Origin of the sequence: Clostridium estertheticum subsp. estertheticum (genome assembly GCF_001877035.1) — a bacterium.
In the GTDB taxonomy this organism is placed as follows: Bacteria; Bacillota; Clostridia; order Clostridiales; family Clostridiaceae; genus Clostridium_AD; species Clostridium_AD estertheticum.
On sequence record NZ_CP015756.1, the window covers coordinates 3,286,464 to 3,401,806 of the forward strand.

The 115,343-nt window shown below is 30.5% G+C and carries 132 protein-coding genes, 2 tRNA genes and 5 pseudogenes (2 of these 139 cut by a window edge); 25 read left to right on the forward strand and 114 right to left on the reverse strand.

What is annotated here, in order from left to right; translation table 11 throughout:
* The 6 genes from A7L45_RS15375 to A7L45_RS15395 form a co-directional block, all read right to left on the reverse strand.
* Positions 1 to 1,382 carry the 5' portion of a ComEC/Rec2 family competence protein gene (locus tag A7L45_RS15375; protein WP_084647478.1) on the reverse strand. The gene continues 391 nt to the left of window position 1, outside the view, so only the first 1,382 of its 1,773 coding nucleotides appear in the window; its start codon is at positions 1,380 to 1,382; the stop codon falls past the left edge of the window.
* Between the two features lie 223 nt (positions 1,383 to 1,605).
* Positions 1,606 to 4,080: a P-type ATPase actuator domain-containing protein gene (locus A7L45_RS15380; RefSeq protein ID WP_071613614.1), complete on the reverse strand. Its 2,475-nt coding sequence runs from the start codon at positions 4,078 to 4,080 to the stop codon at positions 1,606 to 1,608.
* 133 nt (positions 4,081 to 4,213) lie between these two features.
* The gene (locus tag A7L45_RS23310) at positions 4,214 to 4,390 is read right to left on the reverse strand and encodes a hypothetical protein (RefSeq protein WP_153882479.1); all 177 of its coding nucleotides are present in this window, start codon (positions 4,388 to 4,390) and stop codon (positions 4,214 to 4,216) included.
* A gap of 181 nt (positions 4,391 to 4,571) precedes the next feature.
* Positions 4,572 to 5,114, reverse strand: a complete 543-nt coding sequence (locus tag A7L45_RS15385; protein WP_071613615.1) for an MORN repeat-containing protein — start codon at positions 5,112 to 5,114, stop codon at positions 4,572 to 4,574.
* Positions 5,115 to 5,249: 135 nt separating this feature from the next.
* Positions 5,250 to 5,414, reverse strand: a complete 165-nt coding sequence (locus tag A7L45_RS15390) for a zinc-ribbon domain-containing protein (RefSeq protein ID WP_071613616.1) — start codon at positions 5,412 to 5,414, stop codon at positions 5,250 to 5,252.
* A 192-nt stretch (positions 5,415 to 5,606) separates the two neighbouring features.
* Positions 5,607 to 5,789, reverse strand: a complete 183-nt coding sequence (locus tag A7L45_RS15395) for a hypothetical protein (RefSeq protein WP_071613617.1) — start codon at positions 5,787 to 5,789, stop codon at positions 5,607 to 5,609.
* A gap of 349 nt (positions 5,790 to 6,138) precedes the next feature.
* On the opposite strand from A7L45_RS15395, the gene A7L45_RS15400 reads away from it, so the two are divergent.
* A complete protein-coding gene (locus tag A7L45_RS15400; RefSeq protein ID WP_071613618.1) occupies positions 6,139 to 6,423 on the forward strand; it encodes a hypothetical protein in 285 nt (94 codons plus the stop codon).
* Between the two features lie 305 nt (positions 6,424 to 6,728).
* Here the strand turns inward: A7L45_RS15400 and A7L45_RS15405 are convergent, their stop codons facing one another.
* Positions 6,729 to 7,454, reverse strand: a complete 726-nt coding sequence (locus A7L45_RS15405; protein WP_071613619.1) for a ComEA family DNA-binding protein — start codon at positions 7,452 to 7,454, stop codon at positions 6,729 to 6,731.
* 152 nt (positions 7,455 to 7,606) lie between these two features.
* Between A7L45_RS15405 and A7L45_RS15410 the strand changes: the two genes are divergently transcribed.
* Positions 7,607 to 8,908: a D-alanyl-D-alanine carboxypeptidase family protein gene (locus tag A7L45_RS15410; protein WP_071613620.1), complete on the forward strand. Its 1,302-nt coding sequence runs from the start codon at positions 7,607 to 7,609 to the stop codon at positions 8,906 to 8,908.
* Between the two features lie 67 nt (positions 8,909 to 8,975).
* On the opposite strand, the gene A7L45_RS15415 is transcribed toward A7L45_RS15410, so the two are convergent.
* From A7L45_RS15415 to polA, 33 genes are all read right to left on the reverse strand, one after another.
* A complete protein-coding gene (locus tag A7L45_RS15415; RefSeq protein WP_071613621.1) occupies positions 8,976 to 9,926 on the reverse strand; it encodes an RluA family pseudouridine synthase in 951 nt (316 codons plus the stop codon).
* Positions 9,919 to 10,299 (reverse strand): RidA family protein, encoded by a 381-nt coding sequence (locus A7L45_RS15420; RefSeq protein WP_071613622.1) that lies wholly within the window; start codon positions 10,297 to 10,299, stop codon positions 9,919 to 9,921. Before A7L45_RS15420 ends, A7L45_RS15415 begins: the two co-directional genes overlap by 8 nt.
* A 27-nt stretch (positions 10,300 to 10,326) precedes the next feature.
* Positions 10,327 to 11,583, reverse strand: coding sequence for an LCP family protein (locus tag A7L45_RS15425; protein WP_071613623.1), 1,257 nt, complete (start codon positions 11,581 to 11,583; stop codon positions 10,327 to 10,329).
* Positions 11,576 to 12,160 (reverse strand): bis(5'-nucleosyl)-tetraphosphatase (symmetrical) YqeK, encoded by a 585-nt coding sequence (yqeK, locus tag A7L45_RS15430; RefSeq protein ID WP_071613624.1) that lies wholly within the window; start codon positions 12,158 to 12,160, stop codon positions 11,576 to 11,578. Before yqeK ends, A7L45_RS15425 begins: the two co-directional genes overlap by 8 nt.
* Before the next feature lie 91 nt (positions 12,161 to 12,251).
* Positions 12,252 to 12,851, reverse strand: a complete 600-nt coding sequence (nadD, locus tag A7L45_RS15435) for a nicotinate-nucleotide adenylyltransferase (protein ID WP_071613625.1) — start codon at positions 12,849 to 12,851, stop codon at positions 12,252 to 12,254.
* Positions 12,852 to 12,949: 98 nt separating this feature from the next.
* Positions 12,950 to 13,240, reverse strand: coding sequence for a YhbY family RNA-binding protein (locus A7L45_RS15440; protein WP_071613626.1), 291 nt, complete (start codon positions 13,238 to 13,240; stop codon positions 12,950 to 12,952).
* 42 nt (positions 13,241 to 13,282) lie between these two features.
* Complete coding sequence (obgE, locus tag A7L45_RS15445; RefSeq protein WP_071613627.1) at positions 13,283 to 14,566, reverse strand: GTPase ObgE; 1,284 nt, start codon at positions 14,564 to 14,566, stop codon at positions 13,283 to 13,285.
* Positions 14,567 to 14,781: 215 nt separating this feature from the next.
* On the reverse strand, positions 14,782 to 15,090 hold the full coding sequence (rpmA, locus tag A7L45_RS15450; protein WP_071613628.1) for a 50S ribosomal protein L27: 309 nt from the start codon (positions 15,088 to 15,090) through the stop codon (positions 14,782 to 14,784).
* Between the two features lie 4 nt (positions 15,091 to 15,094).
* Complete coding sequence (locus tag A7L45_RS15455; RefSeq protein WP_071613629.1) at positions 15,095 to 15,427, reverse strand: ribosomal-processing cysteine protease Prp; 333 nt, start codon at positions 15,425 to 15,427, stop codon at positions 15,095 to 15,097.
* 2 nt (positions 15,428 to 15,429) lie between these two features.
* Positions 15,430 to 15,741: a 50S ribosomal protein L21 gene (rplU, locus tag A7L45_RS15460; RefSeq protein ID WP_071613630.1), complete on the reverse strand. Its 312-nt coding sequence runs from the start codon at positions 15,739 to 15,741 to the stop codon at positions 15,430 to 15,432.
* Positions 15,742 to 15,869: 128 nt separating this feature from the next.
* On the reverse strand, positions 15,870 to 17,312 hold the full coding sequence (locus A7L45_RS15465; protein WP_071613631.1) for a ribonuclease E/G: 1,443 nt from the start codon (positions 17,310 to 17,312) through the stop codon (positions 15,870 to 15,872).
* A gap of 25 nt (positions 17,313 to 17,337) precedes the next feature.
* A complete protein-coding gene (locus A7L45_RS15470; protein ID WP_071613632.1) occupies positions 17,338 to 18,072 on the reverse strand; it encodes a TIGR03936 family radical SAM-associated protein in 735 nt (244 codons plus the stop codon).
* Positions 18,017 to 19,870, reverse strand: coding sequence for a TIGR03960 family B12-binding radical SAM protein (locus A7L45_RS15475; protein WP_071613633.1), 1,854 nt, complete (start codon positions 19,868 to 19,870; stop codon positions 18,017 to 18,019). Before A7L45_RS15475 ends, A7L45_RS15470 begins: the two co-directional genes overlap by 56 nt.
* 163 nt (positions 19,871 to 20,033) lie before the next feature.
* Positions 20,034 to 20,894 (reverse strand): M50 family metallopeptidase, encoded by an 861-nt coding sequence (locus A7L45_RS15480; RefSeq protein ID WP_071613634.1) that lies wholly within the window; start codon positions 20,892 to 20,894, stop codon positions 20,034 to 20,036.
* A 48-nt stretch (positions 20,895 to 20,942) separates the two neighbouring features.
* Positions 20,943 to 21,326, reverse strand: a complete 384-nt coding sequence (locus A7L45_RS15485; RefSeq protein ID WP_071613635.1) for a hypothetical protein — start codon at positions 21,324 to 21,326, stop codon at positions 20,943 to 20,945.
* A 142-nt stretch (positions 21,327 to 21,468) separates the two neighbouring features.
* Positions 21,469 to 21,843 carry a methylglyoxal synthase gene (locus tag A7L45_RS15490; RefSeq protein ID WP_071613636.1) on the reverse strand — a complete coding sequence of 125 codons (375 nt, stop codon included), beginning with the start codon at positions 21,841 to 21,843 and terminating at the stop codon, positions 21,469 to 21,471.
* A gap of 66 nt (positions 21,844 to 21,909) precedes the next feature.
* Positions 21,910 to 23,025: a rod shape-determining protein RodA gene (rodA, locus tag A7L45_RS15495; RefSeq protein ID WP_071613637.1), complete on the reverse strand. Its 1,116-nt coding sequence runs from the start codon at positions 23,023 to 23,025 to the stop codon at positions 21,910 to 21,912.
* Positions 23,026 to 23,139: 114 nt separating this feature from the next.
* On the reverse strand, positions 23,140 to 23,403 hold the full coding sequence (gene minE, locus A7L45_RS15500; protein WP_071613638.1) for a cell division topological specificity factor MinE: 264 nt from the start codon (positions 23,401 to 23,403) through the stop codon (positions 23,140 to 23,142).
* Between the two features lie 14 nt (positions 23,404 to 23,417).
* Positions 23,418 to 24,221 carry a septum site-determining protein MinD gene (minD, locus tag A7L45_RS15505; RefSeq protein ID WP_071613639.1) on the reverse strand — a complete coding sequence of 268 codons (804 nt, stop codon included), beginning with the start codon at positions 24,219 to 24,221 and terminating at the stop codon, positions 23,418 to 23,420.
* Positions 24,222 to 24,234: 13 nt separating this feature from the next.
* The gene (gene minC / locus A7L45_RS15510) at positions 24,235 to 24,867 is read right to left on the reverse strand and encodes a septum site-determining protein MinC (RefSeq protein ID WP_071613640.1); all 633 of its coding nucleotides are present in this window, start codon (positions 24,865 to 24,867) and stop codon (positions 24,235 to 24,237) included.
* 272 nt (positions 24,868 to 25,139) lie between these two features.
* A complete protein-coding gene (gene mreD, locus A7L45_RS15515) occupies positions 25,140 to 25,631 on the reverse strand; it encodes a rod shape-determining protein MreD (RefSeq protein WP_071613641.1) in 492 nt (163 codons plus the stop codon).
* 10 nt (positions 25,632 to 25,641) lie between these two features.
* Positions 25,642 to 26,490: a rod shape-determining protein MreC gene (gene mreC, locus A7L45_RS15520; RefSeq protein WP_071613642.1), complete on the reverse strand. Its 849-nt coding sequence runs from the start codon at positions 26,488 to 26,490 to the stop codon at positions 25,642 to 25,644.
* 2 nt (positions 26,491 to 26,492) lie between these two features.
* On the reverse strand, positions 26,493 to 27,500 hold the full coding sequence (locus tag A7L45_RS15525) for a rod shape-determining protein (protein ID WP_071613643.1): 1,008 nt from the start codon (positions 27,498 to 27,500) through the stop codon (positions 26,493 to 26,495).
* A 20-nt stretch (positions 27,501 to 27,520) separates the two neighbouring features.
* Positions 27,521 to 28,207, reverse strand: a complete 687-nt coding sequence (gene radC, locus A7L45_RS15530; protein ID WP_071613644.1) for a RadC family protein — start codon at positions 28,205 to 28,207, stop codon at positions 27,521 to 27,523.
* Between the two features lie 11 nt (positions 28,208 to 28,218).
* A complete protein-coding gene (locus tag A7L45_RS15535; protein ID WP_071613645.1) occupies positions 28,219 to 28,794 on the reverse strand; it encodes a Maf-like protein in 576 nt (191 codons plus the stop codon).
* A gap of 10 nt (positions 28,795 to 28,804) precedes the next feature.
* Positions 28,805 to 29,065, reverse strand: a complete 261-nt coding sequence (locus tag A7L45_RS15540; RefSeq protein WP_372445173.1) for a DUF4321 domain-containing protein — start codon at positions 29,063 to 29,065, stop codon at positions 28,805 to 28,807.
* 111 nt (positions 29,066 to 29,176) lie between these two features.
* Positions 29,177 to 29,905 (reverse strand): hypothetical protein, encoded by a 729-nt coding sequence (locus A7L45_RS15545; protein ID WP_071613646.1) that lies wholly within the window; start codon positions 29,903 to 29,905, stop codon positions 29,177 to 29,179.
* A 157-nt stretch (positions 29,906 to 30,062) separates the two neighbouring features.
* The gene (locus tag A7L45_RS15550; protein WP_071613647.1) at positions 30,063 to 30,578 is read right to left on the reverse strand and encodes a hypothetical protein; all 516 of its coding nucleotides are present in this window, start codon (positions 30,576 to 30,578) and stop codon (positions 30,063 to 30,065) included.
* A gap of 116 nt (positions 30,579 to 30,694) precedes the next feature.
* The gene (locus A7L45_RS24100; RefSeq protein ID WP_257786549.1) at positions 30,695 to 30,820 is read right to left on the reverse strand and encodes a hypothetical protein; all 126 of its coding nucleotides are present in this window, start codon (positions 30,818 to 30,820) and stop codon (positions 30,695 to 30,697) included.
* Positions 30,821 to 30,965: 145 nt separating this feature from the next.
* Positions 30,966 to 31,047, reverse strand: a tRNA-Leu gene (locus A7L45_RS15555).
* Positions 31,048 to 31,164: 117 nt separating this feature from the next.
* Positions 31,165 to 31,725, reverse strand: coding sequence for a lytic transglycosylase domain-containing protein (locus A7L45_RS15560; protein WP_071613648.1), 561 nt, complete (start codon positions 31,723 to 31,725; stop codon positions 31,165 to 31,167).
* Entirely contained in the window at positions 31,722 to 32,330 is a 609-nt protein-coding gene (gene coaE / locus A7L45_RS15565; protein WP_071613649.1) for a dephospho-CoA kinase, read from the reverse strand. Before coaE ends, A7L45_RS15560 begins: the two co-directional genes overlap by 4 nt.
* Positions 32,331 to 32,408: 78 nt before the next feature.
* Entirely contained in the window at positions 32,409 to 35,024 is a 2,616-nt protein-coding gene (gene polA / locus A7L45_RS15570; protein WP_071613650.1) for a DNA polymerase I, read from the reverse strand.
* Positions 35,025 to 35,320: 296 nt separating this feature from the next.
* On the opposite strand from polA, the gene A7L45_RS15575 reads away from it, so the two are divergent.
* Positions 35,321 to 35,407: transfer RNA gene (locus tag A7L45_RS15575), tRNA-Leu, on the forward strand.
* Positions 35,408 to 35,580: 173 nt separating this feature from the next.
* On the opposite strand, the gene A7L45_RS15580 is transcribed toward A7L45_RS15575, so the two are convergent.
* From A7L45_RS15580 to A7L45_RS15590, 6 genes are all read right to left on the reverse strand, one after another.
* Positions 35,581 to 36,429 (reverse strand): methyl-accepting chemotaxis protein, encoded by an 849-nt coding sequence (locus A7L45_RS15580; protein WP_071613651.1) that lies wholly within the window; start codon positions 36,427 to 36,429, stop codon positions 35,581 to 35,583.
* A 275-nt stretch (positions 36,430 to 36,704) separates the two neighbouring features.
* Entirely contained in the window at positions 36,705 to 36,827 is a 123-nt protein-coding gene (locus A7L45_RS24105; RefSeq protein WP_257786550.1) for a hypothetical protein, read from the reverse strand.
* Positions 36,828 to 37,105: 278 nt separating this feature from the next.
* Positions 37,106 to 37,249 (reverse strand): hypothetical protein, encoded by a 144-nt coding sequence (locus tag A7L45_RS23315; protein WP_169829607.1) that lies wholly within the window; start codon positions 37,247 to 37,249, stop codon positions 37,106 to 37,108.
* A gap of 67 nt (positions 37,250 to 37,316) precedes the next feature.
* Entirely contained in the window at positions 37,317 to 37,442 is a 126-nt protein-coding gene (locus A7L45_RS24305) for a hypothetical protein (protein WP_373687596.1), read from the reverse strand.
* Between the two features lie 291 nt (positions 37,443 to 37,733).
* Positions 37,734 to 38,510, reverse strand: a complete 777-nt coding sequence (locus A7L45_RS15585; RefSeq protein WP_071613652.1) for an MBL fold metallo-hydrolase — start codon at positions 38,508 to 38,510, stop codon at positions 37,734 to 37,736.
* Between the two features lie 942 nt (positions 38,511 to 39,452).
* A complete protein-coding gene (locus tag A7L45_RS15590) occupies positions 39,453 to 39,905 on the reverse strand; it encodes an Lrp/AsnC family transcriptional regulator (RefSeq protein ID WP_269466333.1) in 453 nt (150 codons plus the stop codon).
* Between the two features lie 445 nt (positions 39,906 to 40,350).
* Here A7L45_RS15590 and A7L45_RS15595 point away from each other — a divergent pair, with 445 nt between their 5' ends.
* The gene (locus A7L45_RS15595; protein WP_071613654.1) at positions 40,351 to 40,716 is read left to right on the forward strand and encodes an ArsR/SmtB family transcription factor; all 366 of its coding nucleotides are present in this window, start codon (positions 40,351 to 40,353) and stop codon (positions 40,714 to 40,716) included.
* Positions 40,717 to 40,785: 69 nt separating this feature from the next.
* Positions 40,786 to 41,034, forward strand: coding sequence for a hypothetical protein (locus A7L45_RS15600; protein ID WP_071613655.1), 249 nt, complete (start codon positions 40,786 to 40,788; stop codon positions 41,032 to 41,034).
* 137 nt (positions 41,035 to 41,171) lie between these two features.
* On the opposite strand, the gene A7L45_RS15605 is transcribed toward A7L45_RS15600, so the two are convergent.
* The gene (locus A7L45_RS15605; protein ID WP_071613656.1) at positions 41,172 to 41,642 is read right to left on the reverse strand and encodes a pyridoxamine 5'-phosphate oxidase family protein; all 471 of its coding nucleotides are present in this window, start codon (positions 41,640 to 41,642) and stop codon (positions 41,172 to 41,174) included.
* Positions 41,643 to 41,928: 286 nt separating this feature from the next.
* Between A7L45_RS15605 and A7L45_RS15610 the strand changes: the two genes are divergently transcribed.
* The 7 genes from A7L45_RS15610 to A7L45_RS15635 all read left to right on the forward strand — a co-directional run bounded on the left by A7L45_RS15610 (position 41,929) and on the right by A7L45_RS15635 (position 46,640).
* Positions 41,929 to 42,372 carry a MarR family transcriptional regulator gene (locus tag A7L45_RS15610; protein ID WP_224616895.1) on the forward strand — a complete coding sequence of 148 codons (444 nt, stop codon included), beginning with the start codon at positions 41,929 to 41,931 and terminating at the stop codon, positions 42,370 to 42,372.
* A gap of 4 nt (positions 42,373 to 42,376) precedes the next feature.
* Positions 42,377 to 42,499 carry a hypothetical protein gene (locus A7L45_RS24110; RefSeq protein WP_257786551.1) on the forward strand — a complete coding sequence of 41 codons (123 nt, stop codon included), beginning with the start codon at positions 42,377 to 42,379 and terminating at the stop codon, positions 42,497 to 42,499.
* A 130-nt stretch (positions 42,500 to 42,629) separates the two neighbouring features.
* Positions 42,630 to 43,490, forward strand: coding sequence for a radical SAM protein (locus A7L45_RS15615; protein ID WP_071613658.1), 861 nt, complete (start codon positions 42,630 to 42,632; stop codon positions 43,488 to 43,490).
* Between the two features lie 344 nt (positions 43,491 to 43,834).
* Complete coding sequence (locus tag A7L45_RS15620; RefSeq protein WP_071613659.1) at positions 43,835 to 44,269, forward strand: Rrf2 family transcriptional regulator; 435 nt, start codon at positions 43,835 to 43,837, stop codon at positions 44,267 to 44,269.
* Positions 44,270 to 44,619: 350 nt separating this feature from the next.
* A complete protein-coding gene (locus tag A7L45_RS15625; protein WP_071613660.1) occupies positions 44,620 to 45,126 on the forward strand; it encodes a cysteine hydrolase family protein in 507 nt (168 codons plus the stop codon).
* 176 nt (positions 45,127 to 45,302) lie between these two features.
* Positions 45,303 to 45,776, forward strand: a complete 474-nt coding sequence (locus A7L45_RS15630) for a GNAT family N-acetyltransferase (RefSeq protein WP_071613661.1) — start codon at positions 45,303 to 45,305, stop codon at positions 45,774 to 45,776.
* A gap of 87 nt (positions 45,777 to 45,863) precedes the next feature.
* Positions 45,864 to 46,640 carry an MBL fold metallo-hydrolase gene (locus A7L45_RS15635; RefSeq protein WP_071613662.1) on the forward strand — a complete coding sequence of 259 codons (777 nt, stop codon included), beginning with the start codon at positions 45,864 to 45,866 and terminating at the stop codon, positions 46,638 to 46,640.
* A 111-nt stretch (positions 46,641 to 46,751) separates the two neighbouring features.
* On the opposite strand, the gene A7L45_RS23320 is transcribed toward A7L45_RS15635, so the two are convergent.
* The 13 genes and pseudogenes from A7L45_RS23320 to A7L45_RS15695 all read right to left on the reverse strand — a co-directional run bounded on the left by A7L45_RS23320 (position 46,752) and on the right by A7L45_RS15695 (position 54,918).
* Positions 46,752 to 46,928: a hypothetical protein gene (locus A7L45_RS23320; RefSeq protein WP_169829608.1), complete on the reverse strand. Its 177-nt coding sequence runs from the start codon at positions 46,926 to 46,928 to the stop codon at positions 46,752 to 46,754.
* Positions 46,929 to 46,975: 47 nt separating this feature from the next.
* Entirely contained in the window at positions 46,976 to 47,755 is a 780-nt protein-coding gene (locus A7L45_RS15640) for a sulfite exporter TauE/SafE family protein (protein ID WP_071613663.1), read from the reverse strand.
* 234 nt (positions 47,756 to 47,989) lie between these two features.
* On the reverse strand, positions 47,990 to 48,289 hold the full coding sequence (locus tag A7L45_RS15645) for a cytidylate kinase-like family protein (protein WP_071613664.1): 300 nt from the start codon (positions 48,287 to 48,289) through the stop codon (positions 47,990 to 47,992).
* Positions 48,268 to 48,588 (reverse strand): cytidylate kinase family protein, encoded by a 321-nt coding sequence (locus tag A7L45_RS15650; protein ID WP_071613665.1) that lies wholly within the window; start codon positions 48,586 to 48,588, stop codon positions 48,268 to 48,270. The genes A7L45_RS15645 and A7L45_RS15650 overlap by 22 nt, the downstream gene beginning before the upstream one ends.
* Before the next feature lie 35 nt (positions 48,589 to 48,623).
* The gene (locus tag A7L45_RS15655; RefSeq protein ID WP_071613666.1) at positions 48,624 to 49,274 is read right to left on the reverse strand and encodes a hypothetical protein; all 651 of its coding nucleotides are present in this window, start codon (positions 49,272 to 49,274) and stop codon (positions 48,624 to 48,626) included.
* Between the two features lie 148 nt (positions 49,275 to 49,422).
* Positions 49,423 to 50,406, reverse strand: a pseudogene (locus A7L45_RS15660) (glycoside hydrolase family 1 protein); the annotation flags it as partial.
* Positions 50,379 to 51,743 (reverse strand): PTS transporter subunit EIIC, encoded by a 1,365-nt coding sequence (locus A7L45_RS22920; RefSeq protein ID WP_263496362.1) that lies wholly within the window; start codon positions 51,741 to 51,743, stop codon positions 50,379 to 50,381. The gene A7L45_RS22920 and the pseudogene A7L45_RS15660, both read right to left, overlap by 28 nt.
* 87 nt (positions 51,744 to 51,830) lie before the next feature.
* Positions 51,831 to 52,055: a PTS transporter subunit EIIB gene (locus A7L45_RS23910; protein WP_071613668.1), complete on the reverse strand. Its 225-nt coding sequence runs from the start codon at positions 52,053 to 52,055 to the stop codon at positions 51,831 to 51,833.
* On the reverse strand, positions 52,022 to 52,339 hold the full coding sequence (locus A7L45_RS15675) for a CAT RNA binding domain-containing protein (RefSeq protein WP_071613669.1): 318 nt from the start codon (positions 52,337 to 52,339) through the stop codon (positions 52,022 to 52,024). Before A7L45_RS15675 ends, A7L45_RS23910 begins: the two co-directional genes overlap by 34 nt.
* A 327-nt stretch (positions 52,340 to 52,666) precedes the next feature.
* The gene (locus A7L45_RS15680; RefSeq protein ID WP_071613670.1) at positions 52,667 to 52,867 is read right to left on the reverse strand and encodes a hypothetical protein; all 201 of its coding nucleotides are present in this window, start codon (positions 52,865 to 52,867) and stop codon (positions 52,667 to 52,669) included.
* Positions 52,857 to 54,245, reverse strand: a complete 1,389-nt coding sequence (locus tag A7L45_RS15685; RefSeq protein ID WP_071613671.1) for a 6-phospho-beta-glucosidase — start codon at positions 54,243 to 54,245, stop codon at positions 52,857 to 52,859. The genes A7L45_RS15680 and A7L45_RS15685 overlap by 11 nt, the downstream gene beginning before the upstream one ends.
* Before the next feature lie 302 nt (positions 54,246 to 54,547).
* Complete coding sequence (locus A7L45_RS24310; protein ID WP_071613672.1) at positions 54,548 to 54,631, reverse strand: hypothetical protein; 84 nt, start codon at positions 54,629 to 54,631, stop codon at positions 54,548 to 54,550.
* A 20-nt stretch (positions 54,632 to 54,651) separates the two neighbouring features.
* Positions 54,652 to 54,918 carry an HD domain-containing protein gene (locus A7L45_RS15695; protein WP_071613673.1) on the reverse strand — a complete coding sequence of 89 codons (267 nt, stop codon included), beginning with the start codon at positions 54,916 to 54,918 and terminating at the stop codon, positions 54,652 to 54,654.
* 159 nt (positions 54,919 to 55,077) lie between these two features.
* Between A7L45_RS15695 and A7L45_RS15700 the strand changes: the two genes are divergently transcribed.
* Positions 55,078 to 56,097: a helix-turn-helix domain-containing protein gene (locus A7L45_RS15700; RefSeq protein ID WP_169829609.1), complete on the forward strand. Its 1,020-nt coding sequence runs from the start codon at positions 55,078 to 55,080 to the stop codon at positions 56,095 to 56,097.
* Positions 56,098 to 56,178: 81 nt separating this feature from the next.
* Here the strand turns inward: A7L45_RS15700 and A7L45_RS15705 are convergent, their stop codons facing one another.
* The 6 genes from A7L45_RS15705 to A7L45_RS15730 all read right to left on the reverse strand — a co-directional run bounded on the left by A7L45_RS15705 (position 56,179) and on the right by A7L45_RS15730 (position 63,301).
* Positions 56,179 to 57,816, reverse strand: a complete 1,638-nt coding sequence (locus A7L45_RS15705; protein WP_071613674.1) for a methyl-accepting chemotaxis protein — start codon at positions 57,814 to 57,816, stop codon at positions 56,179 to 56,181.
* Between the two features lie 77 nt (positions 57,817 to 57,893).
* Positions 57,894 to 58,193 carry an ArsR/SmtB family transcription factor gene (locus tag A7L45_RS15710; protein ID WP_169829546.1) on the reverse strand — a complete coding sequence of 100 codons (300 nt, stop codon included), beginning with the start codon at positions 58,191 to 58,193 and terminating at the stop codon, positions 57,894 to 57,896.
* 26 nt (positions 58,194 to 58,219) lie between these two features.
* On the reverse strand, positions 58,220 to 60,103 hold the full coding sequence (locus tag A7L45_RS15715; RefSeq protein ID WP_071613675.1) for a heavy metal translocating P-type ATPase: 1,884 nt from the start codon (positions 60,101 to 60,103) through the stop codon (positions 58,220 to 58,222).
* Positions 60,104 to 60,246: 143 nt separating this feature from the next.
* The gene (locus A7L45_RS15720; protein ID WP_071613676.1) at positions 60,247 to 60,465 is read right to left on the reverse strand and encodes a cation transporter; all 219 of its coding nucleotides are present in this window, start codon (positions 60,463 to 60,465) and stop codon (positions 60,247 to 60,249) included.
* A 200-nt stretch (positions 60,466 to 60,665) separates the two neighbouring features.
* A complete protein-coding gene (locus tag A7L45_RS15725; protein WP_071613677.1) occupies positions 60,666 to 61,532 on the reverse strand; it encodes a MurR/RpiR family transcriptional regulator in 867 nt (288 codons plus the stop codon).
* An 848-nt stretch (positions 61,533 to 62,380) separates the two neighbouring features.
* A complete protein-coding gene (locus A7L45_RS15730) occupies positions 62,381 to 63,301 on the reverse strand; it encodes a LysR family transcriptional regulator (protein ID WP_071613678.1) in 921 nt (306 codons plus the stop codon).
* A gap of 525 nt (positions 63,302 to 63,826) precedes the next feature.
* Here A7L45_RS15730 and A7L45_RS15735 point away from each other — a divergent pair.
* Positions 63,827 to 64,948: an arginase family protein gene (locus tag A7L45_RS15735; RefSeq protein WP_071615007.1), complete on the forward strand. Its 1,122-nt coding sequence runs from the start codon at positions 63,827 to 63,829 to the stop codon at positions 64,946 to 64,948.
* A gap of 84 nt (positions 64,949 to 65,032) precedes the next feature.
* Here the strand turns inward: A7L45_RS15735 and A7L45_RS23545 are convergent, their stop codons facing one another.
* The 5 genes from A7L45_RS23545 to A7L45_RS15755 form a co-directional block, all read right to left on the reverse strand.
* Positions 65,033 to 65,173, reverse strand: coding sequence for a hypothetical protein (locus A7L45_RS23545; protein WP_170288016.1), 141 nt, complete (start codon positions 65,171 to 65,173; stop codon positions 65,033 to 65,035).
* Between the two features lie 28 nt (positions 65,174 to 65,201).
* A complete protein-coding gene (locus tag A7L45_RS15740; protein WP_071613679.1) occupies positions 65,202 to 65,525 on the reverse strand; it encodes a thioredoxin family protein in 324 nt (107 codons plus the stop codon).
* Positions 65,526 to 65,575: 50 nt separating this feature from the next.
* Positions 65,576 to 65,824, reverse strand: coding sequence for a TIGR03905 family TSCPD domain-containing protein (locus A7L45_RS15745; RefSeq protein WP_071613680.1), 249 nt, complete (start codon positions 65,822 to 65,824; stop codon positions 65,576 to 65,578).
* Positions 65,825 to 65,891: 67 nt separating this feature from the next.
* Complete coding sequence (lpdA, locus tag A7L45_RS15750; protein ID WP_071613681.1) at positions 65,892 to 67,262, reverse strand: dihydrolipoyl dehydrogenase; 1,371 nt, start codon at positions 67,260 to 67,262, stop codon at positions 65,892 to 65,894.
* Between the two features lie 156 nt (positions 67,263 to 67,418).
* Complete coding sequence (locus A7L45_RS15755; RefSeq protein ID WP_071613682.1) at positions 67,419 to 68,246, reverse strand: MerR family transcriptional regulator; 828 nt, start codon at positions 68,244 to 68,246, stop codon at positions 67,419 to 67,421.
* Between the two features lie 622 nt (positions 68,247 to 68,868).
* Between A7L45_RS15755 and A7L45_RS15760 the strand changes: the two genes are divergently transcribed.
* Entirely contained in the window at positions 68,869 to 69,756 is an 888-nt protein-coding gene (locus A7L45_RS15760; protein WP_071615008.1) for a phosphatidylserine decarboxylase, read from the forward strand.
* A gap of 162 nt (positions 69,757 to 69,918) precedes the next feature.
* Here the strand turns inward: A7L45_RS15760 and A7L45_RS15765 are convergent.
* Positions 69,919 to 70,173: pseudogene (locus A7L45_RS15765) on the reverse strand (SPASM domain-containing protein); the annotation flags it as partial.
* A gap of 234 nt (positions 70,174 to 70,407) precedes the next feature.
* On the opposite strand from A7L45_RS15765, the pseudogene A7L45_RS15770 reads away from it, so the two are divergent.
* Positions 70,408 to 71,519: pseudogene (locus A7L45_RS15770) on the forward strand (P-type ATPase actuator domain-containing protein).
* Positions 71,520 to 71,992: 473 nt separating this feature from the next.
* Positions 71,993 to 73,180, forward strand: a complete 1,188-nt coding sequence (locus A7L45_RS15775) for an MFS transporter (protein ID WP_071613683.1) — start codon at positions 71,993 to 71,995, stop codon at positions 73,178 to 73,180.
* 58 nt (positions 73,181 to 73,238) lie between these two features.
* On the opposite strand, the gene A7L45_RS15780 is transcribed toward A7L45_RS15775, so the two are convergent.
* The 3 genes from A7L45_RS15780 to A7L45_RS23325 are packed head-to-tail and all read right to left on the reverse strand — an operon-like array spanning position 73,239 to position 74,293.
* Positions 73,239 to 73,424, reverse strand: coding sequence for an IS3 family transposase (locus A7L45_RS15780; RefSeq protein ID WP_084647482.1), 186 nt, complete (start codon positions 73,422 to 73,424; stop codon positions 73,239 to 73,241).
* A 10-nt stretch (positions 73,425 to 73,434) separates the two neighbouring features.
* Positions 73,435 to 74,121 (reverse strand): DUF5131 family protein, encoded by a 687-nt coding sequence (locus tag A7L45_RS15785; protein ID WP_071613684.1) that lies wholly within the window; start codon positions 74,119 to 74,121, stop codon positions 73,435 to 73,437.
* A gap of 4 nt (positions 74,122 to 74,125) precedes the next feature.
* Entirely contained in the window at positions 74,126 to 74,293 is a 168-nt protein-coding gene (locus tag A7L45_RS23325; protein ID WP_169829611.1) for a helix-turn-helix domain-containing protein, read from the reverse strand.
* Positions 74,294 to 74,679: 386 nt separating this feature from the next.
* Between A7L45_RS23325 and A7L45_RS15790 the strand changes: the two genes are divergently transcribed.
* The gene (locus tag A7L45_RS15790) at positions 74,680 to 75,501 is read left to right on the forward strand and encodes an MBL fold metallo-hydrolase (RefSeq protein WP_071613685.1); all 822 of its coding nucleotides are present in this window, start codon (positions 74,680 to 74,682) and stop codon (positions 75,499 to 75,501) included.
* A 710-nt stretch (positions 75,502 to 76,211) separates the two neighbouring features.
* Here A7L45_RS15790 and A7L45_RS15795 read toward each other — a convergent pair.
* The 12 genes and pseudogenes from A7L45_RS15795 to A7L45_RS15850 all read right to left on the reverse strand — a co-directional run bounded on the left by A7L45_RS15795 (position 76,212) and on the right by A7L45_RS15850 (position 84,430).
* A complete protein-coding gene (locus tag A7L45_RS15795) occupies positions 76,212 to 76,982 on the reverse strand; it encodes an MBL fold metallo-hydrolase (RefSeq protein WP_071613686.1) in 771 nt (256 codons plus the stop codon).
* A 116-nt stretch (positions 76,983 to 77,098) separates the two neighbouring features.
* A complete protein-coding gene (locus A7L45_RS23550) occupies positions 77,099 to 77,668 on the reverse strand; it encodes a DMT family transporter (protein WP_207647740.1) in 570 nt (189 codons plus the stop codon).
* On the reverse strand, positions 77,649 to 77,990 hold the full coding sequence (locus tag A7L45_RS23555) for an EamA family transporter (protein ID WP_207647741.1): 342 nt from the start codon (positions 77,988 to 77,990) through the stop codon (positions 77,649 to 77,651). Before A7L45_RS23555 ends, A7L45_RS23550 begins: the two co-directional genes overlap by 20 nt.
* Before the next feature lie 227 nt (positions 77,991 to 78,217).
* Positions 78,218 to 78,580 carry a C-GCAxxG-C-C family (seleno)protein gene (locus tag A7L45_RS15805; protein WP_071613687.1) on the reverse strand — a complete coding sequence of 121 codons (363 nt, stop codon included), beginning with the start codon at positions 78,578 to 78,580 and terminating at the stop codon, positions 78,218 to 78,220.
* 105 nt (positions 78,581 to 78,685) lie between these two features.
* Positions 78,686 to 78,859 carry a flavoprotein gene (locus A7L45_RS23920; RefSeq protein ID WP_151553363.1) on the reverse strand — a complete coding sequence of 58 codons (174 nt, stop codon included), beginning with the start codon at positions 78,857 to 78,859 and terminating at the stop codon, positions 78,686 to 78,688.
* Positions 78,841 to 79,014 carry a flavoprotein gene (locus tag A7L45_RS23925; protein WP_151553362.1) on the reverse strand — a complete coding sequence of 58 codons (174 nt, stop codon included), beginning with the start codon at positions 79,012 to 79,014 and terminating at the stop codon, positions 78,841 to 78,843. Before A7L45_RS23925 ends, A7L45_RS23920 begins: the two co-directional genes overlap by 19 nt.
* A gap of 27 nt (positions 79,015 to 79,041) precedes the next feature.
* Positions 79,042 to 80,475 carry a UDP-N-acetylmuramate--L-alanine ligase gene (gene murC, locus A7L45_RS15820; RefSeq protein WP_071613688.1) on the reverse strand — a complete coding sequence of 478 codons (1,434 nt, stop codon included), beginning with the start codon at positions 80,473 to 80,475 and terminating at the stop codon, positions 79,042 to 79,044.
* Positions 80,476 to 80,496: 21 nt separating this feature from the next.
* Positions 80,497 to 80,676, reverse strand: a pseudogene (locus tag A7L45_RS15825) (hypothetical protein); the annotation flags it as partial.
* Positions 80,677 to 80,832: 156 nt separating this feature from the next.
* A pseudogene (locus A7L45_RS23930) lies at positions 80,833 to 81,147 on the reverse strand (NAD(+) synthase); the annotation flags it as partial.
* The gene (locus A7L45_RS15835; RefSeq protein ID WP_071613689.1) at positions 81,148 to 82,602 is read right to left on the reverse strand and encodes a nicotinate phosphoribosyltransferase; all 1,455 of its coding nucleotides are present in this window, start codon (positions 82,600 to 82,602) and stop codon (positions 81,148 to 81,150) included. It lies immediately after the preceding pseudogene.
* Between the two features lie 208 nt (positions 82,603 to 82,810).
* Positions 82,811 to 83,446 (reverse strand): HD domain-containing protein, encoded by a 636-nt coding sequence (locus tag A7L45_RS15840; RefSeq protein WP_151553361.1) that lies wholly within the window; start codon positions 83,444 to 83,446, stop codon positions 82,811 to 82,813.
* 240 nt (positions 83,447 to 83,686) lie between these two features.
* On the reverse strand, positions 83,687 to 84,430 hold the full coding sequence (locus A7L45_RS15850; protein WP_224616893.1) for an SIR2 family NAD-dependent protein deacylase: 744 nt from the start codon (positions 84,428 to 84,430) through the stop codon (positions 83,687 to 83,689).
* Between the two features lie 254 nt (positions 84,431 to 84,684).
* Here A7L45_RS15850 and A7L45_RS15855 point away from each other — a divergent pair, with 254 nt between their 5' ends.
* Positions 84,685 to 85,122, forward strand: a complete 438-nt coding sequence (locus tag A7L45_RS15855) for an Rrf2 family transcriptional regulator (protein WP_071613693.1) — start codon at positions 84,685 to 84,687, stop codon at positions 85,120 to 85,122.
* A 206-nt stretch (positions 85,123 to 85,328) separates the two neighbouring features.
* Here A7L45_RS15855 and A7L45_RS24115 read toward each other — a convergent pair whose 3' ends face one another.
* The 6 genes from A7L45_RS24115 to A7L45_RS15880 form a co-directional block, all read right to left on the reverse strand.
* Complete coding sequence (locus tag A7L45_RS24115) at positions 85,329 to 85,460, reverse strand: hypothetical protein (protein WP_257786552.1); 132 nt, start codon at positions 85,458 to 85,460, stop codon at positions 85,329 to 85,331.
* 58 nt (positions 85,461 to 85,518) lie between these two features.
* The gene (locus A7L45_RS15860; RefSeq protein ID WP_151553359.1) at positions 85,519 to 85,758 is read right to left on the reverse strand and encodes a cysteine hydrolase family protein; all 240 of its coding nucleotides are present in this window, start codon (positions 85,756 to 85,758) and stop codon (positions 85,519 to 85,521) included.
* A 29-nt stretch (positions 85,759 to 85,787) separates the two neighbouring features.
* On the reverse strand, positions 85,788 to 85,994 hold the full coding sequence (locus tag A7L45_RS15865; RefSeq protein ID WP_071613695.1) for a hypothetical protein: 207 nt from the start codon (positions 85,992 to 85,994) through the stop codon (positions 85,788 to 85,790).
* 272 nt (positions 85,995 to 86,266) lie between these two features.
* Entirely contained in the window at positions 86,267 to 87,094 is an 828-nt protein-coding gene (locus tag A7L45_RS15870; protein WP_071613696.1) for an SIR2 family NAD-dependent protein deacylase, read from the reverse strand.
* Positions 87,081 to 88,070 carry an SIR2 family NAD-dependent protein deacylase gene (locus A7L45_RS15875; protein ID WP_071613697.1) on the reverse strand — a complete coding sequence of 330 codons (990 nt, stop codon included), beginning with the start codon at positions 88,068 to 88,070 and terminating at the stop codon, positions 87,081 to 87,083. Before A7L45_RS15875 ends, A7L45_RS15870 begins: the two co-directional genes overlap by 14 nt.
* A 174-nt stretch (positions 88,071 to 88,244) precedes the next feature.
* Entirely contained in the window at positions 88,245 to 88,658 is a 414-nt protein-coding gene (locus A7L45_RS15880) for an SIR2 family NAD-dependent protein deacylase (protein ID WP_071613698.1), read from the reverse strand.
* 1,092 nt (positions 88,659 to 89,750) lie between these two features.
* Between A7L45_RS15880 and A7L45_RS15885 the strand changes: the two genes are divergently transcribed.
* Positions 89,751 to 89,981 carry a hypothetical protein gene (locus tag A7L45_RS15885; protein ID WP_170288014.1) on the forward strand — a complete coding sequence of 77 codons (231 nt, stop codon included), beginning with the start codon at positions 89,751 to 89,753 and terminating at the stop codon, positions 89,979 to 89,981.
* Between the two features lie 149 nt (positions 89,982 to 90,130).
* Here A7L45_RS15885 and A7L45_RS15890 read toward each other — a convergent pair whose 3' ends face one another.
* Positions 90,131 to 90,637 carry an N-acetylmuramoyl-L-alanine amidase gene (locus A7L45_RS15890; protein WP_071613700.1) on the reverse strand — a complete coding sequence of 169 codons (507 nt, stop codon included), beginning with the start codon at positions 90,635 to 90,637 and terminating at the stop codon, positions 90,131 to 90,133.
* A 231-nt stretch (positions 90,638 to 90,868) separates the two neighbouring features.
* On the opposite strand from A7L45_RS15890, the gene A7L45_RS15895 reads away from it, so the two are divergent.
* Complete coding sequence (locus tag A7L45_RS15895; RefSeq protein ID WP_151553412.1) at positions 90,869 to 91,318, forward strand: DUF4883 family protein; 450 nt, start codon at positions 90,869 to 90,871, stop codon at positions 91,316 to 91,318.
* A gap of 65 nt (positions 91,319 to 91,383) precedes the next feature.
* Here the strand turns inward: A7L45_RS15895 and folK are convergent, their stop codons facing one another.
* The 6 genes from folK to A7L45_RS23560 form a co-directional block, all read right to left on the reverse strand.
* Positions 91,384 to 92,202, reverse strand: coding sequence for a 2-amino-4-hydroxy-6-hydroxymethyldihydropteridine diphosphokinase (folK, locus tag A7L45_RS15900; protein WP_071613701.1), 819 nt, complete (start codon positions 92,200 to 92,202; stop codon positions 91,384 to 91,386).
* A gap of 40 nt (positions 92,203 to 92,242) precedes the next feature.
* Positions 92,243 to 93,049: a dihydropteroate synthase gene (gene folP, locus A7L45_RS15905; RefSeq protein WP_071613702.1), complete on the reverse strand. Its 807-nt coding sequence runs from the start codon at positions 93,047 to 93,049 to the stop codon at positions 92,243 to 92,245.
* A 40-nt stretch (positions 93,050 to 93,089) separates the two neighbouring features.
* A complete protein-coding gene (locus tag A7L45_RS15910) occupies positions 93,090 to 93,596 on the reverse strand; it encodes an HD domain-containing protein (protein WP_224616889.1) in 507 nt (168 codons plus the stop codon).
* A 15-nt stretch (positions 93,597 to 93,611) separates the two neighbouring features.
* Complete coding sequence (locus A7L45_RS15915; RefSeq protein ID WP_071613703.1) at positions 93,612 to 94,385, reverse strand: aminotransferase class IV; 774 nt, start codon at positions 94,383 to 94,385, stop codon at positions 93,612 to 93,614.
* A gap of 67 nt (positions 94,386 to 94,452) precedes the next feature.
* A complete protein-coding gene (gene pabB, locus A7L45_RS15920; protein WP_084647486.1) occupies positions 94,453 to 95,802 on the reverse strand; it encodes an aminodeoxychorismate synthase component I in 1,350 nt (449 codons plus the stop codon).
* Between the two features lie 9 nt (positions 95,803 to 95,811).
* The gene (locus tag A7L45_RS23560) at positions 95,812 to 96,405 is read right to left on the reverse strand and encodes an anthranilate synthase component II (protein ID WP_084647487.1); all 594 of its coding nucleotides are present in this window, start codon (positions 96,403 to 96,405) and stop codon (positions 95,812 to 95,814) included.
* Positions 96,406 to 96,624: 219 nt separating this feature from the next.
* Here A7L45_RS23560 and A7L45_RS15925 point away from each other — a divergent pair, with 219 nt between their 5' ends.
* Positions 96,625 to 97,458 carry a PHP domain-containing protein gene (locus A7L45_RS15925; protein WP_071613704.1) on the forward strand — a complete coding sequence of 278 codons (834 nt, stop codon included), beginning with the start codon at positions 96,625 to 96,627 and terminating at the stop codon, positions 97,456 to 97,458.
* Positions 97,459 to 97,493: 35 nt separating this feature from the next.
* Here the strand turns inward: A7L45_RS15925 and A7L45_RS15930 are convergent, their stop codons facing one another.
* From A7L45_RS15930 to A7L45_RS15940, 3 genes are all read right to left on the reverse strand, one after another.
* Positions 97,494 to 98,900 carry an aminopeptidase gene (locus A7L45_RS15930; protein WP_071613705.1) on the reverse strand — a complete coding sequence of 469 codons (1,407 nt, stop codon included), beginning with the start codon at positions 98,898 to 98,900 and terminating at the stop codon, positions 97,494 to 97,496.
* 113 nt (positions 98,901 to 99,013) lie between these two features.
* Positions 99,014 to 99,934: an HPr(Ser) kinase/phosphatase gene (gene hprK / locus A7L45_RS15935; protein WP_071613706.1), complete on the reverse strand. Its 921-nt coding sequence runs from the start codon at positions 99,932 to 99,934 to the stop codon at positions 99,014 to 99,016.
* Positions 99,935 to 99,970: 36 nt separating this feature from the next.
* Positions 99,971 to 100,138: a DUF896 domain-containing protein gene (locus tag A7L45_RS15940; protein ID WP_071615011.1), complete on the reverse strand. Its 168-nt coding sequence runs from the start codon at positions 100,136 to 100,138 to the stop codon at positions 99,971 to 99,973.
* Between the two features lie 328 nt (positions 100,139 to 100,466).
* On the opposite strand from A7L45_RS15940, the gene A7L45_RS22625 reads away from it, so the two are divergent.
* Entirely contained in the window at positions 100,467 to 100,643 is a 177-nt protein-coding gene (locus A7L45_RS22625; RefSeq protein WP_169829612.1) for an aspartyl-phosphate phosphatase Spo0E family protein, read from the forward strand.
* A 30-nt stretch (positions 100,644 to 100,673) separates the two neighbouring features.
* Here the strand turns inward: A7L45_RS22625 and A7L45_RS15950 are convergent, their stop codons facing one another.
* Positions 100,674 to 101,072 carry a hypothetical protein gene (locus A7L45_RS15950; protein ID WP_071613707.1) on the reverse strand — a complete coding sequence of 133 codons (399 nt, stop codon included), beginning with the start codon at positions 101,070 to 101,072 and terminating at the stop codon, positions 100,674 to 100,676.
* A 109-nt stretch (positions 101,073 to 101,181) separates the two neighbouring features.
* Positions 101,182 to 102,360, reverse strand: coding sequence for an FprA family A-type flavoprotein (locus A7L45_RS15955; protein WP_071613708.1), 1,179 nt, complete (start codon positions 102,358 to 102,360; stop codon positions 101,182 to 101,184).
* 312 nt (positions 102,361 to 102,672) lie between these two features.
* Here A7L45_RS15955 and A7L45_RS15960 point away from each other — a divergent pair, with 312 nt between their 5' ends.
* Positions 102,673 to 103,509 (forward strand): SDR family oxidoreductase, encoded by an 837-nt coding sequence (locus tag A7L45_RS15960; protein ID WP_071613709.1) that lies wholly within the window; start codon positions 102,673 to 102,675, stop codon positions 103,507 to 103,509.
* Between the two features lie 245 nt (positions 103,510 to 103,754).
* On the opposite strand, the gene nadC is transcribed toward A7L45_RS15960, so the two are convergent.
* The 8 genes from nadC to A7L45_RS16000 all read right to left on the reverse strand — a co-directional run bounded on the left by nadC (position 103,755) and on the right by A7L45_RS16000 (position 112,081).
* Positions 103,755 to 104,591, reverse strand: a complete 837-nt coding sequence (gene nadC, locus A7L45_RS15965; RefSeq protein WP_071613710.1) for a carboxylating nicotinate-nucleotide diphosphorylase — start codon at positions 104,589 to 104,591, stop codon at positions 103,755 to 103,757.
* Positions 104,572 to 105,873, reverse strand: a complete 1,302-nt coding sequence (locus tag A7L45_RS15970; RefSeq protein ID WP_071613711.1) for an L-aspartate oxidase — start codon at positions 105,871 to 105,873, stop codon at positions 104,572 to 104,574. The genes nadC and A7L45_RS15970 overlap by 20 nt, the downstream gene beginning before the upstream one ends.
* Positions 105,874 to 105,877: 4 nt before the next feature.
* Positions 105,878 to 106,786 carry a quinolinate synthase NadA gene (gene nadA, locus A7L45_RS15975; RefSeq protein ID WP_071613712.1) on the reverse strand — a complete coding sequence of 303 codons (909 nt, stop codon included), beginning with the start codon at positions 106,784 to 106,786 and terminating at the stop codon, positions 105,878 to 105,880.
* Positions 106,787 to 106,954: 168 nt separating this feature from the next.
* Positions 106,955 to 107,425 carry a peptide deformylase gene (gene def, locus A7L45_RS15980; protein ID WP_071613713.1) on the reverse strand — a complete coding sequence of 157 codons (471 nt, stop codon included), beginning with the start codon at positions 107,423 to 107,425 and terminating at the stop codon, positions 106,955 to 106,957.
* Between the two features lie 46 nt (positions 107,426 to 107,471).
* Positions 107,472 to 109,175, reverse strand: coding sequence for a B12-binding domain-containing radical SAM protein (locus A7L45_RS15985; protein WP_071613714.1), 1,704 nt, complete (start codon positions 109,173 to 109,175; stop codon positions 107,472 to 107,474).
* Positions 109,176 to 109,388: 213 nt separating this feature from the next.
* On the reverse strand, positions 109,389 to 109,907 hold the full coding sequence (locus A7L45_RS15990; protein ID WP_071613715.1) for a hypothetical protein: 519 nt from the start codon (positions 109,905 to 109,907) through the stop codon (positions 109,389 to 109,391).
* A gap of 88 nt (positions 109,908 to 109,995) precedes the next feature.
* Positions 109,996 to 110,697 (reverse strand): zinc dependent phospholipase C family protein, encoded by a 702-nt coding sequence (locus A7L45_RS15995; protein ID WP_071613716.1) that lies wholly within the window; start codon positions 110,695 to 110,697, stop codon positions 109,996 to 109,998.
* 85 nt (positions 110,698 to 110,782) lie between these two features.
* A complete protein-coding gene (locus A7L45_RS16000; protein WP_071613717.1) occupies positions 110,783 to 112,081 on the reverse strand; it encodes a PQQ-dependent sugar dehydrogenase family protein in 1,299 nt (432 codons plus the stop codon).
* A 194-nt stretch (positions 112,082 to 112,275) separates the two neighbouring features.
* Between A7L45_RS16000 and spoVB the strand changes: the two genes are divergently transcribed.
* Entirely contained in the window at positions 112,276 to 113,799 is a 1,524-nt protein-coding gene (gene spoVB, locus A7L45_RS16005; RefSeq protein ID WP_071613718.1) for a stage V sporulation protein B, read from the forward strand.
* A gap of 23 nt (positions 113,800 to 113,822) precedes the next feature.
* On the opposite strand, the gene A7L45_RS16010 is transcribed toward spoVB, so the two are convergent.
* Positions 113,823 to 115,343, reverse strand: partial view of a putative polysaccharide biosynthesis protein gene (locus tag A7L45_RS16010; RefSeq protein ID WP_071613719.1) — the 3' portion only. 108 nt of this gene lie beyond the right edge of the window; 1,521 of the gene's 1,629 nt are visible here — the last part of the coding sequence; its start codon lies beyond the right edge, outside the window — the gene reads right to left on this strand; it ends in the stop codon at positions 113,823 to 113,825.

A 115,343-nucleotide genomic window follows, 5' to 3' on the forward strand; every position in this document is an offset into this window, starting at 1 on the left:
TTATTCTTATTTACACTTATATAGCTAACCTCTGGAAAAACTTTATAACTTTGAAATACTAAAACAAAAATAATACAAATTGGAACATACTTAAATTGCATATAACCTTTTTTAATTCCAAGATAACATAAATATAATCCGAATACAACTAAACTTTCAATATAAGAAAAGTAAAGCATTTCTGGTAATAATGCTACAAGTACCTTTTGAATAAACTCTATAATCATTAAGACAGTAAACAAGCCATAATTTATTAAATTAAACAATCGATAAAAAGCACTGCAAACAAGCCCCATATTCCCAAGTATTACAACTACTGTATAAAAGGGTAATAGCACTAAATTACTAAGAATAGACCCTAAACAAAAGGTTTTAAGTGCTACAACTGCATATGGAGTAGAGAATATTTGAGAACTTATACTCAAACTGAAAGATTCATTTAAAGTAGAAGGTAATTTATATAACGCCTTCCTTATTTTCTTGTTAAATACTATAATACCAAGAACACAAAGAAAAGAAAGCATAAATCCTATATCAAGTATATAAAAAGGTCTAAATACTAATATTATAATTGCAGCCAGACTAACAGATGATAGACTATCATATTTTTTATATACTTTGCTAGCTATTTTCAATATAAAAATCATTATAAAAGCTCTTATTGTCGATGATTGCCCTCCTGTGAATATCATGTATCCAAAAGAAAATAATAAAGCGATTTTATAACCAATAACAGTTTCTAACACTTTATAAACTATTGACATATGAAGACCTGATACACTTATAACATGACTTATACCCAGCTTTTTAAAATCTTCCTTTTGCACTTTCTCTATGTATCCACTATCGCCAAAACATACACCCATAACTAAAGCGGCCTTTTCTTTTCCTAAATTTTCTGAAAATCTTTTATGTAACCCTTTTCTATAGCTTTCGATTTTTGATATTATATCTTCATCACAAATCTCATAACTTTTAACTGTATATGTTCCGACTATTCCCTTTTCATATACTGCTTCCTTTTTAAAATTACCTTTTATCCAAACACTTCTTCCTTCACTTAATTCAAATACATTACCTTTCAGATTAATCTTCTTATCATTATATCTTGCTGAGCAATAATATGTACTTTTATCAGATATTCTCACTTTAAGTTTCGAATCACTAGGTAAATTAATATTAAAATAAGAGTAATAATTTATAACACCAATAATAAAAAAACAAACTACTAGGTAGAAAAACTTTTTATCTATAGTAAAATACATACTAGCTAAAAAAATTACAGCTATAAATGCACCCACAATAGGATTGTTTATTAAAATCAAGCAAGTAATGCATCCCATAAATATCGTTACTGCATAATACACTAAAGGTCTAGCCATAATAAAATATTATACTTGAAAAACTATTTACGCAAAAGAACATATAAATTTATTCCTTACTTTTCTATTATAACATAAGCAATGTTTTAAATATATTTTCAAGTATTATATACCTCCACAGCCTTATTTTAACCATTAAATCTTTAAAGTAATCGACCTGTCTTATTTATTCATACCTTTTCAGACTATTTAAAAATGTACAGATATTATAGCTCTACACTTTTTATTTTAAAATAACCAATATAACTTGTACTAATAAATTAAATATTACTAGGGTATAAGCCGCTTTGTTTTTAAAAAAACTTTTTTCATGTAAAAGTGACAAACAAAATATGCTTTCTAGCAATGCAAACACAATAAATATACTATCCATCACATTTATAATAACGAATTTATGCTTAATAACAATAATAAGTATATAAAAGATACTTATTAGAAATGAATTTCTTTTATAAATTTTTTTTATATAATCATGGTTTATATTTTTGAGTGTTATATCTGTATTTGTATTTTGTAATAGAATTGCAAGGCAACAACAAGGTAACAATATAAAATTTATGGACAAACTACAAATAAGTGTAAATGGCATTCCACCCCTAATGATTATACTTAATAATATTATAAGGATTTCACTTACCGCTAAAGTGCTTATAAATATATTTACTCTACTTATATAGTTAATAATTTTTTTACTATGCTGTATTAAATCTACTATATCTTCAAAATCATTTTCCTCCAAAAATATATTTGAAAGCTTTCTTACCACATTGCTACATTCACTTCCTGCACAAATTGATATATCAGAATTATTAAGGTACTCTAAATCTGTTAATGTATCTCCTACTGATGCAATAGAATGACCTTTTTTATTTAAAACATTAACAATTTCACTTTTATGTTTAGGTGAGATTTTAGAGAAAATGCTAACACTCTCTATATTCTTTTCAAATTCATCTTTACTCATATAATCTATCTCTATCCCTGATAGAATTTCCTCTTTTGTGTCTGTAACCCCTATTAATTTTCCAAATGCAAAAGAGGCTAATTTATTGTCTTCTTGATCTATGATAACTCTAATATTACTTTCCCTACAAGTGTTTATTGCTCTATATGAACTTTCCTTTATCGGATTCTCAAAGCCTATTAACCCCACAAACACTAAATTACTTTCAATATTCTCATCAATGCTTGGTTTATAGCTGAAATCTCTATATGCATACCCTATAACATTATATGCTTTATTGGACATATCTATATGAACATTTATAATATTCACAATATCATCCTCATTAATTTCTTTTTCTACGCCATTAATTAAAATATGAGTGCATCTACTTAACATACCATCAAGCACACCTTTTACATTAGCTCTATATTTATCATCTATTTTATTTACAACTGTTTTAATCTTTTTTTCAGAATCATAAGGTATTTTAAATATTCTCCTGTATTTTGTCTCAAGATTACTATTTCTCGCAAAATTTTCATCCCAAAACTCAAGTATTTCGTGTTCTTCTAAACTTTCAATAGAATTACGATCTCTCAAATGCGAGGAACCTTTATTAAAAAGCTTAGAATCATTACAAAGTAGTGCTATACTAATTATTCTTTCTATAACCCCTTCAGTTTCTGGTTTCTGGTCCTTCATATCAATATGCCTATCATCACAATAAACCTCACAAAGAATAAGTCTATTCGCAGAAATTGCCCCAATTTTTTTCATGAATATCGTAGAAATATTAGTAAGTTCATATATAGTTGCAATACTTTTTACATATATATTTTTTTTATTTAATTTTTTAAATGTAATGTAAAAAAATAAATACAATATTATAATAAACATCGATGAATTAAACGTCAAAGAAATATAAATAAGCGAATTTATAGTTTCATGAAGCCCATTATTTTTATATGTAGTAAAAATCAATGTAATTATACCTGCCATTATAGTGATTAGTGATCCTTTATTAACAATTTTTGTTAAATTGCCACTAAATAAACTACTATTATTTTTAGATTCAAGTAATACTTTTATAATCTTTCCAATTTGCGTATTCATGCCAGTAGCAATGATTATACCTGAGCCAGAGCCTTCAGTAATGAATGAAGATTTAAAAACAATATTTTTAATTTCAGAAAGATTCATAACCTCTTCCTCTATCTTCATAGAGTATTTCTCCACTTCATATTTTTCACCCGTTACCGAAACTTCTACTACCTTAAGATCTTCACATTCGAGTATTCTAATATCTGCTGGAACATATCCGCCTTTTTCTAGGTAAACGATGTCTCCAACTACCATTTCTTCACAACTTATTTTAACTATCTTTCCAGAACGTTTTACATAAGAGTATGTTGTATTTAGATTATCTATTGCCATCAAACTTTTTTTCTCTTTATAATCTCCATTTATTAAAAGTATTACACTAAATATTATTATCAAAGTTACAAAACAACCTGTAATAATCAATCTATTATAAAATAGCATAACTATACATAGTAATGCTACAAGAATCCATAGCTGCTTTATTTGACCTGCTATCAAAATTAAAAGACTTTCAGTTTTAGGCTTCAATATGGTGTTTTCACCATGGGTTTCTCTCATATATTTAATTTTTTCTTCATTCAATCCTGAATCAATATCAGAATTCAGCATTTCAACTACCCTCGTCATTGTTTTTCCATACCACTTCTTCATATTACCCAACCTATCCTTTTAAGTTTTTATCCTTTATAATCTTCGTACAATAAATAGGAGACTTTAGCATTAGCTACTAAAATCTCCTTAATTCTAAATAATTTAATCTTCTAATATAAAAAACCGCATTATACTAATCTTGATTAGAACATAAATTGCGGTTTTTTTTATGACATTTCTTATTCCTATTTATAATGATAGTATTTGTACAACAACAATCATTGTTTCTACAACGATTATTTCTACAATTATTTCCATCAAACCCATCATCTTCAGCTAGTAATAATAACACTAACCACCAACACCACATACATATTTCCCCCCTCTCTGAAGGCAAATATTCCTTATATATTTTTTTCTCATAAGTTTGTCCACTTTATCATAAGTTTGTCCTTCTATTTCTTTCTTTTGTTGGTATATAATATTACACTTGCTGCAAAAATGTTACAACAAAGGATTCGTTATAAAAAAATAACAGGATTATTCATCTGTTATTTTTTTATTTTTATTTCTCCATCAGAATAGATATACATTCCTTGTCCTTTTCTTTCATCATTTTCCCACTGGCCCATATATCTTTCTCCACTAGAATAAGTATGAATTCCAACACCATGTCTAAGTCCATCTTGAAATTCCCCTACATATGTATCGCAAGTAGGCCACGTACAAATGCCTTGGCCACTTTTTTCACCATTAACCCACTGCCCTATATATTTTTCACCATCTGGCCAAGTATATATTCCATATCCATCTTTTTCATCGTTAGCCCATCCTCCTATATATTCTTCTCCACAAGAAAAAGTAAGAGTCCCTTGACCACTCATTTTGTTATTGCTCCAATTTCCTACATATTTACTTCCATCAGCATAAATGAAAGTTCCAATTCCATGTTTTATTCCATTAATTCTCTCCCCTACATAGTTTCCACCATGAACATGATGAGGTTTATCATCTATTTGATTGTCTTTATTTGAATTAACATTATTTAGTTTGATTTTATCCAAAGTAACTTTACTTATCTTTATATTCTTCATATTAAAATTCCTCCTTCTATTTAAGTATATCCATCTTAAATATACTATATCACTATTTTCTAAAAGTTATGTTAGAGATTTGGGCAGAATAAAACCCATAGGAATAAATTCCTATGGGTAATTTTTTAAATTATATTATCTTTGAAATCCTCTGTTGTTCTGTTGTTTTTTAGCTCTTCTACAATCAGGACATCTTTGTGGTTCATTTTCGAATCCTTTTTCTTTATAAAATTCCTGTTCACCCTCAGTGAATACGAATTCTTGTGAACAATCTTTACATACAATAGTCTTATCTGTCATTTTAAACATGTCTCCTTTTTATTTATATTAAGATTTAAGATCTGATTTACTTTATATGCCTAAAAAGGTAATGTTTTAATCATATCAAATCTTGATGTTGTTGATTTTGCAATCCCAACTCATTTAGGATACCATAGATATTGTTTATATGCAATACATTTATACAAAATACTTTCGAAAAATGCCAAATGTCTATTGTTTACATTGCCTAGCTATCTCTAAATTTATAGTACCTTTAACAAGATCAATAGCTTGTAGTTTACTATATCCCTTGTGTTTTATCTGTTCTTTCTCCTTTCTTGCAATTGCTTTATATGGATATTGTTTCTCATCATTCTCTACAACTTCTATTACGTAACCCCTGTATTCTTCCATACTCCACCTCTTATTATTTATTTAAAATTTTGTTCACAATTATATATTCTACATATATTATTTAAAACTAAACTGTAATTTAACTTCAATTTTCATACTTTATCCTTTTACCTGTTAACTTTGATTCTAATAAAAATTTCTTGTTTTTGCCCTCCTTTAATAAAGTCATTATAACACGTTTACAATAGTTTGAATATTCTTTTATCGAAATTAATTTAAAAAATTTAACCGTTTTCATTTTTACTGCTTTTATCTAAATATCAGCTAATAAATATTTTCCTTTTTATTAACTAATGCATGTAGTATAATTATATATTATGATGAAATATACTAATGAAGGAGGATATTTATGAAAGATAATATAAAAGAAACTGAAGATAATGTATTAAAATATCTTTATGAAAATAAAGCATCATCACCACAAAGCATATCAAAAATAAAACTTGCAATTAATTTAGGTAATGGTAAAGGCAATATTCGAGTATTAAAAGCCTCTCTTGAATCTTTAATGAAAAAAAGGTTTATAACAAAGCAAGCAGTCAGAGGAAATTATAAAATTGAGATTAGTGGAATAGATCATATTGAAAAAAATGATTTAGAAAATACTGAGAAAAATGCTGAAACTGATCTTTAAAAAGAGCTGAAAGCTCTTTTTTTTATAAAGTAAAATAAAAAGCGGCTCAGATAACATAAAACTATGTATCTAAGCCGCAATATGTCTATTTAATTTTCTGAAATAAAAGTGATTTAAAAGCAACTACCTACCCCTTAATCACTATGTTTAGTTTACCATACAATACAGTTGTATTCAATAGCAATATGCAGAACTTTGTCGAATTATTCAATTCTAGCCATGGTTTTTTTATTTTTTTTACTCATTTGTATATTCTATCCTAAACTCATATAAAAATACAACTATTCAACATAATTTAAAACTAATTATTTTATATCTATCTTATCTATAAATTTGCTTAATGTCTTTTCTCCAATTCCACCTACTTTGGTAAGTTCATCCACCGACTTAAATCCTCCACTTTGCTTTCTATAATCAATTATAATATTTGCTTTAGTCTCTCCTATACCTGTAAGCGTCATTAATTCTTCTTTGCTTGCAGTATTTATATTAATGATACCGCCTTTCCCCTTATTATCAGAACTTGAAACAGTAGAGCTTTTAGTAGGATTTGCAGTAATACTATTGGGTGTACTAGCATTAGATGTACTACCATTAGGCATTTGTGTTTTGTTAACCTCACCATTTTTATTAATTACAATACAATCTTCATCATTTAGTTTTTTTGAAAGATTAGTAGCATTAAGATCTGCATCTTTTGTACCCCCTCCCGCAAGTTTTATCAGATCAGTTACTCGACTTCCATTTTTTATTTCGTAAACACCAGGGCTTTTTACAGCACCCTTTATATCCACTTTAATAATACTATCTTGCGATTTCACATTACTCTCTTCTACTTTTGAGGGTAATGAGGACTTACCTTCGTCTGTATTATTTTTTTGTGAAGTTTTATCAGTTTCAATGAATACATCTTTATAATCCGAAGTCTTAGCAGTTCCCTTTTGGCCTGACAAAACAAAGCCAATAATTATAAAGATAATACTTATGCATAAAATAGCTATAGAACCAATTATTTTCTCTTTACTTTTCATAATTCCTCCTAGTAATCAACACCTTTAATCATAAAATAACTTTTTCCTATTTTTCCCTTACATATAGAATTATTGACAACTTTACGTAAATACTATCGCTAAGAAATGATTTTTTTGATATACTGTAAATATTGAAAAACTTGGAGGTACCTATGAAGAAGTTAACTGCAATATTACTTACGTCACTTTTTTTATTTTATAATATACCAATAAAGGTAAACGCAATAGTAAAATCCCCCCCCTCAGGAATTTCCGCTGATAGTGTAGTTTTACTTGATGCCACTACTGGTAAAATACTTTATGAGAAAAATAAGAATTCTGCTTACCCACCAGCATCAACAACTAAGATAATGACTATACTTTTAGTCTTAGAAAAATCTAATCTAAACGATGTTGTAACAGTAAGTAAAAATGCATCACTTGCTGATGGCTCTAGCATATACCTAGTTGAGGGTGAAAAAATCACTGTAAGAGAATTGTTATACGGATTAATATTAGCTTCAGCTAATGACTGCGCTGTAGCTCTAGCTGAACATGTAAGTGGTTCCACAGAAAAATTTGCAAAACTTATGAACACTAGAGCTGATGCTTTAGGTTGCAAAAATACCAATTTTGTAAATCCCAATGGTCTATATAATATAAAGCATAAAACTTCAGCTTACGCTTTATCATTGATTATGCGAGAACTTATAAAACATCCCCAGTACAAGGTAATTTCAACAACTCCATCATATAAAATGGCGACAACAAATAAATCAAAGATAAGTCGGCCTCTTTGGAATGAGAATAGGCTAATACATAAAGATGACCCTAACTATTATTCAGGCTGCGAAGGTGGAAAAACAGGCTATACTACTGAATCACAACATTCTTATATTGCCGTAGCTACAAGAAACGGTCAAAGGCTTATAGTAGCTCTTGTACATGACTCTAAAAAAACTTTTTTCCCAGATAGCAGGAAACTGTTAGATTATGGATTCGATAATTTTGAGCTCGCAAAACAATTCAGTAAGAATGATGTTGTATCAAAATTAACCTTAGATGATGGCACAGTACTTCCATTACTTGCATCAAAGGATTTATATATTCTTAAAGCTAAAAACTCAACTTCAAAAGCAACCACTAAAATTTCTCAAAACAAACTAAATCTTCCATCTATCAAAAAAGGCGAATTAGTAAATACAGCCGTAATTTCTTATGGTGGGGATACATACCCTCTAGGTTTAACTAGTGGAGTTGACTATACCAAAAAAAGCGTGTCTCTTAAAAATAATATTTCAAGTAATTCTTTAATAGGTATTAATTCGCTTTCTGGTATTATAAACATAATGAAATATGTCTTTATTGTGTTAGTATTATTAATAGTTTTTTTAAGAATAAGAACTCTTAAGCGAAGAAAAGCAAGAAAAAGAACAAATAATTTTATATATAATAGTAGAAATAGAAGATGGTAAAAAAACACCAGATGAGAACTAACTTAATAGTTTACATTTGGTGTTTTTTTATATCTTAATTTCAAATTTATGCTTCAGATTTTAGTTTGCTTATTAAGTTATTTATATCCTCTGGTAGATTTGACTCAACTGTAAGCTGCTCACCAGTTCTCGGATGTGGGATGATTAGCTTATAAGCATGTAACGCTTGCCTATCAATGTACTCACTTTCGACTGTTCCATAAAGACTATCCCCATAAAGAGGATGACCAATATGACTTAAATGAACACGAATTTGATGTGTTCTACCAGTTTCCAAAGTAACCTTTAATAAATCAGCATTTTTAAAAGATTTTATAACTTCATAATGAGTTATACTTCTTTGTCCTTCATCACAAACTTCTCTCCTTGCACTATCCTGATTCGGATTCCCAATAGGCAAGTCAATAGTCCCTGACTTATTTTCCATATTACCATGTGCAACAGCTATATAACTCTTCTCAAAAATTTTATTATTTAAGTCTTTATCATTTGACTCTTTACTACTCACATCTTTGCTTTGCATGTCCCTTGCTAGCGCCATATGTGAATATTGGTTTTTTGCAATTATTATAAGACCTGAAGTATCCATATCTAACCTACTCACCAGTCTAACAATGCATTTTTCATTTTTTTCTTTAAAATAATATAAAACTCCATTAGCAAGAGTTCCACTCGGATATCCATGAGTTGGATGAACAACTATGCCTGGCCTCTTATTTATAATGATAAGGTCTATATCCTCATATGCCACATCTATTTCCATTTTCTCTGGTTCAATATTCTGATGTTCATCTGTCTTCATATCAATATCTATTACATCATCTGAGCTTATTCTATGATTCAACTTGGCCACGTTATTGTTAACCCTTATTTTCCCAGTAAGGCCTGAGCTTTTTATAAATCTACCAGATAAATTCTCCGTATACTTTAAATAATCTCTCAATTTTTCATCTTTGATATTTGCGCCAACTACATAAGTTAACTTATTATCAAGCAATTGCAATTACTTCTATTTCTACTAACGCATCTTTAGGAAGTTTCCCTGCTTGAATGCAAGATCTAGCTGGTGGATTTGTTGTAAAGTATTTTGAATATATTTCATTCATTTGTGCAAAATCATCCATATCTTTTAAGAAAACTAAAGTTTTTACCACCTTGTCTAAACTAGACCCGGCTTCTTCTAATATGGCTTTTACATTATCTAAAGATTGTGCTGTAGCCTTTTTTATATCATCGTTTATAAATTCTCCAGTCACTGGATTTATTGCTAATTGTCCTGAAGTATATAATACATTTCCTACCTTAACTGCCTGAGAATAAGGCCCAAGAGCCGCTGGTGCATTATTTGTGTTTATAATATTTTTTTCCATTTTTCTCCTCCTAATAATTTTATATTATTAATGCATTAGTTCGTGGTCATCACCTAACGTAACTACTACATCAAAACTTTTATTACTTGATGATAAGAACTCAATATTATCAATTTTAAAATCGGTTTGTAGCTTCGCCTTCATATCTTCACTACCATTGTATACTACAATTTTACTTTTTACAGTAGCTTTACCTGTTTGTGTTTTTGCTTCATTATACCCCTTTTCCACTAGGTATGTTGAAAAATCCTTAGCCAAGCCTGTTTTTTTTGTACCATTAATCACCTTTATCTTAAGATTTGACTTGTTAACAACCTGAGCTTTATTATCACTTAGCTCTGAAATAACCTTTTTATTTAGTGCTTCATCATATACTACATATGATACACCTTTTATAGATTTCTCCGCGCCTTTAAGTGTCTCCATAGAAAGGTTATCATTACCAATACTAGCAAATATGTATCCAAACTTACATATCTCACTAGCATCCATATTAGTTTCTATAGCACTTTTAACCGCAGTTAAAACACTTGGAACCTTAAATATTATAAATGGACTTTTTACTTTTTCCATAACCTTTGAGATAAATATATGTTGATTTTCTATTCTTCCTAAATCACCATTCGCCAAACCTGAACCATCAGTGTTTTTTCTCCACCTGAAAAATTCCTCAGCTTTTTTTCCATCCAAATGAACTAGACCTTTTTTGAAATGAATGCTGAGGTCTTGCGTAGGGTCATCATAATCCATTTTTCTTGTTATGTTAATATCAACACCACCAATAGCATCAATCAATTTATCAAAGCCTTTATAATTAACTTTTGCATAGTAGTTTATTTTAACACCTATTAATTTTTGTACAGCAGCTACTGCAGAAGTCACGCCACCAATAGCATGTGCTGCATTAATCTTCTGATTTCTACCATTTATAGTTATTAACGTATCTCTAGGAATAGATACCATACTAATTTTTTTATCACTTGCATTATAATGCACTAATATCATTGTATCTGTTCTCTTAGGATCATTAGAATTTGTTGAACCAGCCGTCCCTACATCTACACCCATAACCAGTATGTTACAAGATTTTCCACTTGTCTGAATCCTTGTTATATCATCATTATTTAATTTTGATGATAAATCTACTGCAGTATCATTAAACCCAGATAAGTATAAATAAAGTCCTCCAGAAACTAGCACAAGAATTGCCACCAAAAGAGCAGTGGTTTTAATGGCAAATCTTTTATAATTGATTATTTTTCTTTGTTTTTTATTATTACTCATCTTTTCTCCTACTCTTTTCACTTAATAAATAATTTCTTGCGTAAATTGTATCTATATGCAATAATCGTTTTTGACTTATAACATATTTTATAGTATTCTCCAAACACAATATTACTGCAACATCCAGATTCACCTTACTTAACCTTCTTACCTCGTCTTTACCATTAAATGTCCTTAATGGCTCAATGTAATCTGATATAAATATTATCTTTTCTAAAATACTCATATCTCTTCTTCCAGTAGTATGATACTTAATAGAATTTAAAATATCCTTATCGTGAATTTCCATTACGTCTCTTGCTATTATACTTCCCACTAGTCCATGAATGATTTGTGGGCTTTGTCTGCTTACTTCATCGAGCTCTATATTATGGTCCGTAGCCATTTTTATAAGTTGCTCATCCGCCAAATTCTTAGCGCAATCATGAACTAATCCTGCAATCCGTGCTTTTTCTATATTTTGCCCATATATAGTTGCGAGTTCTATTGCAGTTTTACTAACGCTTACACTGTGTTTAAATCTACTTTCTTTTAAATTTTTCTTTATATAATCAAGTATTTCCTTTTCATTCCACATTTAAGCCCCACCCCCTACTATTACTTTACCACAGAAAAAAAATTATGCACACATTTTATAAATAAATTTTACTTTTATGTAAAATTAAAGCTTATCTATATAATTTAAGCTTCTCAACTATTTTCTCTACACCTTTAGGTAAAAGATAATTAATATTCCTACCTTCTTTTATACTTTCTCTAATACTTGTTGATGATATATCTATAATTGGCATATCAAGAAAAATTATTTTATTATGATATTTACTCTCTAGGGACTTTTTCTGTTTAAGTATTTTTTCTAATGCAAATCCTGCCCTATTATAAACCACTAGCCGACAACCATTTAGAAGTCTATCTACATTCTTCCAATTATCTAGATCTATCAAACTATCTGCACCAATCAAAAAGTACCATTCAGTATTAGATTGCATATTACTAAAAAGTTCAATAGTTTCATATGTATAACTATTTTCTTTTTTATTTATTTCATAATCACTTATTTCAAAGTTAATCTCACCTTCTATTGCCTTATTAACTAAATCATATCTGATTTTAGAATCTGTAATTTGTTTGTTTAGCTTATTTGGTGGATTTCCTGCTGGCATAAATAGAATCTTGTCTAGTTTTAAACTATATAATGCTTCATAGGCAATATGAATGTGACCTATGTGAATTGGATCAAAAGTACCTCCAAAAATGGCCTTTTTCATTGTAACACCTTCTTTATATTATAATAGGACAATTTAACTAAAACAATAAAAAGTTTTCAACTTTGCATAGAAGAAAAAGCATGTAACATTACATGCTTTTATGGTAATTCTATTATAGGTTTTTTTATAGACCTTTTGTACAATACACATTTGCTACCAATGCTTTGAACTGCCTCAGCACCTATAGATTCGCAAATTATATCAGAAGCTTCTCTAGCAGTTAACCCACTATTGTTTAAAACCTTAATTTTAATAATTTCTCTAGATTCTAAGGCCTCTTCTATTTGCTTTAAAAAATTTTGTTCTATTCCAGCTTTTCCAAGCTGAAACAATGGTTGCAATTTATTGCCAAAAGTTCTTAAGTAACTTCTTTGCTTACTTGTAATCATAATATCCTCCTACATGCCTTCTTAAAAAATACTAATTATCTTTTATTCTAAATATTCAAATTCAAAGTTTTGTAATCTTACTAAATCACCGTCTTTAATTCCTTTTTCAACTAAAGTACCAAAAACTCCCTTATTCTTCAAAACTTTATGAAAATATTTAAGAGAATCAGGTTCGTTTATATTAACTGCACTTAGTAATCTATCAACAAAAGTTCCTTCAACAACAAAAGTCCCTTGAGAATCTTTCTCTACAGTGTATGTAAATCTCTTTTCCTCTATTACGAATTTTTCTTCATCATTTATTACTAGTTCCGTAACTGGAATAGTAGATAATATTCTGGCCGCTTCTTTCATCAAAGCTTCTACACCTTGACTTGTAGCTGCAGATATTTTGAATATTTTACTATCGTCGTATCCTAATTCATTTAATCTTTTCTTAAAGTTCTCAAACACTTCATCATCGAAAAGTAAATCACTTTTATTTGCAGCTATTATTTGAGGTCTATCCCATAATTTAACACTATATTTTTTAAGTTCGTTATTTATTTTTATAAAGTCCTCTATAGGATCTCTACCTTCGATACCCGAAATATCAACCACATGGATAAGCATTCTAGTTCTCTCAATATGTCTTAAGAATCCTATTCCAAGACCTACGCCTTCAGCTGCGCCTTCAATTATTCCTGGAATATCAGCCATAACAAAATGCTGCGCTCCCTTAACACTTACTACTCCTAAATTTGGTTTTAAAGTTGTAAAGTGATAATTAGCAATCTTAGGTCTTGCTTTTGATACTACTGACAATAATGTTGACTTTCCAACATTTGGGAAACCCAATAAACCAACATCAGCTAAAATCTTAAGCTCCAGCTTAATCCATCGTTCTTCCCCTGGCATACCTGGTTCAGAAAAATTAGGAGCTTGCCTTGTAGGTGTACAAAATTTAACGTTACCTTTTCCGCCTTTTCCAGCTTTACAAACCCTAAAAGTTTCACCATCATGAGCTAAATCATACATTATTTTATTTGTTTCCAGATCACGTACAATAGTCCCCATGGGAACTTTAACATACAAATCTTCTCCAGCTTTTCCATAACACTTAGAGCCAGAACCACCTACTCCATTTTTAGCTACGAATTTTCTTGCATATGAAAAATCTAATAATGTAGTCATACTAGCATCAACTACAAATATTACATCTCCACCGTCTCCACCATCTCCACCATCCGGTCCACCGAGAGGTATATACTTTTCTGTTCTAAACGAAACAGCTCCATTACCACCGTTTCCTGATTTTACAAAAATCCTGGCTGTATCAATAAACATATATTTCACCTTACCTTACCGCATTTTCAATTTTTTATCTTGTTTAATTTTAATAAAAATTTTATTATTATCAAAATAACATATATAAATTTCTAAACTTATATTTATATGTTGCCATTTATCTCTGTTTTCTATGTAAAATTATATTTCTAATTTATTAATTTATATTCTCCAAAAGAGAATTTTAAAAAAGCACCCTTTAAGGGTGCCTTAAATTATTCAGCAATAGACATTTCTTCTTCTTCAACAACAGGATAAACGCTTGCTTTTTTCTTCATTTTTCCCATTCTTTCGAATTTTACTATTCCACTAATTTTAGCGAAAAGAGTATCATCTCCACCTATTCCAACATTGTTTCCTGGGTGAATTTTTGTTCCTCTTTGTCTTACTAAAATATTACCTGCAAGAACGAATTGTCCATCTGCACGTTTAGCTCCAAGTCTTTTAGATTCACTGTCTCTACCATTTCTTGTACTACCTACTCCTTTTTTATGAGCAAATAATTGTAGGTTCATAACTAACATAGCCTTACACCTCCTCTATTTCCACTTTTATATATTTACCATAAGTAATTTCTACACTTTTAAGTCCAAGTATCATTGTTTCAAGTAAAACTTGACATCTTTCAATATCTTTTAGAGTTTGACCTTCTAAATTTAAATTTAAAAATCCATCATCTATATCATACTTTACCTTAATTTTCAAAACTTCCTCAATCCCAATAATAGTAGTTTGAGAAATTGCTGAAATAGCACTACAAATTAAATCAACTTCCAACTGTTTTTCTTTAGGCATTGCATGACCTTTTATTTTAAAAGAAACTATTTTACCAAGACTTCGAACAAATCCAACTTTAACCACGACTAAGCTTCTATCTTCTCGATTTGAATCTTAGTATATGATTGTCTATGTCCTTGTTTCTTTCTATAATCTAACTTTCTCTTAAATTTGAAAACTATAATCTTTTTAGCTTTTCCTTGTGCTAATACTTTAGCAACAACTTTAGCTCCTTCAACTACAGGTTTTCCAACTATCAAACCATCTTCCTTACCTACTGCAAGAACTTCATTTAACTCAATTGTTGTTTCAACTTCAGCATTCAATTTTTCAACGAATAAAACGTCTCCTTCTTGAACTCTGTATTGTTTTCCACCAGTTACTACAACTGCGTACATAAAATACACCTCCTTGATCCAGTCTCGCCATCCCAGGTACATACCTAATAATAAAGTATGTTTACAACCTTACGTGTGCGGTCTACAAAGGACATTTTAACATATAAGAACATGTTTGTAAAGTATATTTACCCATATATCTTATATGTTTGCAAATTTCTTATTTGATTTGCAAAAATTAGCGATTCTACCTTAAATTTATCCAAATGAGGAATAAAGTTTACATAAATTTTATTTTCTATAGCCCCTATTTGCCTTGCAAATTCTAAAACATTGTCCATGATATCTTTCTTATAAACTTCACCAATTTCAATATATATGTCTAATAAAACCTGTTCACTGTTAATCTTAAAAATTTCATTTCTAATTAAAAATTGCATATAAGCTAATTTAACCCTACTACTCTTCCCACCGCAGACCGTGCAAGGTTCCTCAATAAATTCATATATAGACTTACCTCGCCTCCTCCTTGCAATCTGCACTAGGTTAAGTTCTGTAAATGGATAAACAACCGTCTTATTTTTATCGTCGCCGAATCCATCTCTTAGAACGCTTAATATGCTTTTTCTAACATCTGGGTCATCAGTATCAATAAAATCTATTATAATGATTCCACTAAGATTTCGAAGTCTTATCTGCCTTGCTATTTCTGATGCTGCCTCAATATTAGTAGTTTGTGCAGTTTTTTGAAGTGAACGACTTTTTATATTTTTCCCTGAATTAATATCAATTACATACATTGCCTCAGTTTTATCAATAACAATATTTCCACCACATTTTAGTATAATCCTGTGATTTCGTAGACTAAGTAACTCTTTTTCTATTCCATAATAATCGAATAACATCCTACTCTCATTATGAAGTTCAACCTTTACATCAATGTCAGATCTAGTCTGCGTATTTTTTCTCGTATACTCAAAATCACTTTCATTATTCAATACTATTTTAAAAGTATTTTTATCTAAAATATCACGCAGTGTTCTATTTAGAGCCCCTGCATTACTAAATAACAAAATAGGGTTTCTTGAATACTCAGAACGTTTAATAAGGTTCTTATATATCTCATATAAAGCTTCAACTTCATCATTTAAAGTATTGATATCAACCTGTGCAGCATTAGTTCTAATCATTACCCCAATATCCTTTGGTTTAATTAATGACCTTTCAACCAATGCCTCAAAATCTTTATTATTTATTTTTTTTGAAAAACTAATATTTTTATTCATATTAACAACAACGCAGTAAGTACCAGGGATACCAAAAGCACTAGTGACTTTTGCCCCTTTTTTATCTATTGCCTCTTTTAAAACTTCAACTATAAGTTCGTCACCTTTTTTTATCTTGGTATTATGAAACTTTTCATCAAGATACATATAACAATCTTTATTATGACCAATATCTATAAAAGCACACTTAATTGCTGGAACAATATTTTTTACTACACCTTTATATATTTCTCCTGGAACTGGTCCACTATTCTCTTCCTCTATAAAACATTCCTTTAGTTTGTTGTTTTCCTTTATTGCTATCCTCAAAATCTCTTCTTGTCTTTCGATATATATTTCTTTCATTTTGATCCACTCCTATTATACTATTTTAGAAAAACTCGCTAAGAGTGACTAATTTTTCATCTTTATATGCATACATTTCTTCGCGAGTTATATCAACAAAAGTCTCTTTATTAATAAACTCTAGGTTTTCCTTTATATATTCGCAAAGTAGACTAGCAGATAAATTATCTCGACTACCGCAAGAAATAAGGACTTTAATAGATATCACAAAATTATCTACGTTATAATCGAACTCATGAATAAATTGTTTTATATTAACCAACTTTTCTCCACTTTTTTTGCTGATTTTAATAATATTCCATTCGTCCAAAGCACATAGATCATCCATTTTTTCTTTAATACCTTCTATATCCGTGTATTTAAATTTAATAGTGTATCTAGCTGCATCAATAATTGCCATAGCTTGCTTTTGCTTTGTTCCCTCAACCGGAATTACTTTTACAACATCTAAAATTTTAATTCCACGCGGTGTGTTCTCATTCATTTTATTCATAATATAGTTTTCATCTAGTTCATCAACTAGTACTACATCCATATATTCACCATTTGAATGTACCCCTACTGACAATGGTTGCGCGATAGATACTGCCATGTGAGGATTGAAACCTTTTGAATACCCAATTGGCAGTTCTGATCTCTTGATTATCTTTTGGATAGTTCTCATTAAGTCTAAGTGAGCAACAAATTTAATCTCACTTTCCTTACTATACTTGATTAAATAACGCACCGTTAAAACACGTCCCTTCTTTAAAGTTAACATTAACCCCACACTGCGTGCAGCCATCTTTACAATTTTGAGTTAATTCTACTTTTTTAGCTTTTTCATTTTCATTTATTAAATACTCTTTATTTACACCAATATCTATGAAATCCCAAGGAAGTACTTCATCATAACTTCGCGCACGGTAAGCATAGAAATCTCCAGAGACTCCACATTCCTGCATTGCTTCCTTCCATATTTCAAAATTAAAATATTCACCCCAACCATCAAATTTTGCACCTTTTTCAAATGCCTTAATTATAACATCGCAAATTCGTCTGTCTCCTCTAGCCATAACTGCCTCTAAGTATGAAACTATTGATTCATGATAATTATATGTAACTGCCTTACTTTTGATTGCATACTTAACTGCTTTTATTTTCTCACCTACATCCTCCATTCTGCTTTGAGGTACCCATTGAAATGGAGTAAATGGTTTCGGTACAAATATAGCTGTACTTGTAGTAACTCTTAATCCTCTTTTTCGTGTTTCTTTGGGGATTTTAAAGTATTCCCCTGCAACTTTATCTGAAAGTTCTGCAATGCCACGTACATCCTCTAATGTCTCATAAGGAAGTCCCACCATAAAGTAAAGTTTTATAGTTGACCAACCTGAAGCAAATACGCTACTAACCGCTTCTAATACTTGCTCCTCTGTTACACCTTTATTTATTATATCTCGCATTCTCTGTGTTCCTGCTTCTGGCGCAAAAGTTATACCAGTTTTTTTCACCTTTTGTATTTCCTTAATTAAGTCAACTGAGAAAGAATTTATCCTAATAGACGGAAGGGATACACTAACGTGGTCCTCCTTATTTTTCTCTATAAGGGTTGTTACAAGGTTTTTAATATCAGAATAGTCACAAATGCTCAGTGAACTTAAAGATATTTCTCTATATCCAGTACTCTTTAATAATTTATCTGCTTCATCTATAAGAGTAGCAGTACTTTTTTCTCTAACTGGTCTATATATCATTCCAGCTTGGCAAAATCTACATCCATTTGTACATCCTCTAAATGTCTCGAGTATTACCCTATCATGTACTATTTCAGTATATGGAACTACTATTTTCTCTGGATAAGCAACTTTATCAAAATCTACTACAAATCTTTTCTTAACACTACTAGGAACATCATCATATTTAGGTTTAAATTCACGTATAGTATTATCTTCATTATAAGATACCTCATATAATGAAGGAACATATACTCCTCTTATTTTAGATATTTCTCTTAAAAATTCTTTTTTCTTACCTTTATAGTTTTTATAGACATCTAATACCTCATTCATTATCTCTTCACCATCACCAAGTTCAAAGAAATCCACTATATCGTATAATGGTTCAGGGTTATATGCACATGGACCACCAGCCATAATTATAGGCTCATCGTCACCTCTATTAGATGCTCTTATAGTAATGCCTGACATATCTAGCATATTAAGAATGTTTGTGTAACTCATCTCATATTGAAGTGTAAATCCTAAAAAATCAAACTCTTTTAAAGAATCTTTACTCTCTAATGCGTACAAAGATATATTGTTATCTCTCATTTGTTTTTCCATATCTGGCCAAGGCGCAAAAGCTCTTTCACAATAAGTATCAACTCTTTCATTCAAAACATGATAAAGTATTCTACTTCCTAAATGTGACATACCCACCTCATATACATCTGGGAAACAAAAAGCAAATCTTATATCAATTTTATCTATATCTTTATAACAACAATTTAGTTCTCCACCTATATATCTAGCAGGTTTTTCAACCTTAAATAAGATATCATCGGAAATTTTATTCATAGAAATCACTCCTCGTTTTTTCATCTACGGTAAATAACAATTTACGTACATTACATTATTTTATTTTAACACATGAGTCTTAAATCTCATAACTAAAAATTTTTAACCTTTAAAATAAAATAACCAACCTAATAATAGGTTGATCATTTTGATGCAAGATATGTCATAATATATGTTTTAATTTTTTAATATCAATATATTCATTTAAACTTATATTACCATATGTCTTTATTGCTTCGATTATTTCTTCCTCATACAATGTCTCGATTACACACATATTTTCATCAAGTACAGTAAACAAATTATATTTATTTTTATCAATTATTCCTAAAACATATAATAAGCTTTTCTCACAAAAAATAGAAATACTCCTATTCTCTACATATCCGCGCTTTATAAATCTGTATTTCTTCTTAATAATGTAGCCCATAATCAAATATACTATCCTTTCCTTCTCTTTAATTGAAGATATTAAAATAAATATTGAAATTAAGCCTAAATTAAAGTTCCCTCTGTTTGCAGACACACTTATAAAATATATAAACATAAAAACACTTCCAAGAATCATGCTAACCCTAATTGTCATCTCATTAGCTCTTCTATAGATATTATTAAAACTAAGTATATCACGAAGCACCCTCCCCCCATCTAATGGGAAAGCTGGTATAAGATTAAATATACCTATTGCTAAATTGCTATTAAAAATCAAATCAAAATAAGGCCTTTTAAATATTATAAATAGAATATAAAAAATGAATGCAAGAACTAAGTTTAATAATGGTCCTGATAAAGAAATTATTAAATCCTCTTTGGCATTTGCTTCATCTAGATCTTTAAGTTTAAGTACTGCGCCTACAGGAAGTATTTCTATATCAAAACCAGAAAACCCTAAAATTCTTGCAGTTAAATAATGCATTAACTCATGGATGAATACAAAAACAAAAGATATTACTAATTTCCCTTTAAATCCTAATACTATTAGCAAAATAATATACGGTATAAATAACTTGCTTATTTTTATCAATTAATCCCCCAAAGCAATTGCTAAAGATGTTATAAATCACTCCAATTACTAAAAATCAATATTACCATTTATTCCATTTTCTTTAGGTATCGTACTTTTAACCTTATCTAAAAACTTTATCGTAATTGTTTTTACATCATTAAACCTGATATCCCTTGCTTTTTCAAGTAATACACTATAATTATATTGCTTATTTATAGCTTCCTTAGAATAATTATATGCAAATTGTGTTTTTGGTGTAATAACTACTTTGAGAAGCAAAACAATAATGAATAATGTAAGCACTCCAATTAACTCCCTTGTTAATCTCTTTATATATAACTCTGATACACTGCTATGTTTATAGTTTTCGCTATGAAATTTATTTGTACCTCTTTGCCTTCTAGCTAAATTATTATAATAGCTTTGGTACTGCGTATTATAATTTCCCATTTGCTCCCCCTTATACAATCTTTTACTCTTTATATATATTTAATTTTCAGCATTTATATTACAAATTATAAGAAAAAAGATATATTAATCATCTGAAACAAGAAAAGCACTGCAAAATTTGCAGTGCCCACTGTATTTATTATTAATATTCACGATCTTTTAAACTTCTCATTAAAACTTCAGCTGTACCTAAATTTGTAGCAAGTGGAATGCAATGTACATCGCATAACCTAAGAAGTGCTGAAATATCAGGTTCATGAGGTTGAGGTGTTAGTGGATCCCTTAGGAAAATTATCATATCCATTTCCCCCTGAGCAAGTTTAGCACCTATTTGCTGGTCGCCTCCCAGTGGTCCTGATAAAAATCTAGTGACAGGAAGACCAACTTCTTCATTTATTAATTTCCCTGTTGTACCAGTTCCATATAATTCATGTTTAGCTAAAATATCCTTATATCGTTTTGCAAAGTCAATCATATCTTCCTTTTTTTTATCATGTGCTACTAATGCTATTCTCATAACTTTCCCCCCTAGTGTAATTTTTATGAAATATATTAAATCATCGCATATAGCGCTGAAATATCATCAAAAATTTATTTTGTTTCTCCTCATACCTACATTTAAAACAAGTCCTAGTGATATAAAACTTGTTAAGAGTGAACTTCCACCATAACTCATAAATGGAAGCGTTATTCCTGTAATAGCCATAAGCCCCATGGTCATTCCAACATTTTGAAATATTGAAAATAATAAATTTGAAACAACTCCCACACATATTACAGTTCCAAAAATATCTTTAGACTCTTTTGCAATTTTAATTAATCTATATATAAGAATACCATATAACAATAATAGTACTAATGCACCGATAAATCCCCATTCTTCACATAAAACCGCAAAAATAAAATCCGTCTGCTTTTCTGGAACAGAATTAAATTGCACACCCTTACCGAATCCCAGCCCAAATATCCCTCCTGAGCCTATAGCAAGTTTTGATTGTGCAAGTTGAAAACCAGAAGTTGCTTCATTGCCCTTTGTACTCAAGAATGATGTGAGTCTTTCCTTCCAATAAGGTTTCATGATTGGAGAATTCCATACGCTTACAATTAACAGTAAAATTGAAATTAGTCCCCCGATTATTATTTTTCGCTTTAATCCTATACAATAAAATATTCCGAGTACTATAAAAAAACTAACCATAGTCATTCCCATATCTGGTTGAATAACAATTAAAATCATCGGTACTGCCGCATAAAACATTAAAGTTAATAAATTTTTAGGTTCATTAATTTTCCCTTCAAATTCATCTAACTTCTTAGCAATCATTATTATCATACCAATTTTAGCAAATTCTGAAGGTTGTATACTGATTGGTCCAAAATTTATCCAACAATTCGCACCATGGTTAACTTTTCCAACAAAGTCACCAATTATTAGAAGTATAATTCCTGCCCAATATATTATCACTGCGTAATTCTCTATTACCATATAATCAAATACTAAAAGAAAATACACTGTAATAAGACCAAATATCATCCACGCTATTTGCTTTTTAATCAAAAAATCTCCAGATGATTTCACAGTAGCACTATAAATGTTTATACACCCAAAAGTCACGATACAAATCGCAATTATAATTGTAACATAATCTAATTCTCTTAAAAGTTTCTTATTAAGTCTTAGGCTTTGTAGAAATTTCATGATTTATACTACCTCCATCTTCGTGCTGCTTCACAGCTCGTAACAAATATGATTATATCATATAAAAATAAAATAGCTATGCATAAGTTGTTAATTATACATAGCTTAGATCCCTTATCTTTTTATCTTTTTTATTGGTATATTGGCAATTAGCGCTGGTGAATTACCTTCATATTCATCCGTTGTTGTTAATCTAACCTCGATTTCGCCTGTTTCTATTTCAGCGTATTTTGAAATTACTTGTAGTATGTCACTTTTGATCATTTCTAAAAAATCAGGTGAAATGTCTGCTCTATCATGTATTAAAATTAATTTTAATCTGTCACTTGCAATATCCTTCGAGAAAATTTTGTTAGAAAATATTTTTAATATATTCATCTATATCCCCCCTCTCATATTGCTCTAAACATTCTTTTTATAGTAGCAAAAAATCCTGCCTCGCTTGATGATCCATTTAATGAAGCATAAGTTACTTCCTCACCCATTATTCGCCTTGCTATGTTTTTAAAAGCGAGTCCAGCAATTGACTTGTCATCTAAAACAATAGGTTCCCCTTTATTAGTAGAGATTGTAACCTTCTTATCGTCTGGCACAACTCCAATTAATTTAATTGCAAGGCATTCTATAATATCATCTACAGACAACATGTCCCCATTTTTTGTCATTTCATAATTCATCCTGTTTATTATAACTTCATGCCTATCAATCCCTTTAGAATCTAATTTTCCTATCACCCTATCTGCATCTCTAACGGATGTAAGTTCTGGATTTACAACTATAATGGCTCTATCTGCTCCAACTATAGCATTTTCAAATCCTTGCTCAATTCCAGCAGGACAATCTATAATAACATAATCAAAATCTTCCTTTAACTCGTTTACAACCATGAGCATATCTTTTATATTAATGTCATTTTTATCTCTTGTTTGAGCAGTTGGCAATAAAAATAAATTATTAAATCTTTTATCTTTTATTAAGGCTTGTTTTAATCTACATCTTTTTTCTATAACATCTACTAATGTAAAAACCACTCTATTTTCAAGTCCCATCAAGACATCGAGGTTACGAAGTCCTGTATCTCCATCAATTACTACAACCTTCTTATCCATTGATGCGATAGCTGTTCCTATATTTGCTGTGGTCGTCGTTTTACCTACGCCACCCTTACCCGAAGTTATAACTATAGATTCTCCCATGTGAATTCCTCCATTAAATATATTTATTAGGTAAATACGGTTCTACAATAATATTTCCATTTTTAATTTTTGCTACCTCAGGATATTTAGGTTTTACTTCATCTTCAGGAGACCTTGTTACAATGCCACCAATCTGGAGTATTTGAGGTTCTAACTTGAACGCTGCAATTATGGCTTTATCATTACCATTAGAACCCGCATGAACAACTCCTCTTAATGTACCAAATACAATTATATTTCCTGCTGCATATATTTCTGCTCCTGGATTTACATCTCCAATTATAATTATATTACCAGGATAATTTATACTTTGTCCACTTCTTATTGTTTTCCTTAAAAATTTAGTTCTTCCCTCGTATATTCCAGTAAACACATTTCCAATAGGTTCTTCTTGATTTTGAAAAATACAATCACTAATTAGAAATTCATCAAATAGTATTTCCTTTAATTTTCTACTTTCCCTCTCATTTATGTATTTTAGCTCAGTAGTTATTTTTAGTGTGCTCCCTTTGTAAAATTTTCTTCCCTGCGCTAGCTTATCAATCAAAGACTCTAGCATATCATCAAAATCACTAAAATGGTTCATATTTATAACTACATTTAATCCTTCTTTATTTCCTTTAATAACTATTTTATCTGTAACCATAATTTTAACCTCCTAGCTCTCATCTGGGGTGTGTGCGACACTAAAATAAATAAAAAGTCCCTAAATCAATTATAAATTATTTTTATCCATAATTGAACTGTTACATAACTTAACTTAACTTATTATTTCAACATAATACAAGTAAATTCCTGCTTAATTTTAATATTAATATTTATATATATATTATTCATACTTATAAAACCAAATAAACTCCAACAAACAAATTTGTCAGAGTTTATTTGCTAAGTATTCTACAAACTTTTAATAATAAGTTAAAATCCCCACTCCCTCTTCATATATTCCTTCTGGGATAGTTTATACGTAAACTTATACATAAAAATAGAAATTATTAAATTGTATATTGCCTGATAAATTATTACCCTCATATATACATCTTGTTTTATAATAAACAAGATAGAAAATAGTATTAATCCCTTTACTAAACTTAACACAAAAGATGATATTATTGGAAAAAATGATTTTTCAATAAATATGTTTTTACCTATATTTGCAGCAACAAAACACATAAGCATATTACTTAGCATATTGATTCCAACCGCATTTAGGAAATACATATCCTGGAGTGCTCCAGCGAAAACCCCAATTATCACTGCATCTCTTGGAGAACTAACAATGGAGTAACACAGTGCAAATGTAAATAGTAAGCTTGGATATACACCATTAATCTTAAGTAAAGGCATTAAAGTATTATCTAATATTAGAAATAGAATACATAAAAGTACTACTGTTAATATCCTCTTCATAATACAACCCCTAATATTTTATTTCTCCAGTTTTTGTATCTGGTGGTACCACAATGAAAACCTCTTCTAGCTTTGAAAAATCGACATATGGTTTTATTATAGCCCCTTTCATTACTGCACCTTTATCTTCATGAACACTTATAACGCTTCCGATTCTTATTCCAGATGGATATGCTCCTCCAAGTCCAGAGGTTACTATTATATTACCTTTTTTTATTTTTGACTCTAAAGAAAGACGCTGTATTTGTGCAAGTGATTTATTATTTTCATCTGTATATCCTTTTACAATACCATTATCTCTTGTGCTATCAACAAGACCTGTCACTGCAATGTTTTGATTAGATAGGCATTGTACTATAGACCAATTATCGCTGACAGACTTAACTTGTCCTACAAGTCCATCTCCAGTAATAGCGATCATTCCTTTTTTTATGCCACTCTTTGCACCCTTATTTATTGAAAATCCATCCGAAAAACTATTTCCTATAAGTCCATTTATATCAGCACCTATATAATTATATTTGGAATTTTTTTTTGAAAAATTAAGCATTTTCCTTAACCTTTCATTTTCTTTTATTGAAGTATTATATTCTAGGGCTTTGCTTTGGAGTTCACTATTAGCTTTTCTAAGTTCTTCATTCTCTGCTTTAACATTTGATATATTAGTTATAAATTTAAAAGAATTTTTTATTTTAAAAAATCCACTAAAAAATACACCCTGTACTGAATTTATTGTTACCCCAACACCATTTTCCACAAAAGACATTTTCTCTCGATTTACACTATAACCTATTAGTGATAAAAAGGTAACTGACAGTAATATAATAACTACTGCCAGTTTGTTTTTTAAAAATTTCATGTTTACCTTCTTTTACTCATAACATCTATATTATCGAGAGCTTTTCCTGCTCCAATAGCTACACAATCAAGTGGATTTTCAGCTATGTGGACAGGCATATGTGTTTCCCTGTTGATAAGTGCATCTATTCCTTTTAGAAGCGCTCCTCCGCCAGTTAACATAATTCCTTTTTCCATAATATCTGATGCAAGTTCTGGTGGGGTTTTTTCAAGGGTTGTTATTATTGCTTCAATTATTGATTGAACTGGTTCACTGAGTGCTTCTCTTACTTCCTTTTGTGTTACTGCTATGACTTTTGGAAGTCCTGTTATTAAATCTCTTCCTGTTATCTCCATGCTCATATCATCGTCTTCTTGTTCGTACACTGATCCAAGTTCCATTTTAATATTTTCCGCAGTTCTCTCACCTATCATAAGACTATATTGTTTTTTAACAAATGCTATTATAGCTTGATCGAACTCATCACCTGCAACTCTTAAAGATTTACACGTTACTATTCCACCGAGTGAAATTATGGCAACCTCTGTAGTTCCGCCTCCAATGTCCACTATCATACTTCCAGTTGGCTCATTTACAGGTAGTCCAGCCCCAATAGCGGCTGCAAATGGTTCTTCCATTAAATATGCATCTCGTGCTCCTGCACTTTTAGTTGCTCCCTCTATTGCTCTTTTCTCAACCTCAGTTACGCCAGACGGATATCCAACTACAATTCTTGGACTTGTAAATCCTTTTGGACTAACTTTATTTATGAAGTGTCTAAGCATTTTTTCAGTAATATCAAAATCTGCAATAACCCCATCCTTCATAGGACGAATTGCAACTATATTACCTGGAGTTCTACCTATCATTTGTTTAGCTTCTTCGCCAACGGCTAGAACCTTATTAGTATTTATATTTATAGCTACAACAGAAGGTTCTCGTAAAACAATTCCCTTCCCCTTCAAGTAAACTAATGTGTTTGCTGTACCTAAATCTATTCCCATATCACGAGACGTTCCGAATATTCCCATTATAATTTCTCCTTTCGTATCTAAAGCATTCCTTTTTCTTTTAAACTTGTATAAACCCCATTACCAATAATTATATGATCAAGTAGCTCTATTCCTAGTAATTTACCACATTCCTTAAGTCTTATAGTAATACTTATGTCTTCCTTACTAGGAGTTGGGTCCCCCGAAGGATGATTGTGACAAATAACAACGGAAGCACTACAATTTTTAATAGCTTCGTAAAAAACTTCCCTTGGATGAACTATTGAAGTATTCAAATTACCAATTGAGATATTTTTTATGCTAATAATTACATTCTTTGTATTAAGCATAACTAATTTAAGATATTCCTTTTTTAAGTATCTCATTTCCTCCATAAGATATTCTGCAACATCTTTTGGCGATGTAATTTTATATTCTTCCCCAGATTTATAGCTTCTAAATCTTTTGGAAATTTCCACAAGTGCTAAAAGTTGTGTCGCTTTGGCATTTCCAACACCTTTTAAATTCATAAATTCCTCTGCACTTGAACCGAGAAGTCCATTTAGTCCACCACACTGCGAAATTATTCTACTACAAAGACTTATAATATTTTCATTTTTTGATCCTACCCTAAGTATTATAGCTAATAGTTCATTGTTGGATAAAGTTTCAGCACCGTATCTTAACAGTTTTTCCCTTGGTCTCTCATTTTGAGGCAAATCCATAATTTTGAACGTCATACCCATAAACAACTCCTTTATAGATTGACCCCCATTTCCCTTAACATATAATATAATTTATTCACTGGCAACCCCACAACACTATAGTAACAGCCCTTTAATTCTTTAACAAATAAAGATGCTCCTCCTTGTATAGCATAAGCTCCAGCCATACCTAATGGTTCTTTTGTTTCTATGTACTTGTTTATTTGTTTGATTGATAACTTTGAAAATTTCACTTTAGTGCACACATACTCAGTATTAATTACCTTAGTCTCTGTGTTTATTACCGCAATTCCTGTATATACCTCATGTATATTGTTACTTAGATTACTAAGCATTTTGAAAGCCTCATAACTATCTTTAGGTTTTCCGAGCACTTCCCCCTTAAAATAAACAACAGTATCACAACCTATTATAGCAGTTGGTTTTTTCACGCTACTACAAATAGCCATAGCCTTACCTTTTGCTAAGGTCATAACATATTCCCCACAATTCCCAGAAAACATTATGTCACTCTCTTCAAAGTTACTTGCTATTATCTGAAAATTACTAGTTATTTTTTTTAGGAGTTCAGCCCTACGTGGCGAGGCAGACGCTAAAATAATATCCACTACATCACTCCTAATATTTTCTATATAATATTATTGCCAAAACAATGCCTATAATAGACATAATATTAATATTAAAATTTATACCGAAAGTTACTGCGAATACTTTAAAATCTATAAGCATAGGATTACTCATCCCTATGGTGTACGTACTCTTCAAAAATTTAAGTGCAGCCACGTTGTCTCCTAATAGTTCACCTACAAAACTTCCAGAAATAGCTCCTATCATTATAAAAAAAACAAAATATGGATTTTTTCTTTCTGCACTCTTCAAATTGTACCCCCACCTTACTTACATATCTTATACATCTTATACATTTTAACATTTAATAAATTCATACACAAGTGTATAAATTTATTATTCAGAAAAAATTTATAATTATGTCTATATCAGTTTCTTTATAAATTTATAGATATATATATATCCGTCCTCTGTTTTGTCTTTGTTTACCTCTTCCGGCAAGGCAGTTAAGTATGATTTTATCGTTGTCATTGAAGCATAACTTTTATTTTTCGTATCTGCACCAGTTAAAGTCGTCATCCATTTTTTTAATTTTACAGTTTGAATTGATTTAGTATCCTTTTCTGAAAGTTTATTTAATATTTCAATATCTGCACTAATCATTTCATTAGTTTGAGCGCTTGTTAAATCCTTACCTTCTAGCTGAAAATTGATTTTTGAATAAGTTATTTTTTTTGCCGTAAGTTGTTTAATGATACTATCAGCACCACCTTTGGGATATACACCAAGTAACACTTTATTTAACTTATCTTCCACAACAATAAATGGTGTACCATACTCAGCTAAACTCTTTTTGAGTATAAGTGCGCTTTCCATTTTGCTAAAAACACCACATTGCAATGCTACATATTCTTTAATATCATTTTGAGCTTTATCTTTAGAATCATCCACACTAACTTTATTTGTTTTTGTATCCTTTTGCAAACTTATTTTAGTAACTTTATTATCTGCACTCGCTATTTTACTATTATTAGGTAATAGCTTTGCAAAAATAGTGCCCAAAGCAATTGCAACTATTAATATTAATGTAATAACAATTATAAAATTGTTATTTTTCTTAGGTGCTTTGTAATTGTATCTAGTATATCTCACTCTAACATCCCCTAACTTAATAATTACTTATTTATAATATTATTATTTGAAAACTTATTTTAGAATAAAAAAATAAATATAATTAAAATAACCCTATAAATTTTATAGGGCTTTAGTGAAAGTAAATTCTATTTTTATGTTTATTAAATATTATTTTCTATTCATCTCTGTACATAAGGGACACTTTAACAATTCTTGAAACTATTTCTCTTGCTTCTACATAAGAATTCCCGTATCTAGTCAAACGCCTAAATATTGCAGGATTATATTTTTCAATTCTTTTTACAATGGAATCTACCTCATTATATTGTAGACTAGGTGAAGCCGTCATACTAGGTATATAAGGTTGGTCTTGATACTTATCAATATAACTTTTGTTTTTATTTAACTCGTCATAATCTTCCATAGCTTCATTTCTATACATTCTGCCCAATTGATTAAATTCATTCATAGACCTTGCATAATTAAATTGACCCATACCCACCCAAGGATTTATTCCCCTATATTGGTTTGTTTCCATATTAGAATTAATATCCTGCATATATCCCACGGGCATTCCCATATTTGACATCATATTCATTTGGTCATATCCATACATCATAGATTGTAATGGCACCATGTCATATTCTTCAATCATGTCTATATCATCACTATTGCTGTCCTCTATTATCATAATTACCCTCCCATTCCAATATTATTAATACATTAATAATTTATGCCAAATATAAGAGTTTGATACTAGTTTTACAAAAAAAATAAAGAGGGTGCAATTACACCCTCTTTATGCCACTATTTGCTTAATCCACGTACAGGCTTTCTCATATTCGCATCTCCATTAATAATTACAGGATTTTTCTCCTTACTTTTATTTACCTTCTGTTGATTTTCATTAGGACCACTATTTTTATTTTTCATAAATAACACCTCTCTTAGATGTTAGTTTTTCCATATTTCTTTTTATAATTCATTTGTTCTAAAATTCATATCTACTGTTTTGAATGTTTTTTTGAAATAAAAAAGTACCAACACCTTCAAGGTGCTGATACTACTTGGTTTAACTTGGTGCAACAGACGGGACTTGAACCCGTATGGTCTCCCACACGTCCCTTAAACGTGCGCGTCTGCCATTCCGCCACTGTCGCAAATTTTTTTAAATGTAAAGGATCAAACCTTATAGTCATATAGAATTATTAATCTAATAACTATAAGGTTAATTATATATTAGTTTTGTACAAATTGTCAATAGTTTTTATTTTCTTTTATTTAATCTCATTAGCATACAATTTTGAATAAATGCGGTAATTTATCTTTACTTTTTTAACATACTTATCCGTTTCTCCAAACGGTATATTTTTAAGTGTTTTACCATCGCTAGAATATTTCTTGTTTTTAAGCCACTTTTTAACATTCCCACGTCCACCATTATAAGCTGCAAGTACCAATTCTAAATCACCATTAAATTCACTATTTAAATCGTCAAGATACCAACATCCCATAGCAATATTAGTTTCAGAGTCAAAAGATTTTTCCGTATTAAAGTCTTTTAATTTCATATTACCAGCAATCCATATTGCAGTATCAGGCATTATCTGCATAAGTCCATAAGCTCCAGTATTTGAAACGGCTTTATCATCAAAATTGCTTTCTGTTCTTATTACAGCCGCAACCAAATAAGGATCTACATTATACTTTTTTGAATATGTAATTATTTTATTTTCATACTTTATCGGGTAAAAATTCTTAAAAATACTTTTTATATTTATTACTATAATAACCAATAGAATTAATATTAATAATTTTATGATTTTTGAAATTTTCATAACTTCACATCTAACCTTTCGAGCTGTGTAATAATTAAATCCAGTTGCAACTTTGTATCTTCAAAACTTCTTCCATTATCAATAATAAAATCTGCAAATTTCCTCTTTTCATCTATCGGCATTTGGGCTTTTATTCTATCCATTGTTTCATCTAAATTTAAATCATCACGAAGCATAACCCTTTGTATTTGAACATCACTAGATACCCATACTAAAATAGTTACGTCCATACAAGTATGGAGATTGTTCTCTATTAAAGTAGGTGCATCTAGAAAACATAACTTACAGTTATTTTCTTCACATATTTTCATTCTGTGATGTATTTCTTTTGTTATAAAAGGTATCATTATATTTTCAAGTTTTTTTCTACGTGTATCACTTTTAAATATATAATTCCCAAACTCTTTTCTATTAAGTTCACCTTCACTGTCAAAAAAATCATATCCAAATTCACTTTTGATATTACCCATTATTTCTGGATATATTATAAAAACCTCTCTAGCTACAATATCTGCGTCGATAATTGAAAACCCATCATCTTTTAACATATTGGTTACTGTACTCTTTCCACTTCCAATACCACCTGTTATTCCAACCTTTAGCATTATCTTCTCCCCCACTTTTTTATAACTAAAAATTGAATTTCTAACATCCTGGGCTTAACTCTCACCCGTAAGTTTCAACTACTTAGCCTCATACCAGGTTTCTCCGATGCTAATTTCTACTTCTAGCGGAACTAAAAGTTTAACAACATTTTCCATCTGATCCTTAACCAACAATTCAACCTGCTTTAGCTCATCTCTATATACATTTAATATTAATTCATCATGTACTTGTAGAATTAAAGTACTTTTCAATCCTTCTTCCTTTAATTTATCAAATACATTAACCATAGCAAGTTTTATAATATCTGCTGCACTTCCTTGTATAGGAGTATTCATAGCAAGCCTAATACCAGCAGCTTTTACCATTTTGTTTGCTGAATTTATTTCAGGTATAAATCTACGTCTATTCATAATTGTAGTTACGCTATTATTTTCCTCAGCCGCGATAACTATATCCTTCATGTATTTCTTAACACTCGGATATCTTTCAAAATAAGTTTCTATATATGTTTTAGCTTCTTTCCTTGATATATTTAAATCATTTGCCAAGCTAAATTCACCAATACCATATACTATTCCAAAATTTACTGCTTTTGCATTACTTCTCATGACTTTAGTAACCTCATCCATTGGAACATTAAATACCTCAGATGCTGTTTTAGTGTGAATATCACTATGATCAATGAACGCTTGAATTAAATTCTCGTCAGCAGCAATATGTGCTAATACTCGAAGTTCTATCTGTGAATAATCCGCAGATAATATAACACACTTATCATTGTGTGGTATAAATGCTTTCCTTATAGCTCTACCCATTTCATGTCTTATAGGAATGTTTTGCAAATTAGGTTCTGTACTCGATAATCTTCCTGTTGTGGTAACTGTTTGCATAAAGTTTGAATGTATTCTAGAATCTGTGTCAATTACTGGTTTTAACCCCTCAATATATGTAGAAAAAATCTTTGTTACTTGTCTATACTTTGTGACTTCTGCGATAATAGGATGCTTATCCACTAGTGCATCTAAAACCTCTGCATTAGTTGAATATCCTGTTTTGGTCTTCTTTATAACAGGTAAATCTAATTTTTCAAATAATATTTTTCCTAATTGTTTTGGAGATTTTATATTAAATTCTTCTCCAGCCAAAACAAAAATGGTGCTTTCAAGTTTCGCTATATCTGCGGCAAATTTAACTCCAAGCTCTTCTAAATTAGTTTTATCTACTGTAAACCCTTCAGCCTCCATATATGATATAGCCTCTGTTAATGGCTGCTCAACCTTATATAGTAGTTCTTCCATTTCATACTCTTTAATTTTTGGCTCTAATATCTCATAAAGTTTTTTTAGTAATGCAACTTTATTAATTTCCTTTGCATGACCTTCGCCCTTAATGCTAATTCTAAGATTAGTATCCATAAGAGTTTCAAGACTATATTCTTTTTTTGCAGAGTCTAGAAGGTATGCTGCAAGCTCAGTATCAAATTGTATTCCATGTAACTTGATCTTCTTTTTGTTAAGAGCAGTATATGCATTTTTTACAGCATGGCTCACTTTTTTAATATCATTACTCTCAAGTATAGTTTTTAAATAACTTATAGTTTTCTCTTCATCTTCCTTAAATAAATCATCAAGCTTGATAAGATAATTTTTTTCTTTATAATTAATGTATATGTTATTAAGACACATTTTAGAAAAAACATTTGTATCCCCTATATCAAAAATTATATAAATGGTATCCTTAATTTCAAAGGTAAGCTCTGAAAGCTTTTGCAAATTATCTATTACTTCATAATCTGCAGAAAATATTTCTTCAACTGAGTCATCATCTACAGATATTCTGTCTATTAATGACTTAAACTGTAATTTATAAAATAAATCTTTTACAGCGCGAACATCATAATTTTCTTTTGATTTAATTGAACTTAGATCCATTTCCATAGGCACGCAAGTAATAATGGTGGCTAATTTTTTACTGAAAATTGCCTGTTCACTATAGGTGTTTAAATTTTCAACAAGCTTTTTACCACTAACCTTATCAATATTCATAAGAAGATTTTCTATACTCTTATATTCTTTGATAAGCTTATACGCAGTTTTTTCACCAATTCCTGGAACACCTGGTATATTGTCAGAAGCATCTCCCATTAGACCTTTTACATCTATAAATTCTGTTGGAGTTACTCCGAATTCCTCAATTATACGGTTTCTATCGTATATTTCTTTTTCAGACATTCCTTTTTTATTTATTACAACCTTAACATTATCTGTTGCAAGCTGAAGCGCATCTCTGTCTCCTGTTATTATAAAGACTTCCAGTCCTTGCTCTTCTGCAAACACCGATAACGTACCTATTAAATCATCTGCTTCAAACCCATCTAATTCAAATATATCTATAGCCATTTTCTCTAAGAGTTCCCTAACTATAGCAAACTGTCCTTGCAGTTCATCAGGCATTCTTTTTCTACCTGCTTTATAATCTTTATATTCTTCATGACGAAAGGTAGGTGCCTTCCTATCAAATGTTGTGACAATATAATCAGGCTCAAACTCTTCTTTCATCTTTAAAAGCATAGTTGTAAAGCCATAAACTGCATTAGTGTATATCCCATCCGAATTTGTTAGGGCCGGTAATGCATAAAAAGCTCTATACATAAGACTATGACCATCTAAAATTAGTAGTCTTTCCTTAGACATTTTAAATCCCTTCTTTCTACTATGTTTATAAATTTATATGTAACGTTTTATATTATATGTTCAAAATAAAAATATCAACTTCTTAATACTAACATTCATTTTGTTATAACATTAAGATGACTTTCTTAAAATCGCCTCTTACCTTAATATAGGTAAAACAGTTTCTATTGTATTATAACAAATATATACCCAAAAAGTAACGAACTGTATATTAATTTGTACTTATTTTATACTAAATATACATATATCTATTGCAATGTTCATAAATATATGGTAAACTATTTTTTGTCAGGTATGCCGAAGTGGTGGAACTGGCAGACGCGCTGGACTCAAAATCCAGTGGTAGCAATACCGTGCGGGTTCGATTCCCGCCTCCGGCACCAAAAGGCTTTCAAGGTTTTCTTGAAAGCTTTTTTTATGCCCAAAATTACAAAAGGGTGCACAAAAATACCGTAAAATTCTAATGAATAATGCGGTATTTTAAGAATTATAAAGTTTTAAATGGATATATAATTAATTTTTACCTTTAATAATTTCAAATAAATAGTACAAATTCTTATTTATAACGCTCAACAAAAACTTCCAATTGTTTGGTTGTGTTGTGTATATATTCTAAATTTGAAGATATTTCTTGTGTTGATGCTGCTTGTTCCTCACTTATTGCTCCTATTGACTCTATTGAGTTATTAATTTCAGAAACAATTTGATTCATTTCATTTAACATACTTTGAATTTTTACTGCTGATTCTTGAGATTGCACAGCCAATTTTCGTATTTCTTTCGCAACCACAGAAAAGCCTCGCCCATGTTCTCCTGCCCTTGCAGCTTCAATGGAAGCATTTAACCCTAACAGGTTAGTTTGAGAAGCTACATTTTTTATAAATTCTAAAATTTGAGTTGTATCTTGATACTTTTTCATTAATTCATGTGCTAATTTTATGGATTGCTGCCCAGAATTTGCAAGTTCCATAGCACTCTGAGCTATCTGTTCAACACTTTCAGATGCATTTTTTGTGGAAGAAGCTAAGTTTGTAACATTGTTTACTAAACTATAACTATCATTTAAATCAATACCTGAACTTAGCGTTCCGATTATCTTACCATCAACTCCATATATTGGAGTAAACACTGTTTTTATTGGTCGACCATATACTTCGGCTGGAATATCATCCAAGGTATCTTTCCCCGTTTTGATACATTCTAAAATAGTACTTATGTCTTTAATTGGTTTACCAGTAGGCAAATCTAATTCAAACTTTCTTGCCCGGTAATATGAAGTGTACTCCTCTAAATTTGTTAATCCCACAGCCATGTCTTCGCGAACAATCCTATTAAGATAAGGAAGAACTAATTTGAAGGCAGCTAGGATTGAATCATTTGTTTGAAATTCATTTAAATCTTGCATTTTAATTTTACCTCCCTAAATTACTTGTTATGATATCATTTTGAAATAATTTTGTTATAATTATAACATATTAGTTTATTTTTCGACACCATAATTTTCATTTTTTTCAATAATTAATTTTCTACTTTAGTTACTACACGTTTTAATCAAATTGCTCTCTTAAAACTTATCTTTTAAATCATTCTCTTTTTGAACTGCGACGTAAAAATGCCGTAAGATTCAATTGAATAATACGGCATTTTTAAGGAATTATTCTATTTTATTATCTGTGACACTTAATAATAATAATAATAATAATAATATACTTTTGCCTCATTAGTACTGTACCCAGTAGCCATCCTTATAACCATTGCAATAGCAATTAGCCAAGTCCACCCCTTCTTATAATATTTACTCATAGATTTAATTTCCAAAATTATTAACGCTTTATGCTATTTTTACGAATATAAGGTTTTAACCAAAATCATACATTTCTTTATGACGTAATTTACAAATATTTAGACATAAGAATGGTTCTATAACTTTGGACGTTAAAAAATATTATGGTTTTTCTATTACAAAAAATAGAAAAAGATACAGATAAATTAGATATACTAATCTTTGTATCTTTTTTTATATTTAAAATTTTTTTAAAAATGTCGTCTCATAAATAGCACTACTACCAAATTTCATTTTATTACTTTGAAAGTCTATGAATTAAATTTTCATTTACTATTCGTATCCACTGTTGATTCAATTGATCCCTCTTACCAAAACCTTGCATAAACTCGGATTGAAAGCTTAATGCTGAATCTTCCTCTTCAATCTGTTCTTGTATCAATGATAGTCATCCTTCAGATACTGGCCTAGTATATAACCAACCTATTGTGCTCTGATCATTGTCTACCCTAATCCAAAAATCCACCTTTCACAAGTATTGCAGGCATTTTTGTGTTTTTTAGTAAATATAAAAAACTTCCATCTTTTACTCCCCCATCTGAAAATGAATCAGGCGTAACATTTAAAATCCCCATTATGTAAGTTCTTTTACCTATTTCAAAATCTACGTTGCCTATTTCATAAACTACCTAGTCTAATATTTTTAGTTGTTTCTTGTTTATTAAAATCAACCCAAGTTAAATGTTTTATAGAGCTTGTAACATTGAGTCCATTGGAATTAGAATTAGCCCTGATATAGAAGCTATCATTGCTACACTATATGTAACTATCAGTGACACGAATGGATTCTAGCCTCAAACTATCAGCTATATTGTATGCTAATATTTCATCTGGTGTTTTTTATTTATTAGAAAATTTTTGTTATTTTAAAATGTGTAATCCTCTCCGTCATCTGGCACTAAAACATTTGAAGACATACTTTTTTCATTAATAAAGCTTTTTAGTTCTTTTCTTGATAATGTCCAATGATTCATAGCTTCCATATGGCTGACAATAATTTTTACGTTAGGGGCGGCTTTATGTACTTCATAGACATCATCTTTTCCCATAATGAGAGAGCCGCCTATCAGGAATTGATTATCTCCACCATTTACAACAATGACTTCTGGTATGTACGTTTCGATTACTTCCTTAACGGCTTTATACCATACAGTATCACCAGCTAGATATAGTGTTTTTTCTTTTGGATGTTTAAAGATTACTCCACATACTTCACCAGCAACTTTTAATATTTCTCCTCTTCCGTGCTCGCCTTTTGTTTTAATTAATTGGATATCTTTAAAAAATGTATTTTTTTGTAAAACATCAACATTTTGAAAACCAGCCTTTCTAACTACTTTTGCATCTTCTTCATTTTGTACAAACATTTTTATACCTTTTGGTAAAATTTCTTTAGCAGCATCATCAAAGTGGTCTAAATGTAGATGAGTGACAATAACAGCATCTACATTTATAATTTCATCAATTGATCTTGGCAAGCTAACTAAAGGATTAAATTGATCTTGTCGTATTGCATCTGGATAGCCCATACCCGGTCCGAAAGGTGGGTAAGTACCCTTATCTGCTAAAACTGGATCAATTAAAAACTTTTTTCCCGCATATTGAACTACTATTGTAGCATTTCGAATTTGTCTAATATTCATAATTACAGCTCCTTTTCTTTTGGTCTATATATACTTTATACTTTATAAAGAGACTTTTACATGGATAAAATCAAGTCTTTTGGCTATATAACTTGAATAATGAAAGTAATTAAAAAATGTTAGATAACTCGGATAAGCGATTCTTAGCCGGATTGTCCCGAAACAATTGTATCACCATGAAAAAGTTTTGCGATTAGCCAGTTAAAGTGATGAGGAGCGTATAATAACTTTAGGGGCATATAAAGAAAACAAAGAAATTATGTTTTATGTTAAAAATTCAGGGGAACAAATACAACATAACGGTTAATGAAGGAGGGATAATACATGCATAATAGTGGTATAAAGATAATGATTATTGATGATGATTTTGGAATAGTTGATTCTATAAATATTTTTCAACTTCTTTCATTATTCAAGTAAAACTACAAAAAGACTTGATTTTATCTATGTATCTGTTCATTGGTAATAGTATAAAATATATGTAAATCAAAGAAAAAAAGAGAGACGCTGGTTTTAAAAATATAGAAATTTAATGTATGTGGCATTTTCTTTAAGCATCCAACTGAAAAAGTTTTATATGTAGCGAAAATACCATATGGTATGAAGGTGGAGGAGAATACACATTTTTAAAAAAACAAAATTTTAGGGACAAATAAAAACATCATTATAATATAAGCCAAAAGTCTATTAGTGAATCAATAATCATATTGGCGGGTGACTTTGTTAATATAAGGCATTAATGACTCCTGAAACTCAAAGCATATCCTCGAAGAAAACAAGTTATTATCTTGCAATACATTGGAAATCTGTTAAAAAGATATTATAAAGACATTCTGATGAATAATGTGTTTAGGAGCTTTTATGAAGCAATTGAACAAACAAAATATGATGTAGTTAAAAAAAACAAAACTTTAAAAACAACATAAAACAGGAATTGTCTCGCTATGGGAATTCCCTGTTTTTGGTTGTTTCGTTAATAATAACAGTTAATTTATAATTTACATAATTGTTTAAGTCTATCAAGAATTTATCTAACAGCTCGTTAGATGGAAATTTGCATTCAAGAAGATAACACCCATCTCCGCTGATTTTATAGTTAAGCATTATATATTCTACTTGTGAGCTTATGAATGACAGATAGGGTTGATGATGCTCGCTTTTCGTATAGATATTTATCATTACGTGAATGGAGTAACCCAATTTCGCTTGATTAACTTTAATAGTATATCCCTCAATAACGCCATTATCCTCTAATTTTGCAACCCTAGTTGAGGCTGCTTGCCCTGTCAAATGAACCTTCTCTCCCAACTCTTTCATAGTGATACGGCTGTTTCGAGACAGTTCCGCTAAAATATGCCTATCCGTGTTATCTAACATTTTTTCAATTCCTTCCACTATTCAATTTATCTTATTACTACAGTAACCTTGAAAACATTCAGTCGCTGAACTAATAATTCGATACATTTGATGCCAATGCTATCATTTCATATTTAATTTGTCAATGCGGTTTAGTATTTCAATTTTTTTAAAACAATCTAAATTGGGTTTTAAATGCAAGGTTATATTACGAAAACTAAAATAAGTGGGCAGACTGGATTACAAGCTCATTAACTTTTCTTGTTATAAGCTGTTCATGTGCACTTGTTATTTCTATACCTTTTAGTTTTTTCGGTGGTATTGGAGGTGCATCTTCATTTGTAACTGGGAACGTAGATTACAAAATTATATTGTATTTTACTTTCCCATTATTGTATTTATACACATATAGATTATAACATTTGACAAAGTCTGATTTCTGAATTATCATTGAGAAAAATAAGCGTCAAAGGAAGTGGAAATCATGGCACATTATAATTTACCCCATGATCATGGGCAGAATATAGATAAGATATTAGATAAGATGCCCCAAATAGAACAATTTCAAGAAGTAGCCACTTCTTTCCAACAACTTGGTGATGGTACGCGTCTGCGTATTCTTTGGCTTTTATGTCACAGCGAAGAGTGCGTCTCCAACATAGCTGCAACCATGGGAATGAGTGATCCTGCTGTTTCACATCATCTACGCATCTTGAGAAATAACGGTTTGATTGTCAGCAGACGTGCCGGGAAAGAAGTCTATTATAAATTATCAGATAATGAGAGGGCAAATTTACTACACAAGACAATGGATACTATGTTTGAAATATCATGTCCAACATATATATGATGCAAACACGTTACTATTGTGTTTTATGGTAACAAGTCTAACTAAAGCAGTAGAAGTAACCTTTATCCGATGTTCAAGTTCGATAAATTTCTTGGAGATGGTGCTCATGATAATAACCCTACTTATGACCTATTAGATGCTTGGAATATAACGGCCATAATTCCTTTAAATAAAAAAGGGTTAGGTAAATTTAAATATGAGCCTCCAATCAAAGTAGATGACGATGGTATCCCAATTTGTATGGACGAAATTCCTATTATTTACGATTACCATGATAAGGGCATCGCCACAGAATTAAGTGGCGATGCCCTTTTTTAAGCTTTTTATATTATAACTAGTAAGTCGTGAACACTTTTTAATGGTTCTACAATCTAACTTCATTTAATTGAAATATTTTCACATTAAGGGTTAGTTTCCGAATTCACTCATATTAAGTTTAAATTATTGGCAGTCAATTACTTTCCTTTAAATTCTAAGTTGTATGTTTGTATTTTATCATATCCCTTAGCAGTAACTGCACTCAAACGAATTATTGTATAATCTGGATCTGTAACTCCACCCGGAAAAAATATTTTCCACATATCATGCCATAGGACCTTTTTTATTTCCATATCAGTTACTATTTCTGCTTCTCCAGTAAGCATAAGACCTCTTTGTTCATCTGCTTTGCAGTAATATAAACATATTTTAGGATTCTCCATTATACTTTTCATCTTAGATGATGATGTATTGGTTGTTACATATGTTACTAAACTAGATTCATTTTCGTCAAACATATTAACCAAGTCTGGATATTGATTAACATTTCTAAGATTTAATAATGCTCTTGTTTCTGGGGCATTATTACTAGTTACCGTTGATAGATATACAACGTCCGCTTTGTTCATTAGATCATTACTTAATTTAATTGCTTGAATATTATTCATTCAATTGCACCACCTTATTTATTTTTGCAAATTGTTATGCAGTAATATTACCTTCAAATATATTACTATATAGAATACTACCATATAGTAATATATCGTGTCAATAGCTATTTAATAAACAAATCTTTAAAAATTCATTTATTAAAAAAATTATGTTTAATATCTAAAATAGAAATTGTTATTGTTATTATAATTAGTCTTGACACAATTACTACCATATAGTAATATCCTAAATAACAGTAATAATATTTATGTTAAATAATATATAAAAAAAGGAATGATATCAGTGTTAAATAATACACAAGGTGGTTTTTTTATTTCACAAATAAAACAAATTAGCGGAAGAATTTTCGAAAAAATACTTGTTAGAAACAAAATAGATGATTTTAATGGTCCTCAAGGAAGAATTTTATACATACTTTGGCAAGAAGATTCAATTCCTATAAAGGAATTATCCAAAAAGACTGGATTGGCATTAACTACACTTACAAGTATGCTTGACCGAATGGAATCAGCAGAGCTCGTCAATAGAACATTCACCAAAACAGATAGAAGAAAAGTTTTGATTGTTTTAACGGAAAAAGCTAAAAAACTAAAAAATAAATATGATGAAGTCTCATCTCAAATGAACGAAATTTATTATGATGGTTTTAGTGATGATGAAATACTACAGCTTGAAAACTATTTATCAAGAATATTAAAAAATTTAAAGCAAAAACAAGAGGAATAAAGCTATGAAAATTTGTGATATAGAAAAACTAATTCGAAGTTTGAATTCTGTAAACGGATGTACAGTAGGCTGTAATTATTGCTATGCAAAGGGAATTAACAATCGTTTTAATATAACACCTAACTAAATAAACTAAAGCAAAAATATTCCCGTTTTTATTAAAGGATATTGTGCAGACATCGTAGGTGAAGAAAATATGATTCAAGAACTTCCAAAAGACTTTCGCAAATAAATTGTTTTGTAAAGGAGAAACTTCCATGATAAAAGAAAATATAAAAGAAGTAAAAAACTATGTATCAAAATCTAATCTCCCTACTTATGATTATGTTATAAATCCTTATGTTGGCTGCCCTCACGCATGTAAATACTGCTATGCAAGCTTTATGAAGAGATTTACAAATCACAATCAAGAAGATTGGGGATCATTTATAGATGTTAAAGTTTGTGATAATAAAATAAATATAAAAAAATTAGAAAATAAGACAGTTTCACTGTCCTCAGTAACTGACTGCTATAACCCTCTAGAAGCTAAATACCAAATCACTAGAGGAATTTTAGAGCAATTTAAAGGTTCAAATGTAATTTTAGGTATTGTTACAAAATCAAAATTAATACTAAGAGATATTGATATTCTAAAACAAATAAAAAATCTTACAGTAGCAATTTCTATTAATACATTAGACGAAGACTTTAAAAATGATATGGATCGTGCTAGTAGTATAAAAGACAGACTAAACACTCTAAAGACACTACACGAAAACGGCATTTATGTTGTGTTATTTATGTCTCCAATATTTCCATACATTACCGATTTTAAAAGCATTATAGAAACAAGTAAAGATTATGTTAATGAGTATTGGTTTGAAAATCTAAATTTAAGAGGGGATTATAAGTATAGAATCCTAAACTATATTGAGGAGAAATATCCTCACTTTATAGACAAGTATAAAGAAATTTATATTAAGAAAGACATGAATTATTGGGAACTTTTATCCAAGGATATTGATATTTATTGTAAAGCAGCTGGAGTAAAGTATGTGAATTTCTTTTATCATGAACAGCTTGTCAAAAATAAGTTAGAAAATAAAAATATCAGAATTAAAAATGATAATGTGTGAAAGGTGTCTGGAGTCCATTAGATGGTTCCTACTCCACTTAAAATAGTATTATTCAAAATTGTATAATACATCAAAGCACCTGCCAATAATAAAGTTATACTGTTTGTCACTGAGCTTAGAAGAATTAATCTGACTATAGTTAGAAACATAAGTCCATAAATTTTCTTTTATTTTAATCACATTTAATCACTCTTCCTTTCTTAAGTAAATTTTTTTATTAGCTACCTTGACTTCTTTTTCTATTGCTGATAAAATCTAATTAACAGCAACTTCAGTGTAGCATCACACTTCTATAAACTCAAGTAGCTGTTAATAATATTTTAACATAAAGGAGTATTACTTTTATGAAATATTCAACCAAACTAAGTCATGCAGTACACATATTAGTTTTTATTAAAATTAATCCAAGTTATGATTTAAGCAGTACAGCTATCGCCAAGAGCATTCAGACAAATCCTGGATGCGTAAGACAAATCATGATGAAATTACGAGAAGCCGGATTATTAAACAGTGTTACTGGGCACGCTAAACCATCGTTAGCAAAAAAAACTGCTGATATCACACTTCTAGATCTCTATCGTGCTGTAGAAGGTACCAAGCCTCTATTGCACCTTGATACGCAAACCAATCCTGATTGTGGTGTGGGTATGAATATTCAGCTTTCATTACAGAAATATTATGATGAAATTCAAGAAACTGCTGAACATAAAATGAAAGAAATCACTTTGGATCATATCATTAACCTATACTATAAAAATGTAGATCAATTCTATATATAATAAACTGAATAATTCTGAATTTCAGTATTTTTAGGAGAATCGAGTAGGAGGAAAACATTTTTTTGTTTTTCGACCTCTCATCCTTTATAACCGACTCTTGTAGTTCTTTTGCCGTTTAGTTAATAGAGAATTGCTGTTTCGACTAGTTGTACATCAATCAGCGGAGCGGTAACTCGAAATATTATATAATACACACGAAAAAGTTGGTAATTTCACAATACAATAATCCATGCTATTATTAATACAACAAGGGTTCATGAACTAATTGTAGTAATAAAATTAGAATGATTTAGATGAAATAGTATACTTTTCAAAACATAAAATGATGTTAAATTCAGGAGGTTATAAAAATGAAAAAAGCTCTTATAGTTATTGATATACAAAATGATTACTTTAAAAATGGAAAATTCCCTCTGTGGAATGCCGAAAATACTTTAAATAATGTGGAAAAAGCTATTGAAAAAGCAACTACTACTAATATCCCAGTAGTTTTAATTCAACATATTGCAGATAGTAGTTCGCCCTTTTTTAATGAAGGCACGGAAGGAGTAGAAATTCATCCAAGAATATTAAAAGCTGCTCCAAATGCAATGAAAGTTATTAAGACCTTTGCAGATAGTTTTCATAAGACTAAATTAGATGAAGTATTATCACAGCTTGAAGTAGAAGAAATTCTTGTATGTGGAATGATGACACAAAATTGTGTTGTTTTTACCGCTATTTCTAAAAATGCAGAAAAATATAGTGTAAAAATACTATCTGACTGCTGCACAACGTTAAATGAGCCTACACACCAAATTGCACTCCAAGGAGTATCAACACGTGTGGAACTATTAAGTTATAATGAGGCTATATAGAAAATTACTAAATTGTATTCTACCGAAAGACTTTTACGGACTTTACACTAAGTGTATGTTAAATATTTTAAAATTCCCTATCTTGCACTATTGAATAGAATAGGTGAACAGTTGTAATTTTTTGCGTAATAAATTACACGTCATATAGTTAATAAAATTTAAGAAAGAGGTGTCATATGGAAACAAAAATAGTAAAGGGAAGTATAGCTTATATAAATGATTGTGAAGATACATTAGTAAATTCTGAACTAGGGATAAAATATTTTCCTAAAAAAGGAAGTGCTAGAACTTCATTAGAAGAAGGATTTGCTAAAGAAGAAATCTACATTGCTATGGATATTAATCAAAATTATAAAGGATTCATATGGATCATTTTTGATGGAATATTTCATTCATTCCCCTATCTGCATATTGTTGCAGTAAACCAAGAAAGTCGTAATCAAGGAATAGGTAAAAACCTATTAAAGTTCTTTGAGGATAGTTGTTTGAAAAACTACAGCAAAATATTTTTAGTAGTTGCAGATTTTAATCCAGATGCAGAAAGACTTTATAAAAAAATTGGTTACATTCAAGTAGGTACTATACCTAGTTTATATATGGAAGGGATAACTGAACATTTAATGATGAAATCAAGAGAAGATAACAAATAACAACATTTTTCTGCTTGAAATAAAAAGCGTTAATTTATATCAACAGATATATTAAATTTTTTTATAGTTAAAAAGGAGTATATAAATATGAATATTAAACAAATTAGAAATGCTACAATAATAATTGAATATGCAGGTAAAAAATTTTTGATTGATCCAATTTTAGCAGACAAAGGTAGTTATCCACCATTCGGACCACGTCTTGGCCTCCCAGATGCACCAAGACAAGACCAAAATAATCCTTTAGTTAACTTGCCAATATCAATTAATGAAGTTATTAATGTCAATGCAGTAATAATAACTCATTTACATCCTGATCACTTTGATGATGCTGCCAAAGAAATCTTACCTAAAGATATGAAAATGTTTGTTCAAGACGAAATAGATGCTAAAGAATTAAAAGATGCTGGCTTTAAAAATATAGAAGTTTTAACTGAAGACACAAGTTTTGAGGATATTAAATTAACTAAAACAAAAGGCCAACATGGAAGCGGTGAAATGCTAAAATCTGCTGGTAACGTATGTGGTATTGTCTTCGAACACTCCACTGAAAAAACTTTATATGTAGCTGGTGATACTATATGGTATGATGGTGTAAAAGAAGAAATTGATACTCATAAACCAGAGGTTATTGTTTTAAATGCTGGACGTAATAAGTTTATTGACTATGATCCAGTAATTATGGGAAAAGAAGATGTTTATGAAGTTCATAGGACTGCTCCTAATGCAAAAATTATTGCTAGCCACATGGAAGCTATAAACCATTGGACATTATCAAGAGAAGAATTAAAGAATTTTGTTAATGAAAAAGGAATATCTTCCAATGTATTGATCCCAGATGATGGAGAAGATTATACATTTTAATATTCCATAAATAATAAAATTAATCCCTGCTAATTTGCTATTCAGCATTGGCAGACTAAAAATAAGGCAGTTCATTTTGCACTGCCTTATAAAATATGTGTTGAGCCTTTTTTATTTATAAACTACCTTCTCTATCTTTTTATTGATTTTTCTATATCTATATATTCCATAAACTATGGGAGTAATTGCTAATATAATGAAATTGCTATAGCTAATAGTCCTATTCCTGTTATTTTTCTCTTCTAGGTTAAGATTATAAATATTTTGAATATTACTTTCTCCCTCCATAAGTTACCTCCAAATGAGTATATTAAATTGAACAAAACCATCCCAAATTATAAATTTGTAATTACATTATATCCAGATATAATCAATAATAATCCAATTAGAAATATATAAAATTTTTCAATTTTTCTTTCCTCTAATCTCAGATTAATTAAGGTACCTATAAACCCTCCAATAACTGCTGAGACACACATAAATGGGATTAAAGATAAATCATATTCAAATAATTTATTTGAAATTATTACACTGCTTAATTTTGATATTTGTGCAAAGAAAATAGTAGCAATTGAATAAATTGTCGCATCCTTAATCGTATAAGAAAACAGAAGCATCAAAAGAGCAACATTTAATGGTCCTCCTCCTATTCCTAAAAAGACTGAAATTGAACCTAAGAAAAAACCAACTAAGAATATAGAAAGGAAATTTTTTAAATGAAAAGATCTAACTTTATCTTTATTTATTGTATAAATTAATATACAAATTAAAATAATTGCAAGTAAAGATGCTTGAATGACTTTAACAACACTATTTTCATAAGAAGAAGCAACTCTATTAAAAACCGCTTCTCCTGCTACTCCCCCGATTAGCGAACCAATAGATATCCATAAAAAAGTCTTTAATTGAAAAATAAAACCATTTTTCAATTGTGTAATTATTGATACAATACTCATGGTAAAAACAGCAACTGATGAGTAAAATCCTATTGCAGCTGCATTATGATAACCAATCATATCAAATAATGGTTTAATTATTACCCCTCCGCCAAGACCAGAAATTGCACCTGAAATGGTGGCAATTAATATAATACTTACATACATTAATATTATCATTACAATTATCCCCTTATTAAAAATACTTAGCGCCATGATTTGAAGCATAAGTGTTTTTTAAATATTTATCCGATAGCTAGCATCCGTAAAACTTACACGTGCACTGTGAACGTGACTATTCCGAGTTTTAAATTTGAAATATCTACTTTTATCAATGTGAGATAACGGCTGCACGCTCCTGGATTAGTTCAACTAAGATTTAGCTGGAATCCTCCACCTAAATCAAGTTTCACTTTATAAAGCTACTTTTACTATTTCAGCACACTTTTCCATTCCTAAGGAATCTACAGTAAATGTATCAGTATTAATACATAAATCATATTCACTCATCTTGCCTCTTTCAATGCTCGAAAATGTACTGTAGTAAATTTTTCTCTGCATAACTTGTCTATCAATGTACTCAGGTGCATCTTTCTTTGGAATTCCAACAACTCTTTCGCATCGGTCTACTTTTTTATCCATATCTTTGCTATAAACATATACATTTAAAAAATCTACCTTACCCCTTAAGACTATATCTGCACCTCTTTCCATAAGAATACAATGACCTTCCTCACCTCAACTATTTTCAAAATAGTATCTGAGTATGCATTATAAATCTTAAGTCCTAAATCAAGTTCATTCAACTGTAAAGTTTCATCAAACTTACTATTTGCAAGTTTTTCATCATATTCACTTAAAACTTTCTCATCAATTCCAGATTCCTTTGCAGTCCTAATCAATAAATCTTCTTCACCATAAAATTTTATTCCAAGCTTTTTTTCTAGTTCCTTTGCTATATATCTCGCTGCACTTGCATACTCACTAGTAAACACTATATATTTTTTTGTCATACCTAATACCTCCTAAAAAATAAACAATTAATTATTTAAGCAGTCTGCATAATTAAATCCATTAAATGAACACCATTTCCCACACCTTGCTTAACACCTCTTAAACAAGAATTACAGTAACAAACTACTCTATCTGTTGTATACTGTGAGCAATGTTCTTCCATAAGCTTTTGCTGCTCTTCTTCAGTACGAAGTTCAAGTTTACCTTCCATCTGCTTTACAAAATAATTTGGAGCAATCTTTATATTACCTTCCTTCATAGGATTATAGCGGAACACACCACAGAACTCAGACTTTTCATAATTTTCTTCAAGCTCTACAATTTCAATATTCATTTTCTTCATAATGTTTCTTACTGCATCATGGAGTGATTTCTTGTCTCCTGCACGCCAACAATCTTGAAGCGTAATTTTTTCACCATGTAAATCTGGCCAAGGGAACTCTTTATCTGAATCTAAGATCCCCCATACGCTGATTTCATTTGCTTCTGGCACAGTTTCCTTAACAATAGCTGAACATGAATGGCATATCGTAACAGCTGTGTCTTGATCAGTCAAACTTTTATGACCTGGACGGCAGCATCCTTCTATCCTCATACCATGTTTTTCTTTTAAATATTCTTTAATTTTCTTACTTCCTTCTTTAGAAGCCATTGTAAAATTACAACTTGGATAATAAACAAACATATAATAACTTCCTTTCTTAATTCAAATAAAATGTTATGATAATATATAAAAAATTATTTAAATTTAATATTTTATTTAAAAAGACTATTTCTTAATTAATATTTTTAAAAAATTAGCGTTAATTCTAAATAACTAAGTAGTATATTAATTACTCTGATTCTAAATCTTCTCCATTGGATTCAATACACTGTTTATACCACTCAAAGGATTTTTTCTTGCTACGATTAAGAGTTCCATTTCCTGCATCATCCATATCTACATAAATGAAACCATAACGTTTTTTCATTTCTCCTGTACTCCAAGATACTAAATCAATACATCCCCATGGAGTATATCCCATTAAATCAACACCATCTAATTCAACTGCATCTTTCATAGCTTTGATATGTTCCTTTAAGTAATCAATTCTATGGTCATCATTAATTGAACCATCAACTTCTACTTGGTCAACAGCTCCAAAACCATTTTCAACTACAAATAATGGAATATTATAGCGTTCATACATTTGGCATAACGAAATACGTAATCCTAGTGGATCAACTGACCAGCCCCAATCCGATACTTCTAGATATGGATTTTTATATGCCATCATATTATTTCCACCTGTCTTTTCTGCATTTTTATCTGTTGTTGATGCCGTAGACATATAGTAGCTAAAGCCAATGTAATCTGCGATACCTTCCTTGATTATTTCATCGTCCCCTTGCTCTTTCTTTATCGTAATTCCTTTTCTTTCAAATTCTTTAATCTTATTAGCAGGGTAATATCCCTTGCATTGAACATCTAGGTAGAATTCTACTTGTCTTTGGAACACTAGATTTTTCATAACATCTTCTGGTTTGCAGGTCATTGGATAGCTAGGAATATAAGCTACCATAGTTCCTATTTTGAAATCTGGATTAATCTCATGACCTAGCTTAACAGCTTTTGCGCTAGCTACAAATAAATGATGAACTGCTTGATATTTAGTCTGATCATCAGTATTGTGTATACCAATATGAACCCAGCATCTAAGAAAATTTATTTCGTTAAACGTCATCCAATGTTTAACTTTATCCTTATACCTATTAAAGATTATTTCGCAGAAGAATACATAATAATCAACTACTTCTCTGCTTGACCATCCGTCATAATTACTATACCAATGTGAATTAGTATTTCCACACCATCATCACCAGTAATTCCAATAGCATGCTTAGTGTCAAACAATGCTGAAACCACACCATCTACTGGGGCATAAACAGCTCCTTCCTCTGGTATAATTGCTACACCTTGACCCATAATACCATCAGCAAAAACTGGATCACTAACTTCTTTAAGATCTACTGTTCTTCCTTTAATAGGAGCATAGATAACACCACTTGAAGCCACATCTATTACCACTTCAGCTTTGTCTCCTGATCCTTTTGTATCTTGCTCTGGTTCGTCTATTCCAAGCATAAAAGAAGCAATAAATGAAACTATAAACGCAATAGCACATCCAATAGCTGCATATATTACATTAGCAAATCCATCTTGTCCAATAAAACTTGGTAATGCAAGTAACCCTGGTGCAACCTGAGCATATCTTCCAACACCCATAACACCTATGAATAGACCAGCAGCACCTCCACCAATCATGGCAGCATATAATGGCTTTTTGAATCTTAAACTAATACCATACATAGCTGGCTCTGTAATACCTAGAACTGCTGTAATCCATACCGAACCTGCAAGTTGTTTTACATCTTTGTTTTTTGCACGTATTGCTACTGCAAGTGAAGCTCCACCTTGAGCAATATTTGAAACCATCATTCCTGGACCTGCTACTGTATCATATCCTGTTGTTGCAAGCATGTTAATTCCAATTGGAATTAATCCATAATGCATTCCAGTCATAACCATTAATGGAGTTAATGCACTTACTAATAGAGGAACAAGCCAGCTAGCATATGCATTTAAGAAAGTAACTCCTGCTCCTAATCCTACGCCTAAGATATTTCCTAATGGACCAATAGCAATTAAAGTTACTGGTGCTACTATCATTAAAGTAAGTAATGGCACACCGAATAATTTAATAGTACCTGGAATAATTTTATCTGCCAATCTCTCAACATAAGACATAAACCAAACAGCTAAAATAATAGGAACAACTGAGGATCCATAAGAAACCAAGGAAACTGGTAACCCTAAAAGCTGTAATCCTTCTCCTGCTTTTTTCGCATTAGCCACCATTGTAGTAAATGTTGGATGTAATAATACACCACCAATAGCCATTGCCGCATATTCGTTACATTTAAATTTCTTTGCAGCAGAATCTGCTAGTAATATTGGTAAAAAGTAGAAAGCAGTATCACCAATATAGTTTATAAATTGGTATGTGCTTGATTTAGAAGAAAGCCATCCAAGTGCAACTGCTATAGCCATTACAGCTTTTAACATACCAGCACCAGTTAGTGCGGGAACAATTGGAAAGAATATACCCGCCATCGTATCTAAGGCCTTTGTTATAATACCCTTATCTTCTCCTTTTTCACTAGACACATCATTATTATTGAATGATCCTAACTCTAAAAGTTATTTATAAACATTTCTAACATCACTACCAATGACAACTTGATATTGCCCGCCTTTATTTACAACTCCAACAACACCCTTAAGATTTTGAAGAAATTCCGTATCTGCCTTTTTATCATCTTTTAAGTTAAAACGTAAACGCGTAGCACAATGTCCTACTGATATAACATTTTTTTCTCCACCTACTGTTTCTAAAATCGTGGATGCAAATTTATTGTAATCCATAATTTTTTCCTCCTCAATAAATTAATTTTTCCTAGTGAGTTAGTAGCATAAGTAATAATTTCATTGGTTGTTTGAACATATTCGTATGGAATTTTGGAAATTAATTCATCTAAATGACTGCGCTTTACTTTGCATTCAATAACATAAATTCTTTCTATTAAAGAATTATCAATTAAATCACTTTTGACTTTTTTAAAACCAAGACCTTTGCCCATAACTAAAACTTCTTTTCCATCTTTATGAGATCGAACTAAATTATTATTGATTACTTTATCTACTTTCATATTGGCTTACATTATATTCCTCCTTCCCATACATATAAAAACAAAAAGACTACACCCCCTTTACAATGAAATAATCATCGCAAATTGGTATAGCCTGCTTTCCAGTAACAATCCAATCAAATTTATAATATAGTCATCACTTGCAATCGTTGTCAACTATTTTTTTATATTTTTCAGTAGATTTATGTCGTAAAACTTCCGCATTTATTTTAATCACCTTTGACAAACTTAAATCTTCTAAAATATTTATAATTTATCTATAAAAACTGATATATTGTTGTAGTTTCAAATTCTTCTCCTTTATGAAAAGCGATGACTTAATGTTATCTATATTAATACTTTTGGGGTAAAACTGTGGTTCCATACAGAAACCTCCTCATTTTTTTTGTAAACAACTCTAAACAACGAAACTAGTATTGCTCCATAATTTGTCACCTGTGCTTTCATTCCTTTTGAATTTTCAAGTGTAAATATATAGGCTTCTTTTTCTTCTTTCGTCGCTCCAAATAACCCTCTTTTAATGTCCATTTTTCATTAACTCGATTACTACAGGATCTTTTGATGCCACGCCTTGTTTCTTTAACTCAGCTATCTTTTCTTTAAATTGTGGAAGATATTTTTCATGTACTACCAATAATTCATCTAGTACTTGTTTTGCTTCACTTCCCTTTTGAACCAATGGATTTATTGTAAATGCTTGTAATGCCATTCCATAATCCCCTAATAACGCAGCATTTATTGTACATTCTTCCATTGCTTTCATAATTTGAAGATGTCCTTTTTCAAATGAACCCATTTCTCCCCATGCAATTGGTTCTGCTCCTTTATCAGAAATTCTACATGAAATTTCAACTATAGAATCTGAATTTAGACAAGGTATAGCTCCATTGTTTTGTGTGCTTACTACCATATGAATTCCTTTGTTATTATATATTGCACTTATGCATTCACAAGCCGCATCACTATAAAATGCGCCGCCACGTTTATTAATTTCTTCAGGCTTTTTATTTAAATCTGGGTTTTTATATATTTCAAAAAGAGATGCTTCCACTTCTTTCATTTGCTCAGCACGTGTTCCACCTTTTTTGAATTCCTCTATGCTGTGCTCAAGCATTTCTCTTTCTGCATAGTAATAACGATGATATCCACAAGGCAGTAAATTCATAGAATGTAATAATTCTAAGGAAAATTCAGCTTGAAAAATATTAGCTGGTGTCCCCCCATTTTTTTCATTAATATGATCTATTAACTGTCCAGTTACTTCATTTCCTTCTGTATCAAACACTTTATGCCAATGGAAATGATTTAATCCTGCAAATTGATAATTTAATTCTGAAGTTTCTTTTCTAATAACCTTTGGTTCGTTCATCATAGCTATAACTGGTACATTACATAAACCAATACACTTTTTCCATCCGAAATGCTTAATTACAGCTTCCGTAATGATTCCACTAGGATTAGTAAAATTAATCAACCATGCCACTGGACACAATTCCTTCATGTCTTCAACAATTTCTCTTATTACTGGAATTGTTCTAAATGCTTTAAACATTCCACCAGCACCATTAGTTTCTTGTCCTAACATCCCATGTAATGATGGTATTCTTTCATCTTTAATTCTTGCATCCAGTAAACCAACTCTAAATTGTGTTGTTACAAAATCTGCACCTTTTAATGCTTCTCTCCTATCTAAGGTTGTGAATACTTGTACATTATATGGTGTTGCATCCCACATACGTTGTGCAAGTTTTCCTATTATTTCTACTTTTTCTTTTCCCTCTTCAATATCTACTAGCCAAATTTCACTTATTGGCATTTCATCATATCTTTTAATAAAACCTTCCATTAATTCTGGTGTATAGCTGCTGCCCCCACCAATTGTTACTATTTTTATAGCCTTTCTCACACTCTTTCCCTCCAATCGATTTCACATTTCTTTTTTCAAAATGCTTTTGACTAAATTTTTTAAACGTTAGACTTTTATTATATTTATAATATAGATGCTATAACCAAGTAACTCAATGGGATCAAGCTATTCTGGTCATTTTTTCTAAAAATTTTTAGTATTTTGATAATATATTGAAACTTTTTGATACTTTATATTATTCTTCACATATACAACTGCAAAAGCTCATCAGATTTTTTCTGATGAGCTTTAAAATAATTCAATATAATATATTTTATTTCTCTTCACTAATATTTCTATCATCAACAATTAAGTTTTACCTTAAGTTCATTAAACCCATCAATACCAATCTTTTTGCAAAAACGATGAATTGCAGATTTTGACACAAATGTTTTCTCGGCGAGATCTAATCTATATACTTTTCTTGTCTTTCAGTTCTATTTTCCTTATTAATTTCATTTATTATTTTCCATACATCCTTTAATGCAAATTCAGTAACATGACTAAATAGTGGATGTCCAACATCATGTAGCAATGCACTAAGCCTTATTGCTTGAAATAAAATTACATATGTATTTATATATTTACTATCTACATTTATTGGAATAAAGCTATTATATTCTTGAGATATATGTAATTGTTTGTATGTCTTAAGAATATTTTCACCTGACATCCACCAGTATAGTGAAATAATAAAATAAATATTTCGATATATTTAGCCCAGAATTCTAAAAAACTGACTTTGGTGCTAGCAAGCCTTTTTATTTGCTATATCGGACAAAATCTTATATAATTTTCTTAACAGTTATATCTTTAAATGGGGATGGTTAAAATGAAGCGAGATAATAATGAAATGCCAAACAAAAACATGACTCTGTTAGACAGATTGCATTTTCTAAAAAAAAATCCAACCACTACTCAAAAACAATTACCTTGTGTAACATATAAGATAATGTTTTGTAGCGGAGTAGGTTTACTTACTGGCTATCCTGTTTTTCCAGGAGCAGAGCTTATATTGAATGAATATAAGGGAACAGCCTTTGATTTTAATCATGACCCTATGGATCAAGTTATGCAGATTAACTTTTGCCTTGAGGGACGGATGGGGTGGACTTTGCATAATGGTGATTGTCTTTACCTTGGAGCTGGTGATATTTCAATACATATGATGGATCATTGTGCCACATCTTCTATGGCCCTCCCTTTAGAATATTATAAAGGATTTACCATTTTTCTGGATTTGGATGAATTTAAAAATCATTTGCCACAAGCGTTATGTTCAATAGGATACAATCCTATTGAATTGAAATCAAAGTTTTGCGATGCCGGTCAGATTACTGTCCTGCCAGCCACTACAAAAATGGACACACTATTTTATCTTTGGGATACAGTGCCTAGCGCTTATCAATTGTCATATTTACAGCTTAAACTACAAGAATTATTGTTATTTTTAAATATATATGACTTATCAAAGTCTAAAGGTAAAGACCCATATCCAGCTGCAATCATAAGCACGATTAAGAAAATGCATAAAAAACTAACTTCCGACTTAAAAGAACATCCGACAATAGAATTGCTTTCCAAAGATTTCTTAATTAACACCTCTACGTTAAAGAAAGCATTCAAATCAATTTATGGTCAGCCGATTGCCCAGTATATGAAGGATTATCGTATGCATCATGCTGCAAATCTATTGTGCCAAACTACTATGACGGTAGGCGAAATTTCTGAGATGATGGGCTATGAAAGTCAGAGTAAGTTTGCCACCGCGTTTAAGAAAATCATGCAAATTCCTCCTGTAGAATACAGAACACGATACAAAATGGAAAATACGGATCTTCCGAAAACATGATTCCATTCTGATATAAACTTATAAAAAATGAGGTATTTATCAATCGTGTTGTTACATAAGTTTTTTATCATATTCTAAAAATCATACATTAAAACTTGAAATATCATTTTTTAATTCAGATGATATAGTAACTATTTTTTGCGAAGTTATGGCTAATTCATTTGTTATAGCTGTTTGTTCTTCTGTCGATGCTGTTACCTCTTCTGAAAGAGCTGAAATTTCTTGTGATTTTGAAGCTATATTTTCAACTGTATTTAAAATCTTATTTCTGCTTTCCATTGTTCCTTTAAGTACTAAACGCACTTTATTAATTTCTTTAGAAATCTCATTTACTTTCTCAATAGTTCTCTTAGATGAATTCGCAACATTATTAACCTCATTCCTACTTTCTTCCACCATCTTAGTTGCATGCTTTGTTGCAGAAGAAACAACTTCCGTTTCTTCTATTACCGTATTTATTAATTGAGTTATACTTTTTGATGAATTTAGAACTTCTTCTGCAAGTTTTCGTATTTCTTCTGCTACTACTGAAAATCCTTTTCCCGCCTCGCCAGCTCTTGCGGCTTCAATGGATGCATTTAAAGCCAAAAGATTAGTTTGACTAGCTACACCATTTATAACATCAACTATAGAATTAATTTGAAATATAGTTTTATCTAAATTATCTACTTTTGATTTTCCTATTAAAAATGAATTTAACATTTCATCAATAGTATTGGTTAATTTATTTACAGTATCTGCTCCTATATTTGTATCTTCTTTTATAGTATTTCCTATATCAGCTAATATAGTTAGTTCATTTTCAACATTATCTAAATCTACCGAAAAATTCTCTAATAATCTAACTGCATCCTCTAAAGACTCTGTTTGTTTTATTCCTTCTTCAGATACACTTGTTACTGAAGAAGCAATCTCTTCACTAGATAATGCTACTGTATTTCCGCCCTCATTAATATTTTTAGATAAATCACTTAAACTTTCTGATATCACTTTAATTTTTCTAACAAGTTCTCTAATACTTTTTGTAGTTTCTTTACTGACAGCTGCAAGTTTTCCTATTTCATCTTTACCTGTAACTTTATACTCAGCAGTTAAATCTCCCTCACCTATTTTTTCAATAGTCTCTTTAAGACTTTCTATAGGCCTCGCAATTCGTTTGCCTATACATATTCCTGCAATGGCAGCTAGAATTAGAACTGTAATAGCATGGATTATACTTTTTATAATTGTATCTTTAATAGCTTTTTGCATACTATCAATAGAAATACCAACCGAAAGACTATACTCTACGCTATTTCCATCTTTAATAGGCATTCCTACATTATATGCTGATATTCCTTTCCACTCATAGATGTTTCCGCTTGTTTTCTCTTCAAATACACTTCCTAGTTCATTCGAATTAATTTTTTGGCCAATAGAATTCTTTGATGTTCCTGCAACAAGGGTTTTATCTTTTGACACTACATCAATATAACATAATTGCCCATCAGAATAATCGTATATACCATCTAATATATCCTGTATTTTATCTATATTTTTTATTCCTGTTTTCTCAATGCTCGCTCTTATATTATTTGCCAAAGTAATTCCATCAGCTTTCATTTGATTTTGTATTCCATTTATCATTTGATGTGTAAGGAAAGATGTACAAGTCAAAATTATTATTGCTGCAATTAAAACAAAGTTAAAAATCAATCTTTTTCTTATAGAACTAAACATATAATCCTCCACCTCTGTTGTCTTTCGAACTATTTTATCATGAAATAGTCCTTTTGAAGTTACATATACTTTCCATCTTATTCTTCAATATGTTCGATTCCCTGCGAGATAATTGCTCTTACATGATTATCTGCCAGAAAATAAATAATGAATTTCCCTTCTCTTCGGCTTTTTATGAGTCTGCTTTCTTTTATAACCCGTAATTGGTGTGATATGGCTGAATGGCTCATTTCAAGAGCCATTGCCAAATCACCCACAGAACTTTCTTCTAGAAAAAGATAATGTAGTATCCTTATCCTAGTAGTATTTCCAAATACTTTGAATAAATCTGCGATGCGATAGGATTCTTCTAATAAATCTGTATTTTCTTTTATCAAAATCTTCCCCTCCGCTTCAACTTTTCCTATAGTTTTTTTGTAAATAGCGCACGAATTGCATTTAATATCGCAATAATCATAACTCCCACATCGGCAAAGATAGCAAGCCACATATTTGCAATACCTATCGCTCCAAGTACCAGACAAATCAACTTAATACCAATCGCAAACCATATATTCTGATGCACAATTCTAAGGCATTTACGTGAAATCTTAATAGCTTTGACAATCTTTAGTGGATCATCATCCATAAGAACCACATCTGCTGCTTCAATTGCTGCATCAGAACCCATGGCCCCCATCGCAATACCAATATCTGCTCTTGTCAATACTGGCGCATCATTGATACCATCACCTACAAATGCCAGCTTTGCTTTATCCAACTTCAAAGACAAAAGTTCCTCAACCTTTGACACTTTGTCAGCAGGGAGTAATTCGCTATATACCTCATCCAGTCCTAAATATCCTGCTACCTGGTCTGCAACTCTCTTTGAATCTCCTGTCAATATGATCGTCTTTTCTACTCCAGCAGCCTTTAATGCTGCAATAGCTTCTTTTGAATGTGGCTTTACAATATCTGAAATGATTATATGTCCCGCGTATTCTTCATTCACAGCCATATGAATGATTGTTCCTACATCATGACACTCCATGTACTTAATACCAAGTTTCTTCATCAACTTCGCATTTCCTGCTGCTACGGTAGTTCCATCTACTTTTGCGGTAACACCATTTCCACTGATTTCCTGAATATCTGTGACCCTTGAGCGGTCAATCTCCTTACCATAAGCATGCTGTAAACTCTTACTAATTGGATGAGAAGAGGCACTCTCTACAAGAGCCGCATACTCTAACAGCATTTTCTCCTCCATCTTATTGTGATGTACACCATTTACCTCAAATACACCCTGAGTCAAAGTTCCTGTCTTATCGAAAACGACATATTTCGTTTGTGCTAAAATCTCCAAATAATTAGAACCTTTTACAAGAACACCTTCTTTGCTTGCTCCACCGATACCCGCGAAAAAGCTTAGCGGGATGCTGATTACAAGAGCACATGGACAGCTGATTACAAGGAAGGTCAATGCACGGTAAATCCATGTTCCCCAATCAGCGCCAAGTCCCATACCAAACATGCGGACAAGTGGTGGAATAATTGCAAGTGCAATTGCGCTATATACAACTACAGGTGTGTAAATTCTTGCAAATTTTGTGATAAAGTCCTCTGATTTTGACTTTCGAGAACTTGCATTCTCCACAAGCTCAAGAATCTTGGATACTGTGGATTCGCCAAATTCCTTGGATGTCTTAATCTTAAGCACGCCAGTTATATTTATGCATCCGCTGATGATTTCATCGCCTACACTCACTTCACGAGGAAGGCTTTCACCTGTTAACGCGCTGGTGTTAAGACTAGAGCTTCCCACTACAACTGTTCCATCAATTGGAACCTTCTCGCCAGGCTGTACAACAACAACTGAACCAATTCCAACTTCATCTGGATCAACCTGCTCTAGCTTTCCATTCTTCTCAATATTAGCATAATCTGGGCGTATATCCATAAGACTACTGATATTTCTACGACTTTTACCGACCGCATAACTCTGGAACCATTCGCCAATCTGGTAAAACAACATAACTGCAATTGCTTCCATATAATCGCCATCCTCGTATATCGCAAGCGCCATGGCCCCTATCGTTGCTATCGCCATCAAAAGACTTTCATCAAATGCTTGTCCGTTCTTAATTCCTTTTATAGCTTTAATCAAAATGTCATAACCAATAATAATATATGGAATTAGATATAACAGAAATCTCGTAGCACCTTTCGCTGGTATAAAATTCAATGCAATCATAAGAACAGTTGCTACAATGATTCTTACTAACATCTTTTTCTGCTTCTTATTCATATTAATTCCTTCTTTCTTTTTGAAATTATCAATTAAATATATGAACAATTGTTCATATATAAGTCTCTTTTTTTGCACCCCTCTGGCCTAGCCAAATATAAGGGTGCATACAAATATGTCATATTATTTTTTATCCAATTGAATTAAAGGAAGATTTCACAGTCATCTTCTACCTTTTTACAGTTAGTGCGGACTTCTTTCATAACAGCTTTTGCTTCCTGTCCTTCTTTAAACTCAACATTCATTTTGAGTGTCATAAAGTTTACAGTACAATCTTTTACACCTGCTGTATTTTTTGCAGCATCCTCCATTTTATTTGCACAGTTTGCACAGTCTACATCAATCTTATAACTCTTTTTCATAGTAATATTAGCTCCTCTCAACAATTATTTTTCGTATATTCAATTAAACACTTGTTTAATCGTTAACTATAATTTACCGTAATCATTATAATAAGTCAATAGAGTAGATAATAATACTTCCATTTGGATAAAATCAATTTCCAAATGGAGCAACTCAAGAGGTACTAATGATTAGCAATTCTTCATGGACGGAATAGTTTTTATTTCTCTTCGCTAATATTTCTATCATCAACACTGCTTTCAACTTCTTGAATATAATCCAGATTTTTTTCATAATCCATTTTAAAAATACAGCTAAAAATCACATCTAACAAATATTGCATTGCAATATGTGATGAAAATTGGGATATTCTATTTCTTAAATTTTCTCTATCGCTTATATACAAATTGTGTTTTATATAATTTGATGCAACACTTTTCCCAAGCCTTCCTATCCAAATTATCTCAATACCTCGTCTATGTAATATTTCTGCAATAGAAGGTAAAAACGTTGCTTTTCCTGAATATGATATAATTATAGCCACATGACTTTTTTTAGATGCTGTTGCAGTGCAACGCTGATCATAAAATGATTCGGGACAGCAAACCATTCTTCCAATTGCACGCATTTTATCTTGAAAATTTTCTGCAACATTAATATTGTGTGCATGGGTATATATATCTATAATATCTGCATTATGTAATAATTTAACCGCTTTATTTAATTCCAGTAAATTTATAGAATTGTATGTGTCAGCTATTGATGCTTCATATAATTCCAGTAACTTCTGAGCTAATATTCCTTGACTATCGTCAGGTAAAAATGGGAAATTCACATCAATCTGATTATCAGCTTTATTTTCTACTGCAATGTCTTGAACAAGTTTTACCTTAAGTTCATTAAACCCATCAATACCAATCTTTTTGCAAAAACGATGAATTGCAGATTTCGACACAAATGTTTTCTCTGCGAGCTCTCGAATTGATAATTGGTCAATTTGATATTTATTTTTCATTATATATTGCCCTAACTGATTTTCAGTCGGTGTTAGATTATCACAGCATTTAATCATATTTTCTATAGTCATAATTACCTCCTAATTCACCTTAAATATTAATAAAATTATACATAGCAGATCTAGAGAAATATTTTCCTCTTTTTCTTTTCATACTATCATCCTTTCTATTCTATAGCAATATACAATATTTATTAACAATTTCTTTTTCTATTTCTTCATTTCCTCTCAAGAATTAAATAAGACCATTAAGAATCTTGAAGCTGAATTAGGAGTATAATTATTTACACGTGCAGCTCATGGAGTTGAACCGACAGTACCTGCACATAACTTAAAACGAAGAGCTAAAATTATTATTTCAGAGTTTGAAAATATAAAAAATGATATGCGTGCGACACGTTGCAACTTGAAAAGAGTTGCCTAAACTGAATAAGTTTAAGAACTGATGGCATTGAAAAGTCAAATGAAGGTGTAACGCCTTGAAGGGCTTTCTCTGATACTCCGATATGTGTCTTATTTATTAAGAAATGAGAGATATAAAGCTCGGTGAAGTCGATTGAGAATACACCCTAATGCTGTGCATATGCAGAGTAAATGAACAGCGAAGCAGAGGTGGTTGTGTGTACGATAGATCGGGAGTCCATAAAATACTCATGGTAAGAATGTTCCTTAGGAACTAACAAAATTCCGAATGTAAGGGTCTATACTATGTATCTAATCATGGAATATAAAGTAAATAAAATAGCATAAGAGTAACTGCATTGAAATGATACTTTAAGTGGCTTAAGAAGAACAATTTATCATTACAAAATTTGGTTTTTGCGTGGAAATTATCACGACAATAAATACTGGCCTCTGCATAAATATATTATAAGGTAAACGGAGGAAGCTTAATCGTTGGATTGTTACTACAGAAGATGTTATTGCTGCAGAGCGTTCCAATGGAAAAGACTATCCTGATTCCATTCCAGCCAATTAAGCAAAAAATCTTTAAAAGCTTTTGCCTGAGGCGTTAAGACCGTATGATGTTTTTGTGCTAAATAAACTGTCCGCATAGTATGATTATCTGCTAATGGAATGATTACAGTATGGGGGCGTTTGTTTTGAAATGCCAGATAATCCAGCGAACCACCAATAGCTAGATTTTGTTCAGCTATATCGGCGATGATGGAATCAACATTTGTTTCCAATATCGTATTTGGTCGGATGTCGTTTTTTATCAAATTCTCCTGAAAAATATTAAAAAATGGTTGTTCACGACCTTTTAATACCAAAGGTTGGTCTTTGAAATCAGTACAGGAAAGTGCTGCTTTTTGGGCAAGTGGATTTTTGCGATTTACGATGATGCAGTAATAATTAGAAAACAAAGCCTGGTAGGAAAAGAGAGTGGTATCGACTGGTGAGGAGAGCAGTGATAGTTCAATTTCATCATTCAATAGTTCTACTGTGGCTGCTTTATCAGTGGTTTCTGTAAAGTTTAACAAAATTTCCGTATGGGCTTTTTGAAAATCTTTGATGAAATTAACACCTAAATAATCTAAGACGCCTGCAGTAGAAAGAATCTTGAGAAAATCTTTTTGAGTATGCATGAAAAAAGACTTTTCCTGTATTGTAGAAAACTCATTTAAGATTTTTTCTGCATGTGGTTTTAGCATATGAGCCTGATTGGTAGGAATCAGACCTTTTTTTGTGCGAACGAATAGAGACGCATTGAGTTCCTTCTCTAGGGACAGTAGTGTTTTGCTTATGCCCTGAGGAGTAATGATTAATTTTTTTGCTGCTTTTTTGATGCTTTGCAGCTGGTAAACTTCTAAAAAATATAAAAGTTGGTGCTGATTCATAGTTAAGCTCCTTTAGAATTATAATTTTATAGTATAGAAAATAGCCAAATAGCCATCTGCTGGAAGTAAGAGTTTTATAATACACGCAGAATATTGGATTTATTATATTCTCTTTATGTTTAAGATACAATAACCAAATTCAATAAAGGAAATACCTATTAACATTTTTTACAAATTGTCAAGAACTTTAATGATCGTCAAAAAACTAATGTATAAGGGGAAAAGCCTGTAAAAAAAATAGTAATCCTCCTCAAGCTAAGGACATCACAATTCAAGTTAAAACTCTTATATATTTTGTTGATAAGTATTCTAATAGCTTCTGCTGTGGATAAAAACAGAAGCCTTATGTTATGGTCTAAAAACAACTAAATGGTTGATTTGGGTAAATTTTTTCTGTTTGTATTGATACATACATATGTGATAATTTAAAAGCAACGATTAAATATGTGTTTAATTGTGTATATAAGATTTTAAAATTATACAAGGAGGTAATTTAAAGTGAAAAAAATAGTACAGACAGGATTAATGTATCACGAAAATTTTAACTGGCATAATCCGTGTGACGGAGCTCTTATTTTTCCAGCAGCATACAGTAAATGGGTTGAGTTGAAATCTTACTACGATGATGTAAATAGAATTAGGCAAAGTTTCAATTTACTGAATCGCAGTGGGTTTATCGATGATTTAATTCCATTGGAACCAAGGAAGGCAACAAGAGAAGAACTTTTATATTTTCATTCGCCTCAATATATTGACAAGCTTAAGACATTAAGTGATGCTGAAGGCGGAGAAGTAGGCCCCTTTGCGTATGTAGGAAAGGGTTCTTATGATATCATTTCATTAGCTGTGGGCGGCGATTTAGCAGCACTTGATGCAGTTATGGATGGAAAGGTGACAAATGCATTCTGTCTCCAAAGACCTCCAGGTGCGCATGCTGAAAAAGATCATGGCTATGGTTTTTGTATCGTCAATAATTTTAATATCATGGCGAATTACGCTCAAAAAAAGTATGGCTTAAAGCGAATTATGATCATTGATTGGGATTGTCATTATAAAAATGGTATTCATGAGGCATGGTACAATGATCCTGAAGTGTTATATATTGAAACACATCAAACAGGAACATTTGGACGTAATTCTTCTCATGATAAAGATGCAGAAAACGTTGGAGAAGGTGATGGACGAGGTTATAACATACCTATCCCTATGCCGGCAGGTACAGGAGATCTAGGTCATATTAAGGCCTTTGAAGAGATTATTGTTCCAATTGCTGATCAGTATAAACCGGAACTTGTCATTGTAGTAGCCGGCTTTGCTGCAAATATATTTGATCCACTTGGGGGTCAGCAAATCACAGCTACAGGGTATAAAAAATTGACTGAGATAGTGAAGGGAATTGCTGATCGTAATTGTGAAGGTCGCCTTGTAGCTGTTATGGAAGGTGGAGCAGGTTCATATATGCCATTCTGTGTTTCAAAAGTTCTTGAAGGGTTGAGTGGCAAAAAAAGTGTTGTGGAAGACCTAATAACGGTCGATTGTGGATTTGGAGGATTTATTAATCCTAATACAGCAAATGCAGTATCTATAGATCAAGCAAATCAAATCGAAAAAGTAAAAAGAGTTCAATCTGAATTTTGGAAGTTGTGATATATATAAACTAAAGTCATATGGTATTTTTTCGAGTGTCGAGAAACCCGTCTTTCGTATTGTTCGAGAGACGGGTTTCTTTTTTCATTTAGAGATTGAAAAAGGATATAGGCATATTTCCATCATGAAACTTTGTTTTTGGCTACTACTAGTAATTGGATAAGCAATAGACACAGCACCCATTTGGATTGTTCCTAGTCCTCCTATAAACATTGCATTTGACATTAAAATTATAAAAAATTGATTTAATCTTCTAAAACAACATATTATAATATCTATTAATGCTTTTTTCTAATTCCAATAAATCAACATTTCTTCCAACCCTTATTGTTTCTTTACCATTAATATAAAGTATTAATAATGGAAATGAAAAAACGTTATTCATTGCTGCAAATTCCGTTTGCTTTTCTCCATCAATATTAACACTTTTTACTTTAGAATAAGATTCTAATATTCTTTCAACCTTACTCTTAATCACTTCACAAGCCCCACAGACTTTGTTACTAAAATATATTATAACCATTTCATTTCCACTAATAATATTTTTAATTTCTTCATCACTATTTATTTTTAACATCTACTCCATCCCCCTGATTGCTATATTTATAAATATCTTTAATACTATTATTATAAATCTTCTCTTAATGCCTTTGCAAATTGATCAGGACAAGAAGTTTCCTTATTACCACAACGTATATTTGCGAATTTATCAGCAATTTCATTAGCATCTATACCAATTGCTAAACTCCTAATACCAAGCGCATTCCCTGGACATCCACCTATAAACTGCACATCTGTTATTTTATTGTCATCGCTTAATTCAAAATTTATTTCTCTACAACAAACTCCAGTTGGATTAAATTTTATTTTTTTCATTAATATTACCTCCTTTTAAAAATATTCATTAGCTAATTTCATCCTATCTCTAAATTACATGGTAACTTTAAATGCTGCCCTTAGAAGCTGCAAACCAAAGTACTTCAGATAAAGTTGGATGAGCATGTACAGTGTTTTTTAAATTATCAATAGTTAATTTATTAGTTACTGCAAGCGTTAGTTCATGTATTAATTCTGTAGCACCGCTTCCTATAATGTTTGCTCCGAGAATAACTCCATCAACAGGATTATAAATAATTTTTACCCTTCCTTCAATTGAGTGATTGATAATTGATTTACCATTCATCATCATTGGAAAATTTATAATCTTTGTTTGTTTATATTGTTCTTTTGCCTCACTTTCTGTTAATCCTACAGAAGCAATTTCAGGGTTTGAAAATATTACTCTTGGTGTATTTTTATTAGTATATTTCATACTTTCTGATTTCACCATATTAGCTGCAGCAATAGTGCTTTCATACATAGCCGTATGAGCAAGCATAGTTGTAGGAATAACATCACCAACTGCATAAATATTTTTAGCACTTGTTTGTAAATAGTCATTTACTTTAATAAATCCATCTTTAACTTTTACATCAGTATTTTCCAAACCAATATCTTCTATATTAGGTTTTCTTCCAATGCTTATTAGAATTTTATCAAATAATTCTGTATTGATATAACTTCCGTCAAGTGAACAATTTACTTTATTATCTATTATCTCTGCCTTATTCAATTTTGTATTGGCATAAATTTTTATCTTTTTATTTTTTAGTAAATCTTCTGCCATTGCACTTGTGTCCACATCTTCATTTATCAAAATTCTTTCTGATCCCTCGATTAAAGTTACTTCTGCACCAAAGCTATTATAAATAGAGGCAAATTCTAAACCAATTACACCTCCACCAACTACTAATAGCTTCTTTGGTATATCATTATTATCTAATAATTCATTGCTTGTACAAATATATTTTCCATCAATATTAATTCCTGGAATTAACTTAGGTCTAGCTCCTGTTGCTATAACAAACTGCTCTGCTTCAACTACTTCTACAGATCCATCAGGTATACTTACTTCAACTTTATCATTGCTTATAAATCTTCCATGACCTATTACAATTTCAGCCATATTAAATTTTCTATTAATAGAATTTAATTGTGTTAAAAGCATATCCTTAGTTTTTGTAATTTGTTCCATGTTTATTTTCACTTCTGGAATTTCTATTCCAAACTCATGAGCTTTTTTAGCTATTTCAGCAATTTCAGCTGCTTTTACTAAATGTTTAGTTGGCATACATCCTTTATTTGCACAAACTCCTCCAAACATATTAGAGTTTTTTTCAATAATGCACACACGCTTATTTAATCTTGAAAAAACTCCTGCTACTTCACCACTTGCCGGTCCACTTCCTAAAATTACAACATCAAATTTTTTCATCGTATTACCTCCTTGTATATTTATCTTGCTTTTATACAATACTAAAATTATTAATATCAATTAGACCTTAATATCTAGTACCGGTCTAATAACAAGAATATACACTATGGTATAATACCAAGGTCAAGTAATTTTAATATTTATAGTTTATTTCAATTATTCTTTAAAATTATTAATTTTGCGCACTGGTATTTGAATTTCAGTAATATGTTCTTCTTTTATTGCAGTTTCATGTATATTTATTTTACATATTTTTATCATATTTCCTACTACTTTATATTTATTTTCTTCTATATACTTCATCATATTTTGTATGTGTTTCATATCTTCATCGAAAGTTCCTTTATAAACAATATTAACATAATCTCCTTCATCTAATATCATATTATAATTAACATCATCATAATCTACTAAACAAAAGGCTGCTTTATATTTCATATCTCCAATTTTATTTAATTTTTCCTCATCGTATACAACTCCAATATTGCCATTTCCTAATATATAAATCTTATCTTCATATTGTTTTTGAAGCCTTTTAATGATACATTCTGCTTCACCTTCATTAGATATACCTGCATTTAATTTTAACGCTTTTCTCAATTTAATATGTCTAACTTGTATTTTATTTAATTCTATATCAGAAATTATATCATCTATTGATTTTAATCTTCTAATAATATTATCCTTATTATTTGTTAATTGTTGGATTCTATCATCTATTAATTTAACCTCTTCTTGTAATATTTGTTTTGTCGTTTCTATACTTCTATCTTCTAAATATTCTTTGATTCTTTTCATCGAAATATCAAAATTTCTAAGTTCTTTAATTAAATTTAATTTCCATACATCTTTTATATTATATAATCTATAACCATTTTCACCTCTATTGGGTCTTATTATTCCAAGTTTTTCATAATACATTAATGAATCTTTTCCTATTCCATAAGTTTCAGATATTTCACCTATTCTATAGTATTGTTTCATGTAATCCTCCTATGTTTAATAATACTAAATATTTAACCAAATCTACTGCTATAAAATAATTATCCATTTACTGTATTTTATCTAAATTATTTCTTTCATTTTAATATATCTCCTTCTTCTATGTTCTTTAATTTTCTCTTGATAGCTCACTCATTCTTAGTATCGTATAATTACATTAATTTATGTTTTTAATCTATATTTAATTAATATGTATTTATATTTCAAGTTTACAATAATTCCAGAGTAACTCGCATAAAGCATTGACACATATTGATTTATCATAATTCGTATCCTTATATATTTTAGCATTATATTATTTAGGTGTACAATTTAAAACAAGATGAATATACAAAAGTGGTTGAGCAACGCTTCAATTAGAAACACGCAATTTGGGTTTAACCTCACAATGTGTTTCTTTAATTGACATTTGCAAATTAGATTATGCTATAATTAAGAATATGATTAAAAAATATATTAGTAACATAAAATTTCAAATTAGAAAACTCAGTTATTGGTATATATAAATTTAATTTTAATAAAGGAGGTCACGTGCCATAATATTATCATGTATAATTCATTAAAGCATAATTAATACATGTTTAAGTTATGGCCAGTAAAATTTATGATAAAAGTATATGATAGAACTAATAAATCTTATGAAGAAGAGCTTGTTGCAGGAAAAGGATATCTTGAATGGATATATGGTTCTCCTATTGGCAAAAATATTACTGAACTTATTATTAAGAAAAGATTGTTTTCTAAACTATATGGTAGGTTTTGTGATACTAAATTAAGCGCTAATAAAATTGAACCCTTTGTTGACAAATTTAGTATTGATATGACTATCACTAAAAAAGGGATTAATGAATTTACTTCTTTCAATGACTTTTTCACTAGAGAATTAACTCTTGAGTCTCGACCAATTAATAAAGATAAAAATATTTTAATCGCTCCTGGAGATGGGAGACTTATTGCATATGAAAATATCGATTTAGAGAATATAATTCAAATCAAAGGATTGACATATAGTTTAAAGAAATTAATCAATAAAGATGACATCGCAAATAATTATCAAAATGGAACATGTCTTATCCTAAGACTAGCTCCTACTGATTACCATAGGTTTCATTTTGTAGATTCAGGTGTTCCTTGTGAAAGTCATTTTATTAATGGGCATTATTATTCTGTAAATCCAATAGCTCTAAAGACTATCCCAAAGCTTTTTTGTGAAAACAAAAGAGAATGGTCACTATTTAAATCTGATAACTTCAATGATATATTGTATATCGAAGTTGGTGCCACTTGTGTTGGTTCAATAATCCAAACTTATTCACCTAATATAAGAGTAACTAGAGGTAATGAAAAGGGATATTTTAAATTTGGAGGCTCTACAACAATATTATTTTTTAAGAAAGATTGCGTAAAAATAGATGATGATATTTGTGAACAATCCAAATTAGGTTTTGAATGTAAGGTTGCATTAGGCGAAAAAATTGGAACTAAACTCTAGATTATTAGTATTTTTTCTGGCGATTATGATACAAATATAAGCAAACAAAGTATATAAGAATAGCCCTTAAAGAGGCATCATCAAAGAACAGTGTAGTCCTGTTTTTTGATGATGTCTCTTTTAAGAGTTATAACCATAATTTATACTTATTAATAATGTTTATCAATTTTCTATATCTTTTAATGCAATTGCACACTCAATCCTTTTCTTTTGCATTTTGCATCCAATTTCATAAGGAATATTCATATCACCATTAAAATTGAGGTTATTCGCCTGACATCCACCACTGCAGTAAAATTTTGCCCAACATTCTCTACACTTTGGTTTATTGTAAATATGAGCTTTCTTAAATTTCTTAGCTAAAGACTTATAAAAAGTGTCTTCATAAATACTTCCCAATTTAAATTCTTCTTTTCCTTCTCTACTACCTAACTATTTTACTTGCTACAGTAACTTTTTCTAATAACACCCGCTGCAACTTCCACTACAGCTCTTTCCTTTTTTTCTATCCTTAACAATCCTACTGTAGAATTTGAAGATGCTGCTGATGTTAATTCTGTAATGAAAGAAGTTACAAAAGCATGTAAAAAAGTAGAACCAGATTGCGAAATCTATGTAAAATAGAAAATTGTGTTTAAGGAGGAAGGAATCATGACAAAAAAACAAAGGGCGATGTTGTGGCGTATAATTATTTCAGCAATTCTAATGGTATCCTTGGCCTTAATTTCTACAACAGGTTGGATTCAAATAGCAATATACTTAATATGTTATCTAATTATTGGATATGACATATTGAGAAAAGCAATTCTCGGTATTTTTAATGGCAAAATTTTGATGAGAATTTTCTTATGGCTATTGCAACAATTGGAGCAATCCTTCTTGGCGAATACTCAGAAGGTGTTGCTGTTATGCTCTTCTACCAAATCGGAGAATTGTTCCAAAGTTATACTGTAGGAAAAAGCCGTAAAAATATCTCATCATTAATGGATATACATCCATATTATGCTAATGTTGAAAAGGATAAAAAACTTATAAAAATAGATCCAGATGAAGTTGCTATAGGAACCGTAATTGTTGTACAACCAGGTGAAAAAATTGCAATTGACGGTACAATTAAAGAAGGAACTTCCTCTTTAAATACTAGTGCCCTAACAGGTGAACGTTTTAAGTGGATGCATCAACTTATCTGGTTTTATTAAAATAAGTACAACCAAAGAGTTTGGAGAATCTACTGTATCTAAGCTTCTGGAATTAGTAGAAATTTCAAGCATGAAGAAATCTCAATCAGAAAACTTTATCACAAGATTTGCTAGATACTATACTCCAGCATAGATGAAGTAAGAAGTGAACTTCTTCCAGCTGACAAAGTTAATCAAGTCGAAGAGCTTCTTGCAAAAAAAGGTGTCAAGGAAAAACTTGCTTTTGTAGGTGATGGTATAAATGATGCTCCTGTACTTGCTCGAGCAGACTTGGGTATTGCAATGGGTGGACTTGGTTCAGATGCTTCTATTGAAGCTGCAGATATTGTACTAATGGATGATGATCCCTCAAAGATTTCTCTTGCTATGAAAATTTCTAGAAAACCTCTTGGTATAGTACATCAAAATATTGTACTTGCAATTGGTGTAAAAGTCATTGTACTTGTACTCGGAGCAATTGGAATTGCCAATATGTGATTTGCAATTTTTGCTGATGTAGTTGTTATGATTTTAGCAGTATTGACTGCTACAAGAGCTTTAATTGTAAAAAAGAATTTTTATTAAAATCTATAAAGAAAAATTTATTAAAATAACTGGGAAAGTCGGTTACCAGAACATGTTGTATCTGACTTTCCCTTTATTGTGGTTATAACAAGAATAATAATATTTTACAAACTTGAATCTCTAAACTATCATTAATGAAAAAGCAAATCTGCTACACCAGACAATCGATACTATGTTTGAAATATCATGTCCAACAGACAAATAGCAACTTATTTTAAAACAATTTCTGTAAAAGTTATTTATTTCATTTTATGTTCAGCAGTTTCTTGGATTTCATCATAATATTTCTGTAATGAAAGTTGAATATTTCATAAAAATAATGTTATTTGTTGTTAAAATATTTTTAACAACTACTTGACTTTATAGAAGTATGATGCTACACTAAAATTGCTGTTAATTAGAATTTATCAGCAATAGAAAAAGAAGTCAAGGCAGCTAATAAAAAAATTCACTTAAGAAAGGAGTGATTAAATGTGGTTAAAATAAAAGAAAATTTATGGACAAAGAATTTTCTTATTCTTTCCTTAATTAATTTTTTTTTAACATTAATATACTTTTTACTAAATTCTACAATTACTATCTATGCTATAAATAACTTTAAGGCCTCTACTGGGCAAGCAGGATTTGTAGCTGGTATATTTATTATTGGAACTTTAATTGGACGTATTTTTACCGGACGAATGCATCATTCTAAGAAATTATTAACGATGGGCTTAAGCATTTTCATTTTAAGCAGCTTATTGTATTTTGCTGATTATGGACTTATGTTTCTAACTATAGTCAGATTAATAAATGGATTTAGTATTGGGGTAGTAACTACAATTGTAGCCACTGTTGTAGCAATTACGTTACCTCTATCTCGAAAAGGAGAAGGTGTTAGTTATTTTGCAGTAAGTACTGCGATTGGTACTGGAATTGGTCCATTTATAGGACTTTATTTAAGTCAAAGTTCAAATTTTAATACAATTTTCATGCTATGTTTTATGTTAGGTATTGTTAGTTTGGGAGCAGGAATTTTTGTTGATTTTTCCACGGTACCAGTAAGAAACTCTAAGAACGAATATACTGAATTGAAATTATCTAACTTTATTGAGCCAAAAGTAATTTCTATATCTATAATAATTCTTGCTGCATCATTTTGTTTTTCTAGTGTACTTTCTTATATAAACCTATATGCAATTGAATTATCATTAGTAAAAACAGCAAGTTATTTCTTTATGGTATATACAGTTGTTGTTTTAATATCAAGACCTTTTACAGGTCGTATTGTTGATAAAAAAGGTGCAAACTTTATTATATATCCAGCTCTTGTTATATTTGCTATAGGATTAATTCTTCTTAGCTCAGTGACAAATAGTACAACTTTATTATTGGCAGGTGCTTTGATGGGACTTGGTTTTGGAAATGTTTCATCAATTTCACAAACTATAGCAATTAAATCTGCTGAACCTAATCGTTTAGGTTTAGCTACAGCTACATTCTCTATATTTTCGGATATAGGTTCTGGATTTGGGCCTTCTATAATTGGATTAATTATTCCATTAATAGGTTATAAAACATTATATATGAGCTTAGGAATAACTGTCTTTGTAATCCCTGTTTTTTATTACTTTTTACTTGGTAGAAAAGGAAGCACATATGAACTGCCCACTGTCAAGTAGACAGTGGAAATAATTAAAGATTTCAAGTAAGGCGTCTATCATTTAGTAGGCGCTTTGTTTATGCTGCATTACCTAATAGATATTGCTGATATTCTATTGGTGTCATGCACTTTAAATGTTTCTGATAACGTCTATTATTATAATAGTCTATATAGTTCTCAGTAGCTTTTTTTAAGCTTTCATAGTCTTCAAATTTATGAAGATAATACATCTCCGTTTTTAAGATTCCCCAAAAAACTTCCATTGGTCCATTATCAATGCAACGCTCGACCCTTGATTTGTTTACGAAAGTCTTTTGGCAGTTCTTGAATCATATTTTCTTCACCTATGATGTCCTCAAGATATCCTTTCATAAAAACGGGAATATTTTTTGCTTTAGCTTGTTTAGCAATATTTAAAACCCATGTTTTTTCAGCATTAATTTTTCCTTTTCGTCTACCAGTTTCAGTTCCAATTACGACCCAGCCTATCCCATCTAAATCAAGAATGCCAAGCTCACTAAACAATGGTTCAAAGGCAAGAAAATAATTTTTGGCTTCTATATTTTCACGCAAAGATTGAATTCTGCTTTTGTCGCATTCAGCTGTTATTGTTACGCCCATCCATACATCATTAAAATTGGTTTCAAATTTAATAGATTCTGGGCGCTTTGTTAGAAATAGATAAACATGCTGAGGATTTTCACTCATAATATCAAAAACTTTTGTAATCCATTCAGTTTTCCAATCTGAAAAATCACTCATACTTGTCATTAGATAAGTATTTGGTGTCTTAGTAGCAATTCTTCTAAAGCGTTTTTCCATTAACTGAGGAACAGAAAAATCAGGTGTTATCTTAAAACGCTTGTTGATACCTCTCGCATAGCAATAATTACAGCCTACCGTGCATCCACTTACTGGATTCAAATTTTTAATAAGTTTCCCTATATCCCAAATCTCCATAGTTTTACTCCTCTTCCTTTTGATTTAAGTTCTTTAGTATCCTTGATAAATAATATTCAAATTGTACTATTTCATCATCACTGAAACCTTCATAATAAATTTCATTCATTTTTGAGGATATTTTATGATATTTTTTTTGTAATTTTTTAGCTTTTTCTGTTAAAACAATCAAAACCTTTCTTCTATTAGTTTTGCTGAATGTTCGATTAACAAGCTCTTATGTAGGATATTACTATATAGTAGCAAGTGTGTCAAGGCCAATAACTATAACAATAACCATTTATATTTTAAATACTAACCATAGCTTTTTAAGAAAATGGATTTTTAAAATTTATTTATTAAATAGCTATTGACACATTATACTACTATATAGTAATATTTTATATAGTAGTATACCCCGTGGTAATATTGCTACATGAAAATTTAAAAATATACTTATAGGGTGGTGCGATTGAATGGATAAAATTCAAGTAATTAAATAAGAAAAGTAATTTAAACTTAGTATATTATAAATTAAATTCAAGGAAAACTAAATAATTAGATAAAGGAGTATTTAATATGATTAATAAATTTAAAGATTATTCAATTCACACATTTACATCACCTGAGGAGTCTGGACTAGTTAATACTCAAATTATTGAGACAAAAAATAACCTTATAGTAATTGACGCACAATTTCTTCTTCCAGATGCAAGTAAAGCAAGAGAATACATAGATAATTTAAATAAGCCAATTGAACGATTAATTATATCTCATAATCATCCTGATCACTGGTTTGGAAGCGAATTATTCAAAGATACAAAAATTTATGCATTAAAAGAAGTAAAGGATGAAATAGAACAGTTAGGAGATACAATAATTAATAATTACCAATTCTTTAATCACTCAGGGCCACTTGTTCCGCTAATGAAGACAGTACCTACTCACATTCTTGAAGAAGGAAATCTTACTATTGATGGGGTAGAGATGGTAGTTAAAAAAGTTGTTGGAACAGAAGGAGAAACAATTAGCATGTTAGAAATACCAAGGGACAATGTTTTAATAGCTCAAGATGTAGTTTATAGTGGCTGTCATATTTTCTTAGCTCAGAATGAAAAGGATAGAGCTAATTGGATTAAAACTTTAGAGGAATTAAAGGACAACAATTATAAATTAGTATTAGGAGGGCATGGTACTCCAGCTAATAATGAAGTTTTTTCAGAAGTAATACAATATATTAAAGATGTAGATGATTGTCTAAAGAATTTAAATAGTAAAAATGAGACTAACAAAGAAAAAGCACAAGAATATAAAGAGTATATGTTAGGAAAATATCCAAATCATAAAGCGGCATCTTTAATAGATATAACTTTAAGCTATTTATTCCCAGAAAACAAGTAATATATTTTAGTTAGCAATATTCAATTACTCCATAGTTAGTATACTTTTGAACTGAATTTTTAAAAGATATTAATGTAATATTATATCCAGGTGTGATTTATAGCACCTGGATATTTTATATTATAAGTATTTGAAAAGTAAATGTATTTTTTACAGGAAAGCATATGATTGGAAAAAAATAATATCTTTGCGTCATACATAGATTAAAAAATCAGTTTGAGTATAAATTTGAAAAATTTGATTTAGATGAAAAAAAGAAGAATTGCGGAAGAATGGATGATATTAGTAGAAGATTTTAAGGCAAGCACTCTTAATATAACAGCTTGGTGCAGGAAGAAAGAAGTTTGAAAAGGATTTTTATCTTATTTATATCTAAAAAAATCCTAAGCAATAGCTGATACAGTGGCGCAAAAATAGGCAACAGTTGTATTACCTGAAGGAATTGAAGAATAATTAATCTCATTAAAGGTTGGAACTATTACTAAGGAAACAACAAACATTTTGGTATTTAGTAATGATTCCTATTATAGTGAACTGAATAATTCTGAATTTTAGTTTTTTTAAGAGATCAAATAGGCAATAAGCTTTCATAATGCTTATTGCCTATTTATTCAAATCACTATACTGCCTTCTTATTATAAATTGATGTCAGTCTTCTCTAATGAAGAATTGCTCAATAACAAAACCATATTTGCCCTTGCATTACATTTTTATATGCTACTTTCTTGAATTATTTCTCCATCATTAGGAATTATAACTTGTTTATCATATTTTTGATCAATCAAATACTGTTTTAATTCTTCTCTAGTTAAAAATCCATGGTTGACATTATCCATATGGCTAGCAATAACTTTTGCATTTTGAGCAGCCTTACAAACAGAAACAACATCTTCCTTGTTCATAATAAGTCTACCAAACGTTAATCTAGCATCACAGCTATTTACTATAATTATATCTGGCTGATAGGTTTTTATATTATTTTCAACACCATAATAATAAATAGTATCACCAGCTATATATACAGTCTTTTCATCTGGATGTTGAAAAACATATCCTGAAACGACTCCCATTTTTAAACTAGTAATCTCATTATCCCCATGAACTCCTGGAACTTTTATTAATGTTATGCCATCAATTTCAAGTGAATTTTCTATAAAAGACGATGTATTTGTAAATCCAATTTCTTTTGCTTTTGTTTCATCTTCTTCATTTTGGAATATTATTGATATATCAAGAGGAAGATAATCTTTTGTAAAATGATCCTCATGAAAATGAGTAACTAAGCAATAATCTATATCCATTAAAATATCTTCTGGTGAAAAAGGTAAATCATGTAATGGTGATTTCATATCATTTTTTATAGGATCTAGTGATTGCGCACTAAATCCTTTATTTTTATCTTGTAGCCATGGATCCACTAAAAATTTTAAACCTCCATACGAAATAATTAAGGTAGCATTTCTAATCTGTTGAATTTTCATTATAATTCCTCCCTGTTTGTTTTTTCTAATACATTTATATCTATCTAAATGATTTAATTTACTCATATTAAAGTCCATGATTAATATCAATAATTTCAAATATTCTCAAAACCACCTTAAATAGTTATTTTCTGTTCATTTTCTTTATTTTGACTTTTTGTTAAAATTACTGTAGAAACTAAAACTAGTGAACATCCAATAATTTTCTGTATTGTTAATCCTTCGTTTAAAAATATAATTCCAACAATAATACTTGTAATTGGCTCTAATGTAGATAATATAGCTGTTAATGATGCCCCTAAATAATAAATGCCTTTTTGTATTAAAACACCACCGATTAAAGCTACAAATATAGCAATTAATAATGATAACAAATATCCTTTCATCGACATAATAGAAAAACTATGAGTGAATAGTCCTAAAACTAGAACTCCTAAAAAATTAATAATTGATATATAAAAATTAAATACAAATAGATTTAATTCTCTGACAGAAGAGTGATCCATACCAACCATATAATAAGCATAAAATACTCCTGAAATAGTGGCTAAAGCAAAGCCAATAATTGATATAGATTTATTTTCTGCAAAACATGCAATACCTATCATTGCTACAAATAATGAAAAAATTTGTTGTTTATTTAATTTCTGATGATAAAAAACAAAATTAATCAAACAAACAAACAAACAAAGGATATAGAAAATGTAAGACAGTTGCACTACCTACATCAATAAAACTGTATGATGAATAAAGCAATACAGTTGTTAATGTACTTCCTATAAGACCTATTATCAATACATCAAATAATTGTTGTTTTGATAATTTTAAAGATAATTTATTATATAAAACGATTATTAAAAATATCGGTAATGCAAATGTACTTTTTAAAAAAGCCAATTGTATCCCATTGCTCCCCATAGAATAAGTTATTTTACCTATAGCTGGCGTAAATCCAAATATAATTGCTGACACTACAGTAAAAATAATCCCCTTGTGTCTAACATTCATGAATTCAACTCCTTCTCCGCGTGTTCGCTACTTTTTTACTGTTATTATATAAATAACATCGCAGACATAGCACTATGTTTTTATTACGTCAATATACTACAATAAAAATGGTTGACACATTTTATTCACTCAAAATAAAGCTATAATTATCATATGAATGCACTTTTCACTTTTATTTAATTAAATCTACCACCATCTTATAAACAATGATAGATTTATACATTTTGTTAGAATTCTGTATTCTCTTTTAATGCATCATAAGCAAACTTTATTATTTCCTCACAAGCTACACCTTTTTTCTTAAGTTCAATACATTCTAGAGTTCCATATTTTTCTTTAATTTTATTTATTATTTCTCTTGATAATGCTCTTGAGTTATTTTTCTCCTCACTTGAATTTCTTCCTTTTAATGCTCCAATAGCCATTAATGTTCCTGTAATTGCTCCACAAGTACTTCCTACAGACATTCCTCCTCCAAATGGACTTGCCATTGACACTGGGATATCCAAATTAGTATCCTCATTAAATGCTTTTAATATAGATTCAGCACAATTGTACCCTTCTTTATGAAATTCTAATACTTTTTCCATTACTCTTTCTCCTTCTTAATCTAAAAATTGTATTATATATTTATCTTTCTTCTGTGACTATTTTGTGTCTTATTATATTTTTAGCTGCTATAACATATATAGTAGTTAATTAAAATCTATATTTAATATATAGTTTACTATATTTTGTGGTTTAGGAAGTCTGCCGACAGCACCTTTTTCACCCTTAATAGCCATAGTGCCTATTTGTGGTTCAATAAACTCATATCCATATGCTTTAAGTTTCTCTATGTTGTTTTGAACTATCTTATTTTCATACATTGAAAGGTTAACGGTGTAACAAATTTCGTCGCTGACTCACTCATCACTACATGTACATCAGCTCCTTGTTTTTTTAGTTTACTAACTACATCGACTACTTTGTATGCTGCTATTCCTCCACATACACATATAACAATATTTTTATTATTTAACATAACAAAATCCACCTCATAATTGCATCTTCACTTTACTAAACCGTGTTTCTGATTTAATAACTCAATAATTTTTCTCGACAATTTATAAGATTCTCCTGCTCCAAAAACTATTATTATATCTCCATTTTTAGCTTCGCTAAGAATTTTTTCGCATATTTTATCAAAGTTTTCTATATATTCAGCTTTGTTTATACCTATTTCATCACTTAACATGTCTAAATCGACTGGCTCTAAGTTTTTATTTGCCTCTCGTCCTAAAAAAGGTCTTGTAATAATAACTCTATCAGCTTTCTTTAATGCTGTAGCGAACTCATGAAAAAATAGCTTTGTTCTTGAGAGCTGGCGAGGTTCGAAAATAGCAAAAACCTTTTTCCCTGGGTAACTAAGTCTAATTGAATCTAATGTAATTGCTACTGCTGTAGGATGATGAGCAAAGTCATCAAAAACCTTAATTTCATCAATATTTGCTATTAATTCCAACCTTCTTCCTATTCCTTTAAAGTTTTCAAAAGAATTCTTTATTATATCTATATCAACACCTAACTCTAAGGCAGCAATCAATACTCCTAGCGAGTTTTGAACATTATGTTGTCCTATTAATCCAATCTTAAAATTATTTTCTTTGTCTTCACTTATTACTTTAAATGATGAATATTCAGGGGTATTTGAATTTAATTTAACCCTATACTCAGTATTAAAAGGAAATTCAAGCTTATTATTTATATAATAGCCAATAACTTTTACACCTTCCGTTTTTAGCCAGTTCTTTAATTCATATAATATTTCACCAATAGCCGCACTATCTTCATTTACAATTAAAATTTTCGATCCTTTAAGCTTTTTAATAAAGTTTTTAAAAGAATCCTTAACTTCATTTATATCCTTGAAAAACTCTGGATGATCCATCTTTATATTATTTATTATAGCTATGGAAGGATTGTAATTTAAAAAGTTATTATTGAATTCATCAGCTTCACATACAAAGTACATTGACTTTCCTAGTCTATATCCTCCTCCCCAATTTTTAAAAGTCGTTCCAGCTTCAACAATTGGATCTAGTCCTCCATTTTCTAGAACAAGTCCCATTAAAATTGTAGTTGTAGATTTACCATGTGTACCTGAAATGGAAATAACATATTTTTCATTTTGTACATATTTAGCTGAAAACTCCTGCCATGTCATTAAAATTCCTCTTTTTTTAGCTTCCACTATTTCTGGATGATTAGGAGAAATATCTAAAATAGCAGGTGATATGGCTAAGATATCAACATTCTCTATATGATTTAAATCATGACCTTTAAAAATCTCTATACTATTTTTCACAAGAGCATCATTATAATAAGCTGACATATTTAAATCACACCCTGATACATCAAATCCCATATTCTTTGCAATAACTGCTATAGGTGCCGCTCCACTTCCACAAATGCCCATAAAATGTACCTTTTTCTTATTGTCCAATATAATTCACTCCTATAATATCTATCTAGTCGGCTTAAATCTCTTCAGTCTTAAGGCATTTGTTATCACTGATACTGAACAAAAGCTCATTGCAGTTCCTGCTATCATTGGATTTAATAATGGTCCTCCAAATATATGAAGTATCCCCATTGTAACTGGTATCCCTACTAAATTATATGTAAATGCCCAGAATAAGTTTTCTATTACCTAGTAAAATATTTAAATTTCATGGTTAACTTTTTCACTTCATGATCCTACATTGATTTATCAATTTTTTGTAACGATTAATATACTTTTTTTATTTCAAATCATAGTAACGTTATTACTATTCTCAAGCGGTGAATAATAAATTTACTTTTAATTCGGATACTTTACATCTGATGGCATTCTCCAATCACCTCTAGGTGACAGCGATACTGTACCAACTTTAGGTCCATCTGGAAGGTAGGAACGCTTAAATTGTTGACTGAAAAAACGTTCAAAAAAGATATCCAGCGTCTTATCTATTTCCACATGCATTACATTTTTAAATGCTATATATGCAAGCTTACGAATTTTTTCTTTACTAAAGCCATTACGTATAAAATGGTATAGAAAAAAATCATGCAGGTCATATTTTCCTATTGTTCCTTCTGTAGATTGTATATGTTCTCCTTTTTCTATTGGGAGTAATTACCCTTTACTCTGAGATTCGTGGAGCATTTTCATCTTTAATTCATAGTAACAAGGACTCATATCAAGATAATGTTTATGTGGATTTTCAAATCGCTGCTCTTCTATCCAAATTTCATTTTCTAACTGTTGCTCTACATAACTACGAATTTCACCTATATTACGTACCTTATATACTCGTTTACCATCTTTCACAACAAGCTGCTGCAATTCTTTCACGGTACATTTATTAAAGTATCTATTTTCCCATGGTTTTTCCGGATCAACATATCTATATGATTTATTCATATCAATAGTTTCGTCTGCTTTGGTGATTAAATCTGCTATTGCATTTCCTTCTTCACAGTAGACACGATATACTTTTTTAAGTCCAGGATTGGTAATTTTCTCAATAGTTTCTGATATCTTTATCCTAGATACAAATGTTTCATTTTCTTCCACCGCAGCAATCTTATATACTGCACCAAATACTGGGTCGCTCTTAGCTGTTATTAAACGCTCTCCTACACCAAAACCATCAATGTCGCCACCTTGGCTTAAAATCGAAGTAATGGTATACTCATCCAAACTATTCGATACTAAAATATTACAATCTTGAAGACCAGCTTCATCAAGCATAGCACGCACCTTTTTAGATAGATATGCAAGGTCTCCTGAATCTAGTCGTACACCCTTCAATCTTTTTCCCATTGGCTCTAAAACTTCTTTTGCCACTCTTATAGCGTTTGGGATACCAGAATGAATAACATCATATGTATCTACTAGAAGCACTGCTGCATCTGGATAATTTTCCGAGTAACTCTTAAACGCCTCATATTCATCTTTATAAAACATTACCCAGCTGTGTGCCATGGTTCCACTGACAGGGATACCAAATTGTTTTCCTGCCATGATGTTTGAGGTACTACTAGCTCCACCTATATAAGCAGCTCTTGCACCATAAACAGCTGCATCAATATTATGGGCCCGTCTTGCACCGAAATCAGATACCGCCCTACCTCCGGCAGCACTAACAATTCGCCTTGTTTTTGTAGCAATTAAAGATTGATGGTTGATTTGTGTAAGAATTGCTGTTTCTACTAACTGAGCATCAATGAGGGGCGCTATTATTGTAATTATTGGTTCATTAGGGTACATGATTGTTCCTTCCTCAAAGGCATAAATATCCCCTGAAAACTTAAAATTTCTTAAATATTCCAAAAAGTCTTCACTAAATAGGCTCACGGAGCGAAAATATTCTATGTCATCTGAATCAAAGTGCATATTTTCTACATACTCTATTATCTGCTCTAGACCTGCAAATATTGCAAAGCCTCCTTTATCTGGGTTTTTGCGATAAAATACATCAAATACAACTCTCTTCATTTCATTTTGCCTAGCAAAATACGCGTTTGCCATAGTCATTTCATATAAATCCATCATCATGCTTATATTACGTTTATCAAACTGTGTCATCCTATTTTCCTCCTCTCACCAATCAATTCTGCAAGTTTTAATGAGTCAAAAGCCGGCTTTTTAATCACCTGGCATCCGCTTACATATACTTTTTTGAGATTTTCCAGCCAGATGTCCCTTCTATACAATGCTCAACTATGCAATTCTTACTACAAACAGCTTTTAATTTAAATTACAAACTATTTTAATACTTCTAAATACGCATTATCTACTCACTGCTTTTCTTCAAAAGGTATTTTGCAAAATCAACAAGTTTAGATGCTTCCTTTGTTCGAAGCATATTTACATCCAAACCATCTGGACCTAACCTAAAACGATCTAATCCGTCAGAATCCTTGAATATCTTATATAACAATATGCAGTTTTGGCTTAAAGCAGGCGACTTTTTAATCTCCGACAAACCAAGTACATCGTCTCTATCATGATAAGCCATAACATAATAAGTCCTTTCATCAAAAGAAATATCATATTTAGAATAGCTTTCTTTATAATATTCTGCTGCCCGCTTTCCATGTCCTGTATCCAGCCAGTCATCTAGGCGGCGAGAATCATGAAAAACAGCTGCCATGCTTAGTGAATTCATTTCTTCGTCACTTAGCCCAATCTGATGTGCAATTATAAGTGCCAGCAATAACACGCGAGCACAATGGTGTTTTGTGTGCATTTCACTGTCAATAAATGAAAACTCAACATTTTTCTCCATGAATTCATACCATTTTTTATAGCGCTCTGCAACTGGCTGGCATGTAGGATTATCCAAAATATTTTCCAAAAACATTTTTATCTTCCTCTCTATATAAAAATTATTTACCTTGCACTTTAATACGCAAATTACTAAGTACATTAGCAATATCGTCTGAAATTGCCACAGCTCTTCCTTGTAGATGTTCCGGCGCACTGGTTTTTTTATGGTTTACACTGACATAGAATGTATTTTTATAACTAGCAGTCATCTTCCAAAAATTCATAATCACGAGCCTATGGCCATATAAGCCCAACGTCCCTCTCTCATTGAAAATCTGTAATAAAAAACATTAAACATATTATCTATAACATACTTTTCCTCCTAATGTTTTTTAATTTACTACATACTAGTCATTTTTCCTTTTAATAATGTTAAAATTTCTGTCATGTCACCATCCACCCCAAAAGACTTATGTTTAATAACTTCTGGAATATAAATTTCGCCCTTGTTAACTGTGACATATGTTGCATTTGGTTCTTGGTTAACAAGATTCATAAGCGGTGCTTTTATCATTTGGTTTCTACAACCAATACCCAACTCTAATACTACTAGATTCTTTCCATGATATTTATTTACAAATGATTGGAATCTTTTCTGACCATCAGAATCTGGAATAAAATTATGATCTGTTGCTACATGAATCTGCATTTCTCTACCACAAAATGGGCACTTAGGAATCATTTCAGATGTTATCTTTCCTGTTTGTTGTACTTGTGCCATTTTCTTTATCACATCCATTGATGGATACAATGTGTCATGGCATCTATGCGCACACTGCATAGAAAGCCAGTTTCCTTCTATTTCATAAATCTGTTCATTCTCCAATCCTGCTAATGAAAAATGCCCTTCTCCATTAGATGTAACAATGAAATACGGTTTATCCATTATAATAGACTTAAGACTATCCATAACCGAACTTCCATGATAAGTACCGCTATAATGCCAGATTAACCTGCTCAAATAAGTCCATTTTTCCTCTTCCTTAGGAAATTTAAAAATGCTTGCCTCAAGAATATTGGAAAATCCATACTTTTCGATAAAATCAGGAAATAATTCTTGAAAAGCTTGATCTCCTCCAAACAAATGTAAGCCTTCACAAATAGAAAATCCATTGCTTGCACCAATCAGAATAGCATCTGATTCTTCAATTTTTTCTATAATTTTTTTAATTTACTGCGAGTAGTTCAATTTATCCATCTTTAACCGCTCCTTATCTTCCTTGACTTCTTTCGAGGTTGCTGATAATATTAAATTAACAGCAATTTCAGTGTAACATCACACTTTTACAAAGTCAAGTAGCTGTTAAAAATATTTTAACAACAAGGAGCATTATTTTTATGAAATATTCAACTAAACTAAGCCAGGCAGTACATATATTAGTTTTTATTAAAATTAATCCATGTTCTAATTTAAGCAGTACAGCCATCGCCAAAAGCATTCAGACAAATCCCGGATGCGTAAGGCAAATCATGATGAAATTACGAGAAACAGGATTATTAAACAGTATTACCGGACATGCTAAACCATCATTAGCAAAAGAAGCTGCTGATATCACGATTCTAGATCTCTACCGTGCTGTAGAGGGTAACAAGACTCTATTACACCTTGATACGCAAACCAATCCCGATTGTGGTGTGGGTACGAATATTCAGCTTTCATTACAGAAATATTATGATGAAATCCAAGAAACTGCTGAACATAAAATGAAAGAAATCACATTGGAGCATATTATTGATCTTTATAATAAAAATGTAGAGCTATCCTACACTAATTAAATAAATAATTTTGAAATAAAATATTTTTAGAGAACAAAGGTGTCTGCGACACACTCCTTCGGAGAAATTATTAATAATTAAAGTAAAAACCATAGAAATTACTGTTCCTCTATGGTTTTCTTAATTGTACTTGTGGTTTTTTCCACATATGCCATTGTATTCTTTTAGTGGAATAACTCCGCCACATTTTAAGTATTTATATGGTATCATCCCTCCAACCATGTTGTTATCGGCTTTATTTTACCATATACAACTCCTTGTACAATTTCATATATTTCTATCGTATTTTCTAACTTTTCTTTGCCTTCCTGTATAGATTTCTCTTTAAAATACACCACAGCCACACCCCGTCATAATTGTAACATCACAATTCTCACCGATGAAAAAATCGTTATATCATGCAGCTTTGTGTTTTTCCGGTGTTACACCTGTACAACACGAAGCATCCACATAAATCGGGATTTCCGGCATATAAGCTTTCAGTAAGAGAACATTGGTTACCATACAAATATCCGTACATAATTCAACCAATTCTATACTTTCTATATCTTCAATCTTTGCTTTTCTTTGAAGCTCCTGCTGTCTTCCGTCAAGCTCCCAGCCTTCTGGAATCATAAAATGCGAATGCCTGTGCAAGAACTTCCATTTCATCAGTTTACCTTCTTTCAAAACACAACATTTTCCCAGTGAATACTTTGTGTCTCGTTGCTCATTGCCAATAGTTCACTCTCCGCTTCGCAGCAAAAAGTGCGAACAATGATAGAATACATTCCTGAAAGATTCTGTGTTATGCAAAATGTCTCAAAAGAAATTATTCTGTCCTTGCCAACAGATTGGGATACAGTATTTTCTTCTCCAAAGATTTTCGTCACATTCACTCCTGTTTCTTCTTCTATTTCACGACGAAAGCTTGAAAAACACTTTAATATTAACGAACCTTACCAATAGGAATTTAAATCAATCCATTTGTTGTTCCTCCGTCTGGTTTTTGTCTGGTCTGAATTAAAATATACTTTTCATCACAAACCTGCTTTTCATTGATTGAGGTAATTCATACTTTTACAAGTTTTTCTTCCATACATAGTTCTCCTAACGCTTTCAATTTTTAAATACGCTATTTGAAGCAATAATCAGTCAATAAATATCACATCTTATCTGCTATCTCTTTTAGAATTTTTTCCATATCTCCATCCAACCCAAAAGACTTTGCCTTAATCTCATCCGGTAAGTAGATTTCTCCCTTATTTACAGCAACATAGGTTACATTCGGCTCTTCAGCAGCCCATCTCATAAATGGTGCCTTAATCAACTGATTTCTCCATCCAATTCCCAGCTCTAATATGACCATATTTCTGCCATGATACTTTTGTATAAACTCCTGAAATCTATTATGCGCTACTTCATCAGGAATAAAACCTTCCCCAGCACCATGAATCTGCATAGGTCCGCCGCACTTTGGGCATTTGGGTACAAGTTCTGTGGGGATTCTGCCATTTCGCTCTACTTCACTCATTTTCTTAATAGCAGCAAATGCAGGATATAATTCTTTATGACAAGGCTTTGCACATTGCATTTCCTTCCAACTTCCTTCAATTTCATAAATACAGTCCGGTTGAAATCCTGCAAGTTCAAAATGGTTTTCTCCGTTGGAAGTAACCATAAAATAAGGTTTATTTCCAATAATTTTTTTTAAAGCATTTGTATTTTCGCTTCCTGTATAATTGCCACTATAATGATTGGCAAGTCTGCTAATAAATGTCCACTTTACTTCCTCTGACGGGAATCTTGTATACATTCCTTCTAAGATATTTCTAATTCCGTATGTTTTTTTAAAATCTCCAAACAGATTTTCAAATTTCTGATTATCTGCGAAAATATGCAGACCCTCAGAAATAGAAAATCCATTGCTTGCGCCAACTAATATGGCATCTGCCTCCTGTATTTTCTTTGCTATTATTTCATATTGATTCATAAATACACCTCTTCATTTTAACTTTTTTTACAGCTTCCAATACATTCACTATGCTTCCAACAATTGCCATTCCATTGTCTTCAATTTTCTCTGGAATTAATTCATACTTATCATTGACAGCAATGTAATATGCATCTCTTAGACTTTCTGTCAGTTCCCAAAATGGCTCCTGAATAAACATCGGTGTCATGCGTCCTACCCCTAATTCAATAAACAATATCCTTTTGTCTTTATTTTTTTGGATATAGTCCGATATTTTCTGATACTGCTCTTCATATTTCTTTCCCTGCAAGAAATTACCATAGCCTCGTACCCATGGAAACATTTCTGCACCACAGTGAGAACAGTGTGGAATCAGCTCTGTTGCAACCTTAGTACCTTCTCCCATGGAATCAATCATATCCTCTACCGGTTTTACTGCATCCCAAGTCTCATCACAGCATTGTCTGCTGCATTGAAGGAAACGATGATCTCCCTGAATCTCACTTACTATTTCCTCTTTATAGAGTTTTACAAACTGTGTATCCTGATTCGTTGTCAAAATATGAAAATCCTTACCCTTAATGATTTCATCCAAATCCTTGTACGGCTTTCTAATAGGTGCATGTACGGTGGTATATAAAAAGGTTGCCAGATATCCCCAATGTTCTTCTCTTGTGGAAAACTGATGCATAATACCTGCGAAAGCGCCATTAAATCCATACTTTTCTGCAAACTTTCCAAAATACTCCCTATAGGATGGTGTATCATCATAATAAAAATCTCCACCACCCGCCGCAGATAAACCAGACGCACCACCAACTACAATGCATTCCGCTTCCTCTATCTTTTTTACAAATTCTTCTATCTGATTCTCATATGGTAAAGCTTTCTTTTTACTCATCTTTACTGCGGTTCCTCCAGAAGCATAAATTCCATAATTTCCTGAATAATTTTTCCTCTGTGTTTTCATTACTAAATCTTCATAAAAGCTCATTCTATTTCACTCACTTTCTATATATTTTATTGTATCCGGCAATCAATATTTGCAAAAAAACTCCAATTCATGTACTTTTTGCAATTTTTCATTATACACACCATGCCTATTACCAATAGCAGACATAATGTTAGGATAATTCCTACATATTTTAGAATACAGGAATCTCATACTCTATGGTTCCTGAATAAACATTGGCGTCATCCTTCCTACACCGAGTTCCAGAAACAAAACCTTTTTATTCATATTTTTTCTAAGGAAATCACTTAATTTTTGGTGCTCTTCTTTATATTTCTTTCCTTCCAAAAATACACGAGAGCGTACCCATGGCTCAAGTTCTGCTCCACAATGAGGACAATGCGGACCCATTTCTGTTGGAATTTTCAAAGCCACATCTATTTCCGCATTAATTTTGTGAAGTAGTTCCACGGAATCGTAGAGTTTATCATGACATCTTCTATTACACTGTAAATATTTCCAATCCCCTTGAATAGCACTAATTTTCTCAATAGGAAATACTTTTTCAAACTGTGTATCCTGATTAGTTGTGAGAATATAATAATTCTTATCTTTTAGTAGCCATTGCAAATCCTCATATGCTTTTCCAACTTGTGCATCTAATATACAACATCCCGAACGTGCAATAAATGCCCAACGTTCTTCGCTGGTGCGATATGGATAATAGAATCCATCAAAAGTATTATGAAAACCGTATTTATTTTCAAATTTGCTGCGAATAGTTTAATTTATCCATCTTTAACCTCTCCTTATCTTCCTTGACTTCTTTCGGGGTTGCTGATAATATTAAATTAACAGCAATTCTAGTCTAGCATTGCACTTCTGCAAAGTCAAGTAGCTGTTGAAAATATTTTAATATCAGGGAGTATTGCTTTTATGGGATATTAAACCAAACCAAGTCATGCAGTACACATATTAGTTTTTATTAAAATTAATCAAAATTCAGATTTAAGCAGTATAGCTATTGCCAACAGCATTCAGACAAATCCTTATGAAATTACGAGAAGCCGGATTATTAAACAGTGAAAGAAATAACTTTGGATCACATCATTAACCTATACTATAAAAAGGTAGCTCAATTCTATTGTAGCAAATTGAATAATTCTGAATTTTAGTATTTTTAGGAGAAATTAATTAATTTTCAGTTAAAGTAATCTTTATTCCATACGTGTTGGTAACAATCTTTACAACTTCTTTGTCTTTTTCATCATAATATTAAATTTGCTTATGCTTTCCTCTAATATAATTATAATAAGGACTTTAAACATTATTTGTTTTTTTTATAAATTCATACAAAATATTTTTATAAAAGAGAAGTTACATATTTATTGTCGAACTATATAGTTAAATAAGATTTATTTAACAATTAGCTATCCATGCAAGTTTTATCTAACAAAGATATAAGTAATAGTTTTAATACTATTACTGAAGATCAATATAATAAATGTAGACCCTCAAGTTTTTTCTTCTTCTATAAAAGATGCTAATATAGGTAAAAATTGTTATATATTTATAGTAGATCAAGTTAATCAATCTATAGGAGCCTCTTTAGAAATATCTGAAAATGCTAAAAAGCTATTTAAAGAGGAACTAGTTCAAGTTAGCAGTACAATAACGTCCTTTGGTAAAATTAAAGAATCAATTTCAAATATTTCAAGTGCTATGGAAGTTAGTATGAACTCCATTAATGTGATTGATAAAAGTAAAAATCTCTTAAATGATTCTATTAATAGCATTGCATCAATTTCTGAAGCGAATACTGCAGCAACAGAGGAAGTCACAACAACAATTCAAACTCAAGCGGAGTCAAATAACTTAATGAATGCTTTGGCTGAGGGATTGAATGATAAGGCTAATGAATTGATAAAATTAATAAATAAATTCAGGTTTTAAGAATAATGAATTTTATAAAAAATTAAGTACATTTCTATGTAAACGGGCAGCCTTCTGGTTGTCCGTTTTACTCATTACATAGTTTATGTTTACTAGTATTATTCCTAGTGCTTTTATTGTATTAAGCTATAAAATGAGTTTCTTTCCTTCTAAAATGTAGTTATTCCATTTACAATAGCATTTGCTATGTTTTCTGCATTAAACCTTTCCATATCATCTTTAGAATTCAAAAATCCCCCTTCTACAAGTATTGCAGGCATTTTTGTGTTTTTTAATAAATATAAAAAGCTTCCATCTTTTACTCCTCTATTAACATATCCCAGCTGGGCTATCTCATCTACAACTCTTTTAGCCGTTTTTTTACTTGATTCCGATATCGCAAATACTTCTGTTCCGTCTCCTCTTCCTCCATTGAAATGAATAGACACATATAAATCTACATTTTCTTCATTTGCCTTATTTACCCTTCTATAAAGTGAATTACTTAAACTAGAGTCAGCACTTGGAGTGCAGTACACTACCTCCTGCTTAAGTTCTTTAAGCTTTGCTATTACCTTAACTCCGACCTCTTTATTTAACTCATCTTCTTTTCTTATACCCACATATCCTATATCTGAGGGTGGGCAATTGTGGCCAATATCAATACCATATTTCAAAGCAATCACCTCCATAATTTTTGTTCTAATCTTAGGGTAATTTTTTAACCTTATTTTACAATATGCCAAGGTATCCATTTTGTGTACTAAAATATAATTATTCAACATATTTTATTTATAGGGACCCTAAATAATTCGTTTAATAAATGTAATTAAATAAGGTACTTAATTGATATAATTAAAGGATGTGATTATTTGAGAATTAATATAAAGAAATACATTTTACTAATAATGTGTATTTCCTTTTCCTTAAGCCTCTTCGGATGCAAATATAATTTTAACAAAAGCATTTTCACCAAAAATAAACCAAGCAATTATTATTATACCAAGTTATTAATGAACGATTTATCTGCAGAGACACCTAAGGAACTTTATGCTCTATATATGAATTTTTATAAGAAAAAAGATTTTTCAAAGGAAGATTCAACTATATTCGTCAATTTCTTTAATTCATTGACTAATGCTAGTTTCATAGATAAGCCGACAAACTTACCTGCTAAACCATTATATAAAATATTTTTGACATTTAGCAAAGACAAATACGTGTTAAATATATATAGCGAAAGATATATCTCCATATACCCTTGGGATGGTGATTACAAAATGGATTACATTGACACAAGTAAAATGTTCAAAGCTTATAACCTTTATGGTCTCTGCAAATACCTTATACCTAAATAATGCATTTACTTTTTGAATAAAATTATATTATCACATTAAAAGCAAATAAAAGAGGAAATAAAAGCCTACTGCGCTTTTATTTCCTCTTTTATTTGAATCATAGTTTTATTCAAAATTGGGTGCAAAACATATGGTACTATATCACACATCGGTTCTATTACAAACATTCGCTCATGCATTCTCGGATGAGGCAATATTATTTCTTCCATTGAACTAATTACATCATCAAATAATAATACATCTAAATCTACTGTTCTAGGACCCCATCTTATAACCCTTTCCCTCTTTAATTTCTTTTCAATAGATAGCAGAAATCTTATAAGTTCTAGTGGGGTTAAAAGTGTTTTTACTTCAATAACACAATTTAAAAAGTCTTCTTGATCTATATATCCCACAGGCTTCGTATTATAAAATTTTGATGTTTTTGTTATTTTGGTATTATAAGAATTGTTTATAAGCTCTAAAGCATCTTTTACATTTTTATCCTTATCTCCCATATTACCACCCACACCAATATATGCAGTATGCCATTTTCTATCTATTTCTACAGCTGCATAAAGAAGTGGCCGTCCGATGGGAGCCCATGGCTTTTTTATTTTAACCTTTACTCTTTGAACTAAATCATAATTTAATAGTATAAATTCAGCTACTTTCTCTGTAGCTTTCTCTATTAAATCATAATTTTCCTTTTTAAATTCCTCTTCAACCTTGTGACAAAGCTCGCCATAATGAACAGTTTTTGTTATGTCATCAGATATTCCTGCCTCTCTTAAACTTAAAAACAACTCTATAGAAATTAAAAACCGTTGTCCGAGTACCTTTTCCTCTTGAAAAACTCCATGATGAGCGTAAACTTCTAAGTCTTTTATGTACATTTTATCCATAGTATTATCTCCTTTTTATATCTTGTAAGCAAATGTTTATTTAACTTTTACGTATAACATCTGTTAAAACACAAACCCTTTTATTCTCTTTTATATCATGTACTCTTATAAATTCGCAGCCCTTCATTATCCCTATAGTTGTGGTTGCAAGTGTTCCCTCAAGCCTTTCATTAGTATCTAGTCCCTGTTCAATTCCTAGCATAGATTTTCTTGATGTTCCAAGGAGCACCGGATACCCTAAACTTTTTAACTTTTCCAGGTTATTCATTGTTTTTAAATTATCCTCGTAACTTTTAGCAAAACCAATACCTGGATCTAAAATAATATTCTCTCTTTTTACTCCCGCATCTAGAGCAATAATTATACTTTCACCTAAATCATTTATTATATCTTGCATTAAATTTTTATAGTTTTTATTATCACGATTATGCATTAAGCAGCAAGGCACATTATACTTAGCAGCAACTACTGCAATATATGGGTCCATCTTAAATCCCCATATATCATTAATCATGTCTGCCCCAGCCTTTATTGCAAGCTCTGCAACTTTCCCTTTGTATGTGTCCACAGAAATAGGAATATCTAACTGCTTCTTTAATTCCCTTATAATAGGAATTACTCTTTTAATTTCTTCTTCCTCACTAACATCTTCATGACCTGGCCTTGTAGATTCCCCACCAATATCAATAATATCTACTCCCTCTGAAACCATTTTCTTAGCACGGTTTATAGCTGAGCTGATATCATTAAATCTTCCCCCATCTGAAAACGAATCAGGAGTAACATTTAAAATTCCCATTATGTAAGTCCTTTTACCTATTTCAAAATCTTTATTTCCTATTATCATAAATTTCCCCCTAAATTTTTTTTACTCCATATAATTAGTTCTAATAATTTATCTTAAAATTCCTCTTGCCTAAAGGCCATTTACATCCCTCGCTTGCCTCGCAATGGACACAATCTCTTGAAAGTTTATCACATTTATATAATAAATTACTCAAACCTTCAAAACTTTCAGTGTCATTTCTATGGTTTCCTATAGCTTCTAAAATTTCATCTATTTGCTTATCACCATATTCACACTGGTGCAGTATTTCTTTAGCAATTTGTACACTGGCAATATTATGGGCTGTCCCATTTTCATATTGTTCTCCCCTACCTATATCATGCAAAAGTGCAGTTGTATAAATTATGTATTTTGGTATATTAAAATCATTTTCCAAACTAATTATATACATAATTCTTGCCACATCTAAAAAGTGTTGCATATCATGTTTGCAGTATTTTCTGTTTTTTTCTAAGTCTTCTATTTTTCTTAAGTTATACTTAAATATATTATTTTTTATAATAAGATCTACTTTATCATCTATTAAACTGTTATTTATGATTCCCACCCCTTTAGAGTAACCTTAACCCCTGTATCTTTGTACGTATGTATCGTAATACCTTTTTATTTCAGATACAACTGTGCTTTGATTAAGAACCTTATCATCAATTTTATTCACCTTCATTATACCCATAATACTATTAGTTATAAACACACCCTCAGCATCCATCAATTGATCATATGTAAACTCTCCTTCCTCTACAATGAATCCCATATCTGATGAATTTTGAATAACAAATTCCCTCACAATACCTGGCAATAATCCACATTTGATTTTGGGTGTATATACAGTCTCATTCTTAACGAAGAATATATTACTTACAGCTCCTTCACTTAAAAATCCATCTGTATTTAAAAATAGTGCTTCATTGTACCCTTTATCTATAATAATACCTCGTTCAATTATATTTTCCACATAATTAAATGATTTAACATATGTCAAATTAGAATATGCATTTCGCCTAACTTCACTTAGACCTAATGAATATCCGTTTTCATAGTCACTGTTCTTATAAGGAATTTGCCTTGTAGTAATTATAGTATTTTTTTCAGATACCATAATTTTAAACACGCAATTTTTACAATTAAGCTTTAACATAGCTGCATAAATTTCTGCCTGGGTAATTTTTTTATTTACTCCTAGTGTATTCAGCCCGCTGTTTAACCTATTTATATGATTTGCAAGAAGTATTGGTTCATCTTTGATAAGTATTGTCTCAAATGCTCCCCTGCCGAAGAAAAAACCACTATCTAAAGATAGCTTACCCTCGTTCTCTTCACCATTCATAAGTATCATAATACTCTCCTTTTTTGGTGCCACCCACTTGGCAAGTGGCAAGTTTCATTATTCTTTCTTTTCTAATTTATAAGACTCTCATTAATGCTATCGCCTTATCTATAGTTTCATCATATTCCGATTTTTCATTAGAATCCCAAGTTATACCTCCACCTACTCCGAAATAGGCTTTATTTCCCTTTATTAAAATTGTTCTAATAATTATATTCAAATCTACATTCCCGTCAAATCCCAAATATCCAAGTGCGCCCGTATATATATTTCTCCTCACAGGTTCTAACTCCTCGATAATTTCCATGGAACGTATTTTAGGTGTACCAGTTATGGAGCCTCCGGGGAAACATGCTTTAATGCATTCGATTGGACCTACTTCCTCTTTTAATTCACCTACTACCGTAGATACCAAATGAAAAACTGTACTATACTCCTCTAATTTAAAAAGCTGTGTTACTTTAACTGATTTGGGTTTGCAAACCTTGCTTAAATCGTTTCTCTCTAAATCAACCACATTTAAAAGCTCAGCTTTATCCTTTTCACTATTTATTAATATATTTTTATTTTTGATGTCCTCATCTACATCTTTACCCCTTGGCATAGTTCCCTTTATAGGTCTAGTTTCTACCACTCTATCCCTTATACTTAGAAATCTTTCTGGGGAAGAACATATTATATTAAAGTCCTCAAAATTCATAAAAGCAGCAAATGGTGCCGGATTTATATGTCTTAAATCTTTATATATTTCATATGCGTTTCGGTTTATGCTGCAACTATACCTTTGTGACAAATTTGTAATATATATGTCTCCACTTTTTATATAAGCTCTTACCTTTGATAGAGTATTAATGTACCTATTTTTTTGAAAATCCGAAGTAAATTTGTTTGTTATGTCTCCTACTTTTTCATATAGAACTTTATTACCATTTTGTATACGGCTTTTTATATCGTAAATACTGTCTTTCTGAGATTTAAGTATTCCTAGTGCAGATATGTAAGTGTTTTTTTTAAGATTATCTATAATAATTATATTATCATAAAAGTTATAACAGCAATGAGGTATATCTATATCCTCCTTTGCTATATTCGGTAACTCTTCAAGTTCCCTACCTAGATCATATGAAAAATATCCCATACCACCAGCCACAAATGGTAATTCTGTATTATTTTCTATATAATACTCTTTTAGAATCTTATTTAGCTCCTCAAATGTATCCCCTGCATATGCTTTACCGAAAATATTACACATACCATTTTTACTTTTAAATTTTAAAAAACAATTAACTCCTATAAAAGAATATCTCCCTAATGTTTCTTTATCCCTAACACTATCTAATAATATAGTATCAAGATTTTCTTTAAATAAAGAATATATATCAAAACCATCAAGTTTAGTATGTACTTTTTCAATTGTCAGTTTCATTTTTTCTCCTTAACCTTTAACTAATTTGTTTTGACTTCTAACTTCATTAATAAAATTTTCAAGAATTTCATGTCCATACTGTGTAAGCTCAGCTTCTGGGTGAAATTGTAATCCTTCTATAAAATAATTTTTATGTCTTATTCCCATTATAACTCCATCATCGGTTTCACTAGTAATTTCTAATACCACAGGTAGTGAATCTCTTTCCACTATTAATGAATGATACCTTGTAACCTTCATTGGATTCTTTATATCTTTAAAAATATATTTTCCACTATGTTTAATTACAGATACCTTCCCATGCACAGGTTCACGTCCAGGGACGATTTTACCACCAAACACCTCAGCAATAACCTGATGGCCTAAACATATCCCCAAAATAGGTATCTGCCCTTTAAATTTTTCTACTATCTCCATGCATTTTCCTGCATATTCTGGAGATTTTGGGCCTGGCGAAATAATTATTCCTTCTGGTTTAATTCTCTTTATATCCGCTAAGGTAATCTTATCATTTCTATATACTAATACCTTCTCACCTAATTCTTCAAAATATCTAACTAGGTTATATACAAATGAATCATAATTATCTATCATTAAAAACATAAACGATCTCCTATTCTATTATAATTACCTATTATATCAAATAATTTACACAAAATCATTAGTAATAAAATATTGAAAGTCACTAATATACTTTATAGTCACCCAAATAAAATTCCTTTGATAACTAATAATAATTATTATTTATAACAAACCCCTTTTAATATAAGTAAAGATTGGTTAAAATGGTACTATGTTAAACAATAAATTCGAGGTGATTATATGTACAACAGAGGTGATTTCCATCTTCATACAAATGCATCTGATGGAAAACTAAGTCCTAAGGAATTAATTCACGAGGCTTCTTTAAATGGATTAGATATTATTGCAATAACTGATCATGACACTACTTTAAATGTCGAGGAAGGAATTAGAGAAGGTATAAATAATAATATAAGGGTAATACCTGGTATAGAATTATCTACAGTTCATAATAATGAAAGCATCCATATTCTTGGATATTTTAAAGACGATGAATATAAAAATTTAGATTTTCAAAATTTTTTAAAAGATATAGAGGATTCTAGAGTATTTAGAGGCAGAAAAATAGTAGAAAATCTAGATCTATTTTTCAAAATAAAATTAGACTACCAAAAGGTTCTAGATCAAGCAAAAGGAGTAATAGCTAGGCCACATATAGCTAAAGCCATAATTGATGCTGGCTATAAATATGATTGGAACTATATATTTGATACTTTTCTTTCAAACGATAGCCCTGCATATGTGCACATTAAAAGAATTCCAACAGCTGATGGTATAAGCCTATTAAAGAAGGTTAACGCATTAGTTGTACTTGCACATCCAGTTTTAATTAAAAAAACTTCTATAGATGAGATGTTAGGATTTGATTTTGATGGTATTGAGGCAGTTTATCCAATAAACACAAAAAAACAGAAATCGCTTCTAAAAGCAAAAGCTAAAGAATACAATAAATTCGTTACTGCCGGTTCAGATTTTCATGGAATTTCAACATCTGACACTGGTCATGGACTTGTTGGCTGCGTTTCCTTAAGTAATGAAGAACTAGCTATCTTTGTAAATAAACTAGAATCATAAAAGGAGATGTTTTCACATCTCCTTTTTTCATTTTACTAAGCCTCAATTAAAAATGCTTCATAAGCTCTACATGCTTCATAGATATCTGCTTTACTTGCAATTTCCCATGGTGCATGCATGTTATGAAGAGCAACTCCTGAATCAATAACCTGCATGCCATACTCAGCTAATATATAAGCTATAGTACCTCCACCGCCTTGGTCTACTTTTCCAAGTTCTGACGTCTGCCATGTTATATTATGCTTTTCCATTATGCCTCTAAGCTCTGCAATAAACTCTGGATTTGCATCATTGCATCCGCTTTTGCCACGAGCTCCAGTATATTTGTTTAAAACTATACCTTTACCAAAATATGCAGAATTACGTTTCTCCATAACTGATGGAAATGTTGGGTCATATGCAGCAGTTACGTCTGAAGACAACATTTTTGAATTTGCAAGTGCCCTTCTTACCTTTAACTCACTGTATTTTCCGAGTAAATTAACAACTTCAGCTACTGTGTTTTCAAAGAATTTTGATTGCATTCCAGTTGCGCCAATACTTCCAACTTCTTCTTTATCAACAAGTAAAACTATACATGTTTTATCTGTTTGCTTCATGTTCATTAATGCTTCATATGAAGTATAAGCACAAACTCTGTCATCATGTCCATAAGCCATAACCATACTGCTGTCTAGGCCATAATTTCTAGCCCTACCTGCAGGCACTACCTCTAATTCAGATGATACAAAGTCTTCTTCATCTATACCATATTTATTATTTAAAAGTTTTAAAATATTTAATTTTACTCTATTTTTAGCCTCTTTATCCTTTATTGGTATACTTCCCATAAATACATTCAACTCTTCGCCTTCAATAGCTTTATCTAAAGTTTTTTTCATTTGATCTGCAGATAAGTGAATTAGAAGATCCGAAATTCCAACTACTGGTTCTTTTTCATCTTCTCCTATTACTACATTTACCACTGTTCCATCTTTTTTAACTACAACACCATGTATAGCAAGAGGTAAGGTAACCCATTGGTATTTTTTAACACCACCGTAGTAATGTGTTTTAACTAATGCTAAATCTGAATCCTCATATAGTGGATTTGGTTTTAAATCAAGTCTTGGTGAGTCAATATGAGCACCTAAAATTTTAAAACCCTTTTCAATAGGCTCAGACCCAATTAAAAATAATGCTAAAGTTTTTCCCATACTACTTGCATAAACTTTATCACCAGCTTTTAATTTGGTACCCTCTTTTATATAAGTATCAATATTTTTATAACCATTTTTTTTAGCAAGTGTAATAAACTCTGTTACACATTCTCTTTCGGTTTTGCATTTTGACATAAAATCTATATAATTATCCGATAATGTAAATACTTTTTCGAGATCATTTTTATTATATTTGTCCCAAGCTACTTCATATGTTTTTTCTAAACTTTTAACATCTGACATTTTTACTACCTCCAAACAATAATTACTTTCCGTATCTACTATATTACTAAATTTTACCTCCAATTGCAAATATTAAATCTACTTTGTTATTTGCTTTTCACTATAATTTTTAGTTAATCATCACGTTCTTTAGTTACTTCCTCGATTCTCATGTTTATAGTTTCTACAGGGGTTATCTTAGAATTCAAGCTATATATATAATTGGCTGCGGCAGCTTCAATTATAACTGCTATATTTCTCCCCGGCCTAACTGGCAACGTTATTTTCCTTAAATTCACACTTAGTATATCCATAAATTGATTATCAATACCAAGCCTATCATATTCCTCGCTCTCGTTCCACTGCGTAAGCGAAATAAGTAAACTAATAGTCTTAGTATTTAAAACCGAACTCATTCCATAGATTGCGGGAATATCTATTATTCCCATACCTCTTACCTCAAGCATTCCAGAGGTTATGTAAGGGCATCTTCCGAGTAACACACCATCAACTTCTTTTATGTCTACTGCATCATCTGCAATCAACCTATGTCCTCTCTTTATTAATTCTAAAGCACATTCACTTTTACCAATTCCACTTTCCCCAGTTACTAATATTCCTATACCATAAACATCTAATAGGACACCATGAAGCCTCGTTTCTGGCGCTAACTCTGCATCTAGATAATTAGTAAGTTTACTACTAAATCTTGTAGAAATTGATTTTGTTCGTAAAAGCCATTGACCATTTTCCTCTGCTGCCTTAATGAGCTCCTTATGCGGCTGCAAATCTCTAGTCAATATAACACAAGGCGTTTCCAATTTGAAATATTTATTTAATCGTTTCTTCCTAAGGTCCTCTTCCATACAATCTAAAAAACTCCACTCTGCCATGCCTATTAGTTGCACCCTTTTATTACCAAAATATTCATAAAAGCCGGCAATTTGTAATCCTGGTCTATTAATATCACTAACATTAATTAACTTTCCCTTACCACCTTCTACCAAAACTTCTAAACTAAAATGCTCTATTAACTCCTCTATGGTAACAGCCAAAATAATCCCCCCATTCCTAATGATTTATTGTTCATATTATACTTTTTTAATTGTATCTAGTTGCGCGCGAAAATTTCTTTTAACATTATCAATATACTTTTGTCTTAATTCTTTTTGCTCTAATATTTCTTCATCCGTGAGCTTTTCTTCTTTGCTTTTTTTATAAAGATAATTTATCCTATTAGTTAATTCATCTGTATTAATAATATCACCCCTCTATTATTTTGCCTATTTTATTATATTAAAATACTTTATGCATAACTAGTAGCTATCAAACATATTCTACTTTTTATGATTGTATTACAAAAACTTTAAGACTTTTTTCGTCAATTACATATTATTCCAAGTAGCTTTTTCCAACACTTACATGCTTTATAATGTTATTTTTTACCATTTATTCATCGTGTATTTCATGAGATTATAGCATAATTTGTAATTTATTACATTTTAATGACTAACGTTAAATTTAACATACATAGAATAATATGGTATTATGTACTTGCCTCAAAAATACATAAATAAGGAGAAATACATGAATCTTAAATTGAGAATTATAAATAAAGAATTAGAATCATTAAGAGCATTGTTACATTTTTTACTAAATCATAAAGACCCAACTGATAAAATGGTTGTATGTTGCAGTCAGCAATTAGATGAAGTTATAGTTAAATATCAAAAAGTTAAAGCTACTTGTAAGAAAGCAGCTTAACACATCCACTCTTTTGTTACAATCATAAATTTAGAAATCTAATTCAAGCAAGATATCATCAGTATCAATATCTGATTCCTTACCATAAAAAACTACAGCGAATTCATTAAATTCATATGCATCTTCGGATATATCACAGCCAATGAATTCGTATTCAATTTCCATTTTCTCAGCACATTCTTCCATAATATCTTCAACATTATCTGCTGAAATATCACTTAAATAAGGAAGAAAAAATTCTTCATACCAATCGTCTTTTTCTTCTTTGAAATTGCCTTCATCATCTGCATAAGTTTTAGCTGCTTCAATTTCTGCATCATCATAATAATATTTGAATTTAAGAGCTATAGTTCCTTTTTTATATTGAATTTCAGCTATATCACTTAAATCATTTTTGCTTAAAAAATTTACTATATATTGTTTATTCAAATATATCGCCTCCATACATCATTCTTTATAAAAAAAAAGAAAGATTTCACTATGAAAGTGAGATTTTCTTTTTTATTATATAACTTTGTAAACTAATATTTATTAGTAATTATTTATTTAAAATCTCTAAGTACTTCTCTACAAACCTATCAGCTTGTTCAAACTCTTTTTTGTCTGGTACAAATTTGAACTTAAGTCCTTCCTCTACAACTTTAAATTTCAAAGATTTTAGTCTTTGTGTAAGCATAGGTACTCCCTCTCCACTCCATCCATATGAGCCGAAAGCCGCTGCAACTTTGCCTTTGTTAGTTATTGGGCATACAAGTGATAAAACATCCCATGCAGGCTTTACAGCATCTTGATTAATGGTTGGTGATCCAATCATAATACCAGATGCTTTTTCAACCAATGATACAATATCAGTTAATTTCATAGATGTAATTTCATGAGCCTCGGCCTTTACACCCGCCTCGTTAATTTTTTTAGCTATATATTTCCCCATCTCTTCGGTATTATGATAAGCAGATATATAAAATATTTGAATGTTTTTTTCTTTTATTTCATAAATTTTAGCCCATTGTCTATAAAGATCTATATACATTTTAACATCATTTATATGCACCGGTCCGTGGCTTGGTGCTACTATATCTATTTTTAAATTTTCAATTTTATCAAGTCCTGAATTTACGAATTTCTTAAAAGGTCCCATTATAACCTCAAAATAATATTTCATCTCATCAAAATAATCACCGGAGCAAGCATCCGTTATACAATTAGTTGGTGAATAATGACAACCCATTACATCACAAGTAAATAATATTTTTTGTTCTTTAACGTATGTAAACATTGTATCAGGCCAATGTAAATTAGGTGCTGATATAAATTGTAATGTGTTTTTTCCTAATGATAACTCTCCTACTGCTGGCTGGCTATTAAATTCTTTATTCATTATTTCTTTTAAATAAATTATAGCAGCTTTTGATGCAACAACAATGGCTTCTGGATAAACTTCTAAGAGTTTGCTTAAAGAACCACTGTGATCAAGTTCAGTGTGTTGAACAATTATATAATCAACTTTTTTCTCTCCAATAACACCTTTTATCTTACTTAAAGATTCATCAAGAAAGCCATTTTTAACAGAATCTACTATAGCTATCTTTTCATCATCTATTAAATATGAGTTATATGTAGTTCCTTTTTTTGTTTCCATTATAATATCAAATACCTTGAGCTTTGGGTCATTTACCCCAATCCAATAAATATTGTCTTTTAATTTTGTTGTTTCCATTTTAAAAATCCTCCTCAAACTTCTTTAAGTAGATAATTATTGCCTTTTCTATTTATCTACATAATTATGTGCTTCTTATTATAATTTATTTTACCACATTTTCCAACTCTGTTCAACTAATAATGATTATTGACTAGTATATATTTTGTATATATAAATACTTATTTTAGATAGTTTATCACTTAAATATTATAATATTCTCTAAAAACTTTTTTAATAGTTTTCATTTAAAAAATATCTAATACCCAAAATGCTTAATAATATTATTATTGTGTCATATACTTCAATAGAATGAACTTTCAGGAGGGATCTATGAATATTTTAATAACTGGTGCAAATGGTAATATAGGAACTTATTTATGTAACGTATTGTCAAAATCACATACCGTATATGGATTAGATAAAACTGAGCTTAACATAGTCGACAAAATAAGTACTGAAAAAACCTTAAATTTATTAAAACCGGATGCTGTAATCCATACTGCAGCCATAACTAATAAATATATTTGTGAATACAATGAGACCTTAGCCTATGATGTAAACACTGTAGGAACATTAAATATTGCTAATTGCTGTAATGACCTTAATATACCTATAGTATACCTCTCTAGCACAGATGTATACGGTAATAATAGTTCAATGCCTTACAGTGAAGTTGATGACTGCACTCCAATAAACACATTTAGCAAGAGTAAGCTTGGAGGAGAGGAGTTAATTCAAACTATTTGTCAAAAATATTTTATTATTCGCAGTTCAACTATATTTGGTGGCAATGATTGTTTTGTTAGAAAACTCATAAATGGAAAACATTCAGCAATTTATTTATTTTCAGATCCAACTCTTTGTATAACTTATATTGAGGATTTAACTTTAGCTATCCAAAAATTATTAGGAACTGATAAATATGGGGTATACAACTATACTAATGAGGGTTGTATATCAAAATCGAAACTAATAAATAGCATAATAGAATTTGGTAATTTAAATGTCCCTTTAATTGTAAATTCAGATAAGCTTTTATCTAATCTCATTCGGGAACCTAAATATACTTGCACAGATAATTCGCATATAAAAGAATCTTTGGGTATCGAAATTGCTCCTTGGGATGATAGACTTCGGGAGTATATCAATAAATGTCTTAAAGTTTAAATAATCAGTTTTTCTTAGGTTATGCAAAAACAAAAGTATACATTGCTCTAGATGCGTTCACTTCACCTTGTAATTCTAAAATTTATTTTAGAATTACTAAGGCTTGTTCAAACGCATTTTACGCAATGTATACTTTTGTTAGCATAATCAAAGAAAAATATAGTAATATATCTGATACTATAATATCTGTGTTAAATTTCCTTTTTCATGTTCTTTTGCAATGTACCGATGAAAAATTTGATACTTTAATTATTAACTAAGTTCTTCATGCTCAAATCTAGAACCCTACATGAGTGAGTTAATGCCCCTACCGATATATAGTCTACTCCACACTTTGCGACTTCTAGTATATTGTCTACTGTTATGTTTCCAGATGCTTCAACTAGAGCTTTTTTATTAATTATGTCTACGGCTTTTTTCATAGTTTCATTGTCCATGTTATCTAACATTATAATATCTGCTTTTACTTCCAGAGCCTCACTTATTTGATTTAAAGATTCAATTTCGACTTCAATTTTTTTAATAAAAGATACATTTTCACGTATAATGTTTACAGCTCGTGTTATTCCCCCAGCTGCACTTATATGATTTTCTTTTATTAATACACCATCTGAGAGATTATATCTATGATTATAACCTCCACCAACTTTTACTGCATATTTTTCAAATATTCTCATACCAGGTGTAGTTTTTCTTGTATCAAGGACTTTCACTCCCGTACCAACTAACTTATCCACATATGTTTTTGTTAGCGTAGCAATACCACTCATTCTTTGTAGATAATTTAATGCAATTCTTTCTCCGGTCAATATATGTTTTGTTTTTCCTCTTAATCTTGCAATAGACTCTCCACTGCAAACTAAGTCTCCATCTTTTTTAAAAAACTCTATATTTACCTCACCTAGTATTTTAAAAACTCTCTCAAATACGCAAAGTCCTGCGATTACTCCATTCTCTTTGGCTATTAAATCAATACTAGAGTTACACTCATCACTTATAATAAATTCTGTTGTAATATCATTTTGAGGTACGTCTTCTGTTATAGCCTCTATAATTAATTTATCAATAATTAACCAATTCACTGCTTATCTCATCTCCCATTTCTTTAAATTTATTTAACACTACAGCCTTATTAATTTCGCTATAATCACTAAGACTTTTTATATTGTTTATGTCATCACAATTTAATGTAGTAATCCTGCAAATAGACTTATTTATAAATCTTGAAGCCCTTCTAGAAAAAACTAAGGCTTCTAACAATGAATTACTTGCTAATCTGTTTGCTCCATGCACACCTGTACAACTTACCTCACCACATGCAAATAAATGATTCATAGATGTTTTAGAATCTAGATCAACAGCAATTCCTCCCATATGATAATGCTGAACCGGTGTTACTGGAATTTTATTTTTTGTAATATCTATACCACACTCTAAACATTTTTTATAAATACCTGGAAATCTATCTATAATATATTCCTTTCCTTTAAACGAAATATCTAAAAAAACATAAGGTTTCTTACTTTTTTCTTCCTCATTATAAACTGCTTTTGCAACCACGTCTCTTGGTAGAAGTTCATCTACGAATCTTTCCCCACACTCATTTAGAAGTTTGGCACCTTCCCCCCTTAGAGACTCTGATATAAGAAATTTCTCACAATTAACCTTATCATCATATAGAGCAGTTGGGTGAAATTGCACATAGTTTAAATCAGAAGTTTTAATATTATGCCTTAATGCAATAGCTATTCCATCCCCGGTTAATCTTCGCCTACTAGTCGAATTTTTAAATAACCCTCCAATTCCACCTGTAGCTAAAATCATTTCCCTAGAATATATGTTTATTCTTTCTTTACCTCTAATCACTGTGCCACCGAAACATATATTATCTTTAGTAATAAGGTCAAGTAAAGTAGTGTTTTCAAATATTCTTACATTTTTTTTATTTTTAAGTGCCGCGAGTAAAGATAAAAAGAGTTCTTTTCCAGTTTCATCTTTGGTATGCACAATTCTATTAGTGCTATGTGCCCCTTCCTTTGTATACTTAAAATTTCCGTTTACTTTGTCAAAATGTGCTCCAAAATCAACTACTTCATTTATATTATCTATTGATTCATATACTAGTGTCTTTACCGCCTCCATAGAATTTTTATATTTTCCGGCTTTTAAAGTATCTTTAACAAATAAATTAAAATCCTTTTCATCTTTAGCCACCGCTATTCCACCTTGTGCTAATGAAGTATTGCATTTATCTACAGACTCTTTACTTATTAAAAGTACATTTAAATCCTCATTTAGATTTAATGCAGCATACAAACCTGCTGCCCCCGTTCCAACTATTAATACATCTACAGATATATCCATAATGTCACCTCACCATTTCATGCATAGCACTTAAACATTTGTGCGCTGCTTGTCTTATATTTTCATCTAATGTTACTACATATTGCTTATTAAGAAGGCTTTTGTAAACATCCTCTAGGGTAGTTTTCTTCATACTACAGCATGTCATAGGAGATTTTGGAGTTATAAATTGTTTATTCGGATTTTTATTTTTAAGCTCATAGAGTATACCTTCTTCCGTTACAACCATATATTTTTGACACTTATCGTGGGTAGCAAATTTAATTATTTCCCCTGTACTTCCTATAAAATCAGCTAATTTTCTAATTTCGCGATTACACTCAGGATGCACTAAAATCTTAATCTCTTTATCTGAATTTTTAACATTAATAATTTCATTAGCATCAACAAATTCATGTACGCGGCAAAAGCCATTCCAAAATATCATGTTCTTAACATGAGCTTTTTCATTTATATAATCCCCTAGGTTTTTATCTGGTATAAATATTATTTCATCACTATTTAATTTATTAACTATTTTTAATGCATTTGAAGAAGTACAACATATATCACTTTCTGATTTCACCTCTGCCGTTGAGTTTATATAACATATAACCTTTGCATCCGGATGTTGTTTTTTTAGTTCTCTAACATCTTCTCCATTAATCATATCTGCCATAGTACAACCTGCGTCACTATTGGGTAATAACACTGTTTTTTCCGGTGATAGTATTTTTGCACTCTCAGCCATAAACTTTACTCCACAAAATACTATGATTTGCTCGCTACATTCTTTGGCTATTTTACTAAGATAATAAGAATCTCCCACGAAATCAGCAATTTCTTGAATATTATCATTTTGATAATAGTGTGCTAGAATTATAGCGTTTCTCTCTGCTTTTAATTTCTGAATTTTTTCTTTTAACTCCTGCATTACTTATACACCTCTTTCTTTGCATGTATACACTACTGTATATACACTTATCTTCCATACCATAGTATCATTTGTGTAATAAGATATCAATCGTTAAAAAATAAAAAAACATACCCCTTGATATCAAGAGATATGTTTTTTATAAAATTTTCTAATAAACTTTCAAAATTATTTTTCAGTTAATTCATGTGTTTCTTCAGCTCTAGACATATACATTATTCCTTCTAAGTGATCAATCTCATGACAAAATGCCCTTGCAAGTAATCCTGTAGCATTATAAGTAACTGGTTTCCCATTAATATTAATTCCTACAACAGTAACATCTGTTGGCCTGTAAACCTCACCCTCATATCCTACATAACTTAAGCATCCTTCATAATCCTTCTCATTTCCAGATTGAGCCGTTATCCTAGGGTTTATAATAACTATTGGCTCTCCCTCTTCTTCTCCTAAATCAATTAAGACAACTCTTTTTAAAACACCTATTTGAGGTGCAGCAAGACCTATTCCATTTCCCTCATAAAGAGTATCCATCATATCATCAACTAAATTTAGAATCTTTCTATCTACTTTTCCAACTTTTTCACAAATTGAATTAAGACGTTTGTCACCATATTGTAGTATTTCTCTAACCGCCATTTACCTTCTCCTCCTTTTGTATTAGTACCATCAGGCTCATAAAACTTTATTTTAATGTTTTTTCTTCATTAATGAAATAAGATATATCCGTTATGTTTTCAGCTTCACTCATATCAAAAATAAGATAAAATTCGCCTTCACTTATTTGTCCATTGTCCAAAAACTTAATAATGTCTATCTTAAAGTTCTCTAAATGATAATCCGTATATGGTAGTTCTATATCACCTTTTCTTTGTGAATCCTTTAGATATCTTTCAAAATTTTTACTAGGATCTCTTAAAAGAAAATTAGGCATATACTTTTTCTTATTAAACTGCAAATAATCAAACTTAACAATTTCTTTTAAAATCCTATTATCTAAATTGAGATGTTCATCATTAAACTCTAAAAACACTTTATAATAATCCACAGATGATATACTTCTGCTTAGATATCCTTTATCATAAAAAAACGTACCTAGGCTTAAATAGAAATCAAATACATTATCAAACTTAGGGATAAAGTATTTTAAGATAGTTTTAAATTTACGAGAATTGTAGTATTTATCCACGACCTCTTCAACTCGTTTTAAAAGAATAATTTCCTCATAACTTATATCGCTTGTCTTTAAGATCTCATAAGGTGGATATGGAGCATATACCATTCCCCATTTTTCCACTTCATCTTTCATCGGAGCACCTTTTAATATCTTAAGGAACCCAAGTTGTATTTCATCCGGCTCTATTGTGTATAAATCATTAAAAGACTTCTTAAATGATTCAAGATTTTCTCCTGGCAGTCCCGCAATTAAATCTAGATGCTGCTTTATATTACCATACTTATTTAGCGCAGTAACCTGTTTTTTTATATCCTCAAAAACTACGAATCTGTTTATATTTTTTAATACTTCATTATTTGTAGTCTGCACTCCAACTTCAAATTGGAATCTACCCTTAGGAGCTTTTTCTAAAAGTTTAAGTTGCTTATCATTTAGTATATCTGCTGAAATTTCAAAATGAAACGTGGTTTCGGTATCTATACTCATTAAATATCCCCAAATACCCATAGCGAATTCATCGCTACAATTAAAAGTTCTATCAACAAATTTTATGAGTTTCACCTTTTTATCTATTAAAAATTTTAAATCCTTTTTAACCCTTTCTAAATTCATGAACCTAACTCCACGTATAGTTGAAGAAAGACAGTATTTGCAGTTGAATGGACATCCCCTTGATGATTCAAAATATATTATTTTATTGTTTAAATCATCATCCTTAGTATAGGGGAACACAATGTTATTTATGTCCATAAGTTTTCTTTTTCCACCATAAAATATTTTTCCATTTTCCTTATAGTACAAGCCCTTAACACCTTTTAGGCTAATATTCTCTATCATACATTTTATAAACTCTCTAAATGTTTCTTCTCCTTCTCCCTCAATTAAATAATCTGAAAGACTATCTTTTAGATAGTTCTCACTATCAAATGATACTTCTGGCCCTCCATATAACAATTTTATATTATTATCTATGAGTTTGATTAAATTAGATACCTGTTTAACATAATATTTATTCCATATGTAACAAGATAAAACTACAATATCTGCTTTCTCTGATATAATCTCTTCCACAATTCTTTCTACTCTATCATTTATAGAAAACTCTCTTATAAGAGAGTCATACGAGAGATCCTCAGTAAAGGCTTTTAAATACCTAATTGCAAGGTTACTATGTGTAAACCTCGAATTTATTCCAACCAACAATACTTTCATTTTTAATTCCTTCCTTAACTCATCTATTTTGTACAGTATACAATATTAGTTTGCATAAAAGCAATTATATCCTAGTCGCTTTTATGATTAAGCAGTAGATTTCACATTAAATGAGTTTTGTAATAATACAAAAAAATCAAAAGCCTTACTGGACAACTCAAAGATATGTCCAGAGAGGCTAATAAATCTTTAACAATGTCTATTAATTTTACTTTAATCTTTTCTTTTGACTTTCTTTTTGCATATCATATAATAGACATTGTCTGAATTTTTTAATGTTACCACCTTAAAATATGGTTCTAAAATTCTCATTGTATTATCTTTAGAACTATTTTTAAATAAATTTAAATCTCTTAAATTTATTTGTTTTGTACTTTTATCTGGTAACACAATTTTAATTTCCTTAGTAAAAGTTTTAGCAATTCCTTTATCAATATCCCAAATATATAACATTCCATCAACTTTTAAATATTTATATATATCTTGTACCAATTTTCTTTTATTATATGTAAGGTTTATATCACTTAAAGTGAAAAATAGTGCGCAAGTATCATATATGCCTTCCCCTATTGCCTTCTTTTCCACTTTTCCTTCTACATACTCTACACTACTACTATCATCAACGTACTCTTTGTATATATTATATATGATACCATGATTAGAAAACCCTATGTCTAGTAGATTTCCTTTAAAAATCTCCTTTTCTAAATTTAATAAAACCTCCTTCTTCAATTGTTATCCCCCTCTTTATTTAATTTTTATAAATACTTATTTAAAAACTATTCTCCAAAAACAAAATAATCCCTCTAAAACAAAGGAATTATTTGTTAATTTCATTATAGAAATTTATCATTAAGCCTGCAGTAGTCTTTTGTGCTCTCTGCACTATAAGCGTAGATACTTTCCTATATCGCTCTTCCTTGTTTTTTATATGAACATGTGAAATATAAATATCACTTGCAAATGTTGCATTGTTTTTTATATAATCTTCTATATTATCTTGCTTAATTATTTCATTAAAAATAGGAAACGAATAGTCACTCATTAATCTACCTATAATCCAAAGTTCAAAATTTCTATGATTTTTAAGTAGTTTATTGTTAACATGTTGAGGAACAGTTGCATCCTGAATCAAATGGCACGCTGCTCCAAAATAAAACAGTGCTTGCCGTATATCACCGGCTTCTACAAACCTTAACGCACATTTGTAGTATTTGTTAAATTCTGTTAATGCATTCGAAAATCCATATAACCCTGTACCTGTAATATGATGATAAAAATGATTTGAGCTCTTAAAATCTTGGTCTGCCCAAGTAACCCCATTGTTTAATTCTTTTACATAACTTTTGTAAAAAGTATGAACTTCACGGTATCCCTTATTTTTTAATATCTCAATAGCTTGAATATTAATAAATTTGTGAACAATACAATGAGTTTTCATGATTCTTTTTTTAATTGGATTTATAGTTACCATTAAGCCTTTTAAAGTTTTCCCATATGTAGCTTCAAATTTTTTCTTCAACCTGTTCACCTCTTAACTTAGTATACGCTAAATATGCTCTAAAAACATGTTTAATTTTACCATAATAATATATACCCACTCTATTCTAATCTTTTTTTCTTAAACCAACAAGTATGACCACTATTAAAGTTATAACTATTGTTAACAAATAGTTATAAAACTTATGTTTTCCGCTGTTTATATTATTATATTGATCTTTTTCCATACTAATTAAATATCCATTTTTAGAATCTAATATTATCAAATTATCAAAAAATTTCATGCTAGATATATATGCAACCTCTTCAAAATTTACTTTTTCTTTAAGTGCACTGTTTTTGTTTAGACTATATATACTATTATCATTCTTTTCATAAAAATATATACAATCTTTATCCCCCAGTTTTCCTGCCCTGTCTATTGCCAAACTTATTAAGCTACCCACTGATTTATGTTGGTATATTGGCGCAGGTGGATTTATTGTAGGGTGATTATCTAGAATAGCTGGTATAGTCTTATTAAACGAATTTCTGAATTTTGGTGAGCTTATTGGATCACCTCCAGAGTAATCTGGAAACCCATACCATGAATTTTTTTTAATTTGGTAAATATAATCACTATCACCTTTAACTGGTCTTAATCCTCTCTCCTCCATTCCTCCAACTGTAACTAATACTTTGCCCTCACTATTAAAATCTATCCCCATCATATTTCTTATACCCCAAGCAAAGTTTCCTTGCGCACCAGTTTTTAAATTATAAATTATTATTGATGAATTTCCAATTACATGCTGAGTTATAATTTGTCCCTTTATATTTCTAGTTTGATATGGAACAAATGCTCCTGTTTTTACCCCTCCAAAGTCCATTCCTTTTATAGTTATACTCTTTGGAGTAATATCATGATTTTGAGGATAATTATCTAACCACTTATTGTCGAGTCCAACTACCCCAGAATTTGTAGCTGACCCTATAGTAACAAATAAGTAATCCCCATTAATTCGAACCAAACTATTATTATAATCCCCGTAATTCGGTATATTTTTTATTATTTCTTTACTTTCCTTTGATATTAAATTATATGAATAGACATTTTTACCAGAAGCGTAATACAATATTTTATTTTTGTAATCTAAGCTAGTTATATTTAACTTCTTATTTACGAATATATTATACGCTTTTCCTGACTTATCTATGTACTCTATTCTATCTTTAAAAGCAATATAATAATTCCCCTCATTATCTTTAGTAAAATCTACCGAATTACTTAATCCCTTATATAAAATTTGTGTTTTAATACTCACATCTTTCACTGTAACCTTATATTCTTTAAAAGAACTTCTCAATGAAAATAGTGCAAAAGCCATCAAAGCTAAAATAATTATAAATCCAATGGTCTTTTTCATACTTCTCCCCCTAAATTATAAATCTCTAATCTATATATATTTATATAAGTTCACGTATATGTAAAAATTATATGACATTTGTATATTTAATTGTTGTCCATAATCAAATGCATTTAGAATATAATAGTAAAACTTAACATATTAATTATTAATAGTTGTAATATATTTAAGTTTAACCTCAGGGAGGACCCTTTATGATAAAAGACGATTTCTACAGAGATTCAATAATACTTACAGTTTCAAATTTGGTTGCTGGCATATTAAGATTTATGTTTTCAATATTACTCTCAAGAAAATTAGGTGCAGAAGGTATGGGCTTATATAGCCTCGTAATGCCTATATACGATTTATTCACTTGTCTTATTTGCGGTGGTATGGTAACAGCTATTTCAAAAGAATCTTCATCCTATTATGGAATAAATGATTACGGTAACCTTAACAAATCTATACATACTGCATTAGTTTTTGATTTTGTTTTATCTATATTCATAGCAATTTTAGTATTTTTTTTCTCACCGTATATCAGTACATATATAATAAAAGACCAAAGAACACTATACTCCCTTTGGGTCATTTGTCCCGCATTAATTTTTGTTGCTCTATCTTCTATATACAAGGGCTATTTTTATGGTATTTCTAATGTTAAAGTACCCGCAATAATAGACATTGTTGAAAAAACTGCAAGAATGGCCATAATCCTTGGGATAATAAATTTCTTTGCTCTAACAAATGTAACTACTACAGTAACTGCTACATATATTTCTTTGTCAATTGGAGAACTTATAAGTTTTATTCTTTTATATGTATTTTATGAAAAGAGCAAAAATAAATTTAAGGTAATTGTAAAAAAAACCGAAGGAAGGGCTCAACTCTTATTTAATGTTCTTATTGTTTCATTTCCCTTGTGCCTAAATGGGTTTTTAAACACTATAATTTCAGCACTATCGACCCTAATTGTTCCGGGTAGGCTAGTTCAAGCTGGAATAGAATATACCGAAAGCTTATCTTTAATTGGTAAGTTTTCTGGTATGGCTATGAGTATTGTGTTTTTCCCTTTTATTATTGTTATGTCAATGTCTACCATGTTAACCCCAGACATTTCTAAAAGTATAAGTAAAAATGATTATAACGCTTTAGAAAATAGAATCCGCGAAGTAATCAAAATTTCTTTTTTACTAGGAATTTCAACTATGATAATATGTTTATGTATAGGTCCCTCTCTTGGAAAATTATTTTTTGATAGATATGATCTAGGTGTCTACATCAGACTTGCAGCGTTAAGCGCACCATTCATGTATATGTCTGGCTCGACCTTCGGAATTTTAAATGGACTTGGCAAACAAAAAGCTCTCCTAATAAATTCTGTAGTAACCTCTATTGTCGAGTTAGTCTTGCTTTATATACTCCTTGGCATTCCAAGTATTAATATTTTAGGTTACGCCGTAGCACTCCTTATAAGTTCTATTTTAAGCGCTATAATGAATATTGTATCAATTAAAGGATGCTGTTATATAAATTTTTCAGGAAGTGAATTTCTAATTGATATTTGTCTTAGCATCTTGTTGTATTTTATATTAAAAATTTTAAGTAATACTATACCGGATTGTATTTTTATTACTAAGAACATAATAATTATTGTAACTGGCTTCTCTCTATTATTATTTTCTCTAATTCTCACGAAAAAATCAGAAAAATCTAAAGCACATCATACAAGATGATGTGCTTTAGATTTCCATGCTACCTATTTCAGTCTATTTAAAATAGACTTAGGTATAATCTTTGTAATTCTACTAGGGAATATTTCTAAATCTTCTTTACTTAATCCACCTAGAAGTACTAATGTAAAAAAGTAAGTTACTATCGCAAAGACCATAGAAATTAATAGAGCAATAGCATTAGCAAAATATCCTTCCTTAACATAACTAAATATATAATTAAAATTACAATACATTAACTTTGCAACAATTGCCATAACTACCGATGCCAGTATAGGCTTAATTGCATGACTTAATAATTTTATTTTAACTCTTAGTGTTTTGTTAATCGTAATATAGTTCAATATCAAAAGTATTGCAAAACTAACTGCATTTCCCATAATAGCACCTAATATATTAATGTTTGGAATTGCTACAAAAATATAATTAGTAATTATTTTTCCTATCATACCCAAAACTGCATAAATGGTAACTAAGTAAAGTTTTCCAAGGCCTTGAAGAATCGAAGTTTGTATACTAACTACAGCCATAAGTATTATTACAACTGACCCATATATAAGTAATCTTCCAACGCTAGAACCGTATTGTATTAAATTAACTACTGGGTAAGCTAAAACTGCAAGTCCAATCGCAGAAGGTACTGCAATCAAAAAACAAAGCCTAAAAGCGTAATTAATTTTATCTCTTACAGCCTTTTTATCCCTAATTGCCATCAAACTTGAAATAGATGGCAGAATAGTTATAGCAAGTGATGTAATAATGGCTATGGGAATATTTATTAATGTTGTATATTTACCTAATACACCCCATAAAACATTAACCTGTACACTCCCAATTCCAGCAGCTACCATTCTTGATTTAACTACTCCTAAATCAATTAATAGCCCTGACTGTTGTATTCCTAAACATATTGTCATTGGTACAGCAACACCTAATAACTTTTTAAATATTTTTTTATTAGTTAATCTTTTTATACCTAACTGATTGTATCCTTTGGGAACTCTAAACACTTTATTTTTTTCATAATAATGAATCATATAAATTACAGCAACTAATGCTCCTACTGTAGTACCAACGGTTCCACCTGCTGCTCCGGCGGATACTCCATATTTTATAAAACATGCTGCAAAAACTAAACTAAATATAGTATTTGCAACCTGTTCAAATACTTGTGATACCGCAGTAGGGGTCATATTCCCTCTTCCTTGGAAATACCCCCTATAAGCTGATAATATAGAAGTAAGTAAAACAGTTGGAGCAAGTGCCATAATCGCTAATTTTGCAGTCTCACTATTTGTTAATTTAGATATAGGTACTACCAAAATGAGCATTAAAAGTGACATAACTATTCCTAATACTAAAAGGGAAAATCTAGCTATTTTAAAAGTCTTTACAGCATCCTTATAGTTCCCAAGAGCTATAAGTTCTGATACGATTTTCGAAATAGCCACAGGAATACCCGCATTTGTCAATATATAAACATATGTAAATATACTGTATGCAGAGTAATATACCCCTAGCCCATCCTCTCCTAAAATTTTCCCAAG

Coding starts and splice junctions, on each gene's coding strand:
- A7L45_RS15380 (WP_071613614.1), bottom strand. CDS start 4,080: ATGAAGAAGTGGTATGGAAAAACAATGACGAGGGTAGTTGAAATGCTG.
- A7L45_RS23310 (WP_153882479.1), bottom strand. CDS start 4,390: ATGTGGTGTTGGTGGTTAGTGTTATTATTACTAGCTGAAGATGATGGG.
- A7L45_RS15385 (WP_071613615.1), bottom strand. CDS start 5,114: ATGAAGAATATAAAGATAAGTAAAGTTACTTTGGATAAAATCAAACTA.
- A7L45_RS15390 (WP_071613616.1), bottom strand. CDS start 5,414: ATGACAGATAAGACTATTGTATGTAAAGATTGTTCACAAGAATTCGTA.
- A7L45_RS15395 (WP_071613617.1), bottom strand. CDS start 5,789: ATGGAAGAATACAGGGGTTACGTAATAGAAGTTGTAGAGAATGATGAG.
- A7L45_RS15400 (WP_071613618.1), top strand. CDS start 6,139: ATGAAAGATAATATAAAAGAAACTGAAGATAATGTATTAAAATATCTT.
- A7L45_RS15405 (WP_071613619.1), bottom strand. CDS start 7,454: ATGAAAAGTAAAGAGAAAATAATTGGTTCTATAGCTATTTTATGCATA.
- A7L45_RS15410 (WP_071613620.1), top strand. CDS start 7,607: ATGAAGAAGTTAACTGCAATATTACTTACGTCACTTTTTTTATTTTAT.
- A7L45_RS15420 (WP_071613622.1), bottom strand. CDS start 10,299: ATGGAAAAAAATATTATAAACACAAATAATGCACCAGCGGCTCTTGGG.
- A7L45_RS15425 (WP_071613623.1), bottom strand. CDS start 11,583: ATGAGTAATAATAAAAAACAAAGAAAAATAATCAATTATAAAAGATTT.
- yqeK (WP_071613624.1), bottom strand. CDS start 12,160: ATGTGGAATGAAAAGGAAATACTTGATTATATAAAGAAAAATTTAAAA.
- nadD (WP_071613625.1), bottom strand. CDS start 12,851: ATGAAAAAGGCCATTTTTGGAGGTACTTTTGATCCAATTCACATAGGT.
- A7L45_RS15440 (WP_071613626.1), bottom strand. CDS start 13,240: ATGATTACAAGTAAGCAAAGAAGTTACTTAAGAACTTTTGGCAATAAA.
- obgE (WP_071613627.1), bottom strand. CDS start 14,566: ATGTTTATTGATACAGCCAGGATTTTTGTAAAATCAGGAAACGGTGGT.
- rpmA (WP_071613628.1), bottom strand. CDS start 15,090: ATGTTAGTTATGAACCTACAATTATTTGCTCATAAAAAAGGAGTAGGT.
- rplU (WP_071613630.1), bottom strand. CDS start 15,741: ATGTACGCAGTTGTAGTAACTGGTGGAAAACAATACAGAGTTCAAGAA.
- A7L45_RS15465 (WP_071613631.1), bottom strand. CDS start 17,312: ATGAAAGAAATATATATCGAAAGACAAGAAGAGATTTTGAGGATAGCA.
- A7L45_RS15470 (WP_071613632.1), bottom strand. CDS start 18,072: ATGTTAACTTTAAAGAAGGGACGTGTTTTAACGGTGCGTTATTTAATC.
- A7L45_RS15475 (WP_071613633.1), bottom strand. CDS start 19,870: ATGAATAAAATTTCCGATGATATCTTATTTAAGGTTGAAAAACCTGCT.
- A7L45_RS15485 (WP_071613635.1), bottom strand. CDS start 21,326: ATGGGAAATTATAATACGCAGTACCAAAGCTATTATAATAATTTAGCT.
- A7L45_RS15490 (WP_071613636.1), bottom strand. CDS start 21,843: ATGAGAATAGCATTAGTAGCACATGATAAAAAAAAGGAAGATATGATT.
- rodA (WP_071613637.1), bottom strand. CDS start 23,025: ATGAAATTTCTACAAAGCCTAAGACTTAATAAGAAACTTTTAAGAGAA.
- minE (WP_071613638.1), bottom strand. CDS start 23,403: ATGAATATATTAAAAATATTTTCTAACAAAATTTTCTCGAAGGATATT.
- minD (WP_071613639.1), bottom strand. CDS start 24,221: ATGGGAGAATCTATAGTTATAACTTCGGGTAAGGGTGGCGTAGGTAAA.
- minC (WP_071613640.1), bottom strand. CDS start 24,867: ATGGTTACAGATAAAATAGTTATTAAAGGAAATAAAGAAGGATTAAAT.
- mreD (WP_071613641.1), bottom strand. CDS start 25,631: ATGAAGAGGATATTAACAGTAGTACTTTTATGTATTCTATTTCTAATA.
- mreC (WP_071613642.1), bottom strand. CDS start 26,490: ATGAAATTTTTAAAAAACAAACTGGCAGTAGTTATTATATTACTGTCA.
- A7L45_RS15525 (WP_071613643.1), bottom strand. CDS start 27,500: ATGGGAATATTCGGAACGTCTCGTGATATGGGAATAGATTTAGGTACA.
- radC (WP_071613644.1), bottom strand. CDS start 28,207: ATGGGTATGACGTTCAAAATTATGGATTTGCCTCAAAATGAGAGACCA.
- A7L45_RS15550 (WP_071613647.1), bottom strand. CDS start 30,578: ATGATAATAGAGGACAGCAATAGTGATGATATAGACATGATTGAAGAA.
- A7L45_RS24100 (WP_257786549.1), bottom strand. CDS start 30,820: ATGAAAAATAAAAATAGTGGTCCTAATGAAAATCAACAGAAGGTAAAT.
- A7L45_RS15560 (WP_071613648.1), bottom strand. CDS start 31,725: ATGAAAATTTCAAAAATCATAAAATTATTAATATTAATTCTATTGGTT.
- coaE (WP_071613649.1), bottom strand. CDS start 32,330: ATGCTAAAGGTTGGAATAACAGGTGGTATTGGAAGTGGAAAGAGTACA.
- polA (WP_071613650.1), bottom strand. CDS start 35,024: ATGTCTAAGGAAAGACTACTAATTTTAGATGGTCATAGTCTTATGTAT.
- A7L45_RS15580 (WP_071613651.1), bottom strand. CDS start 36,429: ATGCAAGATTTAAATGAATTTCAAACAAATGATTCAATCCTAGCTGCC.
- A7L45_RS24105 (WP_257786550.1), bottom strand. CDS start 36,827: ATGAGTAAATATTATAAGAAGGGGTGGACTTGGCTAATTGCTATTGCA.
- A7L45_RS24305 (WP_373687596.1), bottom strand. CDS start 37,442: ATGGGGATTTTAAATGTTACGCCTGATTCATTTTCAGATGGGGGAGTA.
- A7L45_RS15585 (WP_071613652.1), bottom strand. CDS start 38,510: ATGAATATTAGACAAATTCGAAATGCTACAATAGTAGTTCAATATGCG.
- A7L45_RS15595 (WP_071613654.1), top strand. CDS start 40,351: ATGGCACATTATAATTTACCCCATGATCATGGGCAGAATATAGATAAG.
- A7L45_RS15600 (WP_071613655.1), top strand. CDS start 40,786: ATGTTCAAGTTCGATAAATTTCTTGGAGATGGTGCTCATGATAATAAC.
- A7L45_RS15605 (WP_071613656.1), bottom strand. CDS start 41,642: ATGAATAATATTCAAGCAATTAAATTAAGTAATGATCTAATGAACAAA.
- A7L45_RS24110 (WP_257786551.1), top strand. CDS start 42,377: ATGAAAATTTGTGATATAGAAAAACTAATTCGAAGTTTGAATTCTGTA.
- A7L45_RS15615 (WP_071613658.1), top strand. CDS start 42,630: ATGATAAAAGAAAATATAAAAGAAGTAAAAAACTATGTATCAAAATCT.
- A7L45_RS15620 (WP_071613659.1), top strand. CDS start 43,835: ATGAAATATTCAACCAAACTAAGTCATGCAGTACACATATTAGTTTTT.
- A7L45_RS15625 (WP_071613660.1), top strand. CDS start 44,620: ATGAAAAAAGCTCTTATAGTTATTGATATACAAAATGATTACTTTAAA.
- A7L45_RS15630 (WP_071613661.1), top strand. CDS start 45,303: ATGGAAACAAAAATAGTAAAGGGAAGTATAGCTTATATAAATGATTGT.
- A7L45_RS15635 (WP_071613662.1), top strand. CDS start 45,864: ATGAATATTAAACAAATTAGAAATGCTACAATAATAATTGAATATGCA.
- A7L45_RS23320 (WP_169829608.1), bottom strand. CDS start 46,928: ATGGAGGGAGAAAGTAATATTCAAAATATTTATAATCTTAACCTAGAA.
- A7L45_RS15640 (WP_071613663.1), bottom strand. CDS start 47,755: ATGATAATATTAATGTATGTAAGTATTATATTAATTGCCACCATTTCA.
- A7L45_RS15645 (WP_071613664.1), bottom strand. CDS start 48,289: ATGGAAAGAGGTGCAGATATAGTCTTAAGGGGTAAGGTAGATTTTTTA.
- A7L45_RS15650 (WP_071613665.1), bottom strand. CDS start 48,588: ATGACAAAAAAATATATAGTGTTTACTAGTGAGTATGCAAGTGCAGCG.
- A7L45_RS15655 (WP_071613666.1), bottom strand. CDS start 49,274: ATGTTTGTTTATTATCCAAGTTGTAATTTTACAATGGCTTCTAAAGAA.
- A7L45_RS22920 (WP_263496362.1), bottom strand. CDS start 51,743: ATGGCGGGTATATTCTTTCCAATTGTTCCCGCACTAACTGGTGCTGGT.
- A7L45_RS23910 (WP_071613668.1), bottom strand. CDS start 52,055: ATGGATTACAATAAATTTGCATCCACGATTTTAGAAACAGTAGGTGGA.
- A7L45_RS15675 (WP_071613669.1), bottom strand. CDS start 52,339: ATGAAAGTAGATAAAGTAATCAATAATAATTTAGTTCGATCTCATAAA.
- A7L45_RS15680 (WP_071613670.1), bottom strand. CDS start 52,867: ATGGACATTAAAAGAGGGTTATTTGGAGCGACGAAAGAAGAAAAAGAA.
- A7L45_RS15695 (WP_071613673.1), bottom strand. CDS start 54,918: ATGTCAGGTGAAAATATTCTTAAGACATACAAACAATTACATATATCT.
- A7L45_RS15700 (WP_169829609.1), top strand. CDS start 55,078: ATGAAGCGAGATAATAATGAAATGCCAAACAAAAACATGACTCTGTTA.
- A7L45_RS15705 (WP_071613674.1), bottom strand. CDS start 57,816: ATGTTTAGTTCTATAAGAAAAAGATTGATTTTTAACTTTGTTTTAATT.
- A7L45_RS15715 (WP_071613675.1), bottom strand. CDS start 60,103: ATGAATAAGAAGCAGAAAAAGATGTTAGTAAGAATCATTGTAGCAACT.
- A7L45_RS15720 (WP_071613676.1), bottom strand. CDS start 60,465: ATGAAAAAGAGTTATAAGATTGATGTAGACTGTGCAAACTGTGCAAAT.
- A7L45_RS15725 (WP_071613677.1), bottom strand. CDS start 61,532: ATGACTATAGAAAATATGATTAAATGCTGTGATAATCTAACACCGACT.
- A7L45_RS15730 (WP_071613678.1), bottom strand. CDS start 63,301: ATGAATCAGCACCAACTTTTATATTTTTTAGAAGTTTACCAGCTGCAA.
- A7L45_RS15735 (WP_071615007.1), top strand. CDS start 63,827: ATGTATCACGAAAATTTTAACTGGCATAATCCGTGTGACGGAGCTCTT.
- A7L45_RS23545 (WP_170288016.1), bottom strand. CDS start 65,173: ATGTCAAATGCAATGTTTATAGGAGGACTAGGAACAATCCAAATGGGT.
- A7L45_RS15740 (WP_071613679.1), bottom strand. CDS start 65,525: ATGTTAAAAATAAATAGTGATGAAGAAATTAAAAATATTATTAGTGGA.
- A7L45_RS15745 (WP_071613680.1), bottom strand. CDS start 65,824: ATGAAAAAAATAAAATTTAATCCAACTGGAGTTTGTTGTAGAGAAATA.
- lpdA (WP_071613681.1), bottom strand. CDS start 67,262: ATGAAAAAATTTGATGTTGTAATTTTAGGAAGTGGACCGGCAAGTGGT.
- A7L45_RS15755 (WP_071613682.1), bottom strand. CDS start 68,246: ATGAAACAATACTATAGAATAGGTGAAATATCTGAAACTTATGGAATA.
- A7L45_RS15760 (WP_071615008.1), top strand. CDS start 68,869: ATGATAAAAGTATATGATAGAACTAATAAATCTTATGAAGAAGAGCTT.
- A7L45_RS15780 (WP_084647482.1), bottom strand. CDS start 73,424: ATGGAAGTTTTTTGGGGAATCTTAAAAACGGAGATGTATTATCTTCAT.
- A7L45_RS15785 (WP_071613684.1), bottom strand. CDS start 74,121: ATGGAGATTTGGGATATAGGGAAACTTATTAAAAATTTGAATCCAGTA.
- A7L45_RS15790 (WP_071613685.1), top strand. CDS start 74,680: ATGATTAATAAATTTAAAGATTATTCAATTCACACATTTACATCACCT.
- A7L45_RS15795 (WP_071613686.1), bottom strand. CDS start 76,982: ATGAAAATTCAACAGATTAGAAATGCTACCTTAATTATTTCGTATGGA.
- A7L45_RS23555 (WP_207647741.1), bottom strand. CDS start 77,990: ATGAATGTTAGACACAAGGGGATTATTTTTACTGTAGTGTCAGCAATT.
- A7L45_RS15805 (WP_071613687.1), bottom strand. CDS start 78,580: ATGGAAAAAGTATTAGAATTTCATAAAGAAGGGTACAATTGTGCTGAA.
- A7L45_RS23920 (WP_151553363.1), bottom strand. CDS start 78,859: ATGTATGAAAATAAGATAGTTCAAAACAACATAGAGAAACTTAAAGCA.
- A7L45_RS23925 (WP_151553362.1), bottom strand. CDS start 79,014: ATGTTAAATAATAAAAATATTGTTATATGTGTATGTGGAGGAATAGCA.
- A7L45_RS15835 (WP_071613689.1), bottom strand. CDS start 82,602: ATGACACAGTTTGATAAACGTAATATAAGCATGATGATGGATTTATAT.
- A7L45_RS15840 (WP_151553361.1), bottom strand. CDS start 83,446: ATGTACTTAGTAATTTGCGTATTAAAGTGCAAGGTAAATAATTTTTAT.
- A7L45_RS15855 (WP_071613693.1), top strand. CDS start 84,685: ATGAAATATTCAACTAAACTAAGCCAGGCAGTACATATATTAGTTTTT.
- A7L45_RS15870 (WP_071613696.1), bottom strand. CDS start 87,094: ATGAATCAATATGAAATAATAGCAAAGAAAATACAGGAGGCAGATGCC.
- A7L45_RS15875 (WP_071613697.1), bottom strand. CDS start 88,070: ATGAGCTTTTATGAAGATTTAGTAATGAAAACACAGAGGAAAAATTAT.
- A7L45_RS15885 (WP_170288014.1), top strand. CDS start 89,751: ATGGAAGTTAGTATGAACTCCATTAATGTGATTGATAAAAGTAAAAAT.
- A7L45_RS15895 (WP_151553412.1), top strand. CDS start 90,869: ATGTGTATTTCCTTTTCCTTAAGCCTCTTCGGATGCAAATATAATTTT.
- folK (WP_071613701.1), bottom strand. CDS start 92,202: ATGGATAAAATGTACATAAAAGACTTAGAAGTTTACGCTCATCATGGA.
- folP (WP_071613702.1), bottom strand. CDS start 93,049: ATGATAATAGGAAATAAAGATTTTGAAATAGGTAAAAGGACTTACATA.
- A7L45_RS15915 (WP_071613703.1), bottom strand. CDS start 94,385: ATGATACTTATGAATGGTGAAGAGAACGAGGGTAAGCTATCTTTAGAT.
- pabB (WP_084647486.1), bottom strand. CDS start 95,802: ATGAAACTGACAATTGAAAAAGTACATACTAAACTTGATGGTTTTGAT.
- A7L45_RS23560 (WP_084647487.1), bottom strand. CDS start 96,405: ATGTTTTTAATGATAGATAATTATGATTCATTTGTATATAACCTAGTT.
- A7L45_RS15925 (WP_071613704.1), top strand. CDS start 96,625: ATGTACAACAGAGGTGATTTCCATCTTCATACAAATGCATCTGATGGA.
- A7L45_RS15930 (WP_071613705.1), bottom strand. CDS start 98,900: ATGTCAGATGTTAAAAGTTTAGAAAAAACATATGAAGTAGCTTGGGAC.
- A7L45_RS22625 (WP_169829612.1), top strand. CDS start 100,467: ATGAATCTTAAATTGAGAATTATAAATAAAGAATTAGAATCATTAAGA.
- A7L45_RS15955 (WP_071613708.1), bottom strand. CDS start 102,360: ATGGAAACAACAAAATTAAAAGACAATATTTATTGGATTGGGGTAAAT.
- A7L45_RS15960 (WP_071613709.1), top strand. CDS start 102,673: ATGAATATTTTAATAACTGGTGCAAATGGTAATATAGGAACTTATTTA.
- A7L45_RS15970 (WP_071613711.1), bottom strand. CDS start 105,873: ATGGATATATCTGTAGATGTATTAATAGTTGGAACGGGGGCAGCAGGT.
- nadA (WP_071613712.1), bottom strand. CDS start 106,786: ATGCAGGAGTTAAAAGAAAAAATTCAGAAATTAAAAGCAGAGAGAAAC.
- def (WP_071613713.1), bottom strand. CDS start 107,425: ATGGCGGTTAGAGAAATACTACAATATGGTGACAAACGTCTTAATTCA.
- A7L45_RS15985 (WP_071613714.1), bottom strand. CDS start 109,175: ATGAAAGTATTGTTGGTTGGAATAAATTCGAGGTTTACACATAGTAAC.
- A7L45_RS16000 (WP_071613717.1), bottom strand. CDS start 112,081: ATGAAAAAGACCATTGGATTTATAATTATTTTAGCTTTGATGGCTTTT.
- spoVB (WP_071613718.1), top strand. CDS start 112,276: ATGATAAAAGACGATTTCTACAGAGATTCAATAATACTTACAGTTTCA.